The sequence below is a fragment of the Microbulbifer thermotolerans genome (genome assembly GCF_001617625.1).
Taxonomy (GTDB): Bacteria; Pseudomonadota; Gammaproteobacteria; order Pseudomonadales; family Cellvibrionaceae; genus Microbulbifer; species Microbulbifer thermotolerans.
Genome location: NZ_CP014864.1, coordinates 1,827,465 through 1,942,807, shown reverse-complemented (window position 1 = coordinate 1,942,807; position 115,343 = coordinate 1,827,465). Strand labels below are relative to the sequence as shown.

The 115,343-nt window shown below is 55.9% G+C and carries 91 protein-coding genes, 1 tRNA gene and 1 pseudogene (2 of these 93 cut by a window edge); 34 read left to right on the top strand and 59 right to left on the bottom strand.

Annotated features, from left to right (window positions below):
* Positions 1-725 carry the 5' portion of a site-specific integrase gene (locus tag A3224_RS08175; RefSeq protein ID WP_067153309.1) on the bottom strand. The gene continues 250 nt to the left of window position 1, outside the view, so 725 of the gene's 975 nt are visible here — the first part of the coding sequence; it begins with the start codon at positions 723-725; its stop codon lies beyond the left edge, outside the window.
* Between the two features lie 210 nt (positions 726-935).
* Between A3224_RS08175 and A3224_RS17260 the strand changes: the two genes are divergently transcribed.
* Positions 936-2,003: a DNA-binding protein gene (locus A3224_RS17260; RefSeq protein WP_067153307.1), complete on the top strand. Its 1,068-nt coding sequence runs from the start codon at positions 936-938 to the stop codon at positions 2,001-2,003.
* 21 nt (positions 2,004-2,024) lie between these two features.
* Here the strand turns inward: A3224_RS17260 and zigA are convergent, their stop codons facing one another.
* Entirely contained in the window at positions 2,025-3,218 is a 1,194-nt protein-coding gene (gene zigA, locus A3224_RS08165) for a zinc metallochaperone GTPase ZigA (RefSeq protein WP_067153305.1), read from the bottom strand.
* Between the two features lie 369 nt (positions 3,219-3,587).
* Between zigA and A3224_RS08160 the strand changes: the two genes are divergently transcribed.
* From A3224_RS08160 to A3224_RS08120, 9 genes and pseudogenes are all read left to right on the top strand, one after another.
* Entirely contained in the window at positions 3,588-4,055 is a 468-nt protein-coding gene (locus A3224_RS08160; protein ID WP_067153303.1) for a Fur family transcriptional regulator, read from the top strand.
* Entirely contained in the window at positions 4,056-5,057 is a 1,002-nt protein-coding gene (locus A3224_RS08155; RefSeq protein WP_067153301.1) for a CobW family GTP-binding protein, read from the top strand.
* A 359-nt stretch (positions 5,058-5,416) separates the two neighbouring features.
* Positions 5,417-7,780 (top strand): M1 family metallopeptidase, encoded by a 2,364-nt coding sequence (locus A3224_RS08150; RefSeq protein ID WP_231902502.1) that lies wholly within the window; start codon positions 5,417-5,419, stop codon positions 7,778-7,780.
* A 95-nt stretch (positions 7,781-7,875) separates the two neighbouring features.
* Complete coding sequence (locus A3224_RS08145) at positions 7,876-8,373, top strand: DUF6702 family protein (RefSeq protein ID WP_067153298.1); 498 nt, start codon at positions 7,876-7,878, stop codon at positions 8,371-8,373.
* A gap of 17 nt (positions 8,374-8,390) precedes the next feature.
* A pseudogene (locus A3224_RS08140) lies at positions 8,391-9,521 on the top strand (transposase); the annotation flags it as partial.
* A gap of 6 nt (positions 9,522-9,527) precedes the next feature.
* On the top strand, positions 9,528-10,091 hold the full coding sequence (locus tag A3224_RS16555) for an RHS repeat-associated core domain-containing protein (protein WP_156481452.1): 564 nt from the start codon (positions 9,528-9,530) through the stop codon (positions 10,089-10,091).
* 46 nt (positions 10,092-10,137) lie between these two features.
* Complete coding sequence (locus A3224_RS08130; protein WP_067153294.1) at positions 10,138-10,896, top strand: tetratricopeptide repeat protein; 759 nt, start codon at positions 10,138-10,140, stop codon at positions 10,894-10,896.
* Between the two features lie 148 nt (positions 10,897-11,044).
* A complete protein-coding gene (locus tag A3224_RS08125; RefSeq protein WP_231902501.1) occupies positions 11,045-11,692 on the top strand; it encodes a ZIP family metal transporter in 648 nt (215 codons plus the stop codon).
* 179 nt (positions 11,693-11,871) lie between these two features.
* Positions 11,872-14,640, top strand: coding sequence for a cation-translocating P-type ATPase (locus A3224_RS08120; protein WP_197463098.1), 2,769 nt, complete (start codon positions 11,872-11,874; stop codon positions 14,638-14,640).
* Positions 14,641-14,882: 242 nt separating this feature from the next.
* On the opposite strand, the gene A3224_RS08115 is transcribed toward A3224_RS08120, so the two are convergent.
* The 11 genes from A3224_RS08115 to A3224_RS08065 form a co-directional block, all read right to left on the bottom strand.
* Positions 14,883-15,431: a GNAT family N-acetyltransferase gene (locus A3224_RS08115; protein WP_067153291.1), complete on the bottom strand. Its 549-nt coding sequence runs from the start codon at positions 15,429-15,431 to the stop codon at positions 14,883-14,885.
* 288 nt (positions 15,432-15,719) lie between these two features.
* On the bottom strand, positions 15,720-24,305 hold the full coding sequence (locus tag A3224_RS08110; protein ID WP_197463096.1) for a GH36-type glycosyl hydrolase domain-containing protein: 8,586 nt from the start codon (positions 24,303-24,305) through the stop codon (positions 15,720-15,722).
* Between the two features lie 50 nt (positions 24,306-24,355).
* Positions 24,356-25,339, bottom strand: coding sequence for a universal stress protein (locus tag A3224_RS08105; protein WP_067153286.1), 984 nt, complete (start codon positions 25,337-25,339; stop codon positions 24,356-24,358).
* A gap of 349 nt (positions 25,340-25,688) precedes the next feature.
* Complete coding sequence (locus A3224_RS08100) at positions 25,689-25,901, bottom strand: zf-HC2 domain-containing protein (protein WP_067153284.1); 213 nt, start codon at positions 25,899-25,901, stop codon at positions 25,689-25,691.
* Positions 25,902-25,906: 5 nt separating this feature from the next.
* Positions 25,907-26,533: an RNA polymerase factor sigma-70 gene (locus tag A3224_RS08095; RefSeq protein WP_082817442.1), complete on the bottom strand. Its 627-nt coding sequence runs from the start codon at positions 26,531-26,533 to the stop codon at positions 25,907-25,909.
* A gap of 399 nt (positions 26,534-26,932) precedes the next feature.
* Positions 26,933-27,913 (bottom strand): hydrolase, encoded by a 981-nt coding sequence (locus A3224_RS08090; RefSeq protein WP_067153282.1) that lies wholly within the window; start codon positions 27,911-27,913, stop codon positions 26,933-26,935.
* A gap of 124 nt (positions 27,914-28,037) precedes the next feature.
* On the bottom strand, positions 28,038-29,441 hold the full coding sequence (locus A3224_RS08085; protein WP_156481451.1) for a cytochrome B6: 1,404 nt from the start codon (positions 29,439-29,441) through the stop codon (positions 28,038-28,040).
* A gap of 216 nt (positions 29,442-29,657) precedes the next feature.
* Positions 29,658-29,900, bottom strand: coding sequence for a DUF411 domain-containing protein (locus tag A3224_RS17255; protein ID WP_231902518.1), 243 nt, complete (start codon positions 29,898-29,900; stop codon positions 29,658-29,660).
* A 229-nt stretch (positions 29,901-30,129) separates the two neighbouring features.
* Positions 30,130-31,092 carry an L-histidine N(alpha)-methyltransferase gene (gene egtD / locus A3224_RS08075; RefSeq protein ID WP_067153278.1) on the bottom strand — a complete coding sequence of 321 codons (963 nt, stop codon included), beginning with the start codon at positions 31,090-31,092 and terminating at the stop codon, positions 30,130-30,132.
* A 9-nt stretch (positions 31,093-31,101) separates the two neighbouring features.
* Positions 31,102-32,385, bottom strand: a complete 1,284-nt coding sequence (egtB, locus tag A3224_RS08070) for an ergothioneine biosynthesis protein EgtB (RefSeq protein ID WP_067157692.1) — start codon at positions 32,383-32,385, stop codon at positions 31,102-31,104.
* 348 nt (positions 32,386-32,733) lie between these two features.
* On the bottom strand, positions 32,734-35,433 hold the full coding sequence (locus tag A3224_RS08065) for a TonB-dependent receptor (protein WP_231902500.1): 2,700 nt from the start codon (positions 35,431-35,433) through the stop codon (positions 32,734-32,736).
* A gap of 214 nt (positions 35,434-35,647) precedes the next feature.
* Here A3224_RS08065 and A3224_RS08060 point away from each other — a divergent pair, with 214 nt between their 5' ends.
* Complete coding sequence (locus tag A3224_RS08060) at positions 35,648-38,008, top strand: penicillin acylase family protein (protein ID WP_067153276.1); 2,361 nt, start codon at positions 35,648-35,650, stop codon at positions 38,006-38,008.
* Here A3224_RS08060 and A3224_RS08055 read toward each other — a convergent pair whose 3' ends face one another.
* From A3224_RS08055 to A3224_RS08025, 7 genes are all read right to left on the bottom strand, one after another.
* Positions 38,009-38,272 carry a hypothetical protein gene (locus A3224_RS08055; protein ID WP_067153274.1) on the bottom strand — a complete coding sequence of 88 codons (264 nt, stop codon included), beginning with the start codon at positions 38,270-38,272 and terminating at the stop codon, positions 38,009-38,011.
* A 102-nt stretch (positions 38,273-38,374) separates the two neighbouring features.
* Complete coding sequence (gene cysG, locus A3224_RS08050; protein WP_067153273.1) at positions 38,375-39,760, bottom strand: siroheme synthase CysG; 1,386 nt, start codon at positions 39,758-39,760, stop codon at positions 38,375-38,377.
* Positions 39,761-39,921: 161 nt separating this feature from the next.
* On the bottom strand, positions 39,922-41,208 hold the full coding sequence (serS, locus tag A3224_RS08045) for a serine--tRNA ligase (RefSeq protein WP_067153271.1): 1,287 nt from the start codon (positions 41,206-41,208) through the stop codon (positions 39,922-39,924).
* An 18-nt stretch (positions 41,209-41,226) separates the two neighbouring features.
* Positions 41,227-41,601, bottom strand: a complete 375-nt coding sequence (gene crcB / locus A3224_RS08040; protein ID WP_067153266.1) for a fluoride efflux transporter CrcB — start codon at positions 41,599-41,601, stop codon at positions 41,227-41,229.
* Positions 41,602-41,609: 8 nt separating this feature from the next.
* Positions 41,610-42,971, bottom strand: coding sequence for a replication-associated recombination protein A (locus tag A3224_RS08035; protein WP_067153263.1), 1,362 nt, complete (start codon positions 42,969-42,971; stop codon positions 41,610-41,612).
* A complete protein-coding gene (gene lolA / locus A3224_RS08030; RefSeq protein ID WP_067153261.1) occupies positions 42,964-43,575 on the bottom strand; it encodes an outer membrane lipoprotein chaperone LolA in 612 nt (203 codons plus the stop codon). The genes A3224_RS08035 and lolA overlap by 8 nt, the downstream gene beginning before the upstream one ends.
* Positions 43,576-43,677: 102 nt before the next feature.
* Positions 43,678-46,026: a DNA translocase FtsK gene (locus A3224_RS08025; protein ID WP_082817441.1), complete on the bottom strand. Its 2,349-nt coding sequence runs from the start codon at positions 46,024-46,026 to the stop codon at positions 43,678-43,680.
* A gap of 432 nt (positions 46,027-46,458) precedes the next feature.
* On the opposite strand from A3224_RS08025, the gene trxB reads away from it, so the two are divergent.
* The 4 genes from trxB to infA all read left to right on the top strand — a co-directional run bounded on the left by trxB (position 46,459) and on the right by infA (position 49,490).
* Entirely contained in the window at positions 46,459-47,403 is a 945-nt protein-coding gene (gene trxB, locus A3224_RS08020; protein WP_067153259.1) for a thioredoxin-disulfide reductase, read from the top strand.
* 194 nt (positions 47,404-47,597) lie between these two features.
* On the top strand, positions 47,598-48,329 hold the full coding sequence (gene aat, locus A3224_RS08015; RefSeq protein ID WP_067153257.1) for a leucyl/phenylalanyl-tRNA--protein transferase: 732 nt from the start codon (positions 47,598-47,600) through the stop codon (positions 48,327-48,329).
* 117 nt (positions 48,330-48,446) lie between these two features.
* Entirely contained in the window at positions 48,447-49,166 is a 720-nt protein-coding gene (locus tag A3224_RS08010) for an arginyltransferase (protein ID WP_067153255.1), read from the top strand.
* A 105-nt stretch (positions 49,167-49,271) separates the two neighbouring features.
* Positions 49,272-49,490, top strand: coding sequence for a translation initiation factor IF-1 (gene infA / locus A3224_RS08005; RefSeq protein ID WP_067081888.1), 219 nt, complete (start codon positions 49,272-49,274; stop codon positions 49,488-49,490).
* 82 nt (positions 49,491-49,572) lie between these two features.
* Here infA and clpA read toward each other — a convergent pair whose 3' ends face one another.
* Complete coding sequence (clpA, locus tag A3224_RS08000) at positions 49,573-51,858, bottom strand: ATP-dependent Clp protease ATP-binding subunit ClpA (protein WP_067153253.1); 2,286 nt, start codon at positions 51,856-51,858, stop codon at positions 49,573-49,575.
* Between the two features lie 118 nt (positions 51,859-51,976).
* Positions 51,977-52,357 carry an ATP-dependent Clp protease adapter ClpS gene (gene clpS, locus A3224_RS07995; protein ID WP_067153251.1) on the bottom strand — a complete coding sequence of 127 codons (381 nt, stop codon included), beginning with the start codon at positions 52,355-52,357 and terminating at the stop codon, positions 51,977-51,979.
* Between the two features lie 256 nt (positions 52,358-52,613).
* Between clpS and cspD the strand changes: the two genes are divergently transcribed.
* Entirely contained in the window at positions 52,614-52,922 is a 309-nt protein-coding gene (gene cspD, locus A3224_RS07990) for a cold shock domain-containing protein CspD (RefSeq protein ID WP_067153249.1), read from the top strand.
* A gap of 78 nt (positions 52,923-53,000) precedes the next feature.
* Here the strand turns inward: cspD and icd are convergent, their stop codons facing one another.
* Positions 53,001-54,251, bottom strand: a complete 1,251-nt coding sequence (icd, locus tag A3224_RS07985; RefSeq protein ID WP_067153247.1) for an NADP-dependent isocitrate dehydrogenase — start codon at positions 54,249-54,251, stop codon at positions 53,001-53,003.
* A gap of 160 nt (positions 54,252-54,411) precedes the next feature.
* Between icd and A3224_RS07980 the strand changes: the two genes are divergently transcribed.
* From A3224_RS07980 to A3224_RS07945, 8 genes are all read left to right on the top strand, one after another.
* Positions 54,412-55,011: a pseudouridine synthase gene (locus A3224_RS07980; RefSeq protein ID WP_067153245.1), complete on the top strand. Its 600-nt coding sequence runs from the start codon at positions 54,412-54,414 to the stop codon at positions 55,009-55,011.
* 72 nt (positions 55,012-55,083) lie between these two features.
* Positions 55,084-56,226, top strand: a complete 1,143-nt coding sequence (gene mnmA / locus A3224_RS07975) for a tRNA 2-thiouridine(34) synthase MnmA (protein ID WP_067153243.1) — start codon at positions 55,084-55,086, stop codon at positions 56,224-56,226.
* 9 nt (positions 56,227-56,235) lie between these two features.
* Positions 56,236-56,889 carry a high frequency lysogenization protein HflD gene (gene hflD / locus A3224_RS07970; RefSeq protein WP_067153241.1) on the top strand — a complete coding sequence of 218 codons (654 nt, stop codon included), beginning with the start codon at positions 56,236-56,238 and terminating at the stop codon, positions 56,887-56,889.
* Positions 56,886-58,259 carry an adenylosuccinate lyase gene (gene purB, locus A3224_RS07965; RefSeq protein ID WP_067153239.1) on the top strand — a complete coding sequence of 458 codons (1,374 nt, stop codon included), beginning with the start codon at positions 56,886-56,888 and terminating at the stop codon, positions 58,257-58,259. The genes hflD and purB overlap by 4 nt, the downstream gene beginning before the upstream one ends.
* 99 nt (positions 58,260-58,358) lie before the next feature.
* Positions 58,359-59,513 carry a cupin domain-containing protein gene (locus A3224_RS07960; RefSeq protein ID WP_067157683.1) on the top strand — a complete coding sequence of 385 codons (1,155 nt, stop codon included), beginning with the start codon at positions 58,359-58,361 and terminating at the stop codon, positions 59,511-59,513.
* The gene (locus A3224_RS07955) at positions 59,513-59,938 is read left to right on the top strand and encodes a GNAT family N-acetyltransferase (protein ID WP_067153237.1); all 426 of its coding nucleotides are present in this window, start codon (positions 59,513-59,515) and stop codon (positions 59,936-59,938) included. Before A3224_RS07960 ends, A3224_RS07955 begins: the two co-directional genes overlap by 1 nt.
* On the top strand, positions 59,931-60,410 hold the full coding sequence (locus tag A3224_RS07950; protein ID WP_067153235.1) for a DUF7931 domain-containing protein: 480 nt from the start codon (positions 59,931-59,933) through the stop codon (positions 60,408-60,410). Before A3224_RS07955 ends, A3224_RS07950 begins: the two co-directional genes overlap by 8 nt.
* Positions 60,411-60,676: 266 nt before the next feature.
* Positions 60,677-62,107, top strand: coding sequence for a lytic polysaccharide monooxygenase auxiliary activity family 9 protein (locus tag A3224_RS07945; RefSeq protein WP_067153233.1), 1,431 nt, complete (start codon positions 60,677-60,679; stop codon positions 62,105-62,107).
* Between the two features lie 84 nt (positions 62,108-62,191).
* Here A3224_RS07945 and A3224_RS07940 read toward each other — a convergent pair whose 3' ends face one another.
* The 3 genes from A3224_RS07940 to A3224_RS07930 form a co-directional block, all read right to left on the bottom strand.
* Positions 62,192-63,025, bottom strand: a complete 834-nt coding sequence (locus A3224_RS07940) for an arylamine N-acetyltransferase family protein (RefSeq protein ID WP_074901025.1) — start codon at positions 63,023-63,025, stop codon at positions 62,192-62,194.
* A 167-nt stretch (positions 63,026-63,192) separates the two neighbouring features.
* Complete coding sequence (locus A3224_RS07935; protein WP_067153229.1) at positions 63,193-65,382, bottom strand: malate synthase G; 2,190 nt, start codon at positions 65,380-65,382, stop codon at positions 63,193-63,195.
* A gap of 142 nt (positions 65,383-65,524) precedes the next feature.
* Complete coding sequence (locus A3224_RS07930) at positions 65,525-66,460, bottom strand: LysR family transcriptional regulator (protein ID WP_067153227.1); 936 nt, start codon at positions 66,458-66,460, stop codon at positions 65,525-65,527.
* Positions 66,461-66,576: 116 nt separating this feature from the next.
* Between A3224_RS07930 and aceA the strand changes: the two genes are divergently transcribed.
* Positions 66,577-67,911, top strand: a complete 1,335-nt coding sequence (gene aceA / locus A3224_RS07925; protein WP_067153225.1) for an isocitrate lyase — start codon at positions 66,577-66,579, stop codon at positions 67,909-67,911.
* Between the two features lie 78 nt (positions 67,912-67,989).
* Here the strand turns inward: aceA and A3224_RS07920 are convergent, their stop codons facing one another.
* The 5 genes from A3224_RS07920 to ppsA all read right to left on the bottom strand — a co-directional run bounded on the left by A3224_RS07920 (position 67,990) and on the right by ppsA (position 77,017).
* Complete coding sequence (locus A3224_RS07920) at positions 67,990-70,194, bottom strand: acetyl-CoA hydrolase/transferase C-terminal domain-containing protein (RefSeq protein ID WP_067153223.1); 2,205 nt, start codon at positions 70,192-70,194, stop codon at positions 67,990-67,992.
* Between the two features lie 51 nt (positions 70,195-70,245).
* Complete coding sequence (locus tag A3224_RS07915; RefSeq protein WP_067153221.1) at positions 70,246-72,477, bottom strand: acyl-CoA dehydrogenase; 2,232 nt, start codon at positions 72,475-72,477, stop codon at positions 70,246-70,248.
* Between the two features lie 471 nt (positions 72,478-72,948).
* Positions 72,949-73,425: a ribonuclease E activity regulator RraA gene (gene rraA, locus A3224_RS07910; RefSeq protein ID WP_067153220.1), complete on the bottom strand. Its 477-nt coding sequence runs from the start codon at positions 73,423-73,425 to the stop codon at positions 72,949-72,951.
* A 112-nt stretch (positions 73,426-73,537) separates the two neighbouring features.
* Positions 73,538-74,065: a L,D-transpeptidase family protein gene (locus tag A3224_RS07905; RefSeq protein ID WP_067153218.1), complete on the bottom strand. Its 528-nt coding sequence runs from the start codon at positions 74,063-74,065 to the stop codon at positions 73,538-73,540.
* Positions 74,066-74,653: 588 nt separating this feature from the next.
* Entirely contained in the window at positions 74,654-77,017 is a 2,364-nt protein-coding gene (ppsA, locus tag A3224_RS07900) for a phosphoenolpyruvate synthase (protein WP_082817438.1), read from the bottom strand.
* A gap of 168 nt (positions 77,018-77,185) precedes the next feature.
* Between ppsA and ppsR the strand changes: the two genes are divergently transcribed.
* The 3 genes from ppsR to A3224_RS07885 all read left to right on the top strand — a co-directional run bounded on the left by ppsR (position 77,186) and on the right by A3224_RS07885 (position 79,875).
* A complete protein-coding gene (gene ppsR / locus A3224_RS07895) occupies positions 77,186-78,013 on the top strand; it encodes a posphoenolpyruvate synthetase regulatory kinase/phosphorylase PpsR (RefSeq protein ID WP_067153216.1) in 828 nt (275 codons plus the stop codon).
* A gap of 61 nt (positions 78,014-78,074) precedes the next feature.
* Positions 78,075-79,403, top strand: a complete 1,329-nt coding sequence (pabB, locus tag A3224_RS07890; protein ID WP_067153214.1) for an aminodeoxychorismate synthase component I — start codon at positions 78,075-78,077, stop codon at positions 79,401-79,403.
* Positions 79,404-79,575: 172 nt separating this feature from the next.
* On the top strand, positions 79,576-79,875 hold the full coding sequence (locus A3224_RS07885; RefSeq protein ID WP_067153212.1) for a hypothetical protein: 300 nt from the start codon (positions 79,576-79,578) through the stop codon (positions 79,873-79,875).
* Positions 79,876-79,990: 115 nt separating this feature from the next.
* On the opposite strand, the gene cysB is transcribed toward A3224_RS07885, so the two are convergent.
* The 5 genes from cysB to A3224_RS07860 all read right to left on the bottom strand — a co-directional run bounded on the left by cysB (position 79,991) and on the right by A3224_RS07860 (position 86,876).
* Complete coding sequence (gene cysB / locus A3224_RS07880; RefSeq protein WP_067153210.1) at positions 79,991-80,962, bottom strand: HTH-type transcriptional regulator CysB; 972 nt, start codon at positions 80,960-80,962, stop codon at positions 79,991-79,993.
* Between the two features lie 274 nt (positions 80,963-81,236).
* Entirely contained in the window at positions 81,237-82,139 is a 903-nt protein-coding gene (locus A3224_RS07875) for a 5'-nucleotidase (RefSeq protein WP_067153208.1), read from the bottom strand.
* Entirely contained in the window at positions 82,139-82,819 is a 681-nt protein-coding gene (locus tag A3224_RS07870; protein WP_067153206.1) for a TetR/AcrR family transcriptional regulator, read from the bottom strand. The genes A3224_RS07875 and A3224_RS07870 overlap by 1 nt, the downstream gene beginning before the upstream one ends.
* Positions 82,820-83,071: 252 nt before the next feature.
* On the bottom strand, positions 83,072-85,402 hold the full coding sequence (locus A3224_RS07865; RefSeq protein WP_067153204.1) for a TonB-dependent receptor: 2,331 nt from the start codon (positions 85,400-85,402) through the stop codon (positions 83,072-83,074).
* A 157-nt stretch (positions 85,403-85,559) separates the two neighbouring features.
* Positions 85,560-86,876: an NAD(P)/FAD-dependent oxidoreductase gene (locus A3224_RS07860; RefSeq protein WP_067153202.1), complete on the bottom strand. Its 1,317-nt coding sequence runs from the start codon at positions 86,874-86,876 to the stop codon at positions 85,560-85,562.
* Positions 86,877-87,273: 397 nt separating this feature from the next.
* On the opposite strand from A3224_RS07860, the gene A3224_RS07855 reads away from it, so the two are divergent.
* Positions 87,274-88,608 (top strand): glutamine synthetase family protein, encoded by a 1,335-nt coding sequence (locus A3224_RS07855; RefSeq protein ID WP_067153200.1) that lies wholly within the window; start codon positions 87,274-87,276, stop codon positions 88,606-88,608.
* Positions 88,609-88,783: 175 nt separating this feature from the next.
* On the opposite strand, the gene A3224_RS07850 is transcribed toward A3224_RS07855, so the two are convergent.
* The 21 genes from A3224_RS07850 to A3224_RS07750 all read right to left on the bottom strand — a co-directional run bounded on the left by A3224_RS07850 (position 88,784) and on the right by A3224_RS07750 (position 106,628).
* Complete coding sequence (locus tag A3224_RS07850; protein ID WP_067153199.1) at positions 88,784-90,442, bottom strand: alanine/glycine:cation symporter family protein; 1,659 nt, start codon at positions 90,440-90,442, stop codon at positions 88,784-88,786.
* Between the two features lie 110 nt (positions 90,443-90,552).
* Positions 90,553-91,563 carry a D-cysteine desulfhydrase family protein gene (locus A3224_RS07845; protein ID WP_067153196.1) on the bottom strand — a complete coding sequence of 337 codons (1,011 nt, stop codon included), beginning with the start codon at positions 91,561-91,563 and terminating at the stop codon, positions 90,553-90,555.
* A gap of 189 nt (positions 91,564-91,752) precedes the next feature.
* Entirely contained in the window at positions 91,753-92,085 is a 333-nt protein-coding gene (gene yajC / locus A3224_RS07840) for a preprotein translocase subunit YajC (RefSeq protein WP_067153194.1), read from the bottom strand.
* Between the two features lie 82 nt (positions 92,086-92,167).
* Positions 92,168-92,614 (bottom strand): helix-turn-helix domain-containing protein, encoded by a 447-nt coding sequence (locus A3224_RS07835; RefSeq protein WP_067153192.1) that lies wholly within the window; start codon positions 92,612-92,614, stop codon positions 92,168-92,170.
* Between the two features lie 447 nt (positions 92,615-93,061).
* Complete coding sequence (gene bcp / locus A3224_RS07830; RefSeq protein WP_067153190.1) at positions 93,062-93,538, bottom strand: thioredoxin-dependent thiol peroxidase; 477 nt, start codon at positions 93,536-93,538, stop codon at positions 93,062-93,064.
* Positions 93,539-93,617: 79 nt separating this feature from the next.
* Positions 93,618-94,139: a DUF2244 domain-containing protein gene (locus A3224_RS07825; RefSeq protein WP_067153188.1), complete on the bottom strand. Its 522-nt coding sequence runs from the start codon at positions 94,137-94,139 to the stop codon at positions 93,618-93,620.
* Positions 94,140-94,480: 341 nt separating this feature from the next.
* Positions 94,481-95,461, bottom strand: a complete 981-nt coding sequence (locus tag A3224_RS07820) for a malate dehydrogenase (protein ID WP_067153186.1) — start codon at positions 95,459-95,461, stop codon at positions 94,481-94,483.
* Positions 95,462-95,595: 134 nt separating this feature from the next.
* Positions 95,596-96,219: a dUTP diphosphatase gene (locus A3224_RS07815; protein WP_067157677.1), complete on the bottom strand. Its 624-nt coding sequence runs from the start codon at positions 96,217-96,219 to the stop codon at positions 95,596-95,598.
* A 27-nt stretch (positions 96,220-96,246) separates the two neighbouring features.
* Positions 96,247-97,023, bottom strand: coding sequence for a TatD family hydrolase (locus tag A3224_RS07810; RefSeq protein WP_067153184.1), 777 nt, complete (start codon positions 97,021-97,023; stop codon positions 96,247-96,249).
* A 6-nt stretch (positions 97,024-97,029) separates the two neighbouring features.
* Positions 97,030-97,383, bottom strand: coding sequence for a PilZ domain-containing protein (locus A3224_RS07805; protein ID WP_067153182.1), 354 nt, complete (start codon positions 97,381-97,383; stop codon positions 97,030-97,032).
* A 97-nt stretch (positions 97,384-97,480) separates the two neighbouring features.
* Positions 97,481-98,497: a DNA polymerase III subunit delta' gene (locus tag A3224_RS07800; RefSeq protein WP_067153180.1), complete on the bottom strand. Its 1,017-nt coding sequence runs from the start codon at positions 98,495-98,497 to the stop codon at positions 97,481-97,483.
* Positions 98,498-98,552: 55 nt separating this feature from the next.
* Positions 98,553-99,176 carry a dTMP kinase gene (gene tmk / locus A3224_RS07795; RefSeq protein WP_067153178.1) on the bottom strand — a complete coding sequence of 208 codons (624 nt, stop codon included), beginning with the start codon at positions 99,174-99,176 and terminating at the stop codon, positions 98,553-98,555.
* A gap of 2 nt (positions 99,177-99,178) precedes the next feature.
* A complete protein-coding gene (gene mltG, locus A3224_RS07790) occupies positions 99,179-100,243 on the bottom strand; it encodes an endolytic transglycosylase MltG (RefSeq protein WP_231902499.1) in 1,065 nt (354 codons plus the stop codon).
* Positions 100,240-101,022: an aminotransferase class IV gene (locus tag A3224_RS07785; RefSeq protein WP_067153176.1), complete on the bottom strand. Its 783-nt coding sequence runs from the start codon at positions 101,020-101,022 to the stop codon at positions 100,240-100,242. Before A3224_RS07785 ends, mltG begins: the two co-directional genes overlap by 4 nt.
* A gap of 50 nt (positions 101,023-101,072) precedes the next feature.
* Positions 101,073-102,314, bottom strand: coding sequence for a beta-ketoacyl-ACP synthase II (gene fabF, locus A3224_RS07780; protein WP_067153174.1), 1,242 nt, complete (start codon positions 102,312-102,314; stop codon positions 101,073-101,075).
* Between the two features lie 203 nt (positions 102,315-102,517).
* Positions 102,518-102,754: an acyl carrier protein gene (acpP, locus tag A3224_RS07775; RefSeq protein ID WP_067080870.1), complete on the bottom strand. Its 237-nt coding sequence runs from the start codon at positions 102,752-102,754 to the stop codon at positions 102,518-102,520.
* Positions 102,755-102,990: 236 nt separating this feature from the next.
* Positions 102,991-103,746, bottom strand: a complete 756-nt coding sequence (fabG, locus tag A3224_RS07770; protein ID WP_197463094.1) for a 3-oxoacyl-ACP reductase FabG — start codon at positions 103,744-103,746, stop codon at positions 102,991-102,993.
* A 14-nt stretch (positions 103,747-103,760) separates the two neighbouring features.
* Positions 103,761-104,705, bottom strand: a complete 945-nt coding sequence (fabD, locus tag A3224_RS07765; protein ID WP_074901005.1) for an ACP S-malonyltransferase — start codon at positions 104,703-104,705, stop codon at positions 103,761-103,763.
* Between the two features lie 70 nt (positions 104,706-104,775).
* The gene (plsX, locus tag A3224_RS07760; protein ID WP_067153170.1) at positions 104,776-105,816 is read right to left on the bottom strand and encodes a phosphate acyltransferase PlsX; all 1,041 of its coding nucleotides are present in this window, start codon (positions 105,814-105,816) and stop codon (positions 104,776-104,778) included.
* Positions 105,817-105,819: 3 nt separating this feature from the next.
* Positions 105,820-106,011: a 50S ribosomal protein L32 gene (gene rpmF / locus A3224_RS07755; protein ID WP_067153168.1), complete on the bottom strand. Its 192-nt coding sequence runs from the start codon at positions 106,009-106,011 to the stop codon at positions 105,820-105,822.
* A gap of 74 nt (positions 106,012-106,085) precedes the next feature.
* Entirely contained in the window at positions 106,086-106,628 is a 543-nt protein-coding gene (locus A3224_RS07750) for a YceD family protein (protein ID WP_067153166.1), read from the bottom strand.
* Positions 106,629-106,735: 107 nt separating this feature from the next.
* On the opposite strand from A3224_RS07750, the gene A3224_RS07745 reads away from it, so the two are divergent.
* Positions 106,736-107,323 carry a Maf family protein gene (locus A3224_RS07745; protein WP_067153164.1) on the top strand — a complete coding sequence of 196 codons (588 nt, stop codon included), beginning with the start codon at positions 106,736-106,738 and terminating at the stop codon, positions 107,321-107,323.
* Here the strand turns inward: A3224_RS07745 and A3224_RS07740 are convergent.
* Both A3224_RS07740 and rluC read right to left on the bottom strand, forming a co-directional pair.
* Positions 107,320-107,964 carry an HAD-IA family hydrolase gene (locus A3224_RS07740; protein WP_067153162.1) on the bottom strand — a complete coding sequence of 215 codons (645 nt, stop codon included), beginning with the start codon at positions 107,962-107,964 and terminating at the stop codon, positions 107,320-107,322. The two genes, A3224_RS07745 and A3224_RS07740, sit on opposite strands and share 4 nt — an antisense overlap.
* A 10-nt stretch (positions 107,965-107,974) precedes the next feature.
* Entirely contained in the window at positions 107,975-108,985 is a 1,011-nt protein-coding gene (gene rluC, locus A3224_RS07735; protein ID WP_231902517.1) for a 23S rRNA pseudouridine(955/2504/2580) synthase RluC, read from the bottom strand.
* A gap of 790 nt (positions 108,986-109,775) precedes the next feature.
* On the opposite strand from rluC, the gene rne reads away from it, so the two are divergent.
* From rne to A3224_RS07715, 4 genes are all read left to right on the top strand, one after another.
* Positions 109,776-112,721 carry a ribonuclease E gene (rne, locus tag A3224_RS07730; RefSeq protein ID WP_067153160.1) on the top strand — a complete coding sequence of 982 codons (2,946 nt, stop codon included), beginning with the start codon at positions 109,776-109,778 and terminating at the stop codon, positions 112,719-112,721.
* Between the two features lie 119 nt (positions 112,722-112,840).
* Positions 112,841-112,928, top strand: a tRNA-Ser gene (locus A3224_RS07725).
* Between the two features lie 637 nt (positions 112,929-113,565).
* The gene (locus A3224_RS07720; protein WP_067153158.1) at positions 113,566-114,273 is read left to right on the top strand and encodes a TVP38/TMEM64 family protein; all 708 of its coding nucleotides are present in this window, start codon (positions 113,566-113,568) and stop codon (positions 114,271-114,273) included.
* Positions 114,273-115,343, top strand: the 5' portion of a protein-coding gene (locus A3224_RS07715; protein WP_067153156.1) for a hypothetical protein. The gene runs 1,185 nt beyond the window's last position; 1,071 of the gene's 2,256 nt are visible here — the first part of the coding sequence; the start codon lies at positions 114,273-114,275; its stop codon lies off the right edge, out of view. The genes A3224_RS07720 and A3224_RS07715 overlap by 1 nt, the downstream gene beginning before the upstream one ends.

Below are 115,343 nucleotides of genomic sequence, written 5' to 3'. Positions count from 1 at the left end.
CGGAGAAGGGGGGAGATACTATTGGGACTAAGGCTTTGCCCGGACAGCTGCCCCCAGCGGTTGATAGCGCGAAAAACGGGGCCTTCTCCGATCCCGGCGAGCCGGATCCAGTCCTCATAGGCGGCAACAGGGCATAGCCGGCTCAGAGCCGGTACCCTGAACTCCCGCCCCGCGCTTTGTCGATCCCCTTTGCTGCGCGGCAAGAAGAGAGTCATCCCTTCTCCGGGGCTGACAGTTACAAACTCCACCTGTAAACGGCAGAGCTCATCGCTGCGGAAACCGCGCCAAAAACCCAGCAGCAATATCGCCTTATTGCGAGTAGCGGCGAGTAGGGTTTTGCGGTCGTTCCTCGTTTCCGCCTTTTCACGCGCACCTTCCAGCCAGTCAGTAATCCTATCCAGCTCCTCCACTTGCAGCGGGCGTGCGCGTTTTTCTTGCGCAGGGTGGAGTTCGCGGATGCCCTTCAAAACCTTTCTCACAACAGGAGCCTTGGTTGGATCGGGAAATCCCTGCTCCCGGTGCCACTGGGCCAGTGCGGCGAGGCGCAGTCGAAGTGTGCTGACAGCCAAAGTATCTGCGTGTTCGGCTAGGTAGCGGGCAACACTGTCAGCGGTGGCTGGCAGGAAGCCACCCCAGGTTACCTCGAAGTGGCGGATTGCGGATTGATAGCTGCGCCTTGTGTTTTCGCGGGTGGCCGCGTGGATGTACTGCTCAATTTTGCTCATCGCTGCACCTCGGGAGGCGGTAGGGCAGGGGCCTGAATCGGATGGGTTTCGTACTGAAAATGCGCATTGTACGGTTCAAAAAATATATAACAATGAATAATTCATTATTATCAAAAGTAAGTTTTTCTAAAAATTGGCAAGAATTACATTATAATTTAGTATGTAAATACATAATACGTATTATGGTACAAAATAATAGAAGGACTTTGTATGGCGCGGGCAGGTATCAATAAGGTCCAGGTGGCGCGGGCTAGAGCCGCTTTATTGGCGAGAGGGGAAAATCCATCAATTGATGCAATACGTATTGAGCTGGGCAATACCGGCTCAAAATCCACCATTCACCGCTACTTGAAAGAGCTTGAAGCGGAGGAAAATACCCGGCTCGACGATGAGCAGCTGCTCAGCAAGGCATTGCGGGAGATGGTGGCGAAGATGGCGGCCAAGCTGCGGGAAGAGGCTGAGGAAATCGTCTCGGCGGCGGAAAAACGCCACGCTGAGCGGGAGGCGCAATGGAAAAAGGAGCGCGTTGAACTCGAATCCGCACTCAAGGAGAGCCGTATAAACGTAGATAGGCTGAATCGCAGCCTGACAGCTACTCAGGCGTCGCTGGAGGAATCCGCTGCGTCATTACAAGCTGAACAGGTCAGAAGTCAGCGCTTGTCACAGCAGGTGGAAGGGCTGGAGGCGCACTTGGCAGACAAAGATGCTCACCTGAGTTCTCTGGAAGAGAAGCATCGACACGCCCGAGATGCGCTTGAGCACTTCCGCCAAGCCAGTAAAGAACAGCGGGAGCAGGATATCCGCCGACATGAGCAGCAGCTGCAGCAGCTGCAAGCCGAGCTGCGACAAGCCAATCAAACTGTGATCGTAAAACAGGAGGAGCTCACTCAGCTCAACAAGGACAACGCGCGCCTGCTCAGTGAACTGGGGGCAGCGCGCAAACAGATGGTCAGTCTGGAAGGCGCTGTTGAAAAGTTGGAGCATCAGCTGCCGCCACTGCAAAAACAGCTGAGCGACACCGAAAAGGCCCTCAGTGTAAAAACAAGTGAGCGGGACTTGCTGCGGGAACAGCTGGAGCGCACAGAGGGGCAATATCGAGAATGTGTGCAGCGGCAGCGCGCATTGGAGGTGACTCTGGCTGAAGCGCAGGCTAACCTGGCACATTGTCAGGCCAACTTGGCACATTATAAAGCGCTCGCGGAGCGCAAAAAGGCCGACCCCTCGGGGCCGGCGAAGACTGGGAGGATGGAGAAAAAGTCAGGGCGAAAGCGGGAATAAATGGCGATGCATCGTGAGAGCTCAGTCCCAGGCGGGGAAGGGGTCTGGCAGGCTTCGCCAGAATCTCTCACCGGCGGCGATTTCTTCATCGTTAAGGAGGCATGAGTCCAGCTGCTCTTGCAGCCAGGGTTGTTGCAGATTCTGGCCGATAAAGACCAATTCCTGCCGTCTGTCGCCGTAAGGTTCCCGCCAGTTTTCGAGAATATATTGCACTTGCTCGGGATTTTCCGGCCAGCGGTCACGGGGTACGGCACTCCAGAAATAACCTGCGGCGCCGTGTTGCGCTATGCCTCCCGCCTGGCTCCAGCTGCCGGCGTAGTCAGGGCGGCTGGCGAGCCAAAAGAAACCCTTAGAGCGCAGAAGCTTTCCACTGAGTGCCGGATGGTGGAAAAAATCGTACAGCTTTTGCGGGTGGAAGGGGCGTCGCGCGCGATAGGTGAAGCTCCGAATGCCATATTCCTCAGTCTCCGGGGTATGTTCGCCGCGCAGCTCCTTGAGCCAGCCCGGCGCCAGCTGGGCCTGCTCAAAATCAAACCGCCTGGTATCGAGGATCTTGGCAATAGGGACATTGCCGTTCTCCATTGGGATAATCTCCGCACGGCGGTTCAGGCTGCGCAATACCGCCTTGAGATCAGCCAGCTGTGAAGCGGTCATAAGATCTGTTTTGCTGATGAGTAGCAGGTCGCAGAACTCTACCTGTTCCGCCAATAGGTCGGCCACATTGCGCTCATCATCATCGCCAAGATATTCGCCGGTTTGCTTGAGATAGCGGGCCGCATGGTATTCCTGCAGAAAGTTGACGCCATCCACGACCGTGACCATATTGTCCAGGCGTGCCAGATCGGAAAGACTGTTGCCGTTTTCGTCGGCAAAAGTGAAGGTCTCTGCTACCGGCAGAGGCTCGGATATCCCGGTGGATTCGATCAATAAGTGGTCAAAACGCCCGTCCCGGGCCAGGCGGCTTACCTCTTCCAACAAGTCTTCGCGCAGGGTGCAGCAAATACAGCCGTTGCTCATTTCCACCAGCTTCTCCTCCCCGCGGTGGAGGTGAATCTGACTGTGTACAAGGCCGGCATCAATGTTGATCTCACTCATATCATTGACAATTACCGCTACACGTCTGCCGGCACGATTATTGAGAATACTGTTGAGCAAGGTGGTCTTGCCGGCGCCGAGAAAACCAGACAGCACTGTTACCGGTAAGCGATTATCCATCACTGTTGCCTCCCAAATTCTGGACATTTCATATGTTATAACATAACATTTGATGCAACACGACATGACTGTAAAGAGACTTAATGGCCCGATGACAAAACTCGGGTGGTGAAATGGGCATGTCAAAGCCGTCGGAATCACGGGGGTTGCGGAGTTATAGGGGCGTGCTCACACGTTTTCGAATCCACTGTCTGCGGACCCGGGAATCTAGGGAAACGCTCATGCGAATGAACGGAGGCTTTCTATTATGATAACCTCGAAAAGTCAGCCATAGTGGCATCGCCTTGGGGACTTTTCCTTAGGGCAGACAAACATTGCACAGCAGGTGAATCGCCACCTGGTGCGAAACAAGTTGAAATTAATAAATCCATGAATGCATCCGAGCTTAAACGCAACTTGAGTGCCGCGGAGCAAAGCTGCCGCATTTCCGGGGCCCGTCTGACCGAAAAGCGCAGAAACATCCTCACAGTACTGCTGCGCGCGAAAACGCCACTGTCCGCCTACGAGATTGCAGATCAGTACCGGGTCGATTTCGGTGAGCCGATTCCCGCCATGTCCGTGTACCGGATGTTGGATTTCCTGGTCGATGAGAATCTCGCGCATAAATTAAACTCGGAAAATAAATATCTCGCCTGTGCCCATATTGCCTGTGACCACCGGCATGAAACTCCGCAATTTCTCATTTGCAGCCGCTGCAGCAAAGTGCGGGAAATTGGCATTAAACCTGAAGTGATCGCTGCGCTGCGGGAGACAGTGGAAGCGGCCGGTTACCATTTGCAGACGTCTCAACTGGAACTGGACTGCCTGTGCGATGAATGCGGGCGGAGTGCGGCCTGAATGAAGATAGAAGACCCGATTCGCCAAGTGCCGGCCAATGTGATTACCGGCTTTCTGGGGGTTGGCAAGACGACAGCTATTCGTCACCTCCTGGACAATAAGCCCACCGGCGAGCGTTGGGCGGTGCTGGTGAACGAGTTTGGTGAGATCGGCGTCGATGGCAGCCTATTTGGCTCAGAAAATGACGGAGAGGTCTTTATCCGCGAAGTACCCGGTGGTTGTATGTGCTGTACAGCCGGCTTACCCATGCAGGTGGCTCTCAATCAGCTTTTGAGGCGGGCGAGACCCCAGCGGCTGCTGATAGAACCCACTGGCCTCGGTCACCCCCGCGAAGTCCTCACCGCACTTTCTGAGGCTGCATCCAGTGGGGTGCTGGATTTGCGCGCGACTTTGACACTCGTGGATGCGCGCTGTCTGGCGGATGAACGCTACCTGAGTAACGATACCTTCCGCCAGCAGCTGGAAGTGGCGGATCTGGTGGTGGCCAATAAATCCGATCTCTACGGTCCGCGCGACCTTGAAGCGCTTCGCCGTTTTCTTTCCAGCAGTGCGCACGGCCCTACTAAACCGCTAAAGGTGGTCGAGCAGGGCAGGCTTCTGCCGGAATGGCTGCATTCCCCCAGTGGTTTCACGCTGCCGCAGGCTCAAACGCACACCCATGCCACGCATCCGGAGATAAATGAGCAACCGATACCGGAATGCGGCTATCTACGTCTGGAGCACAGTGGCGAGGGCTTTCATAGTTGTGGCTGGCGATTTGATCCCACCTTGGTATTTGATTTTCACAAACTGTTTTCCCTAATTAGCGGTATCGGCGCGGATAGAGTTAAGGGCGTTTTTATCACCCAAGACGGGGTGTTTGGTTTCAATAAGGCGGATTCCGTACTGAGCGTTTTGGAGCTTGACGATATATCGGAAAGCCGCGTAGAGGTGATCGACGCGCAGCCGGGTGAGTGGACCCGGATGGAAAGCGCTTGGCTGGAAGCATTGAGTGCTGCCTGAGCAATCGGTCCACAGGTCTCTGACTAAACTGCGTGCGCGCTGTCGCTGGTATCGAGGCACTTTGCCGGTGGGATGAATATTTCAAAAACGCACCAGAAAGTGTTTGTAGCTCCGCCAGAATCGCCCTGTATCCGCCGACTTCGAAATGCCCATCCCGCCACTCGAGCAGGAAGTATCTTTGCGGCCAGGGCGCGAATGCGTCTGAGATTTCCTAAAGCCCTTATTCCCGCACAAGGCGGAAGGTATCCCCAGGGATAAACGGTTGCATCGCTGCGACAAATCACTTGCAGAAAAGTTTCGCGCCACTCTTCGGATGATACAATGTCTCCCTATTTTTTTGTAACTTTGATGATTGTGTGATGAATGTAAATTCACTCCGCCGCTGGGGAGCGGCAATCTTTGCCATGGCTGGGGTGAACCTGGCCATGGCCTCGGACCCCTTGAATGTCACCGGTGATAAGTTCCGGCAATTAGACGAACTCTTACCGACCCCCAATGCCTATCGCACCGCCTCTGGAGCACCAGGGCACGCCTACTGGCAGCAGCAGGCGGATTACGATATCCAGGTATCCCTTGACGATGACAAGCAGTTAATCACGGCTTCTGAAACGGTGACTTATACCAATAATTCACCGGATACCCTGCGCTACCTTTGGTTACAGCTAGATCAAAACCGATTTAAGCCGGACTCCATGGGCAATCTGGCAACGCCAGTAGACCTCGAGTCTATTGCGCCTGACACAATTCCTTTTGGCGTTTTTCGACGGCAAGTTGTAGCGGATGAATTCCCCGGCGGCTACCAGATTTCGCGCGTGGCTGACAGCAAGGGACGCGAGCTTGCCCACACCATCGTCGACACTGGTATGCGCATCGATTTGCCGAAACCTCTGAAGTCGGGAGAGCAAGTGCGTTTCCAAATCGACTGGAGCTATAAAGTCATTGAGCAGAAGGCGCTCGGCGGGCGCTCCGGCTATGAGTATTTTGAGCGCGACGACAACTATCTCTACGAAATCGCGCAGTGGTTTCCGCGCATGGCCGCCTATAACGATGTCAGTGGATGGCAGAACAAACCCTTTTTGGGGCGCGGTGAATTTGCACTGGAATTTGGCAACTATCGGGTCGCTATCAATGTTCCTGCCGACCACGTGGTGGCTGCCACCGGTGTTTTGCAGAACCCTGAGGAGGTGCTGACCCGGGAACAACGTGCACGCCTGAAAAAAGCGCGTACCGCGCAGAAGCCAGTGATGATTATCACGAAGGAAGAAGCGCTCAAGAACGAAAAGAGCCGCTCGAAAAAGCGTAAGACTTGGATTTTTGAAGCGGAGAATGTCCGCGACTTCTCCTGGGCGTCCTCGCGCAAATTCCTGTGGGATGCACAGGGATATAAAAAAGGCGGGACCGATACCCTGGCCATGTCTTTCTACCCGGAAGAGGGCATGCCACTTTGGGACAAATACTCGACAGAGACCATCATCCATACCATGGATGTGTACAATCGCTATAGCTTCGACTATCCCTATCCCGTATCCATATCCGTTAACGGTCCTGTCGGCGGGATGGAATACCCGATGATTACTTTCAATGGCCCCCGGCCGGAAATCGATGACGAGGACCGAAGCAAGCGCACTTATTCCCGCACTACCAAATATGGACTGATTTCAGTCATTATCCATGAAGTAGGGCACAATTATTTCCCTATGATCGTCAATTCAGACGAGCGGCAGTGGACCTGGATGGATGAAGGGCTGAATACCTTTTTGCAGTTCCTTGCAGAGCAGGAATGGGAAGAAAAATACCCATCCCGCCGTGGTGATGCGCGCAAAATTGTCGATTATATGAAGAGTGATAACCAGGTTCCGATTATGACCAATTCGGAATCTATTCTCCAATTCGGCAACAACGCTTACGGCAAACCGGCCACAGCGCTCAACATTTTGCGCGAGTCAATTATGGGGCGTGAGTTGTTCGACTTTGCGTTTCGCGAGTATGCCCAGCGCTGGAAATTCAAACGCCCGATGCCCGCGGACTTTTTCCGCACCATGGAGGATGCCTCCGGCATGGATCTCGATTGGTTCTGGCGCGGGTGGTTCTATACCACCGATCATGTGGATATCAGTCTCGACCAAGTGCGTCATTACACAGTAGGTACGAAAAACCCAGACATCGAAGGTCCCTGGAAACGGGAGCAGCACAACAGTGAGCCTGAGAGCATCACAGCAATTGAAAATCGGGCGCGTAAACTGCCCCGGATTGTTGATGCCAAGCCGGAGCTTGCGGACTTTTACAACAAACACGACGAGTTTGATGTATCCAATGCCGATCGCAACAGCTACCGGGATATGCTCGCTGGACTGGAAGACTGGGAAAGAGACATGCTCAGCGTGGAAAGCAATGTCTATGTCCTGGACTTCTCCAATATCGGCGGCTTGGTTATGCCGTTGTTCCTGCGTCTGGAATATGAAGATGGCACTGTGGAGGACCTCCGGATTCCTGCCGAGATCTGGGCGAAAAACAGTCGTAAGACTTCCAAAATGTTAGTGCGGAATAAAAACAAGATTCTAAAATCAGTCATTCTTGACCCACACTGGGAAACGGCAGATGTTAATGTGGAGAACAATTACTACCCACGCCGTATTATCAAGTCGCGCCTTGAGCTATTTAAAGAAGAAAAGCGGCGCAACCTCATGAAAGACTGGGACACTGAGTTGAAAGAGGAGGGCTGACCTTCTCTTCAGAGAGCCCCTAGTTGCAAAAATGCCAGCTGGGGGCTCGTGCTCCATTACATCTCCTCGTATTCTGATAATCCTGGTGACACTCAATGAAGATTCCTTTTTCCTCTTTCATCTTCCTAGTGATAACAATGGCCTTCTCTCTGAATGCGCAGGCCCATCGATATCACTTTGGCCTTACCGAGCTTTCGGTGAATGAAAGGACACAGATGCTGGAGGTTTCCCACCGTTTTTTTGTCGCCGACATGCAGAGGGCGCTTTCACTGAAGGCAAATAAGGACCTGAAGGATGCTCAGGCTCAAATCGAAGAGTATGTCAACTCCCGGTTCCAGATGCGGGATAAAAAGGGGACAGTCTTAAAGCCAACATGGGTTGGTATGGAGGCAGATGTGCATAACATCTGGATCTATCAGGAAATCCCTCTAGCGGATATTCAGGGCAACCAACTGACAGTGCGGCAATCCATGTTGATGGATATTGAGCGAGATCAAGTAAATACCCTCAATGTGACCAGTGGTGGAAAAACGACCAGTCATACACTCATGCCCGGTGCCAGTCAGAAGGTGGTACATTTACAGGTCCACTGAAAAAATACGCACTCCAATTAAAGCCTGTGCGCTCTATCTTATTCTGCTACGGCTGCAATCTCGGCCCCACACAGACCGCCAAATCCATCAAGGGCATCAGCCGTCGGCAGGTCTCCTGGCTTAACCTGAAATACGCCTCAGAGGACCGGCTCGAAAAAGCCATTGAGAAGGTAGTTAATGCCTACAACAAGTTCGACCTGTCAAAATAGTGGGGCAGTGGTAAGCACCTCTCCGCAGACGGCACCAAGCTGGAATTGTACGAGGAAAACCTCCTCTCGGAATACCATATTCGCTATGGCGGTTACGGTGGCATCGGCTATTACCACGTATCCGACACCTATATCGCGCTGTTCAGCCACTTTATCCCCTGCGGCCACTATGAGGCTGTCTATATCCTCGACTGGCTCCACAAAAATCAATCAGACATCCAGCCAGACACCCTGCATGGCGATACCCAGGCTCAGAGCTACCCGGTCTTCACTCTGTCGTACCTGCTGGGGATCGACTTGATGCCCAGGATCAGGAATATCCCCTCGCTGGCGTTATACCGACCGGACAAGCGCTACCGCTATCAACATATCGACCCGCTTTTCAAAGGAAACATCGACTTCAAGCTGATCGAAACGCATTTGGAAGATATGTTGAGGGTGGTTATATCGATCAAGCTAGGAAAGATTACAGCTTCCACCATTTTGCAGATGCTTGGCACCTACAGCCGTAAAAACAAGTTGTATGCCGCCTTCCGGGAGCTCGGAAAAATCATCAGGACGATTTTCCTGCTGCGTTATATCTCAGATCCAGAGGTGCGCCAAGTGATTACCGCAGCCACGATTAAAAGTGAAGAATTCAATGGCTTTCGCCGCACATTGTTCTTTGGCGGTGACGGCATTATTGCTGAGAACGTCCGTCACGAGCAGCGCAAAATTGTGAAGTACAACCACCTGGTGGCAAACATGGTCATTCTTTACAACGCGGAAAAGATGACCAGAGTCCTCAAACTGCTTGCCGAAGAGGGGGAAGTGATCTCGCCTGAGATACTTGCCGGCCTTTCTCCATACAGAATTGCGCATATCAACTGGTTCGGCGACTACATTTTAGATATGGCCCGAAAGCTCATCCCGCTGGATTACACAATAAGAATTTTGTGACACGGTTTGCATTTTCCGATTGATATGGTCGCCTTGCGAGCCCTAAAATGGTTAACCCGCGATCCAATTGCTGAGGCAGGTGGAATCAATATTTATGGGTATGTGGGTGGAAATCCTGCCAATTGGATTGATCCGCTTGGCTTGGTCGATATTTCTTATCTAAAGGTATTTACTGTACAGGGAAAAGGTGCTGCAAAAACGAATAAGCCTGATGCGTTCACAGTCGCAGCACACGGAACCCCAAATTCTTTAGCCAAGAAATCTGGAGCGAGACTAAGTCCTGAAGCGTTAGTAAAGGATATTATGAGCCATCCGAAGTATTCTCCAGGGATGCCCGTCTATATCTATGCTTGTAATGCAGGAAATACGGAAGGCGCTTCTGGCGGAGAACCTTTCGCACAGAAAGTTGCCGACCTGTTGCCGAATAGTTCAGTTTATGCTCCAGATAGTTTTGGCTGGTTTTCCGAAAACGGGTTTGCTGGAATATATGACAAGTCCAATGGCACCAATGAGCCTGACTATTCCAAGCCTGGTAGTTGGGTTAAATATGAAAGGCAGTCCGAACAATGATGGTCGTACTTCCATGTGAACAAATCTCTGAAGGATTATAATTGAAATGATTTCGATCAAAATGCTGTTAGGGTGTAAAATTTGTCGAAATAGAGTTCTATGTCTGCTTCTCTCAGCTCTAGCCTGCGTCTACTCATCTGCAAATGAGATTGAAAGCTCTGCCAGCGCCTATTTTCTAACCGACAAAGAACTCTTGAAATTAAAGAATAAATCCTTAAAAGGCGATGGGGATTCAGCTTTTAAGGTGGCTCAATTTTATACCTTTAGTCAAGCGGATGAAGATGAGGCCTTTTTCTGGTATAGGTTAGCCTCCGAACTTGGCCACCAAATTGCAATGACCAATTTGGCGTATCTCTACCATGAACGATTTGATAATGACGAAAAAGCAATAGAATGGTACTGTGAGGCCGAAAAGGACGGATATACCGGAGCGCATATCGAAATAGCTCGTATCTTTGATTCGAAAGGGGTATATAAAAATGCACTAAATCACTACTTGCTGGCCTATTTTAATGATAACGAGAAAGAAGCTTCAGAATACCTAACCAAGCATTACTTAGAAGACAAATATCAATTTAAAGATCTCGTCAAAGCATATGCATGGTCCTTGATTTGGCTAAATAGTTTGCCAGTGAACACCTATGCCTATGACAAGTCTCTAAAGGTGAATAAAAGAATAGACTCCTTATTGGACGGTGCTGAAAAAGAGGCCGCGCTCAAGTTAGCTGGTGAATATAAACAGTTTAAATCGGAGGCGGAGATAAGCTCTGCCTGTACGAGAGTAACTACAAATCGAACTATGTGAAGGTCACGTGTGCCAGAAGCCTGAAACGTTAGTTTCGATCAGATCGAAGTCGGCCAGCCCAGCAGCTGGCTTCTAATTCAACAATGAGGATAGCTTTCAAGGGGGTCGCCAGAAAAAAAGCCTTCAGAAACAATGAGTTAATCCAATTTTGGCGAAAATTTCCAGAATCCCTGCCGGCCCTCTGGTATCCCTGGCCGCCGCGACTCTGCTCGGCGGAGCATTTTTTCATATGCTGCCGAAGGGATTGGGTAGGGCTACGCCACTCTCTGCAAGTCTGTGGATGGTGGCGGGCTTTACGACTTTTTTGTTATTGGAACAATTGTTGCACTGGCACCACTCGCACAGCACCAGGGAGGCGGACGCGCCTCCGGTGACTTATCTCATCCTTCTCGGCGATGGCATTCACAACTTTATTGGGGGACTCGCTATCGCCAGTGCCTTTTTAATTGACCCCCGAGCGGGCATCTCCGCCTGGATTGCAGCGGTTGCCCATGAGATCCCTCAGGAGCTGGGGGACTTCGGCGTACTGGTCCACGGTGGCTGGTCGCAACGTCGTGCACTGATTTGGAATTTTCTGTCTGCGTTAACCTTTCCGCTGGGAGCGTTGATTGCCTACGGGATTTCTCAAAGCTTTGATGTGACTGGGCTGGTGCTTTTTGGCGCGGGCAATTTTATTTATATCGCAGCATCGGACCTGATACCAGAAATTAAGCAGCAGGCATCATTGCACGCTGTATCCTTGCATTTCGGTTTTTTTATCACCGGACTGGGGTTGATGCTGATTTTGGCGCTATAGCAAGTACAGATTCAAGGGCTCAAGCGGCTTGCGTGCACGTGCATTCCCTCCTTATTGCCTCATTTATAGGGAATAAGCGCCAGCATTCACTCAAGCCGAGGAAAGGTTGATTTAGATCAATGCCTTGTGAGGTAAGTGCCGTATAGGTTTTCGACTAATGTTGCAGAATCGGAGCCTGTATGTTCACCTCGATCACTGCGCAGCCAGACAGCGCCAAAGCCAAAATGACCGACACGGATGCACAACGCCAGTGGCATTGCTTACCAGCAAAGGAAGCCGCAAATCGCCTCGATAGCGGTGAAGAAGGGTTATCGGTGGAGGAGGCCAACCGCCGCCTTGCCGCATATGGCCCCAATACATTGCCACAGCCCCGGCTGCCGGGGTTTCTCCATTTGTTTCTGCGGCAATTTGTCAGCCCGTTGATATATGTGCTGCTGGCGGCAATGGTGGTTTCATTGATTGCCGGTAAATTTGCCGACGCCACATTTATCGGATTGATTCTTCTGCTGAATGCGCTAATCGGCGCACTGCAGGAGTATCACGCGCACCGCAGCGCCCAGGCACTACGCAAACTAATGGTGAGTCGCGCGCGGGTTATTCGGGGCGGAGAAATACTGGAGATTGATGCGGAGTCGCTGGTACCTGGTGACCTGCTGCTGCTTGCCTCGGGCGATCGGGTACCTGCTGATCTTCGCTTGCTGGAGTCTGTCGGGCTCGAGGTCGATGAATCTGTTTTAACTGGAGAATCGTTGCCGGTTAGCAAGAACAGCGACCTGCTGTGTGACGCCGATACACCGGTGGCAGAGCGAATCAATCAATGTTTTGCAGGCAGCCTAGTTACAAGTGGCCGTGCCCGCGGTCTGGTGACAGCCACGGGACTGCATACGGAAATGGGTAAATTGAGCCTCACCCTGGAATCCGCCGAGACGGTTCAGCCACCACTTTTTCAACGGATTGAGCGCTTTAGTAAAAAACTCACAATCGCACTGCTGACGACAGTGGCCATTCTCGCCGCAATCGAACTGGCCAGAGACACTCCGCCACTGGTGATTTTCATGACGGCAGTTGCTCTCGCTGTGTCCGCTATTCCCGAGGGGCTGCCGATGGCACTGACCGTGGTGCTCTCCATCGCCACCCGCCGCATGGTCAAGCGCAATGTGATCGTCCGCAAACTGGTGGCGGTAGAGAGTCTCGGGTCCTGTACCGTGATTGCCGCAGATAAGACCGGTACTTTGACAGAAAATCGACTCACCGCCAGTGAAGTCGCTTTCTGTGATGGCGAGGGGTTTACCGTGGACGGCGGCATACTACCGTCGCATCCGCAGTCATCCCCTGTCGATCACGCCATAATGGCGCGGGTAGCCCGGGCCGCCGCCCTGTGCAATGAGGCAGAGTTGCACCCGCTGGAAAATGGTCAGTGGCACAGCAGCGGTGATGCTGTTGACCAAGCGCTTCTGGTTATGGCCCACAAGACGGGATTTAGTCGGGCGCAATTGCTGCAGACATATCCGTTAAAGGGGCAGATACATTACGAGCCGGCGCTTGGATTTGCTGCTACATCGCATGCGAATCCGCAAGGGCAGGGGGGGCGGCAGCTGGTTTGCGTGAAGGGTGCATTGGAAAAACTATTACCCATGTGTAGCCGTATGGCCACCGCCGACGGTGATGTCCCCCTGGACAGTGCATCCATTACTGAGCAAATGCATCGTCTCGCGGAAAGGGGCGCTCGGGTGCTGGCACTTGCGGAAGGAGAGTTGGGCGAATCGGAAACGCTATCGCAAGAAAAATTGCAAAACCTCTGTTTGCTGGGATTGGCGGCGATGTTTGACCCTCTGCGCCCAGAGGCCGCCGCCGCCGTAGAGGAATGTAAACAAGCGGGCATCCACTTGTGTATGCTCACCGGCGACCACCCGCATACCGCGCTCAGCATTGCCCGAGAGCTAAAACTGGCAGAGCAGGGCGACAAAGCGGTTACCGGCACCGATTTAGCGCAGGCCGAAGCAAGGGGAGAAGCGGCAGTGGACGCGCTGACCGCCGATACGCGAGTTTACGCGCGAGTATCTCCAGAGCAAAAATTAACCATTGTGCAATCGCTCCAGCGCCAGGGAGAATTTGTGGCGGTCACCGGTGATGGCGTCAATGATGCGCCGGCGCTCAACAGTGCCCATGTTGGTGTGGCCATGGGGGAGCAAGGAACGGAGGTGGCAAAGGAGTCCGCGGATCTGCTGCTCGCAGACGACAATTTCGCCTCGGTGGTGGCCGGAGTGGAAGAGGGGCGTATCGCCTATCGGAATATCCGTAAGGTGATCTTTTTCCTGATATCCACCGGGGCAGCGGAGGTCGTACTGTTTATTCTTACCACCGCATTCGGTCTGCCCTTACCACTGACCGCCGTGCAACTATTGTGGCTCAACCTGGTCACCAACAGTGTGCAAAGTATCGGACTCGCGCTGGAACCCGGCGAGGGTGACGAAATGCAAAGACCGCCCCGTTCCCCCCAAGAATCTCTGTTCGATCCACTGATGTTACGCCGTGTGATTACCGCCGGACTTGTGATGGGTGGGCTTGCTTTCGGCTGTTTCTACTGGTTGTTGGAGCAAGGCTGGGAGGTAGATGCAGCGCGCAACAGCGTGTTGCTGCTGATGGTGCTGTTTGAGAACGTACAGGTATTCAATAGCCGCTCCGAATACCGTTCCATATTCCGCCAGCCACTGTTTTCCAACCCAATACTATTGCTGGGAACATTAGCCGGGCAGGGAATTCATATCCTGTCACTGTACTCACCTTTGATGCAGGACCTGCTCGGGGTGTCTCCGGTGAGCGCCAGAGAATGGGTAACGCTTTTGACAGTGGCACTGCTGCAGCTTTTAGCGATGGAGCTGCTATTGTCTATCACTCGCTGGCGCAAGCGGAAAAAGGCTGACAGTCTGAAGACATACATAACCTAAGATCAGCGGGGGCAAAGCCTTACTAGGCTATGCTTGAAAAGCTCGCTATGTATCCGGATTCCGCTTGTCGTTGGAGTGACTGACACTGAAGTGGTCGTGGAGAGGGAAGGGCCTATCGATATTGGGAAGCGACTGGCGATTGAGATCTTCACCGCATACCGGTATGAGCTGCTTGGCGCCCAACTACCGCCGCAATACGCAGCGATGACCTTTCGCAAATGTGGGGTTCAGCGTTGATCGGGCTATGTTGCACTTAGATCCAGGGTGAAGATGACCTGAGTATGGTCCTGCGGGTCCGTGTGGCAGTCCCACCCCATACTGCGTGCCACATCGCGTAGTTTGATATTCTCTGCCGAGTCAATGGAATAAAGGTGTTTAACACCGCGCGCACGGGCCGACTCTATCAGGCGGTTGAGAAGCAGGGTCCCCAATCCCTGCATCTGCCAATCGTCCGCCACCACTACGGCGCATTCCGCCGCTGTGCGCGATGCTTCCAGAATATAGCGCGCCGCACCGATTTCCAGCGGCCCTTTGTCACTCTCCAGTAGAGCGATAAACGCCTCCCGCTCGTCGTGGTCAATATCCGTCAATTGCTTCAGCAGCTGTTCACTGGGCTCGCCGATACCCCCTAGAAAACGGAAATGGCGGGATTCCGGTGATAAATTGGTGATAAATGCCCGCTCCAACTCTATATCGCTCTTTTCCATGGGACGGATTGTCACCACCTGACCGTTGCGCAGCTTTTCTGTCACGCTTCTGGAAATCGCCGTATGCGCTTGTTTACCGGACATTGTCAGCAGTCTCCTTGCAATCGGGGCCGATGGTTGATGTGATTCATCTTCCAATAATAGGTCTGTCAGCTTGATGACGACCAACCTGATGCGGGTATTTGTGCGCAGGAAGGCCGGAGTGGCGGAGAGATCCGTATCCCGCGCTGGATTCCACAACAATATTTAGTTCGCATAATATATATTATGTTAAATTAATAATTCCTACATCAATACTCCATCACCCACCTGGGCTTCTCGCCTGGCCCCATGGCTCCAAGGATATCCCAAAACCAATCGAAATGTCTTAGCTCAGATCGCTTGCGCCTTTACTTTATCGAAAATCACCTTCACACGGTGTTTTGTACCGTCATCCACGAGCGGGATCCGCTCGTCGTCCAGTGTTACGCCGTCCAGGGTCACCTCAGCCATTCTCGAAGGACAACCGCCACAGTTGTGCACATCAATTTCATAGCAGCTGCTCTTGAATCTTAAATGCACCCGGTAGTGACTCCAGGAATCCGGCAGGCAGGGTCTAATTTCAAGGGTGTCTCCACCGACCATTTGCAGGCCGAGCAACGCTTCAATGGCCCCGCGGTACAACCATCCTGATGCCCCGGAATACCAGGTCCAACCGCCTCGACCCACATGCGGCGGAACGCCATAAACATCACCCGCCAACACATAGGGTTCGGTGCGGTAACGGTGTACGCCCGCGGCGTCGGAGGTATGTGTGATGGGATTGATCAAATTGAACAGATGCCAGGCGCGTTCACTCTGACCGAGCCCGGCGGCAGCCCAGACCGCCCAGGTGGCGGCGTGGGTATACTGGCCGCCATTCTCGCGTATGCCCGGTGGGTAGCCTTTAATGTAGCCCGGGTCCTTCTTGGTGCGGTCGAATGCCGGTGTCAGCAGCAATATCTGCCGCGCCTTCTCGCGCACTAAATGCTTGTAGGCGGATTCCATCGCCTGACGAGAACGATCGGTCGGATGCTCCTGCGACAGCACCGACCACGTTTGCGCAATAAGATCGATCTTACATTCGTCGCTGTCCTTGGAACCTACGGGGGTACCATCATCGTAATAAGCACGGCGGTACCAGGCTCCGTCCCAACCGCTCTTCTCCACCTGCTGGCGGAGATTTTCGCCAAGCTGACGGTAGTGGTTTGCCAGGGCGCTGTCACCTATGTAGTCACACAAAGGTGCCATATCCCGGCATACGCGCAGAAGGAACCACCCCATCCATACGCTTTCTCCGCGGCCAGTGGTGCTGATACGGTTAAAGCCATCATTCCAGTCACCGTTGCCAATGACCGGCAGTCCGTGCGGGCCCACTGCGCCGGCACGCTCAATGGCGCGGCAGCAATGCTCGTACAGAGAGCCTGACTCCTCACTGCTTTCATATTCCGCATAGCGCTCATGCTCGTCCTTGGCCAGAGGTGCTCCCTGCAGATAGGAAATCTGCTCGTGCAAAATCCCATAGTCCCCGGTACTGCGAATATATTGAGCAGTGACAAAAGGTAACCACAGGAGGTCATCGGAGCAGCGGGTGCGTACGCCACGCAGGGGCTGTTCATGCCACCAGTGCAGTACGTCTCCGTCCTGGAACTGCCGTGAGGCGGCGCGCAGTATGTGCGCCCTCGCCCAATCCGGGCGGGTCCATAATAGAGCCTGCACATCCTGCAATTGATCGCGGAAACCGAAGGCGCCACTGGATTGGTAAAAGCCGCTTCGGCCCCAAAGCCGGCAGGCCAGTGTCTGATAGGGCAGCCAGCGATTCAGCATCAGCTCGGTTGCGCGATCGGGTAGCTCCACTTGTATTGTGCCAAGGTAGTTTTCCCAAAAGTCCTCGATTTCCGCGCGCGCCTTCTCTGCCATCTCCGGCTGGCGGAATTTCGCCGCAAGCGCCAGGGCCTTGCTGCGATCTGTCCCCTCCCCCATTACGAAATAGATGTGCTGGGATTCCCCCGCTTTCAGGTCGATGTGGACCTGATACGCGGCGCAGGGGTCGATACCGCATTGTACCCGGCCGGAAAGGCCAATGCGGAAAAGTGCTTCCGGTGCCTGGAGCCCACCGGATCTACCCAGGAATTCGTGGCGATCGGTGGTCAGCCCATGTGCCGGCAGGTTTGACGTGAGGAAGGCCACCCCCGGTTTTGCATCCGGGACAAAAGCGTTGCGTGCCAGTAAAACGTCCTCTTCTGACACATACTCACTGACGAGATGCGGCCAGCTGGTGGCGCGGACCAAGCCCTGAACCCATTCTACGTAGTATGTGGCCGTGAGCCGCCGCGGGCTGTCCCAGCAGTTGGTAAGGGTGAGGCGCCCTATTTTCACTGGCGCTTCACGATCGACAAAAATCCGCCAAGTCTGCTTCAGACCGTGACTGTTGTGCCGGAACTCGCTGTAGCCCGCACCGTGACAAACCTGGTAGGCGGAATCGGTGGGCCGCGGTGCCGGCGTCGGCGTCCATACCTCCGCCGTCTCTTCGTCCCGCAGGTAGAGTACTTCGCCACTGGGGTCGCGCACCGGGTCATTATTCCAGGCGGTCAGCCGGTGTTCACCACTGTTGCCGCTCCAGGTGCAGCAGGAGCCGCCCTCGGATACCAGACAGCCAAAATTTGGGTTGGCAATAACGTTTACCCAGGGCGCCGGCGGGCGTTGCCCAGGTTGCAGATGCAATATGTATTCGCGCCCATCCGCACTGAAGCCTCCGATGCCGTTGTCAAATTGCAGATCGGCAGGCCGCTCCAAAAGCGGTGTGGGCTGAGGCACACGATCCGAGGGGTGCACGGGCACAAAGGGCGGCAGTGGCTGTAACTGTGCCTGCAAAGACGAAGCCGCCGCTTCCAGCTGCGCAGTCACGGGACCGGCCGCGGAATCCAGAATGACCCGGGCCGCCGCCAACAGGCGAATGCGTTCCACGCCGGGTAACTCCTGACCCGCGACAAGCACCACTGAGCCAGCCAGTTTGCGCAGTGTGCGGCCGCGTATATCGGCGATCATGTCTTGAAGCCGGTCGCGGGTTTGCTGTGCGTAACCCGCGGACTCTTCGTCAAGTATGACCAAGTCCACCGCAATGCCGCGCCCACACCAATAAGTGTGCGCCTCTAGTATGGGCTCGGCGAAGCTGATTTCCTGGTCGCTGCGAATTTGCACCAGCAGTATGGGATTGTCTCCAGAGATGCCGCGACTCCATAACCCCGGCTGGATATGGCGGCTGCGGGCCAGCACGCGCGAAGGGGCGCGCATAGTGCCGGAGGGCGCCAGTACTGCGGACAGCAGGTCCATCATCCAGCGCATATCCCCACCGGATATTTGCAGGTTGCGCACTTCATGCTCTGACTGCATGCGCGCCAGATCAAATATCCAGCGCGCTTTGGGTTGGGAGCGGTAGCTGCGCATGGCGGAGAGGATTTCGCGCCGCGACCTGCTCACACCGGTCAGATAGATGACTTCAATTTCCGACTGCGGGGGGATGATCACCTCTTGTCCGGTGGCGATGACCGGGTCCAACACCGGGCCGGTGGTGCCGCTGAACCCCTCCAGGCCGTTCTCCAGTGCACGAGGATGTGCGGGATCACCACCGCGGCCGAGGAAACGCAGGCGGTCTGTTTCCCAGCCGAGCCGGTGTTTCACACCGGGCTGAACCAGAATGGAGTGTGCCAAATACACCGGCTTCTCAGCGTTGCTGCGGGGGCGGCGCCGGTAGAGCATCACCTGTTCGTCATCCAGAAAACGGCTTTCCACAAATAGCTTGGCAAACGCCGGGTGGCGCTGGTCTTCTTTGTCCGGCGCGAGCACCACCTCCGCGTAACTCGCCAGCAATAAGCGGCGCTTGTGGTCCCTTTCGTTCTTGATGATCAGCTGACGCACCTCCACGTCGTGCTGGGAGCTGAGGGCGACGCGCAGACGACAAAATAGCCCGGCCTCTCGGCGTTGGAACTCCACCTGGTGGGGAGAGAAGTTGGCATTGCAGTGCCCTGCTTCGCCGCCACACGGTGCCAGCCCCAGGGAGAAAAACTCACCGCTGTCCAAATCCCGCACATAGTTCCAACGCCCCCACTGATGCTGAGTTGGGTCCGGCTGCCAGCGGGTGAGCGCGATGTTATGCCAATAGGCACCGCCAGCTCCGTCCGCAGCCAACACCAGGGTGTAGTGACCGTTGGATAACAGGTTGTAGTGCGGCTGGGGGCTCGCCGGTGACACTGTCCAATTTTCCAGCGCCACTTCTGCGCGGAAGCTGCGCTGGACGCCGGGCCGCCTCCAGGGTTTGAGTGCTGGCGGCGCGGATGGCAGGCGTTCGTACAGCAGCGGAGTCAGGCCCGAAATCCGTACATCGCTGTGGAAGCGCTGCAACATTATGTCGTTGTGCAGATAATTATTGATTGCCAGCAGGATCATGCCTTGGTGGTGGCTCATATAGGAGCGCACAGTACGTGCACGTCGGGGCGCCGGCTTAGCGGTGCGGCCAAAATCGATGGCTTCGTAAAGACCAAACTGACCATAGCAGCCGTGAGCCCTCAACTGACGGAGATTTTCCATCACCGCATCGGCGCCGAACGGCAGTGCCATCAGGGAGGCGTAGGGTGAGACGACAATGCGCTCACCGAGGTCGCGCCGGAAACCGATCCCCGGCACGCCGAAGGCACGATACTGGTAGTGCAGATGGCTATCCAACTCATAATACCCGGATTCGGCGATCCCCCAGGGAAGATCGAATTCGGCGGTGAACTCCCGATGTATTTCCACTGCGTTGCGGCAGGCCCGCCCCATCAAACTGTTGTCCGGCGTCTCCATCAGCAGGCGCGGCATTAGATACTCGAACAGGGTCGCGCTCCAGGACATGAGTACCACCCTGCGATGCACCCGCCGGAAAGGGCGCTCCAGGTGGCGCCAGTGGCGCGCCGGCACATCGCCCTTGGCAATGGCCAGAAACCCGGTAAGGCGCGATTCCGAAGCCAGCAGATCGTAGTAGTTGGGGTCCAGTGCGGCATCGGTAACGTTGTAACCGATATGGAACAGGTGCCGGTCCGGGTCATAGAGAAACGCAAAATCCATTTCTTCGACCCATTGGCGTGCCCGCGCCGCCAACCGCTGTAGATCGCTTCTGTAGCCGTCGACATTTGCCTGCGCTTCCCGCAGAGCAGCGCGCAATCTGTTGTTCCAGGCAACGGCGTCATCGCGATGCTCTGCCCCTTCCGCATTGAGCGCACTTTCCAGATCTGCGAGCAGTGCCTCTGCCACCTGACATTTCTGGGGCAGCGATGCCAGAGTCAACGGTGCCCGGAGAACTTCTTCAAGTTCTTGGAATCCATCCGCCAAGGCACCGTCTTGCCGGTATAGCAATGGGGGCGATTGCAACAGGCGCTGCCAGGGTTCCAGTTGTTCCTGGTGGCGCCGCGCGGCCACTGTCTGCTGCTGCAGCTCATCCAACCATTGACGCAGGCGTCCCAATGCTTCGGCGCTGAAATTGATCTCATCGCTTTCCACCACCGATAGCACCCGTTCTTGCAAGACCGGCATCTGCCGTTCATAGATTTTGTCGATGCACTCCCACCAGTTTTTCTCTTGGGCCCCGGATTCCAGGTTTCTACGCAGCTGTTCGATCTCGGCGATCACTTTGCGCACTTCCGCCGAGGCGGTCGCCGGCTCCGCGGGCAACAGGGTCTCGGCCACCACCCCGAGTGTGTCGGCGATCCCCATCACCAGCTGGTGGCCACTGAGCGGCTGGGTCTGCAATGACTCCAGGCCCTGGGCTAAGGTCAGCAGGCTCGCAGCCAGATTACCGCTGTCCACCGTGGACACATATCGGGGGTTCAAGGGGTGCAGCTCACGGGTTTCATACCAGTTGAGGAAGTGCCCCCGATAGCGCTCCAGCCCGCGCATGCGTTCGAAACTGTTATTGAGTCGCGCCAAGAGCAGGTTGAGGTCTAAGTAGCCAAAGTCATAGGCAGTGAGAATACTTAGCAGGCCCAAGCCGATATTGGTGGGCGAAGTGCGCCTTGCCAATGCTGCCAGTGGTTCCTCCTGGTAGTTGTCCGGCGGCAGCCAGTGGTCATCTGGGCCCATGAAATATTCAAAAAAGAACCAAGTGCGCCGACTCAGCAGACGCAGTTCGCGCCTGTCGCGCGCGGACAAGGGGGGAGCCACCTGTCGCCGGTAGGGACGACTGATCCAGTGGACCACCAGGGGCACCAGTAGCCATGCCGCCAGCAGGGGGGCGGCAGGTAACAGATTCAGCGGAGCCACGGCCAGAATGCAGACGATGGAGGCTATGGCCAAGGCCGGCGATATCCACTGTTCACGCCAGGCACCATTGTTTTTCAGGCCGTTTCCAAAGGCGCGATTGGTATGCGCCGCGGATGTCCACTCCAGTAGATGGCGGCGGGAAACGCCCAAGCGATAGAGTGTGCGCAATATCGCATCCATCGCATTGAAGGCCTGGCAAGGCAAAAGCGCCATCGAAAGAATCCAGTGCAGGGCCCGCTGTCGCAAAACCCCTGGGCCTCCGCGCAGGTGCCTGTGTACATGGCGGGGATCGGCCAGGCTGCGCCAGAGCATGGACAGCATTTCCAGCCACACGGGTGCGGCCGCCAGCACCAGTAATCCTACGGTCCAAAGCCAAGCAGCACCGGGCAGTAATCCAGTCCAAGCAAACAAGAAAAGAATCAGTAGACAGGGAGCTTCCAGGCTCCGGCGCAGATTGTCGGCGATCTTCCAGCGGTGAATTGACGGCAAAGGGTTTTTAACCTTTTCGCCACTGGAGACCGTCACCCGCTGGCGCAGCCAGGGTAAGAGTTGCCAATCGCCGCGTATCCAGCGGTGGCTGCGCCGCAGCAGCGCGAAAATGTTGGGTGGATATTGTTCATAAAAAACCGTATCCGACAGCAGGGCGGCACCGCCAAGCGCACCCTCCAGCAGGTCGTGGCTGAGCACCGCGTTTTCCGGCAGCTGGCCGGCCAGTGTCCGCTCGAATACCTGCGGGTCATAAATGCCCTTCCCGGCGAAGATGGCCTCGCCAAAAAGATCCTGGTAGGCATCGGATACCGCGTGCGTATAGAGATCAACGGTGCGATCACCGGAGAAAACTTCCGTGAAAACGGTATCCGGTGAACTGCCGGGGTCAATTTCCAGGCGCGGTTGCAGGAATCCGTAACCGGCCACAACGCGTCGGCCGTTACTGTCTACCTCCGCCCGGTTCAGCGGATGGGCCATGGTTCCCACCAAGCGCCGGGCGGTACCCGGGGGCATCTGAGAATCCGCATCCAAAGTGATGACATAGCGGACTCCCCGCAACTGTGCCTTATCGCCGCAAAAAGTGGTAAAGCTGGTGTCCTCGCACCCCCGGAGCAGCTGGTTGAATTCAAGCAATTTGCCGCGTTTGCGCTCCCAGCCCATCCAACAATTTTCTGCGGGATTCCAGCGGCGTTCTCGGTGCAGCAAAAGGAAAGGCGCCCTTCCCTCGCTATCGGCGTAGCGTCGGTTCAGTGCATCCAGGGCTTCCCGGGTCGCTTGCAGTAGAGCTTTATCACTCTCGATGTGCTGCTTATCGGCGTCGGCAAAATCACTCAGTACGGCATAGACGAGATTGCGGTCATCATTATTGAGATAGTTGATCTCCAGGCACTCCAGAACCTTGCGCATATCCTCCGCATCCGCAAAGAGGACCGGCATTACCACGGCACTGCGGAAGGTGTCCGGTAGGCCTTTGTCGAAATCCAGTTTCGGTAATTTGTGCGGTGGGAGACTGTGGGTAATCAGCCCGTTCACCAGCGCCAGGGCCAATCCGGTCAGCGGCACGGCGGCAATCGCTGATATCAGCAGTATCAACAACAGCGGAGTGCCTTGTTGCAGCAGATAGACAGCGAGGGCAAGCAGTGGTGGTGCGGAGAAAAGCGCCAGCGCTGCAAAATAGGCGCTCGGCGCTTTACGCAAAAGCAGGCGATAGAGACCCGGGAAAAAGTCGGGCCGGAACCCGAGACGTTTTTCCAATTCCGGACGGCCATCTCCAATCAGGTAGTAGCCGATATGGCGCCCGCGGCTATCGGGGGCCTGGCTGTCGCTCAGCTCAATCACCTGCCGGGCCACCTGCTCTTCGGAACAGCCACTGCCGCGGGCGAGTTTTTCCACCACGTTGCGATAGGTATCGCGGGTCTCGAAATCCATGTCGCGATAGGCGGCGGCCGGATCCTCTCGCAGAACTTGTTCAACCCGGCTTAAGGATTCTACAAAGTCACGCCAATCGTGGGAGCGGAGTTCCCGCAAGCTGATAATCGCGCTGGCTATACCTACACCACAGGCCTCACTCTCTGTCTCCGCACAGTCCAGTGCTTCTTCCGCGAGTTCCACCAACTGCTGCAGCAAGCTCAGGCGCAGAAGGGCTGGCAGCGCCCAAAGCTCTCCTGTGGTCAGGATGGTCTCTGTTTGGTACAGGTCAACCAGCTGAAGAATGCTTTCCATATCCAGTGGCTGACTGATGTCAGCCACCAGCGTTTCCGCCAGGGCCCGCGCGCGCAGATCGATGTGTCCGTTTACCGAAGTGACTTTCGGCAGTTGACGCAGAAACTTGCGGGGAAGGGACTCGCGTACAAGTGCGACAGTTTCCTGCACTATGTGGCGGTTATCTAAAAGCCACTCTTCGTTGCGGGTCCCCTTCTCTCTCGCTTCCACGCGTGCAGACAGACGGCGGTAGATTTCCTGAAACCGCCCTTCCAACAGCCAGAGGTGGTATTTAAGCCGGTACCTGCGTCTGCTTTCCGTCAGACGTTGATGGCCTTTAGCAAGGGTGATTATGTCATTCTGACGCTGTTGTTCATCGTCCTGCTCACGCTTGGCTCCACTCTGGCCTGCGGATTTATTGGCCGAGGGCGTAACTTTCGTTGATTTTGGCCGCAAAAAGGACCGGAGTCCGTGGAGGGCCCCATTTTTCTTCCAAAATCTGAGTTTCATCGCTGGGCAGCGTCACTTTCCGGAAGTGTCGGGTGGCGTATTTGGCAGAAGTCGGCACCGGCGCGCAGTGCCTGCAATTGAGCTTCGGGCAGGTCCTGGAAGACCAATACTGGACGGTCGCTGTGACTCATTACCGTGTGGCAGACGGTGCCGGTCACTTGCTGCGCCCCGCTCTGCCAGTCGTGGGCGCTCATGGCGATGAGATCGACTCTCTCTTCAATAGCTGTAGCGTTTATACGCTCGGCAACATTTTGAGCGACAACTAGCAGCGGGCGTACCGTGATGCCGTTTTGCAGCTGGCGGGCAACTTCATCGAGGTAGGCCCGTGCCGCGCGTCGGTTACATTCAACAAATTTCTCCCTGGTAGCACGCTCCTCCTGGGTGATTGGCATACGCCGCGGCATATCCGGTACCGCAATGACCTGCAACAATATCAGTTCCACCTCCTGCCCTCGCATCATGGATGCTACCTGACAGGCCACCCATTCGGATCTCGGCGATCCGTCCATGGAAACGAGCACTCGGCGGTAAGCAGTCTTTTCGGGATCCGCCGGAGTCTCCCCTGGCCGTACCACCATGAACGAGCGCCCGGAACCGCTGAACACCTTTTGTGCGGTACTGCCGAAAGCGAAACGGCTTACCCCCCCTTTGCCAAAGGCGGTGAACACAATGAGGTCAATCTGCATTTCTTCGCAGTATTCGACGATTTGCTCGGCAGGCCGCCCTTCTACAACGGATACGGTCACGGGGATATCGCGCCGGGTAAGGCGCTCGGCCAGCCGGTTCAAATAGCTGCGCAGCTCTGCCCGCCGCAAGCGCCAGTCAACAGGATCGACACTGGGCTCGCCGGTGTGGGATCTCTGAACATGCAACAGATGGATCTCCGCGCCGCTGGTGTTCGCCAAAGTCACGGCGTGGGCAACAGCTTCCTCTGCAGTGGAGGAACCGTCTAAGGGCAATAAGATGTGCTTGAATGGCATGCGTGTTTCCTCTGCCCGGTGTTGTGCAGTCCTTTTATCTATCTGTGATTGCAAGAAAAATAACGGTGTCGACGCGTTATTGGATTACCGGTTTATTGCCGACTTCCATGAGTGTGAGGCCCGATTAGCCCGATCTGAGCTTAGCCGCTCTGGAGGTAAGAGTACCCGTACGAGGCACAATCCGGGTTGAATGAGGAGTCAATTTGTTGTTAGGTGCGCATCGCCACAAAAAGCGCTCGGGCTAGGTGCGGATTCACATGAGCAAGAAACCTCTGGATAGATGCGAGCGGGAGGTCGGAGCTTGCCCCTAGATGGTGGGTCAATCTACGTTTGTGATCCGTTTAAGCCCTCAGCCACCGGAATCCTCTTCACGCTGAGGTTCATCTGCGGCTCCGCGGACATAGGCCCGGGATATACGGCGCAGTATGTCTACCTGGCTGCCAAAATTCCGGCAACCGGAACAGATCAATGTATGCAGTTTGACACTGATGCGCTCACTGGGTGTCAGTTCACGCTCTTGCGCCTCAGAAAGCAGACGTGTGATATCCCTGCACTTCTTCATGACAGCTACCCCTCCCTAATAAACCAGTTGTTTTCAAGACACTCCCGCAGCCGAAGGCGTGCGCGGTGCAGGATGACATTCAGGTTAGTGACAGAGATTTCCGCAGCGGCACAGATCTCGTGGCTTTCCAGCTCGATAAATTCGCGCATCATAAACACCTTTGCCTGACGGGCGGGCAGATGCTCCAGGCAGGCCTCGAAAATGCGCCAGAAATGCTTATCGCGGATTGCCGACTCCGGGTTCTCCCAATGCGCGGGGCGTTCCTGGCGGTGCCAGTGGCCGCTTTCTTTAAACAGTGTATCGACGATATCCTCTTCCGCGTCGCTGCGCAGAAGTTGGTCAGCATCCACAAAGCGGTGGCGCTGGCGCAGCGTATCGGCGATCTTGTTTTTTAATATTGCAAACACCCAGGTTTTTAGTGCCGCGCGGCCGCCAAAGGTCCGGGCATTTCTTAGAGCTCCTAGCAGAGCCTCCTGTACAGCGTCTTCCGCAAGCTGTGGATCATCCAGCTGCAGCAGGGAGAATCGATACATCTGCTGGCGCAGCTGCTGCAAGAACTCACCATCCATCAGCGCGGAAGGTACCGTATCATCGCTTAATTTGCCGGCATTTTGGGCCGTACTTTCGCTCAAAGCCTTCTCCTGGGACAAGCAACACTGAGGCAGGCAATGGTAACCGATGTCGGCGAACCTTCTCAGTGTGTGGTGATTTCTTTGTAGTTAGTCGTTCGTTTAGATGTTTCGTTACAAAAAGGCTGAGGGAACCTCTGATTAAGTCACTTTCTGGTGGCAGAGGCGCTTCGGGGGCGGATGTGAAGCTCAGGTGATAGGACGGGCATTTCGAAACCGTCGGATACAGGGATGTATCCGTCGGAGCTACAGGGAAGTACTCGTGCGTTTTCGAAATGTCCTTCCTATTGCCTGAGCGCCCCGGAAGCTACCATAGTGTTCACGCGAATTGATCAGAGGTTCCCTGAGGCTCAGGGAGCCTCTGATTATTCGCTTCCGGGCGGTAATGAGAATGTAACCTTTTTAGCGTCGGTTCAGGACTGATTCGAGGAAGTTTGGTATCCGCTGCTCCAGCCAATACACCGGCCGCAAGAGGCTGCCTCCGATAAAGCCCACATGACCACCCTTTGCACTCACTTCCAGACGGATACAGTGACTGAGTTCTGGTTTAGTGGGTATCGCGCTGGGACAGATAAAGGGATCGTCTTCCGCGTGGATAATCAGCGTAGGAACCTGGACATAACGCAGCAGTGGTTTACTCGATGCACGGGTGTAATAGTCGTTTACATCGCGAAAGCCATGGATGGGCGCCGTGAAAGCGTTGTCGAAGTGGCGGAAACTGCGAAAGTGTGCTTCCTCATCCAGGTCTGGCATAGCCTCTGCCAATTCCGGGTTCGCGGCCTTTATGCGCAAGCTACGGCGCAGACAGGCCAACAGGTGTTTTTGATAAACCCGGGACAAGCCGCGGTCTATTCGCCGGGCACAGGCATGCAGATCCATTGGCGCGGATATTGCCACTGCTGCAGTGAGGGGACTCTCTTTCCCATCCTCTCCCAACCATTTCAGCAAGACGTTACCACCGAGAGAATAGCCGACCGCCACTAATGGTGTGTTCGGCAGCTGTCTCTTGAGCTGCTTTGCAAGCCAGCGCGGGTCCTCACTGTCACCACTGTGATATGCGCGCGGCAATCGGTTGGGAACACCGCCGCAACCGCGGAAGTGCATCACTGCAACTTGATAACCCCGTTCCAGCAGAGATTCCATCAGCCCCTGGGCGTAAGGAGACGCCACAGATCCCTCCAGACCGTGCAGGATCAGCACCAGGGGCCTCGTCGCGTCATCTTTAAGCTCCCGCGGTGTGTGCAGGGCCAGCCGGTCGCCATCAGGTGTATCGAACCAGTGGCAATCTGTGGATACCCAGGGCTGTGGCCGGTGAAAGCGGGCAAATACCGTCTGCAAATGGCAGTTTCCTAGGCCGGCAGCCGGGGAAAACTTCTCGGTCATACATCCACTCAGAAATCGTCTGAGGCCAAGATACCCGTTCGGTGAGGGAAACAAAAGGCGCTTCCCTCACCCACTGCTTCAATAAGGTTTGCCCCTTTTTATAGCGGGACAACCTCGTCAGCCCTCACAACGTATAAAGATAAGCCACCAGGTCCTTTTTCTCCTGTTCGGTCAATTGGGTACCGAGAACAATATTGAAGAACTCCACTGTGTCATCCAACGTCATTAGGCGACCGTCGTGCAGGTAAGGCGGAGAATCCTTGATACCGCGCAGTGGAAAGGTTTTGATTGGGCCATCCGCACTCGCGAGACGCCCGTTGATCATCTTGGGCTTGAAGAAGCGCTCAGTGCGCAGATTGTGCATCAGGTTGTCGGTGAAGTACGGTGGCATATGGCAGACAGCGCATTGCCCCTTGCCGAAGAAAATCTCTTCTCCTCGCAGCTCTTGCTCCGTCGCCATATTTTTGTCCAGCCGGCCCAGCAGGTTGAGCTTTGGTGCTGGAGGGAAATCTAAGAGCTCCTGTAGCTCCGCCATAAAGTGCACTTGGCTGCCGCGCTCGAGAATGTTCACACCTTTCTTGGTGGCGATCACAGGGTCGCCATCAAAATAGGCGGCTCGCTGCTCAAACTCAGTGAAATCCTCGACAGTTTTCAGGGCACGTTGAGACCCGAACAAACGCTGTATGTTAACGCCCCGCAGCGTAGGGGTATCTATGCGGTGGCGGTGCTTCTGCGGACGTATATCGCCCACAAGGTGCGTGGCCGCATTGGTATGACCGTTGACATGACAGTCGAAGCAGGCGACTCCCTGGCTTGGCTTTACGGAACGCCTGTCCCAAGTGGCATTGAATTGTTGCTGCGGGAATGGAGTCACCAGTAAGCGCAGACCTTCCAGTTGTTTTGGGTTGAGGATGCCATTGAAAAGGTCATAGTAGTTGGTCAGGTTAACCAGCTTCCCCTGGGATACATCCCCCAGATCAGGGCGGGTAGTCAGGAAGATTGGTGGCGGAAATTCCGGCAGAAATTCGTCTGGAAGCACAAAATCCAGATCGAAGCGGGTGAGGTCCCTACCCTCCAATTTCTTGACTTCATCGATGTGAAATTGGGGAAAAAGCATTCCGCCTTCATTCTGATTAGGATGCGGCAACGGATAAAAGCCCTCCGGCCACAACCCTTTTTCTTTGATCTCAGACGGCGACATTCTCGCCAGCTGGTCCCAAGTGGTTCCACGGGGAAGTTTGACTCTGACGCCCCCCTGCACCGCTTTACCTCCACTCATGGTCACACCTTGAACCGGGCGGTTGGAGAGATCGTAACGCTGGTTGAGCAGAGTCTTGTGACGTTTGATGATATCGGACTTTTCCGCCCGCATCCGCTTAAGAGTGGTATTGAAGCTTTCCTTGTCCACCACTGGCATATAGCTGCTTGGCGGGGCAGCCATTTGTGCAAGTACCGGGAGAGAAATGGCGGTAATACCGGTGAGTAATATCCGGGCTAGTGCCGTGGACTTCAGGCTATGGCTGAACATAAAACTCCTCCGCAATTTGTTATCAGAGTGCTCTCCATGCGCCGGGTGACGCTACCACTGCGAGAGGTATTCAATCCAATAGACCATGGATATTGAGCTTGCCAATAGATTATGCCTTTTACGGCAATAGATATGGGCTAACAATGCGGTATTGACGTATAAGTACTTATTTACTCGTCAGCAATCGTAAGATGAAAAAGTCTGTCGGAGTTATTCCTATTCCGGAGCTTCAACGCGGGTGTAATAACGGTAATCTCCGTCCCGCAGTAGCAGATATATCGTATAGGGTTCAAAGGTTTTTCCATCGTACATTCCGGGGCTGCCGACAGGCATTCCGGGTACGGCCAATCCGAGGGCGCCGGGCGGGGGATCAAGGAGGAAACGCCGAATATACCTTGCCGGGACATGCCCCTCAAACACATATTGCTGCCGCCAAACGGCAGTGTGACAAGATGTCATCCCCGGCGGAAGATGCCAGTGACCTTTGATGCCACGCATATCCATGCGCGATATGGGCTGTACATCCAACCCTTTTTCTTCCAGGTAGCGTATCCACTTCTTACAGCAAAAACACAAGGGGTGCTTATAGACCACCATGTCTGGAGGTCTTTTCGTTGCCTCAAAGTCCGCTGCAAGTGCAAATGTACCCGCATAAAGGACTGTCAGAAACGAGAGGCCGATAAGAACGTCAATTGACCTGCGCATAGTGGACCGCGTAGCGCCGCTGTATATCACTCCAGTGACAGACTGGAGTAAAGCCGGTTTTTCCGAGCAGGCAGTTGAATCCTGCGACAGAATACTTATGACTGTTTTCAGTGTGTATCGTTTCACCTTCCTCAAAATACACTCTTGTCCCAGCGATATGGACGCTATGGGTCTTCAAACTGACCAGATGCATTTCCACCCGTTGCCGTAATGGGTGGTAGAAAGCGCGGTGGGCAAAGAGCGCAAGGTCAAAATCTGCATTCAGTTCATTGTTGATGCGAACGAGTATGTTCTTATTGAAGGCGGCTGTGACATGCTCACTGTCCGCATACGCCCTTTCCAACACAACGGCATCTTTGACCAGATCGGTCCCTATCAGCAAACCATCTCCCGGTTGCAACATAGACTTAAAGAATGCGAGTAAATCCTCCGCGTGTTGCGGTGAAAAGTTTCCGATGGTGGATCCCGGAAAAAACACCACTTTTTTACACGCGGGAAAATCCATCAGCCCAGTCCAAGCCTCCGGGTCACTAAAATCCCCTACCGCGGCCCGAATGGTGAGTCCGGGGAGCTGTGCAGCCATCCTACCCTGAGCGGCCATCAGTATTTCCGGAGAAATATCAATAGGATAGTAACCTGTTGGACTATCGAGCTGTCGAAGCAACTGCTGAACCTTTTTACAATTGCCTGCGCCCGGTTCTACGATCAGCGCAGCGGGGCCAATCCGCCGGGCCATATCGGTAAGATATTTCGAGAAGATATCGGCTTCGGCTCGGGTCAGGTAATAGTCGTCGAGTTCACAGATACGCTCAAAAAGGCGGGAACCCGTCTCGTCATAGAGATATTTGCACGGCAGTGCTTTCTGTCTTCTTCCCAGCCCTTCCAGTACATCCCTCAGAAATTCTCGGTCCTGTATCTGTTCTTCGCTCTGGGAAGGCAAGGCCATAGTCACGATTCACTCTCCAGCAAGGCGAATTCCGGTAAACTGCCAAGATTGATGAGGATAGAAGAAGTTGCGATAACTGATCCGTATATGGTCTGCAGGCGTGACACAGGATCCTCCGCGCAAAACCTTCTGATTGCACATGAATTTGCCGTTGTATTCACCGACAGCACCGCTATTGGCGCGAAAGCCCGGGTAAGGTAGATAGGCGCTGGAGGTCCACTCCCACAAATCACCGAGAAACTGCGTTTGACCGGGGGCTGGCGCCACAGGGCGGAAGCTGCGCTGCTCCAACATATTGGCGGTGGCCAGTTGATCTGGTTTACGCAATATCCAGACCGCCGCCTCCCACTCGAACTCTGTTGGCAGTCGACATCCCGCCCAAGCGGCATAGGCATCGGCTTCGTAGTAATTGATATGGCAAACAGGCTCTTGCTCAACGATGGGTTGCAAGCCGGATAGCGTGAATTGATACCAGCGCCCTTCCCTTTTTTGCCAGTAAAGTGGTGCAGTCCGCTGATCCTGCTGTATCAGTGACCATCCGTCTGACAGCCACAAGCGGGGTTCACGGTAGCCACCGTCTTCGATAAATTCCAGGTATTCACCATTGGTAACCAGGCGCGATGCAATACGGAAGTCCCGCAGTAATTGCTGATGCGCCGGCCCCTCATTGTCAAAATAAAAATGCTCACCTTCAGCGCCGATGCTGTAGAGACCACCGGGAATTTCCAGCCATTCCAAAATATGAGCAGGCGCTTGACTATCGTCCTCGTGAGAGCTGTCCGTATAGGCGGGTTTGACGGGGTTGATGGAAAAAGCGTGTTTGATATCAGTAAGCAACAATTCCTGGTGCTGTTGTTCGTGGTTCAGTCCTAAGATGATTAATGCTTCGAGTTCCTTATTCACTGGACCATCGGTCAGTAGCTTTTCCATGGCACTATCGATGGTATGCCGATAGGCGAAAACAGTGTCCAGATCAGGCCTGGAAAGCAGGCCGCGCTGCGGGCGTTGGAAGGGGGTACCGAGACTATTGTAGTAGGAGTTAAACAGCTGGTGGAAAGAGGGATCGAACTGCCGATAGTCTCGTAAGTATTGACGCAAAATAAAGGTTTCAAAGAACCAGCTGGTATGCGCCAGGTGCCACTTGGTGGGGCTGGCATCCGTCATCGACTGGATTTGCATATCTTCCGCCGATAGCGGATCGGCCAATTGTTCCGTCTCCCCGCGTATCCGCCTGTAATGTGTGAGGAGTTGTTGCCGGATTTCGATGTCTACCTCACTGGCGAGAGTCGTCATGAGTGCCGCCGCTTGGGATTCCTTTTCCAAAGGGTGCTATTGATCATACGCAGTTTTTGTCCAATTCCCACAACAATGCCAACCTATAAGTAAAAATCCGTGCCACTTTCTCTCAAAAAGCGGCGATAAATATACTGGAATACCTTATCTGCAAGCACTGGATGGGAAAATTGCGCGTTATGGGGAGGGGGCGCCTAGGAGGTCTCCGCTGAATTTGCGTCCTCTAGGGAACCTCTGATTAATTCGCGTGAACACTATGGTAGCTTCCGAGGTGCTCAGAAAATAGGACGGAAATAAAAAAGGAGGCGAGAGTGTCGCCTCCTTTTATTACAGCATGTGGCTGCTTACTTAGAAACGCACGGTGAAGTCGGCACCGTACATACGCGGCATATAGCGCCACGCCGGGCTGGCGCCAATTGCGGAGCCGGTACCACCGTAGCCGCCAACGATTTCCTCGTCTGTCGCATTCTGGACCCAAAGTGCCGCGGAGTAGCGGTCTGACGCACTGTTCCACCCCAGGCGGAGATTCAGCAGTTGATAGTCATCCACGACACGAGTGGGGTCGTCAACCGTGCCGACGCGCTCGTCGGTCCAGTTGTAGTCGCCGCGCAAAACCACGTTGGCACCAGAAGCCAGCTCAAAGTTGTACTCCGCCATTAGGTTAAACTTGTTCTCCGGCGTGCCCACTCGCGGTTCGCCAACGAGGGAATCCTCTTCAGTTTCACCGGCGGCTTCGAGGATCTGATAGCGGGTATATTCAGTCTCCAGATGCGAGTAGTTACCAGCGATCAGCAAGTTATCGGAAGCGGCCCAGACTACCTCCAGTTCCATGCCCTGCCCTTCCGCGTCGGCATTGCGCAGGTAGTAGTTGGGGATGGGTTTGCCCACCAGATCCAGTTCCTGCAGGTTATCGTACTCATAGCTGTAAACCGCCGCATTGAGCTGCACACGGTTATCGAAGAGGTTGCTCTTCAAGCCAATTTCCAGATTGGTGACATCTTCCTGGTCGAATGACGGATCAATGCCCTCAGCCGCACTGAAGCTGTTGAATCCACCGGCCTTGAAGCCCTCTGACAGCGAGACATAGGTCATGATCTCGTCGTTCCAGCGGTAGTCCAACACGATACGGCCAGAGATATCACTCCAGGAGTCATCCAACTCCTGATACAAATCGGCAATGCCATTGTTGTTAAACGCCATGCCAAAGCGCTCTGCGGGGATACAGGGAGCCGAGGCCGCGGTATCACAGGAGGGCACAGCAGGGATTGGCAACTGACCGATGACACTGCCATCAGGACCGATCAAGTCAACGGCACCTCCGGCCAGCGCAATCGGCAGGGTGTTTTGGTAAGAACTTTCGATAGTAAAGTCTTTTTCATCGGCGGTATAGCGGGCGCCGATAGTCAGATCCATCCTGTCAGTCAAGCTCCAGGTAAAGTCACCATAGATGGCTGCGGAACGATAATCCCCTGTATTGAAAACGGATTCTGTCCAAGGGATATCCGCCATTACCCAAGGGGCGATGCCAGCCATCAACTGGGCAATCATTTGGTTGCGATCCAGCATACTGGCGGTGACGCCACTCGGCGCCCCCAACTGCTGTAGTAGCGCATCCGCCTGTCCCGACTGCACCAGCAGGTCGTAGACGAAAGTCGACACCGCGGCCCCCTCCGGCATAGCCGGGATTCCGCCTGCTGCCATAGTGGAACGAATCTGAGCCGCCAAGTCCTCTTTTTCCGTTGTTGTCATCTGGTCAAACACGGACTGAGGAATTCCAAAAGCTTCAGGATTTCCCTTCAGCCCTTCGTATACCGCAAAAGACTCAAGGGACCCGGAAGTAAAGTAAGCGTCGGTCAAATGCTCCAGTTTTTCCTGGGAGTAGGAAAGACCCAGGGTCCACTTCAATGTATCGGTAGCGCCGTTGAGACGGAACTCCTGGGAGAATTGTTCCTGCTCGTCAAAGTTGGCGGAACCAAACATGTAATCCGGATTTGCCGTGCCGTCTTCGTCCTGCTGCAGGTGTGCGTCAAATTTGCTGAAGGCGGTAATGGAGGTAAAGGTGAAGTTGTCAAAATCACTGGTGATGGTGAGAGAAGTGCCAAAGGAATCGCGGTCTTCGATAGTCGGGGTATCCAGCGCATAGTCTTCGAATACATCGCTCCCGCCATCCATTGCTTGCAGGGTGGGTACAATGCTCGAGCGCAGCGCACTTCCCTGATCCATTACGCCATACTCAGCCCGCCACAGTACTTCTGTATCCGGCGTAGGCTCCCACAACAGAGAAGCGCGGTAGGTCTGGGTATCTTGGTTTCCCGCAGTGAAGTCCCCGGCCAGGTTGTCAGCAAAGGAATCTCGGCGGTTGGTAGATGCAGTGATACGACCGTACAGGTTGTCACTCAGCTGGCGGTTGACGAGTAGGTCCACAGACTGGCGACCATAGTTACCGGCAGTAATATTCAATTCGGTTGTATCGTCCGCTTGTGGCTTCCTGGTAATGATATGGATGGCCCCCCCCGTGGCATTGCGGCCAAAGAGGGTACCCTGAGGGCCCTTCAATACCTCAACCCGCTCGATATCCGCCAGCGGGACCTCCGCCCCGGCGCCGCGACCGTTATAGACACCATCAATATACACAGCTACGGCAGGGTCAGAACCCACGGTAAAGTCGGAAGTCTGAATGCCGCGGATGTTATAAGTGGGTTGCAGCGGGGTGTCGTTGTTCATTTCAACGCCGGGTGTTGATTTACCCAGGTCAGTCAGGTTTTTGATCCCCATAGCCTTCATATTTTCACCGGTAACGGCGGAAATGGCGATGGGTACTTCCTGCAGGTTCTCCGCACGCTTTTGTGCGGTTACCACGACTTCCTCGATTTCGGCCGCATATGCCGTGCCGCTGATCGCAGTGGCAAAGGCAATAGCTCCGGAGAGAGTCGACAGCCTGAATTGGCGGGTTTTCCAGCTTTGATCGGCGTCATGCATCATCGCGTCCTCGCGTTTGTTGTTATTGAAAAGCGTGATGTCCAGTAATTTTTTGTTATTGGGCGCCATCTTACGATCACCGCAGAGGATTTGAAAGTCTGTATGACTTTTTTTGAGTGACTAGTCAGTTCTAGACGCTATCAAAAAATCTACCCGTATACATTTGGCGCACAGAAGAACAAAAATAGGGCTTTTGTGACTGTGCAATGTCCTCGGGTTACTACTTTTATGCTTTTCTTCATTGCTAGAATCTTCAAAAAATAAAAAGTCCTTCGGAGTTTCCATGGCGTACCCTCTCTTGTCCCGTCGCCGCATTCCCCACCTACTGATTGGTCTAACCGCTCTATTTGCAGTTACCGTTTTTGTGGGTAGAACCTGGCTGAGCCAAAGCCTGCCGATACTGGAAGGCGAGGTGGACACCGGTGGATCCCTGCAGGCTCCGGTTACGATTCACCGGGACGCCCAGGGAATACCGTTGATAGAGTCAGGGGATCGCAATTCAATTGCATTCGCGTTGGGGTTTCTCCACGCTCAGGAGCGTTTCTTCCAGATGGATCTGTTGCGCCGCAATTCCGCCGGTGAGTTGTCTGAGTTAGTGGGAGAAGTAGCGCTTGAACAGGATAAGGCCGTGCGCCGACACCAGTTCCGCAAACGTGCCGAGCAAAATATCGCCGCCCTACCCCAGGCCCACAGGCAACTTTTAGACAGCTATGTATCGGGAGTGAATTTCGGTCTGCGGCAGCTGAAATCCAATCCCTGGGAATACACGCTTCTCGGGCAGGAACCGGAACCTTGGACCAGCGCCGATAGCCTGCTGACGATCTTCAGTATGTATCTGACATTGCAGAGTCCCATCGGCAAATTCGAACTGCGGGATACCGCCCTTGCGGATTTGCTACCCAGGGACCTATACGAATTTTATTTTCCCGAGGGCGGCAGCTGGGACGCGCCATTGATCGGTGAAGCCCGCGGACCGGTTACCATCCCCGACACCTCCATTACTTCTCTTCTTAACAGTGGTGATGCCATCACCTATGAAAGCATGGAGAGCGAGGACAATATTTACGGCAGCAACAACTGGGTGGTTGGCGGCGCCCTCACAGCACACAATGGCGCCATTGTGGCAAACGATATGCACTTGGCGCTGAATGTCCCCAATATATGGTACCGGGCCGGTTGGAATCTGCCCGGCACTGGCCGGGTGATCCGTGGGGCCACCCTGCCCGGAGGCCCCATCATGGTGGTGGGCAGCAATGGCAAAGTGGCCTGGGGCTTTACCAATACCACCGCCGATTGGGGCGATCTGATTCCCCTGGAACTGAGCGAGAGGGGCGATCAATACCTGACACCGGAAGGTTGGCGCAACTTCGAGATAGAGCGGGAGACGATTGAAATCAAAGGTCGAGAACCGCAAGTCTTCCAGGTGAAAAAGACCATTTGGGGCCCGGTCGTTGCAGAAAACCACCGCGGGGTTCCCCTGGCCTACCGCTGGGTCGCTCACGATATTCAAGGCGCCAACCTGAACCTGCTGCGCTTGGAAACAGCTGCCTCTGCGAAAGAAGCCCTGGATCTCGGACCATCGCTCGGAATTCCACACCAGAATATGGTAGTGGGCGATGCGAAAGGACATATCGGCTGGACAGTGGCCGGCCCCATCCCGCGGCGCGTCGGCCTCGACGGCAGCCGCTCCGTTTCCTGGGCCGACGGCTCAGCTTATTGGGATGGCTACCTGTCCGTAGAGGAGCAGCCCCGTATCTATGACCCACCTTCGCACCGCATCTGGACAGCCAATGCCCGCACCATGGATGGCGAATACCTCAAAGTTATGGGTAACCGCGGTTACGCCCTGGGTGCCCGCCAACAACAGATTCGCGATCGCCTCTTTGCCCGCGATACTTTTAGTGAGCAAGATCTACTGAATATACAGTTGGACGATCGTGCTATTTTTCTACAGCGGTGGCAGGAGCACCTACTGGAGCTATTGGATGGAGAAGAAAGCTACACAGACGTGCGCCACCAAGTGAAACACTGGGGAGGTCGGGCCAGTGCCGACTCCGTCGGCTATCGCATCGTCCGAAATTACCGCCTGAAGTTTATGGAGCTCACTACGGCGCCAATACTCAGCTACATGCGCCGCTATCAACCGGATTTTTCCTTCGGCCCCGTCAAACGTCAGTTCGAATATGCCTTGTGGGAAATGGCTCAGCGGGAGCCTTCACAGTTGCTAAACCCGGATTACGAATCCTGGCGCGCGCTCAAGTTCGCAGCCCTGAACCAGGTATTACAAGAAATGTCAGCGGACAACCGTTCGCTACAGGAACAAACCTGGGGCGTGGAAAATACGGTACGTATTCAACACCCACTGGGTAAGGCTATAGCGGCGATCAATTGGTTCACTGCGATGCCTGCGGACCAACTCCCCGGCGACACGCATATGCCCAGATTCCAATCCACGACTAACGGTGCCTCAGAGCGCATGGTGGTAGCCCCTGGGCGCGAGGACAAGGCCATCTTTCATATGGCCACTGGCCAAAGCGCACATCCGCTATCCCCATTTTTTGACCGTGGTCACAAAGATTGGGTAGAGGGGAATCCATCGCCGCTAGTGGAAAGTGAAAGCCGTTACACACTCAGGTTGCGTTAATCAGACGGTCTCATCCAGGATCGCAAATGAGAGAAAAGAGGTGAGCAGACCGATTACCAATACAAAGGGTAGTAACGGGAAGCAGAGCATCAGCAGAGATGTACCTATCCAGAGGTTTTTCACCCAACCTCTTTTCAAGCGATAGCGGTGGCTGTACCTACGCGTGTGACTATCGTGGGGATTGGGAAGGCAGATTTCGCCCATCCGGGGAAGAAAGAAGCGCACCAAAAGAGTGCAGTGAAAACGGATCAGGGCGATAAACATTGAGAGCACCGCGTACAAACTTCCTTTGCAGTATAGATGCCCTACCGCGCCCGGGGTGTGGACAATCGAATGCCCTCCCAAAAGACTCCGCGGAGTGCAGCTTTACCGGGAACTGTACCAGCGCAATTTCTCGTGCAGACTGACAACAGTGCCAATGATTGCCAGTGCTGGAGCCTCTACCCCTTCCGACTTCGCCAGTTTTGGGAGTGTTGACAGATTCCCCACAACCACACGCTGCTCCCTGGTGGTTCCCTTCTCCACCAATGCCGCCGGGGTTCCCTCAGGCATGCCGTGCTCTTTCAGCTTGGCACAGATAGTGTCAATGCCGGTCAGTCCCATATAAAAAACCAGCGTCTGTCCGGGAGAGACAAACTCCGCCCAAGGCAGCTCGAGCGTCCCTTTCTTCAAATGCCCGGTGACAAAGCGGACCGATTGGGCGTGATCCCGATGTGTGAGTGGTATGCCAGCGTAACTCGCACAACCGGAAGCCGCTGTAATCCCAGGCACCACTTGAAAAGGGATTCCCGCGTCTGCCAGCTTGTCGATCTCCTCTCCGCCCCGACCGAAAATAAAAGGATCACCGCCTTTCAGACGCAGCACCTTCTTTCCCTGCTGGGCCAAATCCACCAGAAGTTGGTTGATATTGTCCTGCGGCACTGAGTGGAATTCCTTTTTCTTGCCAACATAGATCCGCCTGGCATCGCGACGTACTAAGTCGAGCACCTCGGGAGAGACCAAGCGATCGTAGAGCACCACGTCGGCCTGTTGCATGAGGCGCAGGGCGCGGAATGTCAGCAAGTCCGGATCTCCGGGGCCTCCACCGACCAAGTACACTTCCCCAGAGGGCGCCGGGCTGCCCTGCCACGCGTCCAATGCTGTAAGTAGTTGGGCTTCCGCCTCGGCATTTTTTCCCGCATCGACTTTCGAGGCCACAGGACCAGTAAAAACCCACTGCCAGAAATCCTTGCGGCGCTCTTCTGGCAGTACGGCTTTCACACGATCTCGCATACGCCCGGCTAGCGCCGCCAGAGAAGCAATACCTGGTGACAGGAGTGCTTCCAACTGCGCGCGTATCAAGCGCGCCAGCACCGGAGCCGAGCCACCACTGCTGATACCAATGGAAAGGGGGCCGCGCTCGAGGATGGCTGGAAAGGTATAGGTGCACAAATCGGGGGCATCCACCACATTGACCGGCAAGTGTCGGGCACGGGCATCTGCGGAGACAATGCGATTGATTTCCCTGTCCCCTGTGGCGGCAACCACTAAATCGACGCCATCGAGATGCCCCGAGTGATAGTTGCCCTGGAAAACCTGCCCGTTACTATCCGCGACCAGTTGCTCCAACTCATCAGTTGTCGCAGGTGAGATTACCCGCAAGCGCGCACCACCCCTGACCAGCAGACGGGCCTTGCGCGTGGCAACGGAGCCTCCGCCCACGATCAGGCAGAGGCGATCTTGGATGTCGAAAGCGAGCGGTAAATAGCGCAAGGCAGGCTCTTGGATAATTGTGGGGTGTGCGGTGCCAGCGGTCTGGCTGCGGCCATTTGGCCTCTAGCCAGCAAAACCGATATCCGCAACACCCAGCTTCGCTGTCAAAATTGGGCCCTTGCTGTGCGCCAGAACACAGGCACTCTGCAAGCGACCCCCTCTCAGGACTCGGGAGCTATAACTTCGAGCCCGCGCATATAGGGGCGCAGTACTTTCGGTACTTCGATGCTGCCGTCTGCGCGTTGGTAATTTTCCATGACCGCGATCAGAGCACGCCCCACAGCCAATCCGGAACCATTCAGTGTATGCAGCAGCTCCGGCTTGCCGGTTTCCGGATTACGCCAGCGGGCTTTCATACGACGGGCCTGGAAATCCCCGACCAGGGAACAGGAGGAGATTTCCCGGTATTTATCCTGGGATGGAATCCATACCTCGATGTCATAGGTTTTACCTGCACTGAAACCAATATCACCGCCGCACAGAACCACTGTGCGGTAAGGCAGCTTCAGCTTCTGCAATATGGTTTCGGCGTGTTGCGTCAATGTTTCCAACGCCGCTTCCGACTGATCGGGGCGTGTTACCCATACCAGCTCCACCTTCTCGAACTGGTGCTGGCGGATCATGCCCCGTGTATCGCGACCGTGAGAGCCTGCCTCGGAACGAAAGCAAGGGGTATGAGCGGCAAACTTATGCGGCAGAGACTCGGCGTCTTCTACGATGACATCGCGATAGAAGTTGGTCAGCGGAACTTCCGCTGTGGGTATCAGATAGAAGCCGCGCTCGTCGGTCAGTTTGAAGAGATCCTCCTCAAACTTGGGCAATTGCGAAGTGCCGAAAAGGGAGTCGCCATTGACGATTGCCGGCACATTGGCCTCGCAATAACCGTGCTCCTCAATATGGGTATCGAGCATAAACTGCGCCAGGGCCCGGTGCAGTCTGGCCAATTGTCCCGTCATCACCGCAAAGCGGGAACCGGTCAATTTTGTGGCCATCTCGAAGTCCAGCCCGCCCAACTGCGCGCCCAGATCCACGTGATCCTTGATGTCGAAATCAAACTGCCGCGGTTCACCCCAGCGACGAATCTCGACATTGTCCTCCTCGCTTTCTCCCTCCGGTACTGAATCGTCCAGCAGGTTCGGGATCGCGGACAAAATCGTATCCAGCTCTTCCTGCAGCTCGACCAGCGCCTGCTTGGCCTGGTTCAGCTCACTGCCGAGTGACTCCACCTCTTTTAGCAGGGGCGCTATATCCTCGCCAGCGGCCTTGGCGCGGCCGATATTTTTGGATTTGCTGTTGCGCTCGTTCTGCAGCCGTTCGGTGAGCACCTGTTGTTCTTTACGGCGCTCCTCGAGACTTTTCAGTTTCGCCGTATCCAGCTCCATGCCGCGCTTTCGCAGGATCGCGGCCACCTGATCCATTTGGGTTCTGATGAGTTTTGGGTCGAGCATTTTGGTTGTGTTACTGCGTTAAAAGTATTTCATGGTCAGCGCAATGGCGCCAAAAGTGGCGGACAGGCTCAGCATCAGGCTGACAAGGATATTGGCCAGCGCCGTCAAAGGCTGGCCATTGTGCCACAACATGACCGTTTCCAGCGAGAATGTGGAAAATGTGGTCAGAGCGCCGAAGAATCCGGTGGTCAGCATCAACCGCCACTCCTGCCCCAACAGGGCCCTTTCGACGATCAGGACATAGGCGATACCAATCAAAAAAGAGCCAATGACGTTGACAATCAATGTGCCGTAGGGAAACCTTCCCCCGAACAGATTAAAACTGCCAATAGTAACCAGGTGCCGGAGCATTGCTCCCAGGGCACCGCCGACCGCAATCGCCAACCACTGCATACCAGTCCTCAGTTTTTTTCGCTACTTGGGTAGCGCTGCCTGTCGCTTTCGCGGTTTAGCCGGCGCAAGTGCTCCAACTTCTCACCAATCTTCAGCTCCAGCCCCCGTGGCACGGGATGATAGTAACTGCGCCCGGCGATTTCCTCGGGGAAATAGTTCTCACCCGCGGCAAAGGCCTCCGGTTCATCGTGGGCATAGCGGTATTCGGCACCATGGGCCATGCTCTTGGCCAGCTTGGTGGGCGCGTTGCGCAAGTGAATCGGAACATCATAGCTGGGATCGTGGCGGACATCCGCCAGAACACGCTTGAACGCGGTATAGACCGCATTGCTCTTCGGTGCCACGGCCAGGTAGGCCACGGCCTGAGCGATTGCCAGCTCTCCCTCGGGGCTGCCCAGACGCTCTTGCACATCCCAGGCGTTAAGCGCCAGTTGCAGTGCCCGCGGGTCCGCGTTGCCGATATCCTCGCTGGCCATGCGCACCACACGGCGGGCGATATACAGCGGATCGCAACCGCCATCGAGCATGCGCGCAAACCAGTAGAGAGCGGCATCGGGATCTGAGCCGCGCACGGATTTGTGCATCGCCGAAATCTGGTCGTAAAAGTAATCGCCACCTTTATCGAAGCGACGCACATCCGCGCTCAGTACCTCCGATAATACGGTGTCGTCAACCAGTTGACGGCCGCCCTCCTCTCTCGCGAGATCGCAGGCAATTTCTAACAAATTGAGCGCACTGCGCGCATCGCCGTCGGCCGCTCTCGCGATTTTCTTCAGCACTGGGTCACTCACCGCGATATTGCGCTTGGCCAGTTCTTCGTCTTCGTCCAGAGCACGCCGCAGCAGTCCCAGTAACTCCTCCTCGGCAATTGAGCGGAGCACATAGACCCGACACCGCGATAGGAGCGCATTGTTCAGCTCAAATGCGGGGTTCTCTGTGGTGGCGCCGACAAAAGTAACCGTACCCTCCTCCACATACGGAAGAAATGCGTCTTGCTGTGCCTTGTTGAAGCGATGCACTTCGTCCACAAAAAGGATGGTGCTGCGACCGTATTGTGCCCAATGTTGCTTGGCCTCTGTGACCGCTTGGCGTATCTCTTTGACCCCGGCAAGCACCGCGGACAAAGTGGCAAAACGAGCGTCGCACTCCTTTGCCAACAGGCGTGCAAAGGTGGTTTTCCCCACGCCTGGGGGGCCCCATAGCACCATCGAGTGTAACTGGCCACGCTCCACGGCCTCGCGCAGCGGCTTCCCTGGCCCTAGCAAATGTGCCTGACCCACATAGTGAGCCAGGGAGTCCGGTCGCATGCGCGCGGCCAGGGGCTGTCCCGAAGGCGACGGCCGTGGGACTGATTGAAACAGATCACTCATCGCGGATGATGTCGGTACCTTTCGGAGGTTTGAAATTGAATAGGGAGGCAGCCAGCTTAGGGTTGGCTTGAACACCGCTAAATTTGATCTTGGTGGTCTGCCCCATGCCATCGCGCACGCTCATCGCCGACGGCAAGCCGTTTTTGCCGAAACGGATTTCCATGGACTTGAAGGGGGCCGAGCCATTCTTCGGGGTCAACTGATAGGCGCCTTTGGCTGCCTTAACACTGAAGGAACTGCGAATTTCCTCCACCTTGCCACCGAGCAACAGCGCCGGAGTTTCTTTCATCCGCTTGTCCACCGGGCGGATGGTGACTTGCTCAAGGTCCGGGTCGTAAAGCCACAGCTGCTTGTTATTGGTCACCAAAAGCTGCGAAAAGGGCTCGCCGGTCTCCCAGCGCAACTTACCGGGGCGTTGTACGGAGAATTTGCCACTGCTCTTTTGCACCACTTTGCCGCGCTCATCGACCAGGGTCTGTTGAAATTTGCCCGACAGGCCTGCCAGGGGCTGCAACAGGCGGCTCAGTTCATCAGTAGCGTCGGCCCAGGTGGTGGATGCGACAAGTCCCAGGGCCAGTAACGAATTGCGCAAGAATTTCTTCATGACGGCATTCCAGTTTGAGGGTTTCCTTTAAGGCTAGCGCCCGACAGGTGAATTTTGGCTGAATCCGCCGCGTGCGGCGGCCTCTTCGTGTGCCGACCGACTTCAGGGGGGCGGTGGCGCCAATACCTCGCGGTTGCCGTTGTGGCCCGCTGGAGACACAACACCAGCTGCCTCCATCGCATCGATAATGCGCGCGGCCCGGTTGTAACCGATACGTAAATGGCGCTGAACCGAGGAAATAGACGCCTTGCGTGACTTGGTGACAAAGGCCACCGCTTCGTCGTAGAGCGCGTCGGATTCCGAGTCTTTCTCATCCCCGCCCTCGGTCTGCAAGCCGGGCACTGGAATGCTGTTGTTACTGTCATCGACGATGCCATCGATATATTCCGGCTCTCCGCGGCGACTCCAGTCCGCCACGACTTTGTGTACTTCGTGATCATCGACGAAGGCGCCGTGCACCCGTACAGGCACGCCGCTACCCGGAGGCAGGTACAACATATCGCCATGTCCCAGCAACTGCTCTGCGCCGCCCTGATCGAGAATGGTACGGGAATCGATTTTGGACGATACCTGGAAAGCGATGCGCGTGGGGACATTGGCCTTGATCAGCCCCGTGATGACATCGACAGACGGGCGCTGGGTGGCCAACAGCAAGTGGATGCCAGCGGCGCGGGCTTTTTGCGCAATGCGCGCTATCAGTTGCTCCACCTTTTTGCCGACGATCATCATCATATCGGCAAATTCGTCGATCACCACAACGATAGATGGCAGTGGCTTGAGGTATGGGCGTGTCTGCTCCTCTTCCGGTACACTGGACATAGGGTCCGGCTGCCAGATCGGGTCTTCCAGGGGTTCCCCCGCGGCAATGGCCTCTTTTACCTTGCGGTTGAAGCCCGCCAGATTGCGCACTCCCATGGCCGCCATCAACTTGTATCGCCGCTCCATTTCGCCCACACACCAACGCAGCCCGTTGGCTGCGTCATTCATGTCGGTGATCACCGGCGTCAGCAGATGCGGTATCCCCTCATAGACCGACAGCTCCAACATTTTGGGGTCCACCAGAATCAGGCGCACTTCTTCCGGAGTGGATTTGTACAGCAGAGAAAGCAGCATCACGTTGATGCCCACCGACTTACCGGAGCCGGTAGTACCCGCCACCAGCAGGTGTGGCATCTTGGCCAGATCCGCCACCACCGGCTGACCAGAGATGTCGTGCCCAAGGGCCAGGGTCAGCGGGGACTTGGCATTCTCGTAGACATCTGCCGACAAAACTTCACTTAAACGCACCATCTGCCGGTTTTCATTGGGAATCTCGATACCCACTACAGACTTGCCCGGAATTACCTCCACCACCCGCACGCTGATTACCGCTAGTGAACGGGCCAGATCCTTGGCCAGGTTGGAAATCTTACTTACCTTGACGCCCGGTGCCGGCTGTATTTCGAATCGGGTCACCACGGGTCCCGGCAGCACCGAGACCACTTCGGCAACCACGCCGAAGTCTTTCAACTTGAGCTCGAGCAGGCGCGAGAGTGCCTCCAGGGACTCGCGGGAAAAACCCGCCTTCTTGTTTTGATCCGCAGGGTCCAGTAGAGAAAGCGCGGGTAAAGTGCCGGTGACTGGACCGGCAGAGAAAAGCTCGCCCTGTTTCTCCTTGGCGGCGCGAGGACTCTGCTTGGGCTTCGGGGCGGCGGGCTCTATTTTGGGCGGCAGCCGCTTGGCACTGCGTTGCTTTTCTTCCTCCACGGCGGCCTTGCGCACCACGATGGCTTCTCGCGCCGCGCGCGCCTCCTCGCGCTTCTGCCGCATGCGCCGGTAGCGGTTGCCCAGCCAGGCAAGGAAGCCGAGCACATTGCGACCGATCGCATCCGCCAGCTTCAACCAGGACAACCCGGTAAACACTGAAATACCAATCGCAAACAGCGCTAACAATAGAATGGTCGCCCCCACGTAGCCGAGGCTGCTCTCCGCCGCCCCGGCGATGGCCGCACCGATAATGCCACCATTCGAAAACGGCAACGGCTCTTCCCCCTGGGCAAAGCACAGTGTGGCGATACCAGCGCCGCTGGCCAGTAAAAGCCCCAGACCCGACACTCTTATGGCAAACAGAGGGCCGTGAAAGCGCGCGTTGCGGTCGCGCAGGATGCGAAAGGCACGCCAACCGATCAGAACAGGGAACAAATACGCCATCCAACCGAGCAGAGATAAGCAGACATCCGCCAGCCAGGCACCGGTGGGACCAATGGCATTGTTCACCTGCCCACTATGTCCGGTATGTGACCAACCCGGATCCGCCGAATCGTAGCTGATCAGACTGATTGCCAATAATAGGGCCCCGGCAAGTAATGCGATCAGAGCCCCCTCGCGCAACAGGCGAGCGATCAATGAATCCGGCGGAGTTCCGCTTTCGTCGGCGGATTGGTCTGTGGTGCTTTCAGCCTTCAATGGCATACCTCAGTGATCTTGTGACTGTCTTCACCTGTTCGGGCGGTTCTTCCAGGGGCAAAGGCGGCAATCGCCCTTCCCCGGCAGCCGACTGTGTACTACAGGAGCGGTCCAAATGCTACCTGCAGCCGACTTAAGACATTACTTTAAAAGAAAAAAATTTGCTTTAAATCAATAGGTTACAGCTTCTTATTAATGTAAAAGTTGACTAACTTAATGTGATTTAGCGCCAGAGAATTTACCCTGGAAAGCATGGGAATTGGCACCTCCAATAGTGCAAATAAAACCAAACTATTTCGCCAAGCCAGGGGTTTCGCCTATCATGAACGCCAATTTGATAGCCCTGAACACCATTGCCGAAGGGCATTGACAACCCTTAAGCCGCCTGGCGATTTGACGCCTGGGCGATTTCCTCATTTGTCTGTATACGAGACCTCTATGAGCAACAACCACCATCGACTGATTATTCTTGGCTCCGGCCCTGCCGGTTACACTGCCGCCATCTATGCTGCCCGCGCCAACCTCAAACCGGTCGTAATCACCGGCATGCAGCAAGGCGGCCAGTTGACCACCACCACCGAAGTGGAAAACTGGCCCGGCGGCTCCGCCGATTTGCAGGGCCCCGATTTGATGGTGCAGATGCAGCAGCACGCCGAGCGCTTCGATACACAGATTATCTTCGATCATATTGAGTCGGTGGATCTGAAGCAGCGCCCCTTCACCCTAAAGGGCAATGACACCTATACCTGCGATGCATTGATTATCGCCACCGGAGCCTCCGCTCAATACCTCGGCCTACCCTCCGAGGAGGCATACCAGGGCCGGGGTGTCAGCGCCTGTGCGACCTGTGACGGTTTCTTTTACCGCGATCAAAAGGTCGCCGTTGTCGGCGGCGGTAACACTGCCGTCGAAGAAGCGCTCTATCTGTCAAACATTGCCAGCGAGGTGACGTTGATCCACCGCCGCGATGAGCTGCGCGCTGAGAAAATCCTGCAAGACCGCCTCATGGACAAGGTAGAAAACGGCAATATCAATGTCTGCTGGAATCATACCGTGGAGGAAGTACTGGGCGACGATAACGGCGTAACTGGCGTGCGCCTGCGCAGCACACAGGATGACAGTACCCGCGAGCTGGAAGTATCCGGTGTGTTTATCGCCATCGGGCACAAACCGAACACTGACATCTTCGAAGGCCAGCTGGAAATGAATGGCGGGTATATCGTCGTGCAAAGTGGCCTGGAAGGCAACGCCACCCAAACCTCTGTACCGGGAGTTTTCGCGGCGGGCGATGTCTGCGACCATGTATACCGCCAAGCGGTCACCTCCGCTGGCACCGGTTGCATGGCGGCGCTCGACGCGGAACGCTTCCTGGACGCACAATAACGCAGCCTACCGGGTTGTCGCCTTCGGGCGGCAACCGTCGAATACTTGTGGGCCATATGGATTACTGCTGCTATCGGCAGAGTTCTTTGTCTGCAGACACCTGTCAGCCGCGACATCCACCGCATAGGGCCTTGTGAGACCCCATTACCTTTGATTAATCTCAGAGCTAAGAAATCACAGCGGCGCAACTGAACGTGACCAAATCCACTGGCGGCCATTTGACACTGCTCAACCCTGAGCAGATAGAGTTCCCCCCCACCCAATTTGCTCTAAAAGACCCCAACGGTCTCCTTGCGGTTGGGGGCGACCTCTGTGTCGACCGGCTGTTGGCAGCCTATCGGCGCGGCATCTTTCCCTGGTATTCCGACGACCAACCGATTCTCTGGTGGAGCCCATCGCCACGCTGTGTGGTTATCCCGAGCGAATTTCGCATCGGGCGGAGCATGCGCAAGGTGCTGCGCCGCGGCGATTTCTCGGTAACGTTCGACCAAGCGTTTGACCGGGTGATCGAAGCCTGCCGCCTACCGCGGGGCGACAACGAAGGCACTTGGATTACCGAGGAGATAAGCGAGGCATACCGGGAAATGCATCGCCTGGGCTATGCCCACTCAGTTGAGGTTTGGCGAGGGCAGGAGATTGTCGGCGGCCTCTACGGCGTGGCCCTGGGGCGCATCTTCTTCGGAGAGTCGATGTTCCACCGGGAAACCAATGCCTCAAAAGTCGCTTTTGTGCACTTGGTGCGGCAGTTAGAATTGTGGAACTGCCCGATGATCGATTGCCAGGTGACAAACCCTCACCTTCAAAGCCTCGGAGCGGTAGAAGTGTCGCGGGAAGAGTTCGAGCGCTTGCTGGAGAAGGGCGTCACACAGACACCTTTCCCACAGCCGTGGAAACTGACATGGACTTTTCCAGAAAGCTGCGTTTGAGCGTGTTCTGTATTTCCGGAGGCCTAATGGAAAGCCTGTATTCAAGTCCGCAGTGCCAGATTGATAAGCGTGCTCATTGCACCCATCTTGCGCAGTAGCACGCCCAGCCATAGGACGATGAGCAAACCCTCCCGCCTGGATTCGGTGCGCCTGCTGGCTACCCTGCCCCACCCTTGTGGCTATCTGCCAGAGCGTGAGGCCACCACCGTATTTGTGGATCCGCAAACACCGGTCGACCAGCAGTTATACACTCGACTATCTGAACTCGGTTTTCGCCGCAGTGGCGCCTACCTCTACCGCCCTCAGTGCGCCAGCTGTCAGGCTTGTGTGCCCGCAAGGGTACCTGTGAACCTCTTTGTACCGGACCGCAAGCAGCGCCGCTGCTGGCGCCGCAATCGGGACCTGGATATCTTCCACGTGCAAACCATCGATTCCGATGAGCACTTCGAGCTTTATGCGCGCTATATCGAGCAGCGGCACGCGGATGGCGAAATGTACCCGCCGCATCGGGATCAATTCCGCAGTTTTCTTACACAGGCCTGGGGCAGCACCCACTATATCGAATTTCGAACTCGCGGCAGGCTGGTTGCCGTCGCCGTAACAGATATGCTCACCACTGGTTTGTCGGCCATCTATACTTTCTTCGACCCCGGCGAGAGCAAGCGAAGCCTAGGCAGTTACTGCATTCTTTATCAAATTGAATGGGCTCGGCGACTCGGCTTGCCCAGCCTCTACCTGGGATACTGGATCGAACAGTGTCAGAAGATGGCCTACAAGACGCAGTTCCAGCCGATCGAGCTGCTCAGAGAAAACCGCTGGGCGCTGAAGTCTCACTAAGTACCTTTGCTCTATCCCGGCTTTTCGTGCAAAATGCACGCCCGTCGCGCCGCGGCCCTGGCCGGGGTAAAGCTCAAAACTGGTTATTTTGAAGGTTGCTGCCGCATGGCAAAAGACGATTACATTGAAATGGAAGGCGAGGTGATCGACACCCTGCCCAATACCACATTCCGCGTGAAACTGGAAAATGGACATGTGGTGATAGCGCATATTTCCGGAAAAATGCGCAAGAACTATATCCGTATACTTACCGGTGATAAGGTCAAAGTAGAGCTGACGCCCTACGACCTGACCAAGGGCCGCATCACCTATCGGGCCCGTTAACGGAAGCGCTCGGCAGCCACCGCAAAGCTGCCGTGCAAACAAAAAAGCCACCCGAAGGTGGCTTTTTTGTTTGGCTTGAGAATCAGGCTGGCACTGCGGTCTTGATCGTAAGCTCGTCGTTTTCGATCGTGACCTCCACGCGGCCGCCCCCCTCTGCCAGATCTCCGAAAAGCACTGCTTCCGCCAGCGGTTTGCGCAGCTTGTCGCGGATCAGACGGGCCATTGGACGCGCTCCCATCTTTTCATCGTAGCCATTGACCGCCAGCCACTCGCGCGCCTCTTCGCCCACCACCAGGGTCACGTGGGACTCGTCCAGTTGCGCCTGCAGCTCGACAATGAACTTATCCACCACAGTCTTGACCACATCCAGATCCAGAGCGCTGAACTGAATAATGCTGTCCAGGCGGTTGCGGAACTCCGGGCTGAACATCTTCTTGATCTCTTCCATTCCGTCGCTGGAGTGGTCTTGCGGGGAAAATCCGATGGAGCGGCGGCTCATCAATTCCGCACCGGCATTGGTGGTCATAATCAGTATGACGTTACGGAAATCCGCTTTGCGGCCATTGTTGTCCGTCAATGTACCGTGGTCCATTACCTGCAGCAAAAGGTTGAAGACCTCGGGGTGCGCCTTCTCAATCTCATCCAACAACACCACACTGTGCGGATGCTTGGATACTGCGTCGGTCAGCAGCCCACCTTGATCGAATCCCACATAGCCCGGAGGGGCACCGATCAGACGGGAGACGGTGTGGCGCTCCATGTACTCCGACATATCAAAACGGATCAGCTCAATCCCCATTACCTTCGCCAACTGCCGGCAAAGCTCTGTCTTGCCCACCCCCGTCGGACCGGCAAAGAGGAAGGAGCCAATCGGTTTTTCCTCGGCGCCCAGACCGGCACGACTCAATTTGATTGCGGTACTCAGTGCCTCAATTGCCTTATCCTGGCCAAACACCACCATTTTGAGATTTTCTTCCAGCTTGGCCAGCTGCTCCTTGTCGGAGGCAGAGACGCTCTTGGCTGGAATCCTGGCCATTTTGGCAATGACCGTCTCGATCTCGGTGACGCCGATCAGTTCCCGCCGCTCCTCCGGCGGCAACAGCGACTGGTAAGCCCCAGCCTCGTCGATAACATCGATCGCCTTGTCCGGCAGGAAACGCTCGGTGATATGGCGACTGGAGAGCTGTGCCGCAGCCTCCAGCGCGGCATCTGTGTAACGCACCTTGTGATGATCTTCAAAGCAACTCTTCAAGCCGTGCAGAATCTGCACAGTTTCCTCTACCGAAGGCTCGTTGATATCGATCTTCTGAAAGCGCCGCGACAGAGCGCGATCTTTCTCGAAGATGCCCCGATACTCAGTGAAGGTGGTGGAGCCGATACAACGTAGCTGGCCACTGGAGAGCAGCGGTTTGAGCAGATTTGAAGCATCCATAACACCGCCAGAGGCGGCTCCAGCACCGATAATGGTGTGAATTTCGTCGATAAACAGTACCGCGTTCTGGCGCTTGCGAAGCTCCGCCAGCAACGCCTTAAAGCGCTTCTCAAAATCACCGCGGTACTTGGTGCCGGCCAGTAACGAGCCGAGGTCCAGCGAATAGATTGTGCTGTTGCTCAGGGGCTCGGGCACATCGCCGTCCACAATACGGCGAGCCAACCCTTCGGCGATAGCGGTTTTACCCACGCCGGACTCGCCCACCAGCAGAGGGTTGTTTTTACGTCGGCGTGCTAAAACCTGAGTAACCCGCTCCACTTCCGGCCCCCGACCAACCAGCGGGTCAATCCGGCCGAGTATTGCCTCTTGGTTCAGATTGGTCGCATAGCTTTCCAGCGGGTCTGACCCACCGGGCTCTGCACCCGCGCCGATATCCTCATCCGCCTGTTCCGGTGCGGGATCGGTATTGTGATGGTGGTGGTGATTGTTGCCGCTGGAGCCAACACGGGAAATTCCGTGTGTGATGTAATTAACCACGTCGATTCGGGCAACGCTCTGCTGCTTCAGGTAATAAACCGCCTGGCTTTCCTGCTCACAGAAGATCGCGACCAATACGTTGGCTCCGGTAACCTCTTTCTTGCCAGAGGACTGCACATGGAATACAGCCCGCTGCAGTACGCGCTGGAAGCCCAGAGTGGGCTGAGTTTCCCGGTCGACATCCGCTTCCGGGATCAGGGGCGTAGTGGAATCCACGAATTCGAGCAGTTCACGGCGCAGGGCACTGAGGTCGGCACCGCAGGCGTGTAACACGTCCGCGGCCGACTCATTGTCCAGAAGCGCCAGCAACAGGTGCTCCACGGTCATAAATTCGTGGCGTTTTGCACGTGCACCTTTGAACGCTAGATTGAGCGTTACCTCTAAATCCTTGCTGAGCATCTAAACCTCAAACCCTAATCGCCAATGTCACCCGCCCGTTCACTGGACAATGCGCCCGGTTGGCGTCTTGTGTGTGTCCGGCTCCGCCACTGGACGGATCCCATCTGCCAGTCCAGTGTCAATCATCCTCGCTTTCATCCGCTTCGATCTCGCACAGCAAAGGATGCTGATGCTCCCTGGCGAACTGATTGACCTGTGCGGCCTTCGTCTCCGCTATATCCCGAGTATAGACACCGCAGACTGCTTTTCCCTGTGTGTGCACTTGCAGCATCAACTGGGTGGCACGCTCGCGGTCGACGCCAAAAAAAAGCTCCAGCGCCTCAACCACAAAGTCCATGGGGGTGTAGTCATCGTTAAGCATGACCACCTTGTACATCGGTGGCCGCTTGAGTTTGGGCGGTGCCTCTTCCAGCACCAGATCCCCGCCTATACCCCCCGGATATTGGAAGCCATTATCGCTGTCGTCCGAGTGTAGTTTAATGGCCTGTGAAATTCCCATAGCGTTTATCAATAAGATCCTGAAAGTAATTTGGTCTAGCGACTCGGAATTGTAACCTCATTTCCTCCGAGGCACAGCGGGCGCCAGAAAGCCTTGACATTCGGAAACCAGTTGGCTACAAGAGGTAGTGCCTGACTCAGGCGCAAACGCGATATAAGGGAGTGCTTTCGCGGTCGAATTGCAAGCACAGATAACTATAAAGAAATGACACTGTAAGGCGGCTAGCTGTCGCCCCGGCAATTAGAGGGAATTCGCCATGCCTACCGGTACCGTCAAGTGGTTCAACAACGCCAAGGGATATGGGTTTATTCTTGCGGATGAAGGGGGGGAGGACCTGTTCGCGCATTACTCCGCGATACAGATGGACGGGTACCGCACCCTCAAAGCCGGCCAACAGGTCACTTTTGACATTGTCAAAGGTGAAAAAGGCTATCATGCAGCCAATATATCCACAGTAATCCCCAACGAATCAGCTAGCGGAGAGAAGAGTTCTGGAAATACCGGCCTCTCCAGTAGCGATCAAGGGCAGGTCCAGCGAGAAAAAGAGGCGGAAGCACTCGATTAAGCTGCTCACCCTGAACAAAAAGCCCCGCACCGGTAGGTGCGGGGCTTTTTTGCGGCAATCCTGGACTTGCCTCGGCAATCAGCCCATGTGCTTGATCACTTCCTCGCCAAACTCGGAGCAGGATTTCAGCTCTGCACCGTCCATCAGGCGTTCGAAGTCATAGGTTACGGTTTTAGCCTCAATGGCACCTTCCATGCCCTTGATTACCAGATCCGCAGCCTCGTTCCAGCCCAGGTGGCGCAGCATCATCTCCGCGGAAAGAATCAGGGAACCCGGATTGACCTTGTCCTGACCGGCATACTTGGGTGCAGTGCCGTGAGTTGCCTCAAACAAAGCCACTTCGTCAGACAGGTTGGCGCCCGGGGCAATACCGATACCACCAACTTGAGCTGCCAAGGCGTCAGACAGATAGTCGCCATTGAGGTTCAGCGTGGCGATCACGTCGTATTCTGCCGGGCGCAGCAGGATCTGTTGCAGCATGGCGTCTGCAATAACATCCTTGATAACAATCTCTTTGCCGGTTTTCGGGTTTTTGAAGCTGTGCCAGGGGCCACCATCCAGAGGCTGAGCGCCGAACTCATCGCGAGCCAGTTCGTATCCCCAGTCCGCAAAGGCACCCTCGGTAAACTTCATGATGTTACCCTTGTGCACCAGAGTCACAGAGTCGCGGTCCTGATCGATAGCGTACTGGATAGCCTTGCGCACCAGGCGCTTGGTGCCCTCAGCAGATACCGGCTTGATGCCGATGCCACAGTGCTCGGGGAAGCGGATTTTCGTGACTCCCATTTCCTCTTGGAGGAACTGAATCACTTTCTTGGCCTCGTCGGAATCCGCCTTCCACTCGATGCCAGCGTAGATATCCTCAGAGTTCTCCCGGAAAATCACCATGTCGACTTTGTTGGGCTCTTTAACCGGAGAAGGCACCCCGCTGAACCAGCGTACAGGGCGTTGGCACACATAGAGATCCAGCTCCTGGCGCAGGGCCACGTTCAGTGAGCGGAAGCCACCACCCACCGGGGTCGTCAAGGGGCCCTTGATACTCACCACATACTCTTTAATGGCTTCCAGAGTCTCCGCGGGGAACCAGTCGCCGGCATAGGTTTCCGCCGCCTTCTCACCGCAGTAAACCTCCATCCAGGCAATACCTTTATCGCCCCCGTAGGCCTTCTGCACGGCCGCGTCGATCACCTTGCGCATTACCGGGGTGATATCCACGCCGATACCGTCACCCTCAATGAAAGGAATAATCGGGCGATTCGGCACATTCAGCGAACCGTCGGAGTTGACTGTAACTTTTTCGCCGTCTGCCGGCACTTGGATATGACCCATATTGCTTAAACTCCCAAAACTCTGTGACTGTTTAGGTCGGGTGTTGCTTGCCCCGCCCCCCGAACTCCGTCGACACTAAGTCGGGGCGGAATGAAAAAACGGCGGGATTATACCAATATCGCCCCGCTTTTGTAGCTGGATTACATGCTGGTGCGCATTCATGAGTCAAATCATTCTTTTCAACAAGCCTTACGGCGTATTGAGTCAATTCACCGACAGCAGTGGGCGCCCCACCCTGGCGGACTTTATCCATCGAAAGGGCTTTTACGCCGCCGGGCGCCTGGATTTCGACTCCGAAGGGCTGCTGCTTCTCACCGATGATGGCGCATTACAACATCAGATCAGCCATCCGCGGCAGAAACTGCCGAAAACTTACTGGGTACAGGTTGAGGGAGAAATCGACAATGCGGCGCTCGGCGAATTGCGCCGCGGCGTCAAACTAAAGGATGGCTTGACCGCACCGGCCAAAGCCCGGCACCTGCGGGAGCCGGCGGTATGGCCGCGGGTCCCACCGGTGCGAGAGCGCAAGGCTATCCCGACCTCCTGGCTGGAGTTAACCATCAGCGAAGGGCGCAACCGGCAAGTACGGCGCATGACCGCGGCGGTTGGCTTCCCGACGCTGCGCCTGATCCGCACAGCCATCGGCAATTGGCAACTCGGCGGTCTGCGCCCCGGAGAGCAGCGCGCCGAGGAGGTATTTGCAGCTCCCGCACGACCCGCGTCTGTGCGCGGCCAGCGCCGGCGCCGCTGGCCGCGGTAAGCACGGTCTTGGTCACAACCCCTAATCACGGGTAAAATTCGCCCCCTTTTGTGTAGTTGCCCATTCTCATCTATGTCTGATTCCACCTCTGCAAAGCCCCAACGCGTGATCGTCGGAATGTCCGGCGGCGTGGACTCCTCCGTGGCCGCCCTGCTGCTGAAACAGCAGGGGTACCAGGTCGAAGGCTTGTTCATGAAAAATTGGGACGAAGACGACGGTACCGAGTACTGTACAGCCAAGGCAGACCTGGCCGACGCAGAAGCTGTGTGCAAACGGCTCGGCATCAAACTACACACGGCAAACTTCGCCGCGGAGTATTGGGATCAGGTGTTTGAGCACTTCCTGGCCGAGTACAAGGCTGGCCGGACGCCGAACCCGGATATCCTCTGTAACCGCGAGATCAAGTTCAAGGTCTTCCTTGAGTACGCGGAAGTGTTGGGCGCTGATGCCATTGCCACCGGCCACTATGCGCGCTGCAAAACCGAGAATGGCCGCACCTGCTTACTGAAAGGCCTGGATGGAAATAAGGACCAGAGTTACTTCCTGCATGCGGTGGATGAAGCGGCTTTCGCCAAGTCGCTATTTCCTCTGGGTGAGCTGGAAAAGCCGGAGGTGCGCCGGATAGCCGAGGCGAACGGCTTTGTCACCCACAACAAGAAAGACAGTACCGGCATCTGTTTTATCGGGGAGCGCCGTTTCAAGGATTTTCTTGAGCAGTATCTGCCGGCACAACCGGGCGACATGGAAACCCCGGAAGGCCAAGTCATGGGGCAGCATTCCGGTCTGATGTACCACACCATAGGACAGCGTCAAGGGCTGGGAATCGGCGGCGTTCGCGGTGCGGGTGATGCCCCCTGGTATGTGGTCGGCAAGGATCTTGGACGCAATGTGCTGATCGTTGCCCAGGGAGCACACCACCCACTGTTGTACGCTACCGGCCTCGAAGCGAGCCTGGCACATTGGATCAACGGCAGCGCACCCGCATCCGAGTTTCGCTGCAAGGCCAAAACGCGTTACCGTCAGCCCGATCAGGACTGTACAGTCAGACTGCGTGCAGATGGCGGTCTTATAGTGGTCTTTGACGAGCCTCAGCGGGCAATTACACCGGGACAGTCTCTCGTACTCTACGACGGCGATATCTGTCTCGGTGGTGCTGTCATCGAAAAGCCCACCGGGGTGGGCACATCCTTGCCGAAAAAATATCAGGAAAATTAAGGAGTACCTTTGAGTAAGTGGCGGGATCAGGCACTGGCACTGGCGGGTATTTTTCAATTCGCAACCCTGGTGGAGCGCCTGGCAAAAACAGGTACTGCACCCCAGTCGCAACTGGAGACTGGTGTTTACAGCCTCTTTCAGCAGAATCCGGAAAGTGCCGAAGCGGTCTTCGGCGGCGCGGATAAGCTGCTGCCGGGGTTGAAGGCAGCCCGGCAACTGCTGCAGTCACGCCAGCACCCGGAATATACAGACTGCCTGCGCTACGTTCTTTCAATACTTTATTTGCAACGGCAGCTCGCCAAGAAGAGAGAGCTGCTCTCAATTATTGGAAGCCGCCTGGAAAAGGCCCGGATTCAGGCCGAGCATTTCAGCCTGACCCACGAAAACGTTTTTTCCAATCTCGCTGGTATCTATAGCGACACACTCAGTACCTTCCGTTTCCGCATCCAGGTGCTGGGAGATTTCAACTATTTACAGCAACAGCGCATCGCCAACCAGATACGCGCCATGTTGTTCGCTGGGGTGCGCGCGGCCACTCTTTGGCGGCAGCTCGGCGGCAGTCGCCTGCACTTACTGTTTCAGCGTAAAAAACTGCTGACCGCGACCAACGCATTGATCACGCAAATCGAATCCTCAATTTCACAATCCGGAGATACACTATGACAGTCGAGCTATCCGCCCTTACCGCGGTCTCCCCTATCGATGGACGCTACGAGAGTAAGACCTCATCACTGCGGACTATTTTCAGCGAATACGGTCTGATTCGCGCGAGGGTGGAAGTCGAGGTACGCTGGCTGCAACAGCTCTCCCGCCACCCGCAAATTAAAGAGGTGCCTCAGTTCGGAGCGGAGGCCGACCAATTGCTCAACAATATTGTTGAGAATTTTTCCCTGGCAGATGCCGAGCGCATTAAAGAAATCGAGCGCACTACCAACCATGACGTAAAGGCTGTTGAGTATTTCCTAAAGGAAAAAATCAGCGCTAACAGTGAGCTTGATAAAGTCAGTGAATTCGTGCACTTCGCCTGCACTTCGGAGGATATCAATAACCTGTCCCACGCACTGATGCTGCGTGCTGGTCGCGATCAGGTGGTGCTGCCGGCAATGGAGCAACTCGCCACTGAAATCGCGCAACTGGCCACAAAATTCGCGGACATCCCCATGCTTTCGCGGACCCACGGCCAAACAGCCAGCCCCACCACCGTCGGCAAAGAATTGGCGAATGTCGTAGCGCGCCTGCGCCGGCAAATCAAGCAGGTTCAAAGCGTGGAACTGCTGGGCAAAATCAACGGCGCCGTGGGTAACTACAACGCACACCTGTCCGCCTACCCGGATGTAGACTGGGAAAAGAATGCCGAAGCTTTCGTCACTTCCCTGGGCTTGACCTGGAATCCTTACACCACCCAGATTGAGCCCCACGATTATATTGCGGAACTATTCGATGCCATCGCCCGTTTCAATACCATTCTGATCGACTTCGACCGGGATATCTGGGGCTACATTTCCCTGGGCTACTTCAAGCAAAAAGTGATCGCGGGTGAAGTAGGCTCTTCCACCATGCCCCATAAAGTGAACCCGATCGATTTTGAGAATTCCGAGGGCAACCTGGGCCTGGCCAACGCGGTATTCCAGCACCTGAGCGCCAAACTGCCCATTTCCCGCTGGCAGCGGGATCTGACCGATTCCACGGTGTTGCGCAACATGGGGGTCGGCATCGGCTACACCGTCATCGCCTACGCAGCCACCCTGAAAGGACTCGGAAAGCTGGAAATCAACCGGGAACGTCTGTCCGAAGATCTGGACAACGCCTGGGAAGTGTTGGCAGAGCCCATTCAAACGGTCATGCGGCGCTACGATATTGAGGAGCCCTACGAAAAACTGAAAGCACTGACACGCGGCCAGGGCATAACCCAGGACACCTTGAAAGCCTTTATTAACAAGCTGGAAATTCCGGAAGATGCGAAACAGTCACTACTCGCACTGACGCCCGCATCTTACATTGGCAACGCCGCAGTTCAGGCAAAAAGAATCTGAGTGTGGAGTATCCCGGTGAGGTGGGCGACAAAAGCCGCCCACCCCGGTTCAAATCTATCCAATCAATCGGTGCTGATTGGCATCTCTGGGAAGCTTTCCGTGGCCAAACCATTTACCCATCTCGGCAACATGCCCGTTGAGGAATTCCTCCGCGATTACTGGCAGCAAAAACCCCTGCTGATCCGCAACGCCATACCGGGCTTCGTATCGCCGATATCCGGCGAGGAGCTTGCCGGTATGGCGCTGGAAGAAACCGTGGAGTCGCGCCTGGTACTGGAAAATGGCAGCGAAGGGCCCTGGCAATTGCGTACAGGCCCCTTCTCCGAAGAGGATTTCCTCTCCCTGCCCCGCAGCCACTGGACTTTACTGGTACAGGCGGTGGATCAGTGGCTGTCAGAAGTCGCAGCGCTGAAAGAACACTTCCGCTTTATTCCGGACTGGCGCCTGGACGACGTGATGATCAGTTACGCCGCGGACAAGGGCAGTGTCGGCCCCCACTTTGACTATTACGATGTCTTCCTGCTGCAGGCAGAGGGGAAGCGTCTCTGGCACCAGGGGGCAAAAGCCAATGATGATAGCCCGCGGGTCGAAGGGACACCGCTTAATATTCTCAGAGACTTCGAAGCGGAAAACAGCTGGCTTCTGGAACCCGGTGACATGCTCTACCTGCCGCCCCAGTTCAGTCATTGGGGGATCGCCGAAGGCCCCTGCACCACAATTTCCATCGGATTTCGAGCTCCATCGGCAGCGACGATTCTGGAAGACTTGGCAGCAGAACTGGCGCAAGGGCTGCCGCAGCACTTGCGTTACTCGGACCCGGGCATCGCTCCTGCGCGCCATCCGGCGGAAATAGACCCCGCCTCAATAATCCGCCTGCAGGAGCAATTGAGCAGCTGGCTGCAGCAGCCGCACAAAGTCGCCCAGTGGTTGGGTGCAGTAATGACAGAGGTGAAGTATCCCGAGACAGTAGCACTCGACGCCGGTGATGCCGAAGACTGGCGTACGCAGCTGTCGGCAGGTGCAACTCTGGTCCTTAACCCCGGTTCCCGCTGTGCCTTTTGCCGCGAACCACAGACGCTATTCGTGGACGGAGAACCCTACTCCGCCCCGCTTCCCTTCATTGAGCGCTTCTGTGAAAACCGGGTTATTACGCAAATGGATACCGACAATTTCCCGGAATTGGCTGCAAATGATGGGCTAATCGATCAGCTTGTTTCCCAAGGCAGCCTGATCTACCCGCCGGAGGACTTCTAATGGCCGACACGGAAATCCGCCTGGCGGCCTGGGAAGCGGATCTTGCGTTGATTCGCCAGGTACGCGAAGCGGTATTTATCCATGAGCAGAATGTAGATCCAGACATAGAGTGGGACCAGGAAGAAGAAACAGCACAACATTTCCTGATTGTGCAAGGCAAAGAACCCCTGGCGACCGCCCGCATCACCACCAGCGGCAAAATTGGACGCATGGCGGTGGTGAAAAAGGCTCGCGGCTGCGGTCTGGGTCTGCAGCTGCTTACCTTTATCTGTAACTATGCGCGGGAACACGGCTTCAGCAGCGTTTACCTGCACGCGCAGTCCCATGCAGAGGGCTTCTATCGCAAGGCGGGATTCCGCTCCGAGGGAGAACCCTTCATCGAGGCGGATATCCCACACATCAAGATGGTGCGCCTCCTTGACTGACGCACAGCTGCTGGAAGACATCGCCGCCTTCCGCGCGGCACTGATCACACTCGTTGGCAACGCCCGCAGAGAGTGCCTGATTTTTTCCCAAAACCTGGCCCGCCCTCTCTACCACGACGAAGCGGTAACACAGGCACTCTCAGATTTCGCCCGCGGCAGCCGGTTTGCGCGGGTGCGCATTTTGATCCGGGACTCAGACCCCATTGTGCGGCAATTCCATCGCACCCATGCCCTGGCCCAGCGGCTCAGCTCGCGCATACAGATCCGCAAGATTCAAGCCACAGTGGACACCGCAGACTGGGAGTTCGCAGTTGCGGATGGCCGCGGTGTACTGCAGTGCGATGACAGGGAGCGCTGGTCTGGCAGCTACCATGCGCAAAACCAGGTTCGCGCACACAAGCTGCAAGATATATTCGAACGCGACTGGGACCTGGCCACAACAGACCCCAACCTGCGGTGCCTGCAACTCTAACCCACCGATAGCTTCCCGCCGCAAGCGCGCTCAGCAGGAAGTGGCGACCACACATAGCGGCATGACCGTGAGAAGCATCTCCCGCCAATACTGTGCGCTGCAGCGCAAATTTTAAATGCCCCACCCAATCCAAATCGAATTGGCGCCGAAATGACTTGGCATCTAACAGTTAACACATAGCATAAAAACAAGATGTCAGCGCTGTCATTATTTTTTTCCGCGTTCTTAATGCCAACAAAAAGAAATATATGCACAGGAGAAACCGCATGATGCGCAACCCCCTGCCCCTGCTTTGTACCGCGACTCTTATGCTTTCCGCCAGTCAGGCGCTCGCGCACGGCACCATGGTGGTACCCGAAAGCCGCGTCTACAACTGTTTCCTCAATAACCCAGAGAACCCCTCAGACCCGGCATGTGCCGCGGCCAAGGATTTTGCTGGAACCCAAGCATTTTACGATTGGAACGGCATCAATCAGGCCGCCGCCAATGGCAACCATCGTGCCGTGGTGCCGGATGGCCAGCTATGCGCTGGAGGCAATGCCAAGTTCGCCGGATTGGACCTTGCCCGCGCCGACTGGCAGGCAACCCCCATTGCCCCTAAGAGTGACGGCACTTTTGAGTTCGAATTCTGGGCCACAGCGCCCCACGCAACTCAGGAATGGGTCTTCTACGTAACCCGTCAGGGCTATACACCGGACACGCCGTTAAAGTGGAGCGACCTTTTCGAATTCTGCCGCCTGGGAGAAGTACCGCTCAGTGCCAACAATCGCTATAAACTCAACTGTCCTCTGCCACCGGTCAGCGGCAAACACGTGATCTATACCACTTGGCAGCGCTCCGACAGCGGAGAAGCCTTCTACACTTGCACCGATGTTATTCTGGGAAATTCCGCCAGCCCATGGGCCGATGAGGGCGACTTTTCAGCGCAAACAGACTTAGCTGAAGGCAGTAGTGTGACCCTGCGCCTGTTCAACAGCAGCGGCAACGATATGGAAAGTGTGCGTTATACGGTGACTGCCGGCGCCACATCCGCCGCGGACTGGGCCTACGGCTTTGCACGGATGGTCAACAATCACTCCCAATACGCGCGTATCGGCGTACTGGACCCAAATACCGGAGAGGTAACACCGGTGAGATCCGCCGATGGAAACCGGGTGTACACCCTCGCCGACCTCAATCTCAGCCACGAGATCGACATTCAGGTTCCCCGCGGCAACAACCCGCCTGTCGCGGCGCTTAGTGCTGAATCGAACGCACTTAGCGGCGCCGGCAACATAACCCTGTCCGCAGCGGCCTCCAGCGATCCCGATGGCGATCCACTCAGCTTCAGCTGGACCGTAATCGCCGGCAGCAGTGCCAGCCTCAGCGATGAAAGCGGTGATTCCGTAACACTTCACCTCAGTGAACCGATACAACACCAGACAATCACGGTAAGGGTCACCGTCAGCGATGGGCAACTCACCGACAGCACAACAGTGGATATCGATCATAGTCCGGGCGGGACTGGCGGCTACGATTATGTCTACCCGGAAGCGATCGGCAGCTACGTGCCCGGTGAAACCATAGTTCTGGGCAGTGACGGCAAGCGTTATCAGTGCCGCCCCTGGCCATATGGAGACTGGTGCAATGTTAACAGCGCCTACCATTATGCGCCGGGAACAGGCGCCAACTGGCAGGATGCCTGGACACAGTTGTAAGCACCGCGCCCGTCTCCAAGAGACGGGCGTTTCACTTTTAATAAAATTGCCGCCACAGGCAATCGCGGTTTGCAATGGCCCTGTTTACGCGCTCTCTCCTCGGGCAAACAAGGCCGCAAAAGCATGCGTCACCTGCTGTCCGGCCGGCAGTCTAATGCCGAAAACATCGGCGAGTGCTTCGCATAGCTCGCGTGGATTCGCCAGCATGGAAATGCTACCCGCTCCCTGATGGGGATAGCTACGCAGTTCCCTGCCGCGCAGAGTATGGCGGCCGCGATCATGTGCCCGAGCAGCGATCAACTCCCGTACAAACTGGGATTCCGGGTAGGTGGAGCTGTACCAGTTGAAGACCTTGTAGTCTTCTTGTGTCTGGCGCTGTAGATCAAAGCGGTACAGCGGCAGCCATTGCCCGTCAATCTGCATCTGCAAAACGAAATCCTCGCCGATCCGGAGCAGACGGTAGACACCGTGACTGCACACCTGCTCGCCTTCAGTATCCAGTCGCAAAGGTGCCGTAGGTGTCCGCGCCCCGAAGCCGACATCAATCAAGTGGGGTACACCACCAATTTTGGAACAGAGGATCATATGTGTTTGAGGCGGCCGGCAGTTTTCCGGGGCCTGCCAGAGGACCCTTGCAGCCAGCCCTTTAACATGCAGCCCCATTTCTGTGAGGACTGCTCGCAACAGGGTATTCTGTTCAAAACAGTAACCACCCCGTCCTCCGCGCACCAGCTTGTGCTCGACACTCGGCAAATCAATGGCCACCGGCCGGCCGAGAAAGGGATCTATATTTTCAAACGGAATGGATCGGACATGGCAGCTGACAAGCGCACGCACAGTTTCCGGGACCGCCACGCTTTCACCGGTGTAACCGATACGCGCAAAGTATGCCTCCATATCGATTGCTGTATGCTTCATAGGGGTTGTACCTTTGAGGCAAATCAGGGAAATACGCAGCTTAAAACCTCAACTATTCTTTAGGTCAAGCCGCTCCCCCAGACCAACAACGCAAAAAGGCCCCGAGGGGCCTTTTTGCTAGATGGTTTCCCGGCGACTTGTGCTCCGAGGGGGCAGCCCCCGAGGCATTATGCAGCGGCTTCCTCAGAGTATTTCGCCTTAAACTCACGGCGCCGGCGGTGGAGCACCGGTTCAGTGTAACCGTTGGGCTGGGTGCAGCCCTCAAACACCAACTCACAGGCCGCCTGAAAGGCGATACTGTTATCGTAGTCCGGCGACATGTCGCGGTAATTGGGGTCTCCGGCATTTTGCCGGTCCACTACCGCGGCCATGCGCTGCATGGTTTCCAGCACCTGTTCCCTGGTTACGACACCGTGCTTGAGCCAGTTGGCGATATGCTGTGAGGAAATGCGCAGTGTCGCCCTGTCTTCCATCAGGCCTATGTCGTTGATGTCCGGCACCTTGGAGCAACCGATGCCCTGCTCCACCCAGCGCACCACATAGCCGAGTATTCCCTGGGCATTGTTGTCCAATTCGCGTTGAATTTCCTCGGCGCTCCAATCCGGAGTTTCCGCCACAGGCACAGTGAGGATGTCATCCAGGCTGGCGCGGGCGCGGCCGGCCAACTCTTCCTGGCGCTTGGCGACATCGACCTTGTGGTAGTGTAAGGCGTGCAAAGTGGCCGCGGTCGGGGACGGCACCCAGGCAGTGTTCGCCCCAGCCATTGGGTGGGCCAGTTTGGCATGCATCATTGCTGCCATCTGGTCCGGTATGGGCCACATGCCCTTGCCAATCTGCGCTCGCCCCTTGAGTCCGGTGGCCAAACCGATATCGACGTTACTGTCTTCATAGGCGCTGATCCACTTGGACTGTTTCATATCTCCCTTGCGGATCATCGGGCCAGCCAGCATCGAGGTGTGTATTTCATCCCCGGTGCGGTCGAGAAAGCCGGTATTGATAAACACAACCCGCGCTTTTGCTGCTGCAATACACGCCTTGAGATTTACGGAGGTACGGCGCTCCTCGTCCATGATGCCCATCTTCAGGGTGTTGCGCTCAAGCCCCAGGGCATCTTCAATGCGGTCAAACAGTTCGTTGGAGAACGCCACTTCCTCAGGGCCGTGCATTTTCGGTTTGACGATATAGATACTGCCCGTTCGGGAGTTTTTAAAGGGGCTGTTGCCGCGAATATCGTGCATTGCGATCAGACTGGTGACCATGCCGTCGAGAATGCCTTCGGGCACCTCATTGCCATTCCCATCGAGCACGGCGTCGTTGGTCATCAGATGCCCGACGTTGCGCACAAACAAAAGACTGCGCCCGGGCAGCGTGAAAGAATTGCCGTTTGGGGATGTGTATTCCCGGTCGGGATTCAGTGTGCGCTCAAAAGTCTTGCCGCCCTTGGTGATCATCTCCTTGAGATCGCCTTTCATCAGGCCGAGCCAATTGCGGTAAACAACCACTTTGTCCTCAGCGTCAACCGCTGCAACCGAGTCCTCACAGTCCATGATGGTAGTGAGTGCGGCTTCCATCAGAATATCTTTGACACCCGCCGGATCCGATTTGCCAATCGGACTCTCGCGATCGATTTGAATCTCAAAATGCAAGCCGTGGTGGCGCAATAGTATGGCTTCCGGCTTTTCACTGTCCCCGCGGTAGCCTGCAAATTGCTTGAAGTTTTGCAAGGTGGCGATATCGCCCTCGGCGAGCTCCACTTCCAGCAGAGACCCGTTGATGCGGTACTCCACCGCATCCTTGTGGCTGCCGCAGGTCAGCGGCGCGGAGCGGTCGAGAAATTCCCGCGCGTAGCGGATAACTGCCGCGCCGCGCACCGGGTTGTATTCGCCTCCCTTTGTGGCGCCATTCTCTTCACTGATGACGTCGGTTCCGTAGAGCGCGTCGTAGAGGCTGCCCCAGCGGGCGTTGGCGGCATTCAGGGCGTAGCGGGCGTTCATCACCGGCACAACCAGCTGCGGACCGGCCAGAGTAGCGATTTCCGGGTCGACATTTTCTGTGGTCGCCGTGAAATCTTCAGGCTCTTCCACCAGGTAATCGATCTCGCGCAGAAACGCCTTGTACTTATCCAGATCCCGGTAGGCTCCGGGATTTTCCGTGTACCAGCGGTCTAGCGCCTCCTGCATGCGGTCGCGCTTTTCGAGCAAAGCACGGTTTACCGGTGCGAGATCGCGGACAATTTTTTCGAACTCTGCCCAGAAAACATCGGCACTGACGCCAGTGCCGGGAATCACTTCCTCGGTAACCAGGTTGTACAACTCTGATGCGACTCGCAGTTCTCCGATTTGGACTCGTTCCGTCATATCCGGGCCTCTCGCTGATTGTGGGAACTCTGTGATTGAGATTCGGGCATTCTAAACAGCCGCCCGCTCATATCGCTAATTTATAGATGGAATTTCCACTATTCACACTATGAATTTTTCGTAACAGACGCTCGCTCACTTTTCACAGCTGCCGGCCGATATCCAGAATCAAACGCCGCAACCAGCGGTGTGGCGCACTCTGCTGCAACAGTGGACTCCACGCCATTTTTAATTCCAGCGGCGGGATTTCCAGCGGTGGGTCCCGGCGCACCACACGCGGGTTATCCCTCGCCAGCTGTGCCAACCGTGTGGGCACAGTAACAATCAGGTCACTCTGCTCCGCCAGCAGCATCGCGACCTGGTAATGGCGGGTAAAAACGGCGATTGTTCGTTTTTCTCCCAAGCGACTTATCGCCTCATCAACCCAGCCCAGGCGCTGCACATCTTCCGGGTTGACGCCCACCCCCACCCCCATGCCGGTCTTGCTGACCCAGATATGCTGAGCGCGCAGGTAACTCTGCAGATTGTAGTCGTCCAGGATGGGATTATCGGCACGCATCACGCAGGAGAAGGAGTCGCGCCACACCGTGGCCTGGTGAAAGCTCTGCGGCATGCTGTCGAAGCGGTTGATCACCATATCCACCTTGCCCTGCTCCACATCCACGAAACTGACGTCACTGGGCGTCATGATATCCAGGCTGATACCGGGCGCCCGCTCCCGCAGCTCTTTCAACAGCGGTGGAATCAGTGTGGATTCGGCGTAGTCACTGGCCATGATACGGAAGGTACGGCGCGCGTCAGCCGGCTCGAAATCCCGGTTCGGCTGAATCACCCGGTCGATCGCGGCCAGTGCCTCGCGCACCATTGGTTGCAATTCCAAGGCCCGCTCCGTCGGCATCATCCCCTCGCGGGTACGCACCAGCAACGGGTCGTCAAAAAGTTCCCGCAGGCGCTTGAGGCCGTTACTCATCGCGGGCTGGGACAACCCCAGATAGTTCGCTGCACGGGTCACATTGCGCTCCCGCAGCAATACATCCAAATGAACCAAAAGGTTCAGGTCGGCGCGTTCGATATTCATAGAGTATTCGCTCTACTGATAGTGAAAATAAGACCAATAAATTGGGCAAATTATGCCAGAGCGACTAGCATACTCAACACTTATTCGCAGTCACCGCATCGAGGGAGATCTAAGAGATGAGCATCGGCAACTACGACCGCAAAGCGGAAATCGCCGCTATTGAGAAAGACTGGGCTGAAAATCCGCGCTGGAAAGGCGTTAAACGTACCTACAGTGCCGAGGACGTTATTCGCCTGCGCGGTTCCATTAAGCGCGAAAATACCATCGCCAAACGCGGTGCCGAAAAATTGTGGCAGCTGGTAAACGAAGGCGGCCGTCCGAGCTTCCGCCCCGACAAAGACTTTGTCAATGCCATGGGCGCACTGACTGGCGGCCAGGCGGTTCAGCAGGTAAAAGCCGGGGTACAGGCCATTTACCTGTCTGGCTGGCAGGTAGCGGCGGATGCCAACACCTCCGAGACCATGTACCCGGACCAATCCCTCTACGCCGTGGATTCAGTGCCGACTGTGGTGCGCCGCATTAATAACGCCTTTGAGCGGGCCGATCAAATCCAGTGGAAAAGCGGCAAAAACCCGGATGATGAGGGGTATATCGATTACTTTGCGCCCATCGTCGCCGATGCAGAAGCCGGTTTCGGCGGTGTCCTGAACGCCTACGAGCTGATGAAAAATATGATCCGTGCCGGCGCCGCAGGTGTGCACTTTGAGGACCAGCTGGCCTCGGTGAAAAAGTGCGGCCACATGGGCGGCAAGGTACTGGTCCCAACCCAAGAAGCGGTACAGAAGCTGATCGCCGCACGGCTCGCCACTGACGTGGAAGGTGTCCCCACCATCGTGCTGGCGCGCACCGACGCCAATGCAGCGGATCTGCTGACCTCCGACTGCGATGAATACGATGCACCCTTCCTGACCGGAGAGCGCACTTCCGAAGGTTTCTACAGGGTGAAAGCTGGCATCGACCAGGCAATTGCCCGCGGTCTGGCATACGCCCCCTACGCGGATTTACTGTGGTGCGAAACTGCCACTCCAAACCTGGAAGAGGCGAAGAAGTTCGCCGAATCAGTCCGCAAGGAGTACCCGGATCAACTGCTGGCTTATAACTGCTCGCCCTCGTTCAACTGGAAGAAAAATCTGGATGACACAACCATTGGCAAGTTCCAGCGCGAGCTCTCTGCGATGGGCTACAAGTTCCAGTTCATCACCCTGGCCGGTATCCACAGTATGTGGAACGCAATGTTCAACTTGGCCTATGACTACGCCCGCGAGGATATGAGTGCCTACGTGCGCCTGCAGGAGAAGGAGTTCGCCGACGCCGAGAAGGGCTATACCTTCGTTGCGCACCAGCAGGAAGTGGGCACCGGTTACTTCGACGATATGACCAATGTCATTCAGGGCGGCCAGTCTTCTGTGACCGCGCTGACCGGCTCTACCGAGGAAGAGCAGTTTAAGTGAGCGGCCATCGCTCTACCGCACCAAATATCCCATATATTTCACTCATGGTTTGGGCCGCAATTGCGGCCCCTTTTTCGATCAATCCCCCCTGAGCGGACGTCGCGGATCAATAGCGTCATGCAATGCGCCGGCTACCGCATAAGCTTCCAGCCGGTGTTCGTAGGTATCCGCGTAATCATACCCCATACGCTCCAGGCAGCGGTGAATCCAGGCGTTTTCCCCTGAGGAATCCTTGCAGATACGACGCCCCGCGAAAATTAGCAGCAGGGCTTTCCACCGGGGTTTACTGACTTTCTGCAAGTGCTCAAGGGCTACAGCAAGCAGCGCCTCTTCGTCGGTAAAGTCGCTTCCCAGCGGAAAATAAGGTAGCAACCGCAAGCGTGTCTCATCGTTAAAGACAGCGGCAATTCTGTCCGGTGTATTGGACGTGAATTGCAGTGGTATCGCGTAGTCCTTCTCCAGCTTGCCTGCGCTCTTGGCCTTTTCCATCAAAGCTTCCTGAAAACGGGAATCACAGATACAGAGCATCGCCGCGATAACGTCGCGATCGGATTTTCCCCGCAGATCGGCAACTCCGTATTCGGTAACGACAATATCCCGCAGATGCCTTGGGACAGTGCAATGTGGGTATTCCCACAGGATATTGCTCCTGCACTGCCCGCCGTCTTGCCATGTGCTCGGCAGAGCAATGATTGAGCGGCCGCCGGGCAGCTCCTGAGCCTGAGCGACAAAGTTGTACTGCCCGCCCACACCGCTGACCACTTGGTTGTCCGCCAGACCGTCAGAGATGACTGCCCCGGTCACAGTAACCATCATCGCCGAATTGATAAAGCGTGCCTTTTGCCGCTGTGCCACCTTGAGGTCCCGATCCCGCTGCAAATCGTTAATGAAGTCGATGGCAGTCATACATATACCCGCCCGCTCTTCATCCGTTAACCTGCGCAACTCCCGATACATAAACTCGGGACCGAGGAAGAAACCTCCGTGCAGCCAGGTACCACCACGCAGTTTTTTATTCAGGCAAGAACCGAGCAGTCGACGCCGGCCGTGTTCACTGTGCAAATCGCACTCCTCTTCTTCCCCCTGAGGCGAAAGCAGCTTGTGCCCGCGCCAGCTGTAATTGGAATCGATAATGCCCAGTGCTTGTAGAAAAACCGTATCGGCTGGCGTAAGCGGACAGTGGATGCGACCGGCCTCCTTTAAAGCCAACAGCATCTCCTCATTGACAGTTGTGGATATCTCACCGGCGTCCAGCAGCCGCTGCAGGGCAGCATCCGGGTAAACCTCCCGCTTCATCACCCCCGCGCGGCGCAAGTGCAGAAAGCCCGGCGGCACCATTTCGCTGGCGCCGTAGAGCCCCTTCGCAAAAGGCCCTAATTCTGGTTGTAAATTTTGCCGCAGTTGCAGAGAGTCATCACTGGTGAGATCGCGCACTATGGATCGGTACTGTCGATTATTCGTCTGACGTAATCGCAATACGTGGCAAACCGCATCGCCAAGCGCGCCTATGCCCACTTGCAGTGTGCCGCCGTCGACAACCAGGCTGGCGATGTGAAACGCCAGCGCGTAGTGAGTCAAGTCTACTGGCTGCGTGGGCACGGCGAAAAGCGGTTCATCGAAAGCTTCACCGTCAAGCAAAAAGGTGAAGCTGCTCGCAGGGATTTCCGCGTCGCCCCCCATATACGGCAGTTGCGGATTGACCTCTCCCACCAGCACCGGTGGCGGAACACCCCGCGCAACCGCCATATCCATCACAGGAATGGTCAGATCCGGATTGCAGCTGAGGCTGTATTTGTCGCCGCCTGCAGAGGGCGCCACCATCTGCGCAATGACATTGACACCGAGGTCCAGCAAATCCCTCGGTACATGCGTGTAATTCGAACAAACGTAATTTCGCTGAGCCTCGCTGTTTTCGAGGAAAGCGCCGGGCTGCATAAAGAATTCGTAAACCTCGATATTGGCTGGCAACAACCCCTTGCGCCGCGCCGACGCGTAACTCAGATCCCGCCCCTGACTGTAAAGGCGATCCAGTAGCGGCAGCACAAAACGGCGGGCGATTTCGCTGTGTCCTTCGGGACGTTCCAGAGTTAGGCCAGTGAATATCGTCAGCGAAATACTGGGATCGGCGGCAGCGCGCGCGTATAGGGCGTTGACAAAGTGATTGGCCTTTCCGAGTCCGAGCGGCAGACCGAGCACAATCCGCTTCCCCACCATCTCCAGCAGAGCATCCACACACTGCTCAGCACGGTCGAAACTCCGGGGGCTATCAGTGATTAGAGTCATCGTTTTCCAGTGGGCCTTTGACGATTACGGCAGCATCACCAACGGTTAAGACTAATGGGCAGCGGATTCCGACCCCAGCTTGTCAAAATGATCCACCTGGATGGCGAGATTGACAGCATCCGCCGTTTCCCTCAGCTGCTCCGCCTCCTCTTCACTGATCAACGCTTTTTGTATCCCCTCGTCTATTGCAGCGTGGTTCAGTGTTCGGATCCCACCTTTTTTCAGCTTGTCCCTGATCGATTGTGTAGCACAGACTTTGATAAAAGCCTGCTCGACCAAGTCAACGCCATCGCCGGGGTTTCCGAGAAAAACCCCTTTAGTCAAGCGATCCCGCGTTTCCGATGGAGCCATCAATAGCTCCGCACAGGCTCGGGCCTGACGGTCTGAAGCCGGATTAATGCTGTGCCCCCAGGGCATAGTGAGAAAATGCATCAGCTGGCCGAGGAAGCGGTGCGGAAAGTTTTGAAACACTTCCAGAAGGCGCTCTTCTATCCGGTGCAGACCGGCTCGCATGGCAAATTCCAATAAGGGCCTATCCGCCCTGGGGCTGCCATCATCCTTAAAGCGTTTCAGGGTGCAGCTGAGTAGATAAAGTTCGCTGAGCACATCACCGAGGCGTGCGGAAATCAGTTCCTTGCGTTTCAATTCACCGCCCAAAGACATCAGTGAAAATTCGGTGACCAAAGTCAGCACCGCAGAGTAGCGGTTCAACTGACGGTAGTATTTTGCCGCCTTGCCCACCCCCTTGGGACTGGTGGCGAAGAGTCCCACTGTCCAGCCGTGCAGCACTGCGCGAGCGAAGGTTTTCACCTGAAACCAGAAGTGTTTGGGCAGCAAGCGGTCCAAAACTTCAACCCCGGCCTCGCTATCCGGATTTTCCGCCGCCAGCATTTCCTCGAACAGATAGGGATGACAACGGATAGCGCCCTGGCCGAAAATCATCAAGCTGCGGGTGAGAATATTGGCCCCTTCGACGGTGATGGCCACCGGCACCGCCCGATAGACATTGCCGATATAGTTGAGCGGACCGTCCATTATTGCCTTGCCTGCGTGAATATCCATGGCGTCGTTAATCGACTGGCGCAATCCCTGGGTGGCGTGGGCCTTCATAATCGCCGACACCACTGCGGGTTTCAGTCCCTCATCGAGGGCCCGTGTGGTGGTCTTGTGGGCGCTGTCGAGTACATAGGCAATGCCGGCAATTTCCGCCAATCGCCGCTGCACCCCCTCAAACTTGCCAATGGGAATACCAAACTGTTCGCGGATACGCGCATAAGCGCCAGTAGTGCGCGCGGCCATTTTTGCCCCGCCGGTAGACAATGACGGCAGGGAGATACCGCGCCCCGCAGCTAGCGCCTTCATCAGCATATGCCAGCCGCGGCCGACGTTCTCCCGCCCCCCGATCACCCACTCCATGGGCACGAACACATCTTTGCCCCAGTTGGGGCCATTCTGGAAAGCCTGCATGGCCGGCAGGTGTCGCTGACCGATGGTGACACCTTCGGTATCTGTCGGCACCAGCGCTACGGTAATACCCAGCGCTTCCTTGTCGCCGAGAATATGGTCCGGATCATACAGTTTGAAGGCGAGTCCGAGAATCGTCGCCACAGGACCCAGCGTGATATAGCGTTTGTGCCAGTTCACGCGCATCCCCAGGGTTTTTTGGCCTTTGTACTCGCCGTAGCAGACTACTCCACTATCGACCATGGACGCTGCGTCGGAACCCGCCTCGGGACTGGTGAGACCGAAGCACGGAATTTCTCGACCATCGGCGAGACGAGGTAGATAATAGTTTTTCTGCGCTTCGGTTCCATGAGCGATCAACAGCTCGCCCGGCCCCAGGGAGTTGGGCACCATTACGGTGACGCCAACACAAGTGCTACGGGTGGAAATCTTGGTGACGATCTCTGCGTGTGCACTCGGTGAAAAGCCCAGACCGCCATAGCTTTTGGGAATGATGATGCCGAAAAACTTCTCCCGCTTGAGGAAATCCCAAATCTCCGCCGGTATACAGCGGTCCTCGAAGGAGATCTGCCAGTCGTCCAGCATGCGGCAAAGCGCTTCCACCGGACCGTCCAGAAAAGCTTGTTCCTCCTCACTCAGCTCGGGAGGACCCATACCGAGAAGCTGCTCCCAGTCCGGCTTCCCAGACAGCAACTGGGCATCCCACCAGACTTCCCCCGCCTCCATTGCCTCCCGCTCAGTTTCAGAAATGGGAGGTAGCACTCGTTTAATCAGCTTGAGCAGCGGACGGGTAATCCATTTTTTTCGCAGATCGCTCATTGTCACCTTCCATAGCAGTTAGCGCGGGGCGCTAAATTCAGGGGGAAATCCCCCCCCTGACTCAACCAGAGTACTCATGTGAATACGCAGAGGCCCCGGCCTCCAAAAGGGGCATCAGCACACAATGATAGGTGAGAAAATACGGACCGGCGCCAGCCTGTGGGCGTAGAAAAGTTGATCAGCGCTCCAATCAACCGGCGGAGAAAGCGCGGATTACGCACCAGCAGCAGGCTACCGAGACGGGCCGCCCTAGGGAATCTCTGATTAATTCATTTCCTTGTGGCAAAGGTTCTTCGGGGGCGGATGTGAAGCTCAGGTGATAGGACGGACATTTCGAAACCGTCGGATACAAGGAGGTATCCGGCGGAGCTACAGGGAAGCACTCGTGCGTTTTCGAAATGTCCGTCCTATTGCCTGAGCGCCCCGCAGACTACCATTGTGTTCACGCGAATTAATCAGAGGTCCCCTAGGTCAGATCAGGGCTTGAGATGAAACAATAACGCCATTGTTATCCGCGTACAGGTATTCACCGGGACGAAAGGTGACACCGCCAAAGGTCACATCCAGATTCTTGTCGCCAATCCCTTTCTTTTCAGTTTTCATCGGGTGGGTACCCAGCGCCTGAACCCCCAGGTTCAGTTTGCCAATTTCATCCACGTCGCGGATACAGCCGTACATAATGATACCCTCCCAACCGTTATTGCAGGCTTTTTCCGCGAGCATATCTCCGAGGCACGCACGGCGCATGGACCCGCCGGCATCCACTACCAACACCTTGCCGCGCCCTGCTTCGCCCACCATTTCCCGCACCAGTGAGTTGTCCTCAAAACATTTGATGGTAACGATCTGTCCCCCGAAGCGCTCGCGGCCACCGTAGTTGTAAAACATAGGCTCCACGACCCGGACCAGCTCCGGGTGCGCATCGCAAAGATCTGGAGTGGAAATCATCCTGGCTCCCCCTTAAATCCGCCTAACCCGAGTCCGTGGATAATAGCGGCTTCCCTGCCCCGAAACATCTGCGCGGCACTTATACCGGCCATCAGCCCGGTGGATAATCCTCTCAGCGGGTGACTTTTACCGGTGTCCCAACGCGGACATACTGGAAAAACTTCTGCGCCATATGTGGCGGCATACGTACACAGCCATGAGATGCCGGATAATTCGGCACATTGTTCGACGCGTGTAGACCGATACCACCGTTAAAACGGATATAGTTGTTCATTTGCGCCCCGCGGTAATAGGTGCCCGGAGGTCTACGGTGCTTGCGTGTATTGACGTTCGCCCTGACCACTCGCCCGGTCCGCCGGTCGACATAACTGCCGTAAACAGATGAACGGTGATAGGGATGCTTGGACAGTACGCGAAAGTTTCCCGGACGGGTGCTATAGCCCGGTTTTCCGGATGACACCTTGGATACAGCTATCAGTCGGCTGCCTTTGTAGAGGTAGGCACGCTGTTCCGTGAGGTTTATTGTGACAGAGACTGGACCGGGTGCTGAGGCCGCTGCCTTGTCATCAAACCAGTTGACTCCACGGGGCTTGGCCAGCGCTTCATCCGCTCCCAGTAGCAACAGCAGAAAAAATGCCACAGAGGCATACCACAGCGGTATTCTTTTTTCGCTTCTCGAGTGCATAACTCACCTCAACAACGCTCTCCACTCACTGAAATTGCCGGCCGATACAGCAGTCCGTCCGACAGCGATGTAATCCCGCCAATGTTTCTCTGACGGGGCAATGCATTTACAGGAAAAGTGCAGGGCCGCTTTCGCAGTGATATCCGACCTTGACACTGATTCGATTTTATTGAGGGGAGCAGCGTTGCTTAGATTGAAATATTCTCTGCAGAAACGGCGATATTGAGAGGCGACTTGAACATAAGGTGTAGTTCGCAAATCGACAATACAATATAGAGGAAATCGTTGCCGAATGTGTGTCAAGTACGGCAACTAAAGTCTAAGAAACCACTGATTAATCCGCGCAAACGCGGAAATTACATACGATTTCTATCCAATTGCCCGCGCTTCTCATTTGGGATTAAAGAGGCTTTACCATCCGGAGGGAAATTCGTCAGAAATTGCCGAAATCAACAACGCCCGGCAATAAAATGTGAATTCATATCGACGTTTCTTATGGGCCACACAAAAAAGCGGCCCTAATGGGCCGCTTTTTATACAACGTCAACCTTTCTGGTTAGCCAAAAATAGCCAAGTATCAACGGCCGTATCGGGATTCAGGGAAACACTATCTATTCCCTCCTCCATCAGCCAGCGGGCGAAATCCTTGTGATCCGAAGGGCCCTGACCGCATATACCCACGTACTTGCCGGCTTTTTTGCACGCCTGTATGGCTCGGGACAGCAGTACTTTGACGGCGGGATTGCGCTCGTCAAACAAGTCTGCCACCAAACCGGAATCCCTATCCAAGCCCAGCGTCAACTGGGTCAGATCATTGGAGCCGATGGAAAAACCATCGAAGTACTGCAGAAATTCCTCCGCGAGGAGCGCGTTGGAGGGCAGTTCGCACATCATAATAATCTTCAAACCGCCTTCGCCGCGCACCAGGCCATTCTCAGCCAGCAAATCGATCACTTCCGCAGCCTCTTCCGGTGTGCGCACGAAGGGGACCATGATTTCTACATTCGTCAAACCCATTTCATCGCGCACTTTTTTCAGTGCGCGGCACTCCAGTGCAAAGCAAGGACGGAAATCCGCCGACCGGTAGCGGGCCGCGCCGCGGAAGCCGAGCATCGGATTCTCCTCGCTGGGCTCATACAGCTGACCACCCAACAGGTGTGCGTATTCATTGGACTTGAAGTCCGAAAGGCGCACAATGACGCGATTCGGCGCGAAGGCCGCGGCTAGGGTGGCAATTCCCTCCACCAACTTCTCCACAACAAAATCTTCCGGAGAGGCATAGCCACCGATACGCTCGCGGATTTTCCCCTGCAATTCCTCTGGCAGGCTGTCCAGCTCCAAAAGTGCCTTGGGGTGGATACCGATCATGCGGTTGAGAATAAACTCCAACCGCGCCAGACCGACGCCCTGGTTCGGAAGATGGCTGAAAGCGAAAGCGCGATCCGGGTTGCCGACGTTCAGCATGATTTTGAACGGCAGGTCGGGCATATCACTGACTTCAGTCTCTTCCCGCTCGAAGTTCAGTTCCCCGGCCATCACAAAACCGGTGTCCCCTTCCGCACAGGAGACAGTGACCGGAGTGCCAGTGGTCAGCGTGTCAGTCGCGTCGCCGCAGCCCACCACCGCGGGAATACCCAGCTCCCGGGCAATGATGGCTGCGTGACAGGTGCGTCCTCCACGATTGGTCACAATTGCACTGGCTTTCTTCAGTACCGGTTCCCAGTCCGGGTCTGTCATATCCGTGACCAACACCTCGCCTTCCTGCATAGCGGCCATATCATCAGCCGACTCCAGCACACGTACTTTGCCGGCTCCGATGCGCTGGCCAATGGCGCGCCCTTCGCACAATACTTCTCCCCGCTCCCGCAGGTGGTAGCGCTCAATACTGGTGCCCGCATCGCGGGAGCGGACAGTTTCCGGACGCGCCTGGACGATAAACAGCTCGCCGGTTTCTCCGTCTTTGGCCCACTCAATATCCATCGGGCGGCCGTAATGTTGCTCTATCTTGCGCGCCTGCAGTGCAAGCTGAGTCAGTTCTTCATCGTTAAGGGCGAAACGGAGGCGGTCCTCTTCCGGGACTGGCACGGTTTTTACCGAGCGGCCGCAATCCCCACCTTGCTCATAGACCATTTTGATGGCCTTGCTGCCCCGGTTGCGACGCAATATCGCCGGGCGGCCGGCATCCAGGGCGGGTTTGTACAGGTAGAACTCGTCCGGGTTAACGGCGCCCTGCACCACCGTTTCACCGAGGCCAAAGGCCGCGGTAATGAAAATCACATCGCGAAAACCGCTCTCGGTGTCCAAGGTAAACATCACGCCAGAAGCGCCGGTTTCACTGCGAACCATATGCTGTATACCCGCGGATAAAGCAACGCCGGCATGCGCATAGCCAGTGTGTACGCGGTAAGCAATGGCGCGGTCGTTGTACAAAGAAGCGAAGACTTCTTTCACCGCTTGCAGCACAGCGTCGATTCCGCGGATATTTAGGAAGGTTTCCTGCTGGCCGGCAAATGAGGCATCGGGTAAATCCTCCGCTGTAGCCGAGGAGCGCACCGCCACCGGTGTCTCCCCTCCCCCCAGCGCTTCATAGCCTTCACGGATTTCCCGCTCCAACTGTGAGGGGAAAGGTGTGTTTAATATCCAGCCGCGAATCTCTTCCCCAGCCTCTGCCAGCGCAGCCACATCTTCCACATTCAACGCCTGCAGACGTTCAGCGATGCGCTGTTCCAGATTTTCGTGCACGAGAAACGTGCGGAAGGCCTCAGCCGTGGTGGCAAAACCGCCGGGTACGCTGACCCCGGCGCCGGACAATGCGGAGATCATTTCGCCAAGCGACGCGTTCTTTCCGCCGACCTTGTCGACATCTCCCATGCCCAAATGCGCGAAATCAATGGTGAAATTCGTCAAGTGAAGGCCCTCTGCAACAGGAATTTAGGCGCCGATTATAAGGATGAGGCTTGTAAAAAATAGCCCATAAAAAGCGCCAAAAATGTTGTAAATTTTCTACAAAACACAACGAGACCGGAGAGACAAAACCCGCTACACTGCGCGAAGTGAAATCTTTCGGTTGCTTCAATGGCAAAAAACAAGCGCACAGCATTCTTTATTTCCGACGGTACGGGCCTCACCGTGGAGGCCATTGGTCACAGCCTGCTGGCGCAGTTTCGCGATCAGCAGGTGGAACAGGTTACCCTGCCATATGTTGACTCCCCTGAAAAAGTGGAGCAGGTATTGACCCGTATCGAAAAGGCAGCGCAGGAGTCGGGACTGCAGCCGATCGTTATCTCCAGCATCGTCTCCGATCGCATACGAGAGCGGTTGCACCGCAGTTCAGCACTGATGCTGGATGTCTTTGAAAGCTACCTTACACCGCTGGCAAATCTGTTCGGCAGCGATCCCGCACAGTCGGTCAATATCTCCCATGGTATCGATAACGACCGTCGCTATAGTGAGCGCATTGATGCGGTACATTTCGCGATGGACAACGACGATGGCCGCCGGGTGCGGGAGTTTGAGCGCGCGGATGTCATTCTCGTGGGCGTCTCCCGCTCCGGTAAAACCCCAACTTGTATCTATCTGGCATTACAGTTTGGGCTGCGCGCGGCCAACTATCCAATCACAGAAGAGGATATGGACTCCACCGCACTGCCCAAAATCCTGCGCCCATACCGCCACAAGCTCTTCGGCCTGACCATAGATCCCGAACGCTTGATGCAGATCCGCCAGGAACGCCGCGCCAACAGCCGCTACGCTTCACTAGAACAATGTGAGTTTGAAGTGAGACAGGTGGAGCAAATGCTGCGGAGGGCACAGGTGCCTTATCTCGACGCCACCCAACTGTCTGTGGAGGAACTGGCCACGCGTCTGATGTCCCAGGCTGGCATTGAGCGGCGAATCGGGTAAAGTAGCCGCCTCTTGCAGATTGGGCAATTTCGCGCCAATCCCGTGGTCGTCACTACCAACTATGCGTATCGTCTCTCTACCCTACTCCACAAACACCGCCGCCGCCTTTCAGGCTGTCGCCGATCTGCCGGCCCCCGTTTGGCTTGACAGCGGGCGGCCGCTGGCAAGCGGCGGTCGCTACGACATCATCAGCGCCGATCCCATACAGACTCTAAAACTGCCAGCGGACAGTAAAGACCCTTTTGTACAGCTGGACGACCTGCTGTGCGAGCTTTGCCCCCAGGACATGGACGCACAACTGCCGTTCTGTGGCGGCGTCATCGGCTATGCCGGATACGAGCTTGGAATGGGCGGCAACTATCTCCCCCTAGACACCCGCCAAACGGGCCTGCCGGCAGGCTTTTTCGGCCTTTACAGCTGGGCGTTGATTGTCGATCACAAACTGGAGGCCAGCCACTTAGTTTTTCACCCCGCCAGCACTCAGGTCCAGATCGACGACCTACAGGCCCGCTTTGCCGCCGTGCACTGGCGAATTGCGCCATATCGGGAAAAGTTCCGGCTTCTATCTGCCTTTGAACATGAACTGAGCCCCAGTGAGTACCAGGCCAGGATCGCCAAAATTCTCAACTACATCGCCGCCGGCGATATCTACCAGGCCAACTTTACCCAGCGCTTTTCCGCCGCCTATGAGGGGGACCTTTTCACCGCATACCTGGCCCTGCGCGAATGCGCCGCGGGCCCATTTTCTGCGTATCTGTCCCTACCGGAAGGTAGCCTGTTGAGCCTGTCGCCGGAGCGCTTTATCCGCGCTGATGGCGGCAATCTGCAAACCGAACCGATCAAAGGCACCGCCGAGCGCAGTGCCGATCCTGCGGAAGATGGGCGCAGAAAAATCACGCTATTGAAGAGTGCCAAGGATAAGGCTGAAAACCTGATGATCGTAGACCTGTTGCGCAACGATCTGGGCAAACTCTGCACCCCAGGCAGCGTGCGGGTTCCGGAACTGTTCCGGTTGGCGAGCTTTGCCAATGTACACCACCTGGTGAGCACAATTACCGGAGAATTGCCACAAGACCACAGCTTTGCAGAGTTGCTTGGCGCCTGCTTCCCCGGCGGTTCCATCACCGGCGCCCCCAAACGCCGCGCCATGCAGATCATCCGCGAACTGGAGCTGAGCCCTCGGGGTGCCTACTGCGGCAGTGTCGGCTATATCAGCTGCTGCGGCCGTGCCGACACCAATATCGCTATCCGGACCTTCTCCGCCAGTGGTGGCCGCATTTCCTGTGGTGCTGGCGGTGGTATTGTTGCCGATTCAGATCCTGCCGAGGAGCACCTGGAATGTCTCGCCAAAATTCGGCTGATGTTGGAGACACTCGAACAGTTGGACTGATCCCCAGCGTCTGCAATCGGTACTTCGCCCCCAGGGCCAGTGTCGGACCTTAGGGATCTTGGTTATAAAACTATCCACTATTGATATTTCAAAGTTATTAAGCGCTCTGTTATCTTCTGAGGCTTCGCTGATCCAGATGGGTCCAGCGCCGAAGCAAAGGTAGGGATTTGTAGTGAAGATAACGCTGGTCAAGAAGATACTCGCCGACGGCTCCCCCTGCGCCAAATGCCGCGATGTACAGCAGAAGCTGGAGGAAAACGACCAGCTGCGCTTTATCGATCAAACCCTGATCGCCGACATGCGCGACGAGCAGAGCCCAGGGTTACAGCTGGCTCGGAAATACAACGTAGAGCGCGCGCCCTTCTTTGTGGTGGAGGAAGAAGGCCGGGAACCGCAGATCTACACGGTTTATTTCAAGCTCGTCAAAGACGTACTGCAGAAAAAAGCCGAAGAATCAAAACTGGCGAGTTAACATCTCTTGTGCACTACGCCCCACTCATGTGCGGGTAATGTGATAAGTGCCTCGAAGACAAAAAATGCGGCCCAAGCCGCATTGTTTGTTTTTGCCAGCTGCTGAACGAGCACTGTCAGTACACGGGCAATTCCAGCTTGGCGAAAAGCTCGTCCACTTCCGCTCTGGACGCCGCGTGAGCGGCTTTATCCACCAGCTCCCGGTTTAAGTGCGGAGCGAACCGCTGAATAAAGTCATACATAAAGCCACGCAGAAAAATTCCTTTGCGGAATCCGATTTTCGTCACACTGGACTCAAACAGTGCACTGGCATCCAGAGCCACGAGGTCCTCATCCGCCTCATCCACTGCCATATCGGCGACAATGCCAATACCCAACCCTAAGCGCACATAAGTCTTAATCACGTCTGCATCCGCGGCGGTAAAAACCACCTTAGGCGACAACCCCTTTTCCATAAACGCCTCATCCAACTTGGAGCGGCCTGTGAAACCGAAAACGTAGGTTACTATCGGATGCTTGGCCACCTCTTCCAGGGTCAGCTTATCCACCTGGCACAATGGGTGGTCTTTAGGAACTAATATGCAGCGATTCCAACGGTAGACCGGCATCATCACCAAGTCGCTAAAAAGTTCGAGCGCCTCGGTGGCAATGGCGAAGTCCGCGGTTCCGTCGGCAGCCATCTCCGAGATCTGCATTGGCGTACCCTGATGCATATGTAGAGACACTTCAGGGTAATGGGCGATAAACGATTTAATGACTGGTGGCAGAGCGTAGCGGGCCTGGGTATGCGTGGTGGCGATGGACAAACTGCCCTTTTTATCGTTGCTGAATTCCTGCGCAACCTGCTTGATGTTTTCAACCTTGCTCATGATCTCGCCGGCAGTCTTGAGGATAGCCTCGCCTGCGGGCGTGATCCTGGTCAGGTGCTTGCCACTGCGGGCAAAAATTTCCACACCGAGTTCATCCTCCAACAGGCGAATCTGCTTACTGATGCCCGGTTGTGAGGTATATAGGCTCTGTGCTGTCGCAGAAACATTGAGGTCGTGGTGAGCCACTTCCCAGATATAGCGCAACTGCTGCAGCTTCATAGATTCTCCCTGCTCCCTAGCCTGCGGTCGCCGCGGCGACAGGACCGCGGTCCCTGGCAGTTATAAAAACCATCTTAATTTATGCGGGAAAAGAATAGCAGTGAATCCGCCAGCTAGCCAATGGAAAGAGGTATCAATCCCCGTGAAACGCCCGACACAAACTGTCAGGGCGTTGTCCCCGTAGGCGTAAAACAGAAATTTGTTGATAAAGCCATCTATCGCGCTGTGGAACTCTGCTAGGCGGCCGCCAAACAACCAGGAGCCCCTCTGGAAGTCAATCTACCTCGTTGGCCACCCCGTGGGGCACATGGCCTGTAGCTACATGCTCGGCGGCGGAGACACAGTGGCTGGGCTGATCGTCGAAAAAAACATCGGCACCAAATGCGCGCAGAAATTCCCCCTTGGGCAACCCACCTAGAAATATCGACTCATCAATGCGGACATTCCATGCGCGCAAGGTGCGGATCACCCGTTCGTGTGCCGGCGCCGAGCGCGCAGTGACCAGGGCCGTGCGGATCGGACAAGTGTCGGCGCTGAATTGGCTCTGCAAGCGCTGTAGCGCCTCGAGAAAACCTTTAAAAGGGCCTCCGCCCAATGGTTTCTGCGCCGAGGCTCGCTCGGCGGCCGCAAAAGCAGCCAAACCATCACGCTTGAAAATTTTCTCTGCCTCGTCGGAAAAAATTACCGCGTCACCGTCGAAGGCAAAACGCAAAATATCATCGCGATGCTCGCGGGCACCGCCGGCAATCAGGGTAGCTGCGGCCACTCCCTGCTCCAGTGCCTGGCGCACATCGCGGCCGTCGCTGGACAGGAACAAATGGCAACCGAAAGGCGCGATATAGCGGTAGGGGCTTTCCCCGTTGCAGAAAGCGGCGCGGGTAATATCCAGGCCATAATGCTCGATGGAATTGAATACCCGCAGCCCCGTGTCGGCGCTGTTGCGAGACAAAAGAATCACTTCCACCTGCGGTTCACCCTCTAAGAGGTGATTAATCTGCAAAAATTTTTCCACTAGGTGGAAGGCTTCCCCCTTTTCCAGAACATCGTTTTCACGCTCTATTTGATAAGCGGAGAACGCCTCAAGCCCCTGCTCTTCGAATACCCGGTGGCTGTCTTCGAGGTTAAACAGGGCGCGCGAAGATATGGCAATGACCAGTTTGTCCGAACGTCCGGCCATCAGGGTGCCTCCACGTCATCAAGTCCACCCGGGCGACCCTCTCCCCGGTGGGACTCCAACATCGTCAGCAACATCCGCTGTAGGTCCTCCCGGGTGCGCTGAGAGCGCAAACCCGTCTGATTTACGATGACAAGAAGCAATGCGTGACAGGTTTCCAGGGTGGCGCGGGCCAAGCGGTTCATTTCGTTAGGCGGGCATACGAAGCCCAGGCGCCTGTACATGGCGATCAAATGTGTGATGATCAGCTCATCGTGGCGCTCGTCCAATTCGTGCAGCTCGGGAATCCCCCACATGGCTTGCACCAGTGGCAGCAGACCACGCTGCTCCTGATATACCCTCAGCAGTCGCTCCAGCAGCTCAGAGATAAAGCTTTCCAGCGGCATTTGTTCCAGCTCCTGCCCGGCCAGCTCTTCCAATACCGCAGTCATACTCGCCAGCCACTGCTCCCCCATCGCATAGAGAATCGCGTGCTTGTTCGGGAAATAGTGATAGACGGACCCCACTGACACGCCCAGTTCCTTGGCGATCAGAATGGTGGTCAGATCGTTGAGCCCCACCTCTTCCAGCAGGCGCCCTGTGGTGTCGAGAATCTGCTTTGCCCGCGCCCGTGCGCGGGCTTGTACCGGCTCACGGCGCGGACTGAGTTGGCTCTTGCGTTTTTTCCGCTCGGCGTTAGACAAGGCATGTACCTCGGTTTGAATTGGCGCAAGTTTACCACTGAAGCCCCCCCGGCTTAATCCATCCAGGGCGCCGGGATAACGTCAGAGACAGATGGGCAACGGGACGGATCGTAAAAAACAGGCGAGTAACGACCGTCCGCATCCCGGATCCAATGGATTTGCAATATCCACCCCAATTGATGAACTGTCGGCCGAAATGCAAAAACCGGCGCAGAGCACCGGTTTTTGCCCGATCGTGCGAGCGGGTGACAATCAGAAGCGATAGTCCAGATTTACCCCCAGCAGTCGGCCACGGGAGGGGTCTGTCTTGGTTGCCGGCAGGTTGTACAGTGCCTCTGCGTAACCCCAGTGATAATACTCTTCGTCAAACAGGTTTTCCGCGTAGATACCTGCGGTCCAGCTGTCGTCCGCGGATGTCAGTGCCGCGCGCAGATTGATGACATTGCGGCTGTCCAGCCTCACAGCCTCGGTGTTTTCCAGGTCGGACCACTGCTCACCGGTAAAGGTGTATTCCGCAGAATAGGAGATTTCGCCCAAGCTCGTTTGCTGGCTGTATGTCAGCACAGCCGCTGCGGAAAAACGAGGCGCAAATGCCATTTCATTGCCATCGCAGTCCTCACAGAGAGCTTCCGGAGCGCCACTGAACTCTGTGTCCAGCCAAGCCAATCCCAGATAAAGATCCAGGTCGTCGGTGATCAGCCAGCGGGCATCCAGCTCTACCCCCTGACCAGTGGACTCGCCTACATTGCGGGTCACGGCGGCGGCACCAATGAAAAAGGCTTGCTGCAGGTCGTCATAGGTGTACTGGAAGGCCGCGGCGTTTACAGCCAGGCGGTTGTCGAGCAGGCGCGCCTTCAGTCCAAGCTCATAGGACAGAACCTTTTCTTCATCGAAACGGCTCGGTTCTGCGTTATCCGCATTGACTTCGTAACCCTGCTCTTCCAGCCAGGCATATTGGCTATCTTCATCACTGCCATAGGCGGGGTCCGTAATCCGGTATGACAGATAGTCGAAACCGCCGGATTTGTAACCAGTAGCAACACTGGCATACCCCGTGACGGCGCTGTCGAAGTGGTGGGTGAGCGTTGCGCGACCGGAGACATTGCTCCAAGTGCTGGAACCGGTAATGGGGCCATCAGTGTACATCGACTGATAGTTCCACCCCCCGGTCCAGGTGTCCGGCCAGGGCGAGTCGACACTATAGGACTTTTTATCCCTGGTATAGCGGGCACCGAGGCCGAGACTGGTGGCATCGGTGAAGTCGAAGGTGGTGTTGGCAAACACCCCCCAGCCGGAATAATCTCCGACGGTATCCGCAGCTTCAACGGATAGCATGTCCGGAGCATATTCCCAGGGGTCACCCTCAAGGCCAAAGAATTCATCCAAGGCTTCCTGAGGCAGCGAGGCGCAGGTGTCGAAAGTATCGAGGCCCTCCTCCCACTCATCGGCATAGATGCCGTCACAAATAAAGTCCTCGTGATCGACGCCGGTAAAAAAGGCTTTCAGGTCCTCCTGATAATAAGAGGCACCGACAACATAGTTGAAGATGCCGCTGTTGTTCGAGGCAAGGCGGAACTCCTGACTGAAAAAATCGCCGGATTGATCACGCGTATACACATCGATTGGGCTGGCGGTACCGTCGAAGTCCTCGACATAGCTGAAATTGTGCGTCTTGTAACCGGTGATGGCACTCAGGGTGGCGCCACCGGTCAGTTCGTGCTCCACCGTCAGGATTAGGTCGCCGATCTCGGACTCATCCTTGCCACGGGTGTCGTTGTACACCTGATCGTAGTCAGCATTGGTATCCAATGCCCGGTAAATGGTGCCATCGCCAGCGCGATCTTCATACTGAGCCATTAGAGTGATGCTGGTATTCCGCAAGCCGCTGTAGACAGCGGTTATGCGCATGGCATCCGTTTCGCTGGCACCGAGATCCGGACCGCCAGCCAGATTCTCGATATAACCGTCTTCCTGCCGATGCATACCCGCAAGACGCACCGCCAAGTTCTCACTTAAAGGGATATCCAAAGCGCCTTCCATCTCTTCGCGCCCGAACTGGCCGGCGCCCACGGAGATCTCACCGGCAAGTCGATCTCCAGGCTTGCGGGATACCATGGAAATGGCACCGGAAGCAGTGTTACGGCCGAATAGAGTACCCTGTGGTCCCTTGATCACTTCCACCCGCTCCAGGTCGTACATACTCGGCGTGGCACCGGTGCGACTCTGATAAACGCCATCAAGGAATACTCCCAAGGCCGGGTCACTACCGCTACCGAAGCTGTTGTTGTTGACACCACGCACAGACACAGCGTCGAAAAAAGAATCGTTGGTTTCCCCGGAAACCCCTGGGGTTAGCGCGAAAAGATCTTTGAAATCGCTCAGATTGCTGTTTTTCACCGTGTCGCCGGAAAAGGCGCTCACCGCCATGGGGACATCCTTGAGAGACTCGGTCCGCATTTGCGCAGTCACCGTCACCTCCTCGATTTCCCCCGCCGAAGCTCCAGCACTGACAATAAGCGCCGCGCCTATTACCACTGCCAGTGTCTGTCTTTTGGTGTGCAAAGCTTTCGTTAATTCAGGCATGGTTGTCCCCGTACTATTTTTATTCAGGGCTGTGCGTTCGATGCTGCTGAAGACTTTAGCCCAGGCGTGAACAGGTAAGTGTCTTATCCCATAAGCCGAGCAATGGCTCAAGATCCAATTCAGTCATAGCGCTGTGGAGCGCTTAACGAAAGCGCTGTCAGCCCCACAGCTTGTCCCTCAGACTGTAGTAGAGCATCCCCGCCACCAATCCCGGCCAGCGCAACAGGGTACCGCCCGGAAAAGCAGGGGTCGGAATGCGCGACAATATATCAAAACGCTCCTCAGTGCCTGAAATCACCTCGGCGATCAACTTGCCGGCAAAGGTCGCGGTGGGCACGCCGTGACCGGAATAGCCCTGACTGTAATAGACATTGGGTTCCAGCCGCCCCAAATGGGGCATGCGGTTCAATGTAATCGCCAGCGTCCCTCCCCAACCGTAGTCGATACGCGTGTCTGCCAACTGGGGGTACACCCGCAGCATATATTTGCGCACAAAGCCGCGAATGTCCTGGGGGAATCTCGAGGTATAGTTTTCGCCACCACCGAATATCAGCCGGTTGTCTGCGGATAGCTTCCAATAGTCGATCACAAAAAGGGTATCCTGCAATGCATAATCATTGGCAATCAACTCCCTCGCCAAGTTTTCCGGTAGCGGTTCCGTGGCCAGAACAAAGTTGTTGATGGGCATTATCCTGCCGGCCATACGCGGTTCCAGGTTTCCCAAGTAGCCATTGCAAGCCAACACTAGATTGCGCGCTTTCACCTGGCCTCTCGCCGTCTCTACGATACAGGGACTTCCGGTGCGATACCCCTTCACCCGGCTGTGCTCGAAAAAGCGCACCCCGGCAGCAGCAGCTGCATCAGCCAGCCCGAGCGCGTAATTTAGCGGGTGGAGATGCAAAGAGCCGCTATCCAGCTGTCCACCAAAATAACGTTCGGAGCCCACCAGGCCGCGCACCTCATCTTCTTCCGCATAGCGGATTTGCTCGTATCCGTAGCGCTCCCGCAGCAGCTCGGCCTCCGCTCGCAAATCTTCGTTGTGACTGCGCTTTGCCGCCAGGTGCATAATCCCGCGCTTCAGATCGCATTTTATCCCGTGCTTATTAATCAGTGACTCAACCAGCCGCACCGCCTCAACGCTCATGTCCCACAATAATTTTGCGGTATCCAGTCCGAGCATCTTTTCCAGATCCCCCTGGGCGCGACGTTGCCCTACCCCGACATGCCCGCCGTTGCGACCTGAAGCCCCCCACGCGATCCGCTCAGCCTCCAAAACCACCACACTGTATCCACGCTCCGCCAAATGCAGCGCAGATGAGAGTCCGGTATAGCCTGCGCCAATCACGCATACATCCGCATCGACTACCGTATCCAAGGGCGGGTGGAGCGGCGCAGGATTTGCACTCGACGCATAGTAGGAATCGATATGGCCGAAAAGCTTGTTCACTGCGCCATGGGTAACTGCGGCGGTCATATGTTTCACTCCAGATCGCACTCAAATATCAGCCGGAAGCAAAATCGGACTAAAATTCATAATATATTGAATAATAATTCGGTTTATTGTCATAATCAAAACAGCCCCGGCTGCCGGCGGATTCACCGGCAGCTACTGGTGCTGTTACTGAGTATCCGGGCGTATACTGGGGAAGTCCGGATTAATCCGCTCCCAATGCTAATGATGTTCCGAGTCCGGACGCCAGGTTCGGCTAATGGGGCCGCATTTCGCAACCGTCGAGCGCAGGAACACATTCGGCGGAGCGATCTGGCAATCCCCCGCATCCCCCGCTACCCAGCGCCCGGAGGCAACCTCAGCGCTCATGCGGATTCCTCAGAGGTTCCTTAGAAGTAGATCACTTTGATCAAGGTGCAAAATGGACAAGATCACTAAGTGGCTGGCAGATCACAACATCTCTGAAGTGGAATGTCTTGTGCCCGACATGTCTGGTAACGCCCGGGGAAAATTCACCCCGACGGACAAATTTCTGACTGAGGACAGTCGCCTGCCGGAAAGTATTCTCGTACAAACCGTTACCGGCGACTATGTGGACGAGCACAACGAACTGGTCGACCCCGCCGACACTGATATGTTGCTGGTACCCGACCCCAATTCCGTGCGTTTAAACCCTTGGGCCAATGAGCCCACAGCGCAAATTATCCACGATTGCTACACCCGGGATGGCAAACCTCACCCGATCAGCACACGCAACATCCTCAAATTTGTGCTGGAGAAGTACGAGTCGATGGGCTGGAGGCCCATTGTGGCCCCGGAGGTGGAGTTTTACCTGGTCAAACGCAATCTGGACCCTGACGAAAAGCTGTCCGCCCCGGTGGGACGCTCCGGGCGCACGGAGAAAACCCGGCAGTCCTACAGTATTGACGCCGCCAACGAATACGAACCAATCATCGAGGATATGTACGATTTCTCCGAGGCCCAGGGGCTGGACGTGGACACACTGATCCACGAATCTGGCACCGCGCAAATGGAAATCAACTTCTTGCACGGTGATCCACTCAATCTCGCTGATCAGGTATTTACCTTCAAACGCACCGTACGCGAGACAGCCCTACGCCACGGCATCTACGCGACATTCATGGCAAAACCAATGGAAGACGAGCCAGGCAGTGCGTTGCATATCCACCAAAGTATCGTCGACGCGGAAACCGGCAAGAATCTATTTGTCGACGAAAATGGCAAAGAAAACGATATGTTTATGCACTTTATCGGTGGCATGCAGAAATACACCCCCGGCTTTATCAGCTTTTTTGCCCCAAACGTTAACTCGTACCGACGTTTTACCCCGGAGATGGCCGCCCCCACCAGCCTCCACTGGGGATACGACAACCGCACCACGGGGCTGCGAGTGCCCGACAGCCCACCCCACGCAAAACGCCTGGAAAACAGGTTCCCGGGGGCCGATTGCAATCCCTATCTGGCACTGGCTGCCTCACTAGCCTGCGGCTACCTGGGCATGATCAACAAAATAAAACCCAGTGCACCTTATCAAGGCGATTGCTCCGTGGAACCCATCACCCTGCCCCGTACCCAGGAACATGCACTGAGCCTGCTCGCCGACTGCGAAGAAGCCGCGGATATGTTCGGGGAAAAATTCGTGCGGGCATGGAGCGCCATCAAGCGCGACGAATATGAGGAATTCAATCGGGTCATCAGCTCCTGGGAACGGGAATACCTACTGCTGAACGTATAGTGCCCGCATAGACGCGGCAGCCCCATTCGTGCAGAAGCACGGTTTTCAAACAAACACAGGCAACAAGCAATAAAAAGCCCCGCTCAGCGGGGCCTGTGTTAAAAGCATTCTTGTATGGGGCTTAATGCCTCTATGCATTTACGACCGATCCCGAGACATCCAGCCCTACCGCTCTCTATTTATGACTGGGATCCCGCCAATATTCTTTGACCGTATCTTTCATTTCTTTCGCCAGCACCGAGATACCGAACAGGTTCGGCAAGGTCATAATCACAATGGCAACCGCCGACAGATTCCAGATAACCGTGGTGTCCTCTATCGCGGCCCAGAAAAAAGCCACTACATAGACCAGTCGGTACGGCATCACTGCTCGGGGACCAAAGAGATAGATCATCGAACGGTCACCGTAGTACGACCAGGCAATAGCCGTGGAGAAAGCAAACAGCAGAATCCCCAAAGTTACAATAAGGCTGCCATAATCGCCGAAGAAGCCGCGCTGGAAAGCGATGTTTGTCAGAGCGACCGAATGCACCAAGGACTTACCCCAGACATCCACATCCGGATTGGCAAATCTGCCATCCACCACCGTCAATACACCGCTGAAGTTATCTTCCCCCACCCGGAATTCGACATCCTCCGCTACCGAACGGGCGTGAATCAAAGTGAACTCTTTTTCATTTAGTGCAAGGCCGTCTGCCACCACGACAGATCCGCTATAGGGTTGTACGTCACTCTCACCGCCGCTCAGGAACTTGAACAACTTTTCAACGTCCTCTGGATTGCTGTCGGTATAAGTACCGGCAACGGCCACCATATCGGCACGCTCAAATTTGTTCATGTGTTTTTCCGTCCAGACACCGGACGACAAAATCACCAGGCCCGTGAGAGTGCAAATCACAATGGTGTCGATAAAGGGCTCCAGCAGGGACACCATTCCCTCGGAAACCGGTTCATCGGCACGGGCCGCAGCGTGCGCGATGGGCGCAGAGCCCTGCCCGGCTTCGTTGGAGAAGAGACCCCGATTTACCCCACGGTTAAAGGCGTACGCAAAAGTGGCACCGAGGAAGCCACCAGTAGCGGCACTACCGGTGAAAGCCCCCTCAAACACTGCGAGGAATGAGGGAATAATATTCTGATAGTTATAGATAATCACCGCCAGAGCACCGATAACATACAGCACAGCCATGACGGGTACTATCGTAGAAGTCACCTTGGCGATGCGGCTGATGCCACCGATGATGACCATACCCAACAGAATTGCCAAAATGCCGCCGGTGAGCGCCTTGTTCAGGCCAAAGGTATCGTGCATCGCCTGGGCAATATTGTTCACCTGGGGCAAACTGCCAGTACCAAAGGAACAAATCACAGTGGCGATCGCAAAGAGCACTGCCAGCCACTTCATGTTCAGGCGGCGCTCCATGAAGAACATAGGCCCACCGGCGTAGTAGCCGTCGGCCGCCTTGATCCGGTACTTGTGGGAGAGGGTTACTTCCACAAACTTGGTCGTCATCCCGAGGAAGGCCGTGACCCACATCCAGAAGAGCGCTGCCGGACCACCGAGAAATATCGCCAATCCCACACCGCCGATATTGCCAGTGCCTACTGTGCCGGAAAGCGCGGTAGAAAGGGCCTGGAAGTGAGAGGTATCGCCGGGGTCACCGGGTTTGTCGTACTTCCCCTGTACAATTTTTACTGCATGCCCGAAATAGCGGATCTGGGGAAAGCCAAGATAGATTGTAAAGAAGAGGCCGACACCCAGCAGCACCCAAGGGAACCAGGGCGCCGAACCGAGTACTCCATCCAGCGCTAACAGGAATTGATTAAAGGATTCCAAACTAACCCCCCACTGCTCTGAGTTATTTCTGATTATCTTTTATACAAAAATAAATGCAAATTTTTGCGCAGGTTAGCAGTTTCCACAGAGTCATAACAGTCACATTCCTGTTATAGAAGAAAAGGGAACATCTCGCGATGGGGAAAAAGCCCAAACTGGCCGCCCGTATGCACAAATACGAGGTTCTCACAATCCCGGTAACTGCCCTTCCTCAGCTCCTGTAGCAGGCCGTAGAATGCCTTCCCGGTATATACCGGGTCCAGCAGCAGCCCCTCAAGGCTGGCAGCTTCCGCGATCGCCCGGTACACAGGCTCCTCCGCTTCCGCGTATCCCGGCCCTATATAGTCAGCATTGACTCGCACGTCTAGTGACGTTTCATCGACCGACTGACTATTTAGGGTCTCCCAGTGCCGAATATCTTCGAGCACCTTGTGTTGAAAATAATCAGCGCTGTCGCAAACCGCATAACCGGTCACGCGGGCGTTCGCCCCCAGTAGGTGACATCCGAGGGTCAGTCCCGCCTGGGTTCCGCCACTGCCGGTGGCGCAGATAATATGTTCCGGCTCGAAGCCCTGCGCACGGCAATCTGCAAGAAGCTCTTCCGCAGCCGCTATATAGCCCCAAATACCCCAGCCATCACTGGCCCCCGTCGGGATACAGAAAGCCTTGTGACCCCGGCCTGCATAAAAGTCACACCAATGGGCAAATAGTTCAGGAAGCGTTTCGAAATACTGGCGCGCAGGATAAAAGGCGGTGGAAGCACCAGCTAGTCTATCGACCAGCAGGTTGCCATCCGGGATACCCTTCTCTTCTCCCCGCAGGATCAACTGCACGCGCATCCCGAGACGGGCACCAACGAGCGCTGTAGTGCGGCAGTGATTTGACTGAATCCCGCCACAGGTAATCAACGTATCGCAGCCCTGGGCCCGGGCTGCGCCAGCAACAAATTCGAGTTTGCGCAATTTGTTGCCTGACATAGCCGTCTCAGTCAAGTCATCACGCTTGACCCAAAGGCGCGGCCCACCGTGGGGCGTGGAGTATTTTTCCGTAATGCGGTCCAGGGGCTGCAGCGGCGTCGGCAGGCGCGCAAGCGGGATTCTCGGCGGCAGAGAGAGGTTCATTGGCTGCCCACTGTATAAGTCATTTTTTACTCAATTACCTTTGGGGTATCCGAAAGATAATTCATGAAACCTTGGGGAAACCCTGCGAGAAGGCTGTGCGCAAACTGTATCAATACGCCCGGCTACACAACTGATAATACAAGAAACCCGGCGAGTTGCCGGGCTTTCCAATCCAGTGTGCAACTGGCGTCAAATCTTCTTAATCGTGCCTTTAGGCAGTACCGCGTGGACGGCGACTTTCTGAAACTTGAGTGACATGTTGTCAGCGACCTGCAACACGATGTAGTCGTCGTCAACCTTGTCGATGCGGCCCAGCATACCGCTGGTCATCACTACTTCGTCCCCCTTTTTGAGGGATTCGACCAACTCCTGATGTTCCTTTTGGCGTTTACGCTGCGGGCGGATGATAAAAAACCACATAAACGCAAACAAGCCAGCGAACATCAGCAGGGTTACCATAGGGTTGCCCTGCGGCGCCGGAGCCGCCTGTTGTGCCACGGCATTGGGAATAAAAAAGCTCATGCAAAACCTCTGAGAGTCAGACGTATAAAATTGCGCACAACTCTACCGGGTTTGCTCTGCCGAGGCAATCCGCGCGAAGCCATCAAAAGCGCTGCCGCACCTGGCGGCGATAGCCAGTCGGCGACATGCCCGTCCAGCGTTTAAAGGCGCTGGTGAAACTGGTGCGGTCGGAGAAATCAAGAATCCGAGAAATACCATCCACGCTGAGCGCCGTATCCTTGAGGAAATGCACCGCATGGCGAAAACGCACATGGTCGCGCAGAGAGGCAAAACTGAGATTGTGTTCCTGCAGGCGCCGCTGCAGGGTGCGGGTGGACATACTGAGATCCGATGCCACCGGACGAATGGCCAGCGAAGCCTTGCCGATGCGTTGCTCCAAAACATCGATCACTCGCGCGGCAATGCCAAAGCTTGTAGCTTCAGGCGGGGCGAGCAACTGGTCCAGAATATTGGGATCTCCGGATATTCTGGCTTGCTGAAGCGATTTATCTTCTGCGAGAGAGGCTTGATCTGGCTGTATATGGTTCATAGAGCTGCTCCTTTTAAGTTCCGTGAGCCGCAGTTATTTTTCTATGCCCGCTTCCTGCGAATCCCTATTGCCTCAACCTGCCCAAAAACTGCCTACCAGAGCGGGTTACAACCCGGGTGCCGGGATACACCTGAAACAGACACCGAATCCTTCACAGAGCTGAACATTTTTTAAACACATCATTCCGGCAACGTCCCATCGGGAACAAACCGATGCCGGCGTACCTTTCCTTCACACTGGCCAGTATAGACCAAGATTCCGCAATGCAAGGGACGACAGTGAGTTTTTTTAGACGCTGTCACAAAAGGCAGTGATGCGCCAATTTGAGGCTATGGCACATCCTGTTTTGGAGTGTGGCATTTAAACAAAGATTTTAGACAAATAATATCGATGGGGAGCGCCCCCAAGTCTTTTTCCCTGCCTGGAAGCGCTGCCGGAATACCGTGGTCAAATGAGATTTTTGTCGATCCACCGCAAGACATCATCGTGGTGGGTCTTAGTCTTCACCTTATCGATAATATGTTGCAAACGACCATTTTTGTCGATGATAAATGTGGTTCGCAACAATCCCATATACTCCTTACCCATAAATTTTTTCAGCCCCCAGCAACCGTATTTATCGGCAATTTTATGATCTTCATCAGCAAGGAGGTCAAAATTCAACGCATGCTTCTCGATAAATTTTTGCAATCGGGCAACCGGATCCGGACTCACTCCCAGCACCACCGTATCCCGTTTGTCGAATTCAGCGGCACTATCTCGAATCCCACAGGCTTGGGTGGTGCACCCTGGCGTCAGTGCCTTGGGGTAGAAATACAGCACCACATTGCGCTCCCCACGAAAATCCTTGAGTGCCACCTTTTCACCCTTTTGATTAGGCAGAGTAAAAACTGGCGCCAGGTTGCCGATCTTTGGAAATGCCATTAAAGCCCCCTAAATCAAATCCGCTTGAAAATGGCCGAAAATTATAGCGGAAACAGCAACTAAGAATCCTAACCGAGCGTCAAAACTGGCGAAGCCTGTAACCTCTTTCCTTGCGGGCATAGATGCCGCACTGGCTCAACTTCTGTACCAAATCAGCCCGCTCCGCATCAGTCAGGAAATCACCTACCTGCAAACAGCCTTCCGGACCGCTGAAGCAGAGGGAAGCCGGCTCATTGACGCCATCCCCGAGCCTCACCAGTACTGCCAAGCTGCTCCGCTGGAATTCTCGGTGATAAACGCTCTGTTGCCGGGGGCCCCGGCACCAATCCAAAATCACCCGCTCACCGCTGATACGTATCACCTGCCGACGGCTTCCCTCCACATACACAAAACCGAAGAGCACAAACAGCAACAGCATCTCCAGACTGGCAAACGGTAATATCATCCAGGCACCAGCTAAAGCGAACGCGAGGCTGATTCCCAATGAAAGAGCCAATAGGGAGGTAAATACCCACAGGCTGCCTGAACGAGATATAGACTGGTTCGGCGCGAGCAGAATACAGGCACTGCCCGCTGAGCTGCTTCCAACTTGGGTGACCATAGAGCCTACCCCCGGATACTACACAGCCTGAAGTGTAGCATCGCACTTACAGCTTCCCGACCCGAAACACAGTGCCTCTCCAACCCTCCGGAATATCTGTCACCCAAAGCAATGCGCTACCGCCACAGAAGCTTTGCGACCTCTGATTGATCCGCTTGTTGAGCACCATCACTGAATTTAAGGCTGTTCAGCCAAAGAGAGACGCAAGATACACCGGCTTTGCAAACGAGCACGGATGACGCGAAAGCAGCCTTTTTTCGTGCTTGCCGACAACAGCAAAGTTTTCACCAATAAAAAAACCCGCACCGAAATGCGGGTCTTTATTCAAAGGAAGGCTGAATTTACGGTAGCAAGTGCGCCACGGCATCGCGTTCTTCAGCCAACTCCTGCTCAGTGGCCTTCATTTTCTCACGGGAGAAATCGTTAATTTCCACTCCCTGAACAATTTCCCAGTCACCATTTTTGCAAACGCAGGGGAAAGAGTAGATCAGCCCTTCCTGGATGCCGTAAGAGCCATCGCTGTATACAGCCATGCTGGTCCAGTCGCCCTCTTTACTACCCAGTGCCCAGTCGCGCATATGATCGATGGCGGCGTTGGCTGCGGAAGCGGCGGAAGAGGCACCGCGCGCCTTGATAATCGCTGCACCGCGCTGCTGCACCGTGGGGATAAAATCATTCTCGTACCACTCCTGCTCCACCTTGCCCATGGCGGCTTCGCCGGACACTTTGGCCTGGTGCAGATCCGGGTACTGAGTGGAAGAGTGGTTGCCCCAGATTGTCATGTGGGTGATATCGTTTACGGTAGTGCCCGTCTTGGCCGCCAGTTGAGACAAGGCGCGATTATGGTCCAGACGAGTCATGGCGGTGAAGTTACGTGGATCCAGATCCGGTGCGTTGCGCTGGGCGATCAGCGCGTTGGTGTTGGCCGGGTTGCCTACTACCAGCACCTTCACATTGCGCGATGCAACATCGTTCAGCGCTTTACCTTGCGCAGAGAAGATAGCGGCATTGGCCTCCAGCAGATCTTTGCGCTCCATGCCCGGCCCGCGCGGACGCGCCCCCACCAACAACGCGTAGTCGGCATCTTTAAAAGCAACAGTGGCGTCGTCGGTTTGAACAATTCCAGCCAGCAGCGGGAAGGCGCAATCTTCCAGCTCCATAGCCACGCCTTTGAGCGCCTCAAGGGCTGGTGTGATTTCCAGCAGTTGCAGGATCACCGGCTGATCTTTGCCCAACATTTCGCCGGAAGCGATACGGAACAGCAGCGAATAGCTGATCTGACCGGCAGCGCCGGTAACAGCAACACGAACAGGTGCTTTCACGATAGTTCTCCCTCGTTTGTAAGCGGCCAGCATTATAGAGGCTTACAGGTAAATTTCATCACGCCCGAAGAGATTCCAGACCAAAGTCGTAGAACCACAGGTGCACAATTATTAGACAAAGCAGGCTGTGCAAATCATCTGAGCGTGATTTCACGGTAGCGAGCCTCAAGCGCCCGATATACCTGATCACTGTAATCCGGTGAAGAAGTGTCCAACTGTCTGGAGATCTCCGCCAGGTGCTCGTTGTCCTCGCGTCCACCCCAGTTTTTTACATAAGTACCGGTTTTGTAGCCGTTATCTTGACGGAAACGGTTGAGAACATTTTTTCCCACATAGCGCTGATAGAGTTCATCGAAGCTCATATTGACATCTGCCAGCAGCTGGGCAAAGCCCACCAAGTCAAATCGCTTGTCGGCCAGGGTGTTCAGCGTGAAAGTTTCGAGATCTGTGCGGAAATCGCTCGGCTGGCATACGCGCATCTTCAGCGCTTGGCACATAGACGCCGCCACTTCTTCCGGACATCCGGACTGCAACTCTAGGCTAAGACCGAAATGCCATATGTCAACCAGCTCGAGCTTTACCTGATCCATATCCGGCACCTGCTTTTTCCACCACTTCCAGCCGTAGTGGTCCAACAGTTCAGCGCTCTCAACCCAAATAGCGCGGTACCAGGCAAAATTTTGTTCGCGCCAGTTATCATTGACCAGAGTATTAATCTCGTCCTGCAGAGCCAACATGGTCTGCAACTGCTGTTTCATCATGTTGATTGAATCCGGTTGACGGGCTCAGGCAGCCCGGGGGAAAAGTCTGTAGAAATTTTCAGTGGTAATTTCAGCCAGCTGCTCGAAAGCTATGCCGCGCAGCTCGGCGATAAACTCCGCTACCTCGCGCACATAGGCGGGGATATTCGGCTTGCCGCGGTAGGGAACCGGGGCCAGATAAGGAGAGTCCGTTTCTACCAGCAGTCTGTCCAGTGGCAACTTTCGCGCTACATCGCGCAGTTCTTCAGCATTTTTGAAGGTGACGATACCGGACAGGGAAATATAAAAATTAAGATCCAGTGCCGCTCGGGCCATATCCCAGCTCTCGGTAAAGCAGTGCAACACACCTGCGCACTCGCGATTGGCATGCTCGCGCAGTAGATCGATGGTGTCCTTGCGAGCATTCCGGGTGTGAACTATCACCGGCAGGCCGGAACGACCGGCCGCCTCCAAATGGGCAATAAAACTCTGCTGCTGAACTTGCTTCGTTTCGGAGCTGTAATAGTAGTCGAGACCGGTCTCGCCAAGGGCGACAACTTTTGGCCTCTGTGCTAGCGCCATCAGCATACCGACATCAGCGAGGCCTGAGTCCACATCCAGTGGATGCACACCCACGGAACAGACCACATCCTCATAGCGGCTCGCCAAATCTACAACTCGGTCAGCGTTATCCAAGCTAATTCCTACACATAAGAACTTGCCCACGCCGCGGTCACGTGCCAAATCCAGCACCACGTCGAGATCGCCGTTAAAGTTATCCAGTTTGAGTCTGTCGAGGTGGCAGTGGCTGTCTACAAGCATAAATAGTTACAACGTATGCGTGGGCCGGCTGGACTCGAGTGATCCAGCGAGATAGGTCTCGATCTTGTTTTGCGCGACATTGTCCTTTTCGCTGAACTGGACTCCGATACCCGGCGTGCGGTTACCTTGGGCACCCTTCGGCGTAATCCATACCACCTTGCCAGCAACCGGTACCTTTTCAGGCTCGTCCATCAGGCTCAAAAGCAGAAACACCTCGTCACCGAGGTTATATGACTTGTCAGTGCTGATAAACAGGCCACCATTTTTTACAAATGGCATATAGGCTGCATAGAGCACCGATTTATCCTGGATCTTCAGCGAAAGGATGCCGTTGCGGGCACCGCCCCCCATGGCTTTCATGGCTGGACCTCTTGTTTTTTTCAATTGAGCGCTAAGTTATCCGAGCGAGTTGGTCGTGTCCAGACAGAATGACGAGTCAGACAGCGAGCCAGTCACACTATGCGTAGAGTCTCGCCCACCGGATCATCAACTCCTCTATCAACAGCCGCTTATTCGGGTTTGCGCCGCTCATCAGAACCTGCCGTGCTTGTAGCAGCAGATCATAAAAATCAAACAGCGGGCGCAAACTCTCCCGCCCCGTCCCCGGCAACCGCTGCAGTAACCCCATCACCTGCTCATCCGCAGTCAGATCACAACTGCGGGCATGCAGCATCTGCGCCAGCCATTGCTGCCAAGAGCGCAGAAGCTCCGCCAGCTCCACTCCCTCCGGTGGATTCTCCCAGCGCCCGGCCAGGGACACAGCCCTGCCCGCACCTTGTGCCAGCGAGGTGAGGTCGGCGAAAAACTGATCGCGGGCTTCACTGGCTTCCGGTTCCATCAGCGCCAGTGCCAACAAAGGCGCACCGCCCGCCAGGGCCAGAGCGCGGCGGGCGGCCAAGCCCTCAATTCCGCCCTCTTGCAACCAGTGCAGTGCGACTTCTTCCGTCGGGGCGGGAAAAGCGACTGTTTGACAACGGCTGCGGATAGTCGGTAGTAGGCCGGAGGGCGAATCGCTGATCAGCAGGAATATTACGGAAGCCGCAGGCTCCTCCAGGTTTTTCAGCAGCGCGTTGGCAGCATTGACATTCATGGCTTCTGCGGGGGCAAGCCACACCACCCGGGCGCCCTCCCGGCCACTGGTCCTGCTGACAAACCCACCCAACTGGCGAATCTGCTCCACTTTCAGCGGCCCACCGGGCTTTTCTGGCTCTACACGCAGAAAATCTGGATGAGACCCGGCCTGCCAAAGGCGGCAACCGCGGCATTCACCGCAGGCGAGTCCATCCCGCGGCTGTTCGCACAGCGCGAGGGCGGCAAAGGCCTCTGCAAAACGCCGCTTACCAAGACCGGCCTGCCCGCTCAACAGCAGAGCGTGCGGGCAACGACCGGCCCGCCACTGCGCACCGAGACGCTGCCATTGAGGGGCCTGCCAGGGCAGTGGCGAAGGGATTGGGGAAGGTTCTGGTTCGGACACTTACTCAAGCCATATGCGTTGTTGTCAGGCCATCCGGCGGGCGCGGCCGGAACCACTATGGAAGAAGTTTTTCCAGTTCACTGTGCAGCTGCTGCTGTACCTGCTCCAGTGGACGGCTCGCGTCAATGACGGCGTACCGCTCCGGAGCGGCGTCCGCGCGTTCCTTATAGGCGGCGCGCACCCGCTGAAAAAAGGCCAGCCGCTCACTTTCGAAGCGATCCGCGGCACCGGTACTGGCAGCGCGTTCAAGCCCCGTTTGCGGGTCCAAATCCAGCAGAAGCACCTTGTCCGGACGCAAACTGCCCTGGACCCTTTGCTCCAGCTGTTCTATCAGTGCCCGATCCAGCTGGCGTCCGCCTCCCTGGTAAGCGTAAGTGGCATCCGTAAAGCGATCGCAGATGACCCACTGCCCCTGCTCCAGGGCCGGAACAATCACCCGGGCGAGATGCTGTGCCCGTGCAGCAAAAACCATCAGCAGCTCCGCGACAGGATCTACGACCTCTTCCCGCCGGCGCAACAAGAGTTCTCGCAGCTCTTCAGCCAGTGGCGTACCGCCTGGCTCACGGGTTTGAACAAATGAGATGGACCGCTCTTGCAACCAGTTGGTTACAAACTGCAGGTTGGTGGACTTGCCGACACCCTCTCCGCCTTCTAGAACAATAAACTTTCCACGCCGCAACGTCAGTCTCCTCTTGCTGGACTGGAGCGATAATCGGCACGCCTTTTCAGCTGGTATTCACGCACTGCCCGGTTGTGTTCCGCCAGTGTCGCGGAAAAGTGATGGGAGCCATCTCCCTTGCCGACAAAATACAAACTGTCGCCGTCCTTGGGATTCAAAGCCGCGTGTATGGCACCACGCCCAGGCAGCGCAATAGGTGTGGGGGGAAGCCCATCGATCACATAGGTGTTGTAGGGTGTCGCCTGACGCAAATGGGCACGGGTCAGATTGCCGTCAAACGCATCACCGAGCCCATAGATCACCGTAGGATCCGTCTGTAAACGCATACCTCTCTTAAGGCGCCGAACAAAAACACCTGCAATCTCACTGCGCTCCGATGGCAGGCCGGTTTCTTTTTCAATGAGAGAGGCCATGATCAACGCCTCATAAGGCGTACCGTACGGCAAATTGTCCGCACGCGCGCGCCACTCTTCATCCAGCACCTGCTGCATGCGCTGATGGGCCTGTTTCAAAAGGTCGATATCTGTGGTGCCTGAACGGTAGATATAAGTGTCGGGAAAAATCCAACCCTCGGGGCTCTCACCATCGCCAAAGCCCAACGCCCGTGCGGCCGTCTCCAGACTACCGCCCGCCTCCGACTGCACAATGCCCCGACCCGCGCGCACCTGAGCGAGTGCTTGGCGGAAACTCCAGCCCTCTACCAGGGTCAACCGGTAGCGGGTGACGTCGCCCCGATTAAGACGCGCGACCAAGTCCATTGCGTTGCTGCCTTTAGGCAGCAGATATTCACCAGCGTGGATCCCCGTCTGCTCACGCCAATAGGCATAGATCAGTACCAGGCGGCGCCCCTTGAGTACGCCACGCTGTTCCAGTTCCCGCAATACGCGCGATAAGTTGCTGCCGCCACTGACCTCGAAGCGCAGACCATCTTCACCGATGGCAAGCGGCTGAACCAAGGCCATTTTCAAGGCCCAGAGGCCACCACCAAGCGATAGCAATATCAAAAGGAAACCGCCGATCAGGTAGCGCCCTACACGTGTGCGGCGCTGTGCTCGCTTTGCTTTCACCACAATTCTTCCGCTATCAGCTGCTGCAACCGCGGCACCTCAAGCCCAGTCTCCGATCCCAGAGACCAGCGGTGCAAGCCGATGATTTCCCGCACAGGCATAACACCGCGCAGGCTGTTACACAGTGCCACTTCCTGCGCCGCACACAGATATTCGAGATCCATATCCGCTTCGCGGAGCACAATACGACTGCCAAGCCACTCCCGCATTACGCCACGCACACCGCAACGGTGCAAATTCGGCGTCACCCAAGCGCTACCCGACCGGATCAATAAGTTGCAGCGCAGGCTCTCAATCACCCTGCCCTCGCAATCCAACAGCAATCCATCGCAGGGTTCGTCACTAGGCAACTCCGCTTTGGCGCGATTATATCGCGCGCGCGCCAGTGTTTTGCATCCCGGGTTGGCAGATTCGATTGTCGGCAGGCGCGTATCACAGACATATAAGCGAACCCCCCGGGACAATCCAGGTGTCTGCTCCAGGGGAAACAAGCTCAAATCCCATTGGCGCCTGCCGTCGATAATGCCCCAACGCAAACGCGCCCTCGCAACGGGAACTGGGCAGGCAGCCGCCAGCTGCGTTATCAGCGCGTCAATCTCGGCAATTTCCGACTGTCTCAGACTTTCGCCACGCAACAGGCGTGCACGGTGCAGAGGCCACAGCGGCAGACTTCCGGATTGGCAACGCATGGTTTCCAAAAGACCGTCGGTGTAGTCGTCATCCGGAGGCAGAGCAGCCACGGCGCGGCCGCGAAGAAAAAAAAGTGGGAGTACAGACATATGATCCCGTATAAGTAAGCGCCCTCCACATTGTGGAAGGGCGCAACGGATCAAACGCGCCGGAATATCAGCGAACCATTGGTGCCGCCGAACCCAAAGGAATTCGACAAAGCTGCATCAACCACCCTCTCTTGTGTCTCCCAGGGCACCAGGTTGACGTCATTGCAAGCTTCGTCTGGATGGTCCAGGTTGATAGTCGGCGGCGCCACTTGGTCCCGCAGAGTGAGCACAGAGAAAATGGCTTCGATCGCACCCGCCGCCCCGAGCAGGTGGCCGGTCATGGATTTGGTGGAACTCACAGCGAGCTTATCAGCAGCTTCCCCAAAGACCGCCTGCACCGCCTTGATCTCGGCTTTATCACCTGCAAGCGTGGAAGTGCCGTGGGCATTAATGTACTGCACACCCTCCACATCCAGTCCGGCATCCCTGAGGGCATTCTGCATGGACAGCGCCGCACCGGCGCCATCCTCCGGTGGCGAGGTCATGTGATGTGCATCGCCGCTCATACCGAAACCGGCCAGCTCGGCATAAATAGTGGCACCCCGCGCTTTCGCGCGCTCGTATTCTTCCAGGACCAGCACGCCGGCCCCCTCCCCCAGCACAAAGCCATCGCGGTCGACATCCCAGGGGCGGCTGGCAGCCTGTGGGTCATCGTTGCGAGTGGAGAGCGCACGGGCCGCACAGAATCCCCCCAGGCCTACCGGAGTGGTAACCATTTCCGCTCCACCACACACCATGACATCTGCGTCACCATACTGAATAGTACGCATACCCAGCCCGATAGCATGGGTTCCAGTTGTACATGCGGTGGTGGTAGAAAGGTTCGGGCCTTTCATACCGTATTTGATCGACAGATTGCCCGCAACCATATTGATGATCGCTCCCGGGACAAAGAATGGGGAAACCCGGCGCGGCCCCTTTTCCGCGATCAACATCGCGTTGTGTTCAATTGCCTGGATGCCCCCCATACCAGATCCAATACAGGTACCGACCCGTGAGGCATCCTCCTCAGTAATTTCAAGACCGCTGTCCTGCACTGCCTGAATCGCCGCCACCAAACCGTATTGTAGAAACACATCCATCTTGCGTGCTTCCTTTGCCGGCATATAAGGGGAGGGATCAAAATTTTTCACCGTAGCCGCAAAACGAGTGGGGAATGCCGAGACATCAAAAGTTTCAATCGGCACAACACCACTGGTGCCGGCGAGGATGGAAGACCATGTCTCATCCACAGTATTCCCCAGCGGACTGACCATACCCATTCCGGTTACGACGACTCTTCTACGCGACACTCGTGCTCTCCCGAAAATTTAACTACACGCGGCTGCGCTTTGTCAGGCTGCCGGACAGAGCCTGTTCCAGCAGTCACAATTTTTCAGCGCAAATAAAAGTAGAGCCGTACTATGCGGCATAGAACGGCTCTTCTGAAAACTTGCAAATAATGCAGGCTCCGGGTGGCAAGCAAGCTCCCGGACCCTCAGCTGCTCAGCAGCAATTAACCAAGATTTTCCTTGATGTAATCAATGGCCAACTGAACAGTAGTGATTTTCTCGGCTTCCTCGTCGGGAATTTCAGTTTCAAATTCCTCTTCCAGAGCCATTACCAACTCAACTGTGTCGAGGGAGTCAGCGCCCAGATCTTCAACAAAAGAGGCTTCAGGCTTAACGTCTTCTTCTTTTACGCCCAGTTGCTCAGCGACGATCTTTTTTACGCGCTCTTCAATGCTGCTCATGATTCAATTTAACTCCTAGTGGATAAAAATCTGTTGTAGTCGTTATTGTTACCCTGCTTTTGGGACATGCCGCATTGAGTGCGGAGATAACGACCGGCTCACACAGCTTCTGGATAATGCGAGGCGGCATTGTACCCCAACTTTTTAGGGATGTAATGCGCTGCCGCGCGGCACCTTCAGCCTTGACAAAAAAAACCGAAAAATCAATTACTTACAGAGATTTTCTATAAAAACCCTCACGCCATATACATGCCGCCATTGACGTGAATGGTCTCTCCGGAGACATAGCCACCTGCGTCACTGGCTAAAAATGCAACAACGGAAGCAATCTCCTCCGGCTGCCCCAAGCGCCCCAGAGGTATTCTGGACAGCAGTGCTTCCCGCTGGCCTTCCGGCAGCACCTTAGTCATATCGGTATCGATGAATCCTGGAGCCACGGTATTGACGGTGATGCCGCGCGAGCCAACTTCCGCCGCGAGAGAGCGCGCAAACCCGGCCACCCCCGCTTTGGAGGCCGCATAGTTACTCTGGCCGGGATTCCCCATGCTGCCCACTACGGAGCTGATATTGATAATCCGCCCCCAGCGGGCTTTAGTCATGTCGCGCAAGCAGGCCTTACTCAAGCGGTAGACAGCCGTAAGGTTGGTATCGATAACGGCCTCCCACTCCTCATCCTTCATACGCATCAGCAGATTATCCTTGGTGATGCCAGCATTGTTAACCAGGATAACAGGCGCCCCGAACTCTTTTTTGGCAAATTCAAGCACCCCTGACAGGCTCTCCACGCTGGTTACATCCAGCACCGCACCAGAACCCTTGATACCCTTTTCGGCAAAGCGGGCACTGATTTTTTCCGCACCGGATTCGCTGGTGGCAGTTCCGATAACTGTAGCTCCCAAGCCACCGAGCATGTCGGCGACAGCAGAACCTATGCCGCGGCTCGCGCCGGTAACCAGCGCCACCCTATCGTTCAGAGAAATCGTTAGTGTCATTGTTGCTCCAAAGTTTACTCTGCGGTGGCAATCAGCGCGTCGTGGAACTGCGCCGGCACCTCGATATTACGGCAAGTCAGGCCTCGATCAATACGCTTGGCCAAGCCAGCCAGCACCTTACCGGGGCCACACTCCAGCAGTTGTTCAGTACCTTCAGCGGCCATTGCCTGCACACAGGCAGTCCAACGAACCGGGCTGTAGATCTGCTCAACCATCAAGGCCTTGATTGCCTCGGGGTCTGTTTCCGGTTTCGCATGAACGTTGTGAACTACAGGAATCTGCGGCGCGTGAAAAGCCGTGGCTTCAATCTGCGGCGCCAGCTTTTCAGCCGCAGGGCGCATCAATTCGGTATGAAACGGCGCGCTCACGGGCAACGGCATAGCACGCTTGGCACCCGCCGATTTGCAGAGATCAATGGCCCGATCCACCGCAGCTGCGGCCCCGGCGATAACCACCTGGCCAGGAGAGTTGTAATTTACAGCGGCAACCACTTCACCTTGCGCCGCCTCCGCGCAGGCCTTCTCTACGGCAGAATCATCCAGGCCAATTACTGCCGCCATTGCCCCTTCTCCCGCAGGTACTGCCTCCTGCATCAAACGTCCGCGTTCACGGACCAGGCGCACGGCATCTGGAAAAGACAGTACGCCCGCGCAAACCAACGCGGACCATTCTCCCAGGCTGTGTCCAGCCATACGAGCGGGGCGCACACCGCCTTTGGCACACCAAGCCCTGTACAGAGAGACGCTCGCAGTCAGCAGCAGTGGCTGGGTTCGTTCAGTGAGATTGATATCCGCCGGCTCACCGGTCTGGCACAGATCCCAAAGATCGTAACCCAGCACATCGGACGCCTCATTAAAAGTGGCCAGTATCTCGGGAAATTCAGCCGAGGCGTCCGCCAGCATTCCGATCTGCTGGGAGCCCTGGCCAGGGAAGACGAATGCGAGCCTTGCATTGGTCATGGAACATCCTTAAACCTAGTTGCGTTGTCATAGGGGAAGTTGTCTACGGATCTATTCACCCGATGCCAACTCAAGACTTATCCATAGCGCGATTCCACTCTGCTTCCGCCATGGCGCGTCCGACTTTCGCGGCCAGATCGGCCTCGGCACACTCCTTGGCGGTGATCATCGCGCGATAAAAAGCCTCGCTGCTGGCGCCACCGTGACTTTTAATCACGTTGCCTCTCACCCCTAAAAAGCAGGCGCCATTATAGCGGGCGGGTTCGACCTGTGTACGCCATTTTCGCAACAGCTTTATGGCTAACTGGCCAAAAAAACGCTTGAAGGCGCCTTTTTTCTCGATGGTGAACACCTTTTGACCCATCAGTCGAATGACGCCTTCCGCGGACTTCATCGCCACATTCCCCATCAGGCCATCGCAGACAACAACGTCCACGACCCCAGTAAAGATGTCGTGCCCCTCGACAAACCCTGCATAGTGAATTTTCGGGTCAGCTTCGAAAAGCTCGGCGGCTCGACGAATCTCCTCGGTCCCCTTATGGGGTTCAGCACCAATATTCAGCAACGCTACCGCAAGATTGCGCCTTCCAGTATGTATCCGCTGGGCCTCGATCCCCATTCGGGCAAACTGCAACAGATCCTCTGCGCTGCAATCAATGTTTGCCCCCAAATCCAACAAATAACAAAACCCCCGTTCTGTCGGCAGCGCCTTACCCAGTGCCGGTTTGCGCACTCCTTCTATATTGCCAAGAATATTTCTGGACAGCGCCAACAAGGCACCGGTGTTGCCCGACGTCACCATCGCCTGGACCTCACCACTCGCAACCGACTGCAGCGCGCATGCCATAGAGGAATCGCGCTTATGCCGAACTGCCTGCAGGGGATTGCAACTCTGAGTGATAACCTGCTCGCAGGGCACGATCTCGAGCCTGGACGCGAGCCGCGGCTGGCGCTCATCATCAATCAGGTTTTGGAGTTGAGCTGACGGGCCAAACAGTTTCAGTTCAGCCTGGGGGAATTTTTTGAGAAATCTGATACAGGCCGGAACGACAGAGCGGGGACCTAAGTCCCCGCCCATCGCATCCACGGCCAATCGCAATTGGCTGGACAAAGCTTACTCTTCTTCAGAGGCGCCGACTTCGATCACCTTGCGACCGCGATAGAAACCATCTTTAGTCACGTGGTGACGACGATGCTTCTCGCCAGTAGTCGGATCAACAGACAGCGCCGCACCGGCACCCAGAGCGTCGTGAGAACGACGCATACCGCGACGGGAACGAGTCTTTTTGTTTTGCTGAACAGCCATGGCTTGCTCCTAAATCAACAATTTAAGCTGGAACCGGGGCGCCCACCGGCGAGCCCAAACTCACCCAACTTCCTTTATGGCTTGTTGGATGAACCCTTCAACTGTTCCAGCACTTTAAAGGGGTTTTCCCGTTGCCCATCCGCCTCACCAGCCTCCTCGCCACTATGAAAGTGCTCTCGTGCGACACACTCCGCAACGTGGTAGGCCACCATGGGCAGATTGAGCAAAATCTCATCTTCCAAAGCTTGGTGCAGACCCAGCTCATCGCCATCCTGCACCACAGGGTCCAATTCGCGGGGCAATGCCTTACCCTGCTCCTCAGACCAAACTATCCCCCAGAGAAACTCCGCCTCGACCTGTTCCGGCATCGGCTGCAGGCAACGCTGACAAAGAAGCTGCACATCGCAGCTCAGCTTGCCACTTACCGTCAAATGCCCTTGCAGATCCCGCCCGAACAGAAGCTCAACGCGGACATCCCCATCCATCGCCTCCACGGCCGCACCCACGCGCTCAAGTGACTCTCGAGGCAATACACCAGCCAACTGCTGCTCGCGCTGGGCCAATTTACGCGCATCAACGGTTTGGGGAAGCGCGGCATTAAAGGGGGAGATCGACATAAGCGCGCAATTCTATGGACAAGCCCCACCCTTGTCAAAACAAATCAAGCGCCGCAGTATCGCGCTCCGGCAGACAGCTTTATTGATAGCAAAAGGATTGATCCGAAATGGCCCGCCCACTGATTTTAGCCTCCAGCTCCACATACAGGAGAGGGTTACTGGAAAAACTGCAACTCCCATTTACCTGTCATACCCCCCATATAAATGAAGAAGCATTACCTGGGGAGGCAGCGCAGGCGCTCGCTCAAAGACTGGCCGAAGAGAAGGCGCACGCGATTGCAAACAGCCACCCCGAGGCGCTAATCATCGGCTCCGACCAAGCGGCGGAATGTCGCGGTCGCATACTGGGCAAGCCCGGTACCCGCGAGCGCGCCCAGGAGCAGCTGCAATTCTGCAGTGGCCACCCAGTACACTTTTACACAGGCATTTGTCTGCTGGATGCGCACAGCGGAAAACAACGCTCTGCTGTCGAAATTTTTACCGTTTATTTTCGCCAACTGGACGAATCCCAAATTCGGCGCTACGTCGAACTGGAAAAACCTCTCAATTGCGCAGGCTCGTTCAAAGCGGAAGGTTTGGGGATAGCTTTATTCGAAAAAATGGAAGGATCTGATATAAATTCGCTGATTGGGCTTCCATTAATTCGACTAATTGATTTTCTGCGTGAATTTGGGGTAGACCCCCTGGCCGATTAGGGCACCAGGGGAGGCCAATCCAGCAACTCGGAAAAGCGGTCGATAATAGCGCTGGGGCGAAGAGCGGCGAGCCGCTCCGGCTCGTGCACCCCGTAACTGACGCCGATTGACGCGACCCCTGCCGAGGCCGCCATTTCCAGGTCATAAATGGTGTCGCCCACCATTACCGCATCCGCCGCTGCGACTCCAGTTTCGTCAAGCAACTCCCGCAACATCAGCGGATTCGGCTTCGAAGCTGTCTCATCGGCACAGCGACTGGCGGTAAACAGACTGCCGATACCATGCTCCTCAAACTCCCGGTTGAGCCCTCTCCGACTCTTGCCCGTAGCCACCGCCAAGCGGTGACCAGCACCCAATAGCTGATCCAGGGTTTCCATCACACCATCAAACAGCGGCAGCGGCTCCTTACGCGCAGCCATCCACTCCTCGGAGTAGTAATTGCGCAAACTGAGTTGCTGCGCCAAAGGCTCATCGGGAAACAGAGTGGCAACCGCCTCCGGCAACCCCAAACCAATAATATTGCCAATTGCATCCGGAGATCGCTCTGGCAATCCCGCCCGCTCCGCAGCGCGCTGCATACAGGAAACAATGCGCGCCTCCGAGTTGCAAACAGTCCCGTCCCAGTCGAGGATGACTAACATAAGACCCCCTTTAATTCCGACACCGCAATGCGGCCAGCACCGATTGCAGCTCCGCAGGGAGCGGCGCCGACACTTCAACCTTCTCGCCGCTGGGCAAGCTGCAGCGCACTGAAGCAGAATGCAGAAACAGGCGCTTTAGTCCCAACTCACGAAATACCCGGTTCGTTCCATCAGCGGTATATTTGGCATCACCAGCCAGGGGGCAACCAGCGAACTGCGCATGGACGCGGATTTGATGAGTCCGGCCGGTCACTGGCTCCGCCGACAGCAAGGTCGCACCCGCAAAGCGCTCCAAAACCCGAAATTGAGTCTCAGACGGCTTGCCTTCTGGGTCCACCGATACCATTCGTTCACCGCTCTTGAGAGTATTTTTGCGCAGCGGCGCCTCCACCACGCGCCGGCCACGCGGCCACTTACCCGCGGCCAGCGCCAAATAAGACTTACCCACTCTGCCCGAGCGCAATTCCGCCTGCACATGCTGCAGTACTGATCGCTTACGCGCCACCATAATGGCGCCACTGGTATCCCGATCTAGACGGTGCACCAGCTCAATAAAGGGGCTCTGTGGATACATCTGCCGCAACGCTTCAATCAACCCCAAGCGCACGCCACTGCCACCATGTACGGCCAAGCCGGCCGGCTTGTCGATAACCAGCAAACCATGCGCATCATAGAGCACGGAAGCCTCCAACAAGCGGCGCAACTGATCGCCCGCCACCGGGACCTCCCCTTGCTCACCTGCCCGGACCGGCGGCACCCTAACCACATCACCCGCAGCCAGCCGGTACTCAGCCTTCACTCTTCCTTTATTTACCCGCACTTCGCCCTTGCGCAAAATGCGGTAAATACGCGCCCGGGGCACTCCTTTCATACGCGCCAACAGGAAGTTGTCGATACGCTGCCCTGCCAGCTCATCGGGCACCGTCAAAAACTGCACACCGCCAGAGGGGTTCCAGGTATCGGTTGGGGCGGCCTCGGAGGGCCTTTCAATAGGGGGGTTACTTCGCATGGGGCGCATAATAGCGCCCCCACCCATACAATTGAAGCGCCCATAGAGGCGTGCTATATTCGACCGGCCTGAGTTGGGCTGGTTTTCGCCACTGGCGGCTTCTCCTGTAACGGACCCAGAAGTGACAGCCGTGGTTTCTGAGAAAATACCGCCAATCGGCCGGTGCGCGCCTCACTATCGACATTTGGCCGCGTCATTGAAAAAAACTCCGCCGGCAAGGTCCGCCATTTAAGTACCTCGCCGGTTACACAGCCCGCCCTAAACGCGGGCAGCAATTATCGCGAAGGTAAGACGGGCTGAAGCCCGCAGCGCTTGAAAGGACAACTCATATTTCTGCGTCCCGCTCTGTAGCAGCAGCCAGCGACCGCACTGGCATCCCCGGATGGCAATGACCAGCCCGGCGAGACAACACACAGAATCAGAGGAGGACGGCCACAAGCCGATCCAACAGAGCCGAATGTCAGGACGCATAACCTCACCGCCCGCAACGACCACAGACTGAGGGCGGTGCCCAGCCTGAACGCGCCTCGAAGCAAATGCACCAGGCGCTCAGCCGAAACTGGGTAGTACTCGACAAACAACGGTGCTATAGGTACCAACGGATGCAAGTCAATTTACACGCATCCGGAGTTACAGCAGTGTGACACCAGGGTAGTAACTCGCATCGCCCACCCGAACAGGTTTCCGGGCAGCGCTCCCCCAAGTCCCTGCCCGTCCCGCGGCTCCGCCGCGCGGCAGCCTCACAACAAGCCTGCGAACTTCGGTGTCCTACCTTTGCGCAAAGCAAGGATACGAGACACATATGAAGAGAATGCTGATCAACGCAACTCAACCAGAAGAGTTGCGCGTCGCCTTGGTCGATGGCCAATGGCTCTACGATCTGGACATCGAAAACCGCACACGGCAACAGAAAAAAGCCAACATCTACAAGGGTAAAATCACCCGGGTCGAACCCTCCCTCGAAGCTGCCTTTGTAGACTACGGTGAAGAACGCCACGGCTTCCTGCCTCTGAAAGAAATTTCCCGCGAATACTTCCTCAAACAACCCAAGGAAATCGAAGGCCGCATCAAAATCAAAGATGTAGTCAAAGAGGGTATGGAAGTCATTGTTCAGGTGGACAAAGAAGAGCGCGGCAACAAGGGGGCAGCGCTGACCACCTTTATCAGCCTTGCGGGCCGCTACTTGGTACTGATGCCCAACAACCCCCGCGCGGGCGGTATTTCACGCCGCATCGAAGGAGAAGAGCGCGCAGAGCTACGGGACGCTCTCGCCAGCGTCGAAGTCCCTTCCGGTATGGGTATCATCGTGCGCACGGCTGGCGTCGGCCGCAGCGGCGAAGAGCTGCAATGGGATCTGAACTACCTGCTGCAGCTTTGGAGCGCCATCAAAACAGAAGCGGATTCCTCCAAGGCTCCCCACTTCCTGTTCCAGGAGAGCAACGTCATCATTCGCGCTATCCGCGACTACATGCGCGACGATATCGGTGAAGTCATTGTCGATGACAAGGGGGCCTACCAGCTGGCCGCGGAATTTGCCCGGCAGGTCATGCCTCAGTATGCCAACAAGGTAAAGTACTACGAAGACGCCATTCCGCTCTTCAACCGTTACCAGATCGAAAGCCAGATAGAAACCGCCTTTGAGCGCGAGGTTAAACTGCCTTCCGGTGGATCCATTGTGATCGACGTCACCGAGGCCCTGATTTCCATCGATATCAACTCCTCTCGAGCCACTAAAGGTGGCGATATCGAGGAAACAGCGCGAAATATCAACCTGGAGGCCGCGGACGAAATTGCCCGCCAGCTCCGCCTGCGCGATATGGGTGGCTTGGTGGTCATCGACTTTATCGACATGCAGAGCAAGTCCAACCAGCGCGAGGTGGAAAAGCGCATGGAGAAGGCGCTCAGCATGGATCGCGCACGTGTGCAGATCGGGCGCATCTCCCGCTTCGGCCTGCTGGAAATGTCTCGCCAGCGCCTGCGCCCATCCCTGGGGGAAACCACCTTCCGAGTCTGCCCCCGCTGCAGTGGACAGGGCACGATTCGCGGCACCAAGTCTCTGGCACTCTCCATATTGCGGCTGGTGGAAGAGGAAGCGAAGAAAGAGCGCAGCGCTGAAATCCGCGCCATCACTCCAGTTAACGTCGCTACCTATCTGCTGAATGAAAAGCGCAAGACCATCTCCCAGATAGAGGCACGCAACGGTACCCGCGTCGTCGTTGTACCCAGCGCGGACCTTGAGACGCCGCACTTCGAAGTGCAACGCTTGCGCGACGACGACACCGGCACCCTGGAGACCTCTTATAAGATTTCCGGCAGCGTGGAGGACACCAGCACCAGGGAAGAAGAGCCTGTGCGCCAGCCGGTACAACCCGCGGTGCAGCAGATTGCGCATACCGCCCCTGCCCCCACCCCGGAAAAGAAACCACAGCCCGGGTTGTTAAGCCGTTTGATCAGTGCGCTTGCGGACCTGTTCTCCACCAAAGAAAAAACCAAGAAACACAAGAAAACCAAAGGGCGCGGCAAGGACTATCAGAAACAGCGCCGCCGCGGCCAACGCGGAAACCGCAACGGCCGGAATCGCCGCAGAGACGAACAAGGCAAAAAAGAGGTCAAACGCGAAGAACGTCGCGAGGAACAGCGGGAAGACAAGCGCCCGCTGAAACCCGAGGAGTCCCGTGACGCCACCGAGCGCAGCGAGAGCCAGCGTCGCCGCCGCCGCCGTCGCAGCAACGAAAATCGCCGCCGCCGGGAGGAAAACCAACTCCCGGGGCTGGAGTCGGAAACAACAACCGAAACTGCTGTAGAGGCCTCAGAGCCCGAACAGGTCAGTGCGGAGGAAGCCGGTGGACAACGCCCGGCCCGCCGTCCCAACAACGTGCGCGGCCGTCCCCAGCCCCGCCGTCGCGGCCGCCGCGATAACGCCGCCGCGGCCGCCGTGGCCCAGCGCCAGGAGGAGCTGGAGCAAGAAGTCAACGAAGCCATTGATGAGGCAGAGGGTGAAGCATCGGTTTCAGCAACCCGGGCCATCGAGTCCCGAGAAGAAGCCCAGGCTGCGCAGATCGAAAAAGTAACGCCCGCGGAATTGGTAGCCCCGACGCCAGAAGAGGAGGCCTACGAGGAGGCTGCTACTGAGGGACAGGTGCCGGAGCAGACATCCGATGTCGGTGGCGAAGAGGCTGCCTCGAAACCATCGGCCGAATCGGAGCCAGCGGCCGAAGAAGCGGCCGCGGAGCCAAAGCAAGCCGAGTCCATCACCGAAGAAGCGGAAGCCAGCGCGGAAGAATCACTGGAAGAAACGCCGGTTTCTGCCGATGCCACCACTGCGCCCGCACCAACGGTCGAGGAAGCAGAGCCGGCAACCGAAGCAATTGAAGCTGTAACCCCGGAGGAAAAGGCACCGCTGCACAAGGAGCCAATTGTGGAACCCGAGGAAGCCACGGCCGCAGATAACGAAGCGTCAGCGGAACCGTCGAGTACCACAGTCCCGGTAGAACCGAGCGTTCCGGTTAAAGCAGCTCCCACCCGCGCTGTGAACGATCCGCGGGTCAACCCGCAGCCGCTGAGAGAATTGGCCATTGTCACCGAGCGCCGTGATATCGGTTCACAGCGCCCACTGGACACAACGCAGCCTGCGGGTGTCGAGCACAAACCACGCCCCCTGCCACGCCCGGCCAATGACCCCCGCGTCGCCCGCCAGGCAAAAAGGGTGGGCGAAAGTGCACGCGATGACTCTGCGGAAGCCAGCTAAGGGGGCAAGTGCACTGGGTTAGCTGGTTAATAAATCAGCTAACCCTTTGAACTACTTAAAAAAATTGATCAGCACCCTTGTGCCTGAGAACACGCCCGGTATAATGCGCCGGACAATTTGGAGGGGTGGCTGAGTGGTCGAAAGCGGCGGTCTTGAAAACCGTTGACTGTAACAGGTCCCAGGGTTCGAATCCCTGCCCCTCCGCCATAAAAAGCCTTGCAACTCAATGAGTTGCTAAGCACAGAAAGGCGCGATCAACTGGTTTGATCGCGCCTTTTTTCGTTCTGGGGCCACCAAAGTATCCACGCAAACGCGGGAACTGGACCTCACTCAAAAAATTTAACCCAAGGGTGAAGTTCCAGCTTCCCAGCCCTCTACCCTGTCAGCTCGCGCGTCAATTGAACAAATCCGCAGTAACTGACTTCGCTGCACATCTAAGCTTGAACAAGCTTTATGACTCACTCGGCTCCCGGTTGCGCGGCATCCATAAAGCCCGGTATGGCTTTTCCATACTGCCATCTGCCTTGCCGGCGTTCCCTTTTCGGCCGGACATGTGCACTTCATCAATAACCGCATATACGCCCAATAAAATCGCTGATCGAGCCGTTCCTGGGTAAATCTGGTAATTCGACACCTTGGGCCAGAAGTGCGATCCGCCCTATTGCAAAGCGGTAACGCTAAAGCCGCTAACTGCACTGGGTATCGGACACTGGAATCATCCCCAAACTTAAATCATGCGCCAGGCGCCCCCTTCGCCATGCCCCCAGGCGTCATAACACACCGCGTTCGATTGACTAGGCTATAAGTTGGCGACTCACAAACTGCGGTGCTACCGAGTAAAACGATGACGGTGAAGTATTTTCCTGTCCTGATTATTGTGGTCTGCGCGTTGGTGGTCGCCGTTGTGATCAGCCTGATGCTCTATTTCGATCTAGACGATCGCATCATCGCCATATTGCAATGGCTGGATGATCAGGGCTGGCAAGCCAGTTTGCTGTTTATCCTTATCGTGGCGGTGGCAATTGTGCTCATGGTCCCCGGGGTCATCTTCACCATGGGGGCCGGATTTGTATTCGGTGTTGTTAAAGGGACATTGCTCGTTGTCACCGGCACAGTACTCGGGGCCACTATGGCCTTCCTGATTTCACGCTACCTGTTCGGTCCCCGTCCATCCCGCTGGCTGATATCTCATATTCAACCGCCGGAACTGGTGTCGACCATCCGCGACGAGGGCTGGCGTCTAATTATGCTGACCCGCTTAGTCCCCCTGTTTCCATTCAAGCTCTCCAACTATTTTTTTGGCCTGACCCCCATACGCCTTGGGGACTTTATGCTGGGTAACGCTATCGGTGTTATTCCCATCACCCTGCACAACGTCTATCTGGGCTCCATCGCAGCCGACCTGACCACGTTAGGGCAGGTAGAAGAGCGAACGCCGCTGCAATGGTTTTTTTACGGCACGGGCTTTCTGCTGGCGGTGGCCGCACTGATTGGGCTGATGCGCATGGCACGCCGCGCACTGGCACAAAAATTAGATAGGAAGGACCTCTGATGCCTTGGATGAAATGGCTCCCCTGGCGCTATCTGGTGCGACGCTTTGCCACCTCACATGGCTTTCTCGATCCATTAGCGGTAATGGCTCGCCTGCAGCGTTTTGCAGAGCCCTCGGAGGTCAACGAACCCATCGAACTCCTGCGCGCAGGTGCGGTATTCCATGCGCGCGCGCTGATCAACAGCAAGGTGATTCAACACAATCTGGACTGGATCTGGCCGCACTGGATTGAACGCCAGTTCAATCCCCGCGATGAGTCCTTTATTCCCCGCGCTTTCTCTATTACTCACTGCAACCTCAGTCACCGCAACTGGACTGCGGTGGGTGTACCCGACTGCGAGGAGATGCCCATCGTCGACCCTCGCGGCCTGGTCACACCGCACTACGACGGCTGGTCCATAGATGCTTGGGTGCTGGGGAAGAACGGCCGCCAGCTGCTCCCTTCCAAGCTGAAACAGTGCAGCCAACGCCTGGAAATGGATGAGAACATTTCCGTAGTCACCGAAAGCAGCCTGGATGATCTTCAGCTCCAAAGCCGGGTCAAAGTAGAGAGAGACAGCAGTGACAGCCACTGCCTGCTAGAGCTGATCGCCGAAAGTGGCGACGGGGGCTGGCTGGTAATAACCCTGCGGCCTTGCAATCCGGAGGGAATAAGCTTTCTACACCAGGTCCGCCTAGACAAAAATCGCCGCTGCTGGCTAATCGAAGACAAAACGGCAGTGATATTTGAACGACCGGTGGAAAAACACCTGGCATCCAACTACCGCCAAGGGGATATCTACCTGCACCTACGCGACGAGACCGAATGTCTGCACGGCGAGTGCGAGGTCGGTATGGCCTCGGCAGCAGCGATGTTCAGTCTGGCGGCGGGTACACCTCTGCGCATCGGCGTCAGGATCCCTCTACACAGCAGTGGCCGCGACGCCTCACACCGCGATCATCCATCCGGAGGCTGGCAGCACAACCTTAAACACCACTGTACCCTGTCGGTACCGGACAGGAAATTTCAGTTTCTATACGATGCCGCCATCCGCACTCTGATACTGCACTCCCCAAAAGAGGTTTACCCA

What these genes read in the sequence shown, in the direction of transcription:
- A3224_RS17260 (WP_067153307.1), top strand. Translation starts at nt 936, where the DNA reads ATGGCGCGGGCAGGTATCAATAAGGTCCAGGTGGCGCGGGCTAGAGCC.
- zigA (WP_067153305.1), bottom strand. Translation starts at nt 3,218, where the DNA reads ATGGATAATCGCTTACCGGTAACAGTGCTGTCTGGTTTTCTCGGCGCC.
- A3224_RS08160 (WP_067153303.1), top strand. Translation starts at nt 3,588, where the DNA reads ATGAATGCATCCGAGCTTAAACGCAACTTGAGTGCCGCGGAGCAAAGC.
- A3224_RS08155 (WP_067153301.1), top strand. Translation starts at nt 4,056, where the DNA reads ATGAAGATAGAAGACCCGATTCGCCAAGTGCCGGCCAATGTGATTACC.
- A3224_RS08150 (WP_231902502.1), top strand. Translation starts at nt 5,417, where the DNA reads ATGAATGTAAATTCACTCCGCCGCTGGGGAGCGGCAATCTTTGCCATG.
- A3224_RS08145 (WP_067153298.1), top strand. Translation starts at nt 7,876, where the DNA reads ATGAAGATTCCTTTTTCCTCTTTCATCTTCCTAGTGATAACAATGGCC.
- A3224_RS08130 (WP_067153294.1), top strand. Translation starts at nt 10,138, where the DNA reads ATGATTTCGATCAAAATGCTGTTAGGGTGTAAAATTTGTCGAAATAGA.
- A3224_RS08120 (WP_197463098.1), top strand. Translation starts at nt 11,872, where the DNA reads ATGTTCACCTCGATCACTGCGCAGCCAGACAGCGCCAAAGCCAAAATG.
- A3224_RS08115 (WP_067153291.1), bottom strand. Translation starts at nt 15,431, where the DNA reads ATGTCCGGTAAACAAGCGCATACGGCGATTTCCAGAAGCGTGACAGAA.
- A3224_RS08105 (WP_067153286.1), bottom strand. Translation starts at nt 25,339, where the DNA reads ATGCCATTCAAGCACATCTTATTGCCCTTAGACGGTTCCTCCACTGCA.
- A3224_RS08100 (WP_067153284.1), bottom strand. Translation starts at nt 25,901, where the DNA reads ATGAAGAAGTGCAGGGATATCACACGTCTGCTTTCTGAGGCGCAAGAG.
- A3224_RS08090 (WP_067153282.1), bottom strand. Translation starts at nt 27,913, where the DNA reads ATGACCGAGAAGTTTTCCCCGGCTGCCGGCCTAGGAAACTGCCATTTG.
- A3224_RS08085 (WP_156481451.1), bottom strand. Translation starts at nt 29,441, where the DNA reads ATGTTCAGCCATAGCCTGAAGTCCACGGCACTAGCCCGGATATTACTC.
- A3224_RS17255 (WP_231902518.1), bottom strand. Translation starts at nt 29,900, where the DNA reads ATGACATCTTGTCACACTGCCGTTTGGCGGCAGCAATATGTGTTTGAG.
- egtD (WP_067153278.1), bottom strand. Translation starts at nt 31,092, where the DNA reads ATGGCCTTGCCTTCCCAGAGCGAAGAACAGATACAGGACCGAGAATTT.
- egtB (WP_067157692.1), bottom strand. Translation starts at nt 32,385, where the DNA reads ATGACGACTCTCGCCAGTGAGGTAGACATCGAAATCCGGCAACAACTC.
- A3224_RS08065 (WP_231902500.1), bottom strand. Translation starts at nt 35,433, where the DNA reads ATGGCGCCCAATAACAAAAAATTACTGGACATCACGCTTTTCAATAAC.
- A3224_RS08060 (WP_067153276.1), top strand. Translation starts at nt 35,648, where the DNA reads ATGGCGTACCCTCTCTTGTCCCGTCGCCGCATTCCCCACCTACTGATT.
- A3224_RS08055 (WP_067153274.1), bottom strand. Translation starts at nt 38,272, where the DNA reads ATGTTTATCGCCCTGATCCGTTTTCACTGCACTCTTTTGGTGCGCTTC.
- serS (WP_067153271.1), bottom strand. Translation starts at nt 41,208, where the DNA reads ATGCTCGACCCAAAACTCATCAGAACCCAAATGGATCAGGTGGCCGCG.
- crcB (WP_067153266.1), bottom strand. Translation starts at nt 41,601, where the DNA reads ATGCAGTGGTTGGCGATTGCGGTCGGCGGTGCCCTGGGAGCAATGCTC.
- A3224_RS08035 (WP_067153263.1), bottom strand. Translation starts at nt 42,971, where the DNA reads ATGAGTGATCTGTTTCAATCAGTCCCACGGCCGTCGCCTTCGGGACAG.
- lolA (WP_067153261.1), bottom strand. Translation starts at nt 43,575, where the DNA reads ATGAAGAAATTCTTGCGCAATTCGTTACTGGCCCTGGGACTTGTCGCA.
- A3224_RS08025 (WP_082817441.1), bottom strand. Translation starts at nt 46,026, where the DNA reads ATGCCATTGAAGGCTGAAAGCACCACAGACCAATCCGCCGACGAAAGC.
- trxB (WP_067153259.1), top strand. Translation starts at nt 46,459, where the DNA reads ATGAGCAACAACCACCATCGACTGATTATTCTTGGCTCCGGCCCTGCC.
- A3224_RS08010 (WP_067153255.1), top strand. Translation starts at nt 48,447, where the DNA reads ATGAGCAAACCCTCCCGCCTGGATTCGGTGCGCCTGCTGGCTACCCTG.
- infA (WP_067081888.1), top strand. Translation starts at nt 49,272, where the DNA reads ATGGCAAAAGACGATTACATTGAAATGGAAGGCGAGGTGATCGACACC.
- clpA (WP_067153253.1), bottom strand. Translation starts at nt 51,858, where the DNA reads ATGCTCAGCAAGGATTTAGAGGTAACGCTCAATCTAGCGTTCAAAGGT.
- clpS (WP_067153251.1), bottom strand. Translation starts at nt 52,357, where the DNA reads ATGGGAATTTCACAGGCCATTAAACTACACTCGGACGACAGCGATAAT.
- cspD (WP_067153249.1), top strand. Translation starts at nt 52,614, where the DNA reads ATGCCTACCGGTACCGTCAAGTGGTTCAACAACGCCAAGGGATATGGG.
- icd (WP_067153247.1), bottom strand. Translation starts at nt 54,251, where the DNA reads ATGGGTCATATCCAAGTGCCGGCAGACGGCGAAAAAGTTACAGTCAAC.
- A3224_RS07980 (WP_067153245.1), top strand. Translation starts at nt 54,412, where the DNA reads ATGAGTCAAATCATTCTTTTCAACAAGCCTTACGGCGTATTGAGTCAA.
- mnmA (WP_067153243.1), top strand. Translation starts at nt 55,084, where the DNA reads ATGTCTGATTCCACCTCTGCAAAGCCCCAACGCGTGATCGTCGGAATG.
- purB (WP_067153239.1), top strand. Translation starts at nt 56,886, where the DNA reads ATGACAGTCGAGCTATCCGCCCTTACCGCGGTCTCCCCTATCGATGGA.
- A3224_RS07955 (WP_067153237.1), top strand. Translation starts at nt 59,513, where the DNA reads ATGGCCGACACGGAAATCCGCCTGGCGGCCTGGGAAGCGGATCTTGCG.
- A3224_RS07945 (WP_067153233.1), top strand. Translation starts at nt 60,677, where the DNA reads ATGATGCGCAACCCCCTGCCCCTGCTTTGTACCGCGACTCTTATGCTT.
- A3224_RS07940 (WP_074901025.1), bottom strand. Translation starts at nt 63,025, where the DNA reads ATGAAGCATACAGCAATCGATATGGAGGCATACTTTGCGCGTATCGGT.
- A3224_RS07935 (WP_067153229.1), bottom strand. Translation starts at nt 65,382, where the DNA reads ATGACGGAACGAGTCCAAATCGGAGAACTGCGAGTCGCATCAGAGTTG.
- A3224_RS07930 (WP_067153227.1), bottom strand. Translation starts at nt 66,460, where the DNA reads ATGAATATCGAACGCGCCGACCTGAACCTTTTGGTTCATTTGGATGTA.
- aceA (WP_067153225.1), top strand. Translation starts at nt 66,577, where the DNA reads ATGAGCATCGGCAACTACGACCGCAAAGCGGAAATCGCCGCTATTGAG.
- A3224_RS07920 (WP_067153223.1), bottom strand. Translation starts at nt 70,194, where the DNA reads ATGACTCTAATCACTGATAGCCCCCGGAGTTTCGACCGTGCTGAGCAG.
- A3224_RS07915 (WP_067153221.1), bottom strand. Translation starts at nt 72,477, where the DNA reads ATGAGCGATCTGCGAAAAAAATGGATTACCCGTCCGCTGCTCAAGCTG.
- rraA (WP_067153220.1), bottom strand. Translation starts at nt 73,425, where the DNA reads ATGATTTCCACTCCAGATCTTTGCGATGCGCACCCGGAGCTGGTCCGG.
- ppsR (WP_067153216.1), top strand. Translation starts at nt 77,186, where the DNA reads ATGGCAAAAAACAAGCGCACAGCATTCTTTATTTCCGACGGTACGGGC.
- pabB (WP_067153214.1), top strand. Translation starts at nt 78,075, where the DNA reads ATGCGTATCGTCTCTCTACCCTACTCCACAAACACCGCCGCCGCCTTT.
- cysB (WP_067153210.1), bottom strand. Translation starts at nt 80,962, where the DNA reads ATGAAGCTGCAGCAGTTGCGCTATATCTGGGAAGTGGCTCACCACGAC.
- A3224_RS07875 (WP_067153208.1), bottom strand. Translation starts at nt 82,139, where the DNA reads ATGGCCGGACGTTCGGACAAACTGGTCATTGCCATATCTTCGCGCGCC.
- A3224_RS07865 (WP_067153204.1), bottom strand. Translation starts at nt 85,402, where the DNA reads ATGCCTGAATTAACGAAAGCTTTGCACACCAAAAGACAGACACTGGCA.
- A3224_RS07860 (WP_067153202.1), bottom strand. Translation starts at nt 86,876, where the DNA reads ATGACCGCCGCAGTTACCCATGGCGCAGTGAACAAGCTTTTCGGCCAT.
- A3224_RS07855 (WP_067153200.1), top strand. Translation starts at nt 87,274, where the DNA reads ATGGACAAGATCACTAAGTGGCTGGCAGATCACAACATCTCTGAAGTG.
- A3224_RS07845 (WP_067153196.1), bottom strand. Translation starts at nt 91,563, where the DNA reads ATGAACCTCTCTCTGCCGCCGAGAATCCCGCTTGCGCGCCTGCCGACG.
- yajC (WP_067153194.1), bottom strand. Translation starts at nt 92,085, where the DNA reads ATGAGCTTTTTTATTCCCAATGCCGTGGCACAACAGGCGGCTCCGGCG.
- A3224_RS07835 (WP_067153192.1), bottom strand. Translation starts at nt 92,614, where the DNA reads ATGAACCATATACAGCCAGATCAAGCCTCTCTCGCAGAAGATAAATCG.
- bcp (WP_067153190.1), bottom strand. Translation starts at nt 93,538, where the DNA reads ATGGCATTTCCAAAGATCGGCAACCTGGCGCCAGTTTTTACTCTGCCT.
- A3224_RS07825 (WP_067153188.1), bottom strand. Translation starts at nt 94,139, where the DNA reads ATGGTCACCCAAGTTGGAAGCAGCTCAGCGGGCAGTGCCTGTATTCTG.
- A3224_RS07815 (WP_067157677.1), bottom strand. Translation starts at nt 96,219, where the DNA reads ATGAAACAGCAGTTGCAGACCATGTTGGCTCTGCAGGACGAGATTAAT.
- A3224_RS07810 (WP_067153184.1), bottom strand. Translation starts at nt 97,023, where the DNA reads ATGCTTGTAGACAGCCACTGCCACCTCGACAGACTCAAACTGGATAAC.
- A3224_RS07805 (WP_067153182.1), bottom strand. Translation starts at nt 97,383, where the DNA reads ATGAAAGCCATGGGGGGCGGTGCCCGCAACGGCATCCTTTCGCTGAAG.
- A3224_RS07785 (WP_067153176.1), bottom strand. Translation starts at nt 101,022, where the DNA reads ATGTCTGTACTCCCACTTTTTTTTCTTCGCGGCCGCGCCGTGGCTGCT.
- acpP (WP_067080870.1), bottom strand. Translation starts at nt 102,754, where the DNA reads ATGAGCAGCATTGAAGAGCGCGTAAAAAAGATCGTCGCTGAGCAACTG.
- fabG (WP_197463094.1), bottom strand. Translation starts at nt 103,746, where the DNA reads ATGACACTAACGATTTCTCTGAACGATAGGGTGGCGCTGGTTACCGGC.
- fabD (WP_074901005.1), bottom strand. Translation starts at nt 104,705, where the DNA reads ATGACCAATGCAAGGCTCGCATTCGTCTTCCCTGGCCAGGGCTCCCAG.
- rpmF (WP_067153168.1), bottom strand. Translation starts at nt 106,011, where the DNA reads ATGGCTGTTCAGCAAAACAAAAAGACTCGTTCCCGTCGCGGTATGCGT.
- A3224_RS07750 (WP_067153166.1), bottom strand. Translation starts at nt 106,628, where the DNA reads ATGTCGATCTCCCCCTTTAATGCCGCGCTTCCCCAAACCGTTGATGCG.
- A3224_RS07745 (WP_067153164.1), top strand. Translation starts at nt 106,736, where the DNA reads ATGGCCCGCCCACTGATTTTAGCCTCCAGCTCCACATACAGGAGAGGG.
- A3224_RS07740 (WP_067153162.1), bottom strand. Translation starts at nt 107,964, where the DNA reads ATGTTAGTCATCCTCGACTGGGACGGGACTGTTTGCAACTCGGAGGCG.
- rne (WP_067153160.1), top strand. Translation starts at nt 109,776, where the DNA reads ATGAAGAGAATGCTGATCAACGCAACTCAACCAGAAGAGTTGCGCGTC.
- A3224_RS07720 (WP_067153158.1), top strand. Translation starts at nt 113,566, where the DNA reads ATGACGGTGAAGTATTTTCCTGTCCTGATTATTGTGGTCTGCGCGTTG.